112 protein-coding genes, 4 pseudogenes and 1 riboswitch (1 of these 117 only partly in view) are annotated in these 115,343 nt (G+C 54.4%); of the genes and pseudogenes, 21 read left to right on the forward strand and 95 right to left on the reverse strand.

Annotation, left to right across the window (positions count from 1 at the left end; all coding sequences use genetic code 11):
• Positions 1-118: 118 nt before the first annotated feature.
• The 13 genes from ET464_RS12920 to ET464_RS12980 form a co-directional block, all read right to left on the reverse strand.
• Positions 119-1,330, reverse strand: coding sequence for a SulP family inorganic anion transporter (locus ET464_RS12920; RefSeq protein WP_129441501.1), 1,212 nt, complete (start codon positions 1,328-1,330; stop codon positions 119-121).
• Position 1,331: 1 nt separating this feature from the next.
• Entirely contained in the window at positions 1,332-2,018 is a 687-nt protein-coding gene (gene deoC / locus ET464_RS12925; RefSeq protein ID WP_129441503.1) for a deoxyribose-phosphate aldolase, read from the reverse strand.
• A 46-nt stretch (positions 2,019-2,064) separates the two neighbouring features.
• A complete protein-coding gene (locus ET464_RS12930; RefSeq protein WP_129441505.1) occupies positions 2,065-3,009 on the reverse strand; it encodes a DNA-binding transcriptional repressor DeoR in 945 nt (314 codons plus the stop codon).
• Positions 3,010-3,202: 193 nt separating this feature from the next.
• The gene (locus ET464_RS12935) at positions 3,203-3,661 is read right to left on the reverse strand and encodes a cupin domain-containing protein (protein ID WP_129441507.1); all 459 of its coding nucleotides are present in this window, start codon (positions 3,659-3,661) and stop codon (positions 3,203-3,205) included.
• Positions 3,662-3,686: 25 nt separating this feature from the next.
• Complete coding sequence (locus ET464_RS12940; RefSeq protein WP_129441509.1) at positions 3,687-5,423, reverse strand: ABC transporter ATP-binding protein; 1,737 nt, start codon at positions 5,421-5,423, stop codon at positions 3,687-3,689.
• A gap of 1,027 nt (positions 5,424-6,450) precedes the next feature.
• On the reverse strand, positions 6,451-7,830 hold the full coding sequence (locus ET464_RS12945; protein WP_129441511.1) for an MATE family efflux transporter: 1,380 nt from the start codon (positions 7,828-7,830) through the stop codon (positions 6,451-6,453).
• Positions 7,831-8,084: 254 nt separating this feature from the next.
• On the reverse strand, positions 8,085-9,533 hold the full coding sequence (locus tag ET464_RS12950; RefSeq protein WP_129441513.1) for a nicotinate phosphoribosyltransferase: 1,449 nt from the start codon (positions 9,531-9,533) through the stop codon (positions 8,085-8,087).
• Between the two features lie 91 nt (positions 9,534-9,624).
• Positions 9,625-9,945 (reverse strand): GNAT family N-acetyltransferase, encoded by a 321-nt coding sequence (locus ET464_RS12955; RefSeq protein ID WP_129441516.1) that lies wholly within the window; start codon positions 9,943-9,945, stop codon positions 9,625-9,627.
• A gap of 155 nt (positions 9,946-10,100) precedes the next feature.
• Positions 10,101-11,174 (reverse strand): ABC transporter substrate-binding protein, encoded by a 1,074-nt coding sequence (locus ET464_RS12960; RefSeq protein WP_129441518.1) that lies wholly within the window; start codon positions 11,172-11,174, stop codon positions 10,101-10,103.
• On the reverse strand, positions 11,171-11,974 hold the full coding sequence (locus ET464_RS12965) for an ABC transporter permease (RefSeq protein ID WP_129441520.1): 804 nt from the start codon (positions 11,972-11,974) through the stop codon (positions 11,171-11,173). Before ET464_RS12965 ends, ET464_RS12960 begins: the two co-directional genes overlap by 4 nt.
• Positions 11,949-12,782, reverse strand: a complete 834-nt coding sequence (locus tag ET464_RS12970; protein WP_129441522.1) for an ABC transporter permease — start codon at positions 12,780-12,782, stop codon at positions 11,949-11,951. Before ET464_RS12970 ends, ET464_RS12965 begins: the two co-directional genes overlap by 26 nt.
• Positions 12,772-13,881 (reverse strand): ABC transporter ATP-binding protein, encoded by a 1,110-nt coding sequence (locus ET464_RS12975; RefSeq protein ID WP_129441524.1) that lies wholly within the window; start codon positions 13,879-13,881, stop codon positions 12,772-12,774. The genes ET464_RS12970 and ET464_RS12975 overlap by 11 nt, the downstream gene beginning before the upstream one ends.
• A gap of 365 nt (positions 13,882-14,246) precedes the next feature.
• Positions 14,247-15,683 (reverse strand): NAD(P)/FAD-dependent oxidoreductase, encoded by a 1,437-nt coding sequence (locus tag ET464_RS12980; RefSeq protein ID WP_129441526.1) that lies wholly within the window; start codon positions 15,681-15,683, stop codon positions 14,247-14,249.
• Between the two features lie 131 nt (positions 15,684-15,814).
• A riboswitch (purine riboswitch) is annotated at positions 15,815-15,914 on the reverse strand.
• A gap of 352 nt (positions 15,915-16,266) precedes the next feature.
• Between ET464_RS12980 and ytxJ the strand changes: the two genes are divergently transcribed.
• Positions 16,267-16,608, forward strand: coding sequence for a bacillithiol system redox-active protein YtxJ (gene ytxJ / locus ET464_RS12985; protein ID WP_129441528.1), 342 nt, complete (start codon positions 16,267-16,269; stop codon positions 16,606-16,608).
• Between the two features lie 142 nt (positions 16,609-16,750).
• Here the strand turns inward: ytxJ and ET464_RS12990 are convergent, their stop codons facing one another.
• From ET464_RS12990 to ET464_RS13045, 12 genes and pseudogenes are all read right to left on the reverse strand, one after another.
• Positions 16,751-17,512 carry a class I SAM-dependent methyltransferase gene (locus ET464_RS12990; protein WP_129441530.1) on the reverse strand — a complete coding sequence of 254 codons (762 nt, stop codon included), beginning with the start codon at positions 17,510-17,512 and terminating at the stop codon, positions 16,751-16,753.
• 120 nt (positions 17,513-17,632) lie between these two features.
• Positions 17,633-18,925 carry a M20 metallopeptidase family protein gene (locus ET464_RS12995; RefSeq protein ID WP_244226530.1) on the reverse strand — a complete coding sequence of 431 codons (1,293 nt, stop codon included), beginning with the start codon at positions 18,923-18,925 and terminating at the stop codon, positions 17,633-17,635.
• Positions 18,918-20,252: an LLM class flavin-dependent oxidoreductase gene (locus ET464_RS13000; protein WP_129441533.1), complete on the reverse strand. Its 1,335-nt coding sequence runs from the start codon at positions 20,250-20,252 to the stop codon at positions 18,918-18,920. The genes ET464_RS12995 and ET464_RS13000 overlap by 8 nt, the downstream gene beginning before the upstream one ends.
• 45 nt (positions 20,253-20,297) lie before the next feature.
• Complete coding sequence (locus ET464_RS13005; protein WP_129441536.1) at positions 20,298-20,816, reverse strand: GNAT family N-acetyltransferase; 519 nt, start codon at positions 20,814-20,816, stop codon at positions 20,298-20,300.
• A 6-nt stretch (positions 20,817-20,822) separates the two neighbouring features.
• Positions 20,823-21,299, reverse strand: coding sequence for a DinB family protein (locus ET464_RS13010; protein ID WP_129441538.1), 477 nt, complete (start codon positions 21,297-21,299; stop codon positions 20,823-20,825).
• A 49-nt stretch (positions 21,300-21,348) separates the two neighbouring features.
• Entirely contained in the window at positions 21,349-22,524 is a 1,176-nt protein-coding gene (locus tag ET464_RS13015) for an amidohydrolase (protein ID WP_129441540.1), read from the reverse strand.
• 38 nt (positions 22,525-22,562) lie between these two features.
• A complete protein-coding gene (locus ET464_RS13020) occupies positions 22,563-23,570 on the reverse strand; it encodes an LLM class flavin-dependent oxidoreductase (protein ID WP_129441542.1) in 1,008 nt (335 codons plus the stop codon).
• Between the two features lie 147 nt (positions 23,571-23,717).
• The gene (locus ET464_RS13025; RefSeq protein ID WP_129441544.1) at positions 23,718-24,470 is read right to left on the reverse strand and encodes an amino acid ABC transporter ATP-binding protein; all 753 of its coding nucleotides are present in this window, start codon (positions 24,468-24,470) and stop codon (positions 23,718-23,720) included.
• The gene (locus ET464_RS13030; protein ID WP_129441546.1) at positions 24,467-25,177 is read right to left on the reverse strand and encodes an amino acid ABC transporter permease; all 711 of its coding nucleotides are present in this window, start codon (positions 25,175-25,177) and stop codon (positions 24,467-24,469) included. The genes ET464_RS13025 and ET464_RS13030 overlap by 4 nt, the downstream gene beginning before the upstream one ends.
• A pseudogene (locus ET464_RS13035) lies at positions 25,167-25,966 on the reverse strand (amino acid ABC transporter permease). The gene ET464_RS13030 and the pseudogene ET464_RS13035 overlap by 11 nt, the downstream one beginning before the upstream one ends.
• A 31-nt stretch (positions 25,967-25,997) precedes the next feature.
• On the reverse strand, positions 25,998-26,840 hold the full coding sequence (locus ET464_RS13040) for a transporter substrate-binding domain-containing protein (protein ID WP_129441547.1): 843 nt from the start codon (positions 26,838-26,840) through the stop codon (positions 25,998-26,000).
• A gap of 157 nt (positions 26,841-26,997) precedes the next feature.
• Positions 26,998-27,882: a LysR family transcriptional regulator gene (locus ET464_RS13045; RefSeq protein WP_129441548.1), complete on the reverse strand. Its 885-nt coding sequence runs from the start codon at positions 27,880-27,882 to the stop codon at positions 26,998-27,000.
• 270 nt (positions 27,883-28,152) lie between these two features.
• Here ET464_RS13045 and ET464_RS13050 point away from each other — a divergent pair, with 270 nt between their 5' ends.
• Together ET464_RS13050 and ET464_RS13055 are read left to right on the forward strand one after the other, a co-directional pair.
• The gene (locus ET464_RS13050; RefSeq protein WP_129441550.1) at positions 28,153-28,332 is read left to right on the forward strand and encodes a hypothetical protein; all 180 of its coding nucleotides are present in this window, start codon (positions 28,153-28,155) and stop codon (positions 28,330-28,332) included.
• A gap of 198 nt (positions 28,333-28,530) precedes the next feature.
• The gene (locus tag ET464_RS13055; protein ID WP_129441552.1) at positions 28,531-29,754 is read left to right on the forward strand and encodes an MFS transporter; all 1,224 of its coding nucleotides are present in this window, start codon (positions 28,531-28,533) and stop codon (positions 29,752-29,754) included.
• 149 nt (positions 29,755-29,903) lie between these two features.
• Here ET464_RS13055 and ET464_RS13060 read toward each other — a convergent pair whose 3' ends face one another.
• The 7 genes from ET464_RS13060 to ET464_RS13090 form a co-directional block, all read right to left on the reverse strand.
• Positions 29,904-30,665, reverse strand: a complete 762-nt coding sequence (locus tag ET464_RS13060; protein WP_129444372.1) for an amino acid ABC transporter ATP-binding protein — start codon at positions 30,663-30,665, stop codon at positions 29,904-29,906.
• The gene (locus tag ET464_RS13065) at positions 30,665-31,327 is read right to left on the reverse strand and encodes an amino acid ABC transporter permease (RefSeq protein ID WP_129441554.1); all 663 of its coding nucleotides are present in this window, start codon (positions 31,325-31,327) and stop codon (positions 30,665-30,667) included. Before ET464_RS13065 ends, ET464_RS13060 begins: the two co-directional genes overlap by 1 nt.
• Before the next feature lie 86 nt (positions 31,328-31,413).
• Positions 31,414-32,250 (reverse strand): basic amino acid ABC transporter substrate-binding protein, encoded by an 837-nt coding sequence (locus ET464_RS13070; protein ID WP_341869695.1) that lies wholly within the window; start codon positions 32,248-32,250, stop codon positions 31,414-31,416.
• Positions 32,251-32,426: 176 nt separating this feature from the next.
• Entirely contained in the window at positions 32,427-34,103 is a 1,677-nt protein-coding gene (locus tag ET464_RS13075) for an ABC1 kinase family protein (protein ID WP_129441558.1), read from the reverse strand.
• Between the two features lie 39 nt (positions 34,104-34,142).
• Positions 34,143-34,448, reverse strand: coding sequence for a phasin family protein (locus ET464_RS13080; protein ID WP_129441560.1), 306 nt, complete (start codon positions 34,446-34,448; stop codon positions 34,143-34,145).
• Positions 34,449-34,512: 64 nt separating this feature from the next.
• Positions 34,513-34,773, reverse strand: coding sequence for a hypothetical protein (locus ET464_RS13085; protein WP_129441562.1), 261 nt, complete (start codon positions 34,771-34,773; stop codon positions 34,513-34,515).
• A complete protein-coding gene (locus ET464_RS13090) occupies positions 34,751-36,445 on the reverse strand; it encodes a M3 family oligoendopeptidase (RefSeq protein ID WP_129441564.1) in 1,695 nt (564 codons plus the stop codon). Before ET464_RS13090 ends, ET464_RS13085 begins: the two co-directional genes overlap by 23 nt.
• Positions 36,446-36,625: 180 nt before the next feature.
• Between ET464_RS13090 and ET464_RS13095 the strand changes: the two genes are divergently transcribed.
• On the forward strand, positions 36,626-37,072 hold the full coding sequence (locus tag ET464_RS13095) for a hypothetical protein (RefSeq protein ID WP_129441566.1): 447 nt from the start codon (positions 36,626-36,628) through the stop codon (positions 37,070-37,072).
• Here the strand turns inward: ET464_RS13095 and ET464_RS13100 are convergent.
• The 5 genes from ET464_RS13100 to ET464_RS13120 form a co-directional block, all read right to left on the reverse strand.
• On the reverse strand, positions 37,053-37,844 hold the full coding sequence (locus ET464_RS13100) for a lipid II flippase Amj family protein (RefSeq protein ID WP_129444374.1): 792 nt from the start codon (positions 37,842-37,844) through the stop codon (positions 37,053-37,055). The genes ET464_RS13095 and ET464_RS13100 overlap by 20 nt on opposite strands.
• A gap of 156 nt (positions 37,845-38,000) precedes the next feature.
• On the reverse strand, positions 38,001-38,570 hold the full coding sequence (locus ET464_RS13105) for a DinB family protein (RefSeq protein WP_129441568.1): 570 nt from the start codon (positions 38,568-38,570) through the stop codon (positions 38,001-38,003).
• Between the two features lie 53 nt (positions 38,571-38,623).
• A complete protein-coding gene (locus ET464_RS13110) occupies positions 38,624-39,124 on the reverse strand; it encodes a DinB family protein (protein ID WP_129441570.1) in 501 nt (166 codons plus the stop codon).
• Between the two features lie 95 nt (positions 39,125-39,219).
• A complete protein-coding gene (fur, locus tag ET464_RS13115; protein ID WP_129444376.1) occupies positions 39,220-39,690 on the reverse strand; it encodes a ferric iron uptake transcriptional regulator in 471 nt (156 codons plus the stop codon).
• Positions 39,691-39,817: 127 nt separating this feature from the next.
• A complete protein-coding gene (locus tag ET464_RS13120; RefSeq protein WP_129441572.1) occupies positions 39,818-40,723 on the reverse strand; it encodes a LysR family transcriptional regulator in 906 nt (301 codons plus the stop codon).
• Between the two features lie 119 nt (positions 40,724-40,842).
• On the opposite strand from ET464_RS13120, the gene ET464_RS20350 reads away from it, so the two are divergent.
• A complete protein-coding gene (locus ET464_RS20350; protein ID WP_244226531.1) occupies positions 40,843-41,583 on the forward strand; it encodes a tautomerase family protein in 741 nt (246 codons plus the stop codon).
• A gap of 153 nt (positions 41,584-41,736) precedes the next feature.
• Here the strand turns inward: ET464_RS20350 and ET464_RS13130 are convergent, their stop codons facing one another.
• Positions 41,737-42,816, reverse strand: a complete 1,080-nt coding sequence (locus tag ET464_RS13130) for a lactonase family protein (protein WP_129441574.1) — start codon at positions 42,814-42,816, stop codon at positions 41,737-41,739.
• A 225-nt stretch (positions 42,817-43,041) separates the two neighbouring features.
• On the opposite strand from ET464_RS13130, the gene ET464_RS13135 reads away from it, so the two are divergent.
• Complete coding sequence (locus ET464_RS13135) at positions 43,042-43,389, forward strand: helix-turn-helix domain-containing protein (protein WP_129441576.1); 348 nt, start codon at positions 43,042-43,044, stop codon at positions 43,387-43,389.
• A gap of 22 nt (positions 43,390-43,411) precedes the next feature.
• Here ET464_RS13135 and ET464_RS13140 read toward each other — a convergent pair whose 3' ends face one another.
• From ET464_RS13140 to ET464_RS13230, 19 genes are all read right to left on the reverse strand, one after another.
• A complete protein-coding gene (locus tag ET464_RS13140) occupies positions 43,412-44,311 on the reverse strand; it encodes a hypothetical protein (RefSeq protein WP_129441578.1) in 900 nt (299 codons plus the stop codon).
• Between the two features lie 71 nt (positions 44,312-44,382).
• Positions 44,383-46,659 (reverse strand): hypothetical protein, encoded by a 2,277-nt coding sequence (locus ET464_RS13145; protein ID WP_129441580.1) that lies wholly within the window; start codon positions 46,657-46,659, stop codon positions 44,383-44,385.
• Between the two features lie 67 nt (positions 46,660-46,726).
• Positions 46,727-48,025: a UDP-glucose dehydrogenase family protein gene (locus ET464_RS13150; protein WP_129441582.1), complete on the reverse strand. Its 1,299-nt coding sequence runs from the start codon at positions 48,023-48,025 to the stop codon at positions 46,727-46,729.
• A gap of 34 nt (positions 48,026-48,059) precedes the next feature.
• On the reverse strand, positions 48,060-49,433 hold the full coding sequence (locus tag ET464_RS13155) for a sugar phosphate nucleotidyltransferase (RefSeq protein WP_129441584.1): 1,374 nt from the start codon (positions 49,431-49,433) through the stop codon (positions 48,060-48,062).
• A gap of 161 nt (positions 49,434-49,594) precedes the next feature.
• Positions 49,595-50,950 (reverse strand): oligosaccharide flippase family protein, encoded by a 1,356-nt coding sequence (locus ET464_RS13160; RefSeq protein WP_129444378.1) that lies wholly within the window; start codon positions 50,948-50,950, stop codon positions 49,595-49,597.
• Complete coding sequence (locus ET464_RS13165; RefSeq protein ID WP_129441586.1) at positions 50,950-52,200, reverse strand: polysaccharide pyruvyl transferase family protein; 1,251 nt, start codon at positions 52,198-52,200, stop codon at positions 50,950-50,952. Before ET464_RS13165 ends, ET464_RS13160 begins: the two co-directional genes overlap by 1 nt.
• Complete coding sequence (locus tag ET464_RS13170) at positions 52,181-53,449, reverse strand: glycosyltransferase (RefSeq protein WP_129441588.1); 1,269 nt, start codon at positions 53,447-53,449, stop codon at positions 52,181-52,183. Before ET464_RS13170 ends, ET464_RS13165 begins: the two co-directional genes overlap by 20 nt.
• 45 nt (positions 53,450-53,494) lie before the next feature.
• Complete coding sequence (locus ET464_RS20595) at positions 53,495-54,067, reverse strand: DapH/DapD/GlmU-related protein (protein WP_129441590.1); 573 nt, start codon at positions 54,065-54,067, stop codon at positions 53,495-53,497.
• Positions 54,033-55,196 carry a glycosyltransferase gene (locus tag ET464_RS13180; RefSeq protein ID WP_129441592.1) on the reverse strand — a complete coding sequence of 388 codons (1,164 nt, stop codon included), beginning with the start codon at positions 55,194-55,196 and terminating at the stop codon, positions 54,033-54,035. Before ET464_RS13180 ends, ET464_RS20595 begins: the two co-directional genes overlap by 35 nt.
• The gene (locus tag ET464_RS13185) at positions 55,196-56,362 is read right to left on the reverse strand and encodes a glycosyltransferase family 4 protein (protein ID WP_165279997.1); all 1,167 of its coding nucleotides are present in this window, start codon (positions 56,360-56,362) and stop codon (positions 55,196-55,198) included. The genes ET464_RS13180 and ET464_RS13185 overlap by 1 nt, the downstream gene beginning before the upstream one ends.
• The gene (locus tag ET464_RS13190; RefSeq protein ID WP_129441596.1) at positions 56,359-57,747 is read right to left on the reverse strand and encodes a hypothetical protein; all 1,389 of its coding nucleotides are present in this window, start codon (positions 57,745-57,747) and stop codon (positions 56,359-56,361) included. Before ET464_RS13190 ends, ET464_RS13185 begins: the two co-directional genes overlap by 4 nt.
• A 24-nt stretch (positions 57,748-57,771) precedes the next feature.
• Complete coding sequence (locus tag ET464_RS13195) at positions 57,772-58,893, reverse strand: glycosyltransferase (RefSeq protein WP_129441598.1); 1,122 nt, start codon at positions 58,891-58,893, stop codon at positions 57,772-57,774.
• Positions 58,894-58,917: 24 nt separating this feature from the next.
• Entirely contained in the window at positions 58,918-59,601 is a 684-nt protein-coding gene (locus ET464_RS13200; RefSeq protein WP_129441600.1) for a sugar transferase, read from the reverse strand.
• 3 nt (positions 59,602-59,604) lie between these two features.
• Positions 59,605-60,507 carry a UTP--glucose-1-phosphate uridylyltransferase GalU gene (gene galU, locus ET464_RS13205; RefSeq protein WP_129441602.1) on the reverse strand — a complete coding sequence of 301 codons (903 nt, stop codon included), beginning with the start codon at positions 60,505-60,507 and terminating at the stop codon, positions 59,605-59,607.
• A 300-nt stretch (positions 60,508-60,807) separates the two neighbouring features.
• Positions 60,808-61,500: a CpsD/CapB family tyrosine-protein kinase gene (locus tag ET464_RS13210; protein ID WP_129441604.1), complete on the reverse strand. Its 693-nt coding sequence runs from the start codon at positions 61,498-61,500 to the stop codon at positions 60,808-60,810.
• The gene (locus tag ET464_RS13215; protein ID WP_129441606.1) at positions 61,481-62,236 is read right to left on the reverse strand and encodes a YveK family protein; all 756 of its coding nucleotides are present in this window, start codon (positions 62,234-62,236) and stop codon (positions 61,481-61,483) included. The genes ET464_RS13210 and ET464_RS13215 overlap by 20 nt, the downstream gene beginning before the upstream one ends.
• 138 nt (positions 62,237-62,374) lie before the next feature.
• Positions 62,375-62,683 carry a hypothetical protein gene (locus tag ET464_RS13220; RefSeq protein ID WP_129441608.1) on the reverse strand — a complete coding sequence of 103 codons (309 nt, stop codon included), beginning with the start codon at positions 62,681-62,683 and terminating at the stop codon, positions 62,375-62,377.
• Positions 62,684-63,473: 790 nt separating this feature from the next.
• Positions 63,474-64,046: a xanthine phosphoribosyltransferase gene (locus tag ET464_RS13225; RefSeq protein WP_129441610.1), complete on the reverse strand. Its 573-nt coding sequence runs from the start codon at positions 64,044-64,046 to the stop codon at positions 63,474-63,476.
• An 85-nt stretch (positions 64,047-64,131) separates the two neighbouring features.
• Positions 64,132-64,449: an ABC-2 transporter permease gene (locus ET464_RS13230; protein ID WP_129441612.1), complete on the reverse strand. Its 318-nt coding sequence runs from the start codon at positions 64,447-64,449 to the stop codon at positions 64,132-64,134.
• 123 nt (positions 64,450-64,572) lie between these two features.
• On the opposite strand from ET464_RS13230, the gene ET464_RS13235 reads away from it, so the two are divergent.
• Together ET464_RS13235 and ET464_RS13240 are read left to right on the forward strand one after the other, a co-directional pair.
• Positions 64,573-65,025: a MarR family winged helix-turn-helix transcriptional regulator gene (locus ET464_RS13235; protein ID WP_129441614.1), complete on the forward strand. Its 453-nt coding sequence runs from the start codon at positions 64,573-64,575 to the stop codon at positions 65,023-65,025.
• A 155-nt stretch (positions 65,026-65,180) separates the two neighbouring features.
• Entirely contained in the window at positions 65,181-65,480 is a 300-nt protein-coding gene (locus ET464_RS13240) for a MarR family winged helix-turn-helix transcriptional regulator (RefSeq protein ID WP_425271771.1), read from the forward strand.
• A 58-nt stretch (positions 65,481-65,538) separates the two neighbouring features.
• Here the strand turns inward: ET464_RS13240 and ET464_RS13245 are convergent.
• A pseudogene (locus ET464_RS13245) lies at positions 65,539-66,320 on the reverse strand (alpha/beta hydrolase).
• A gap of 175 nt (positions 66,321-66,495) precedes the next feature.
• Between ET464_RS13245 and ET464_RS13250 the strand changes: the two are divergent.
• Entirely contained in the window at positions 66,496-67,011 is a 516-nt protein-coding gene (locus ET464_RS13250; RefSeq protein WP_129441618.1) for an SRPBCC domain-containing protein, read from the forward strand.
• A 113-nt stretch (positions 67,012-67,124) separates the two neighbouring features.
• On the opposite strand, the gene ET464_RS13255 is transcribed toward ET464_RS13250, so the two are convergent.
• The 11 genes from ET464_RS13255 to ET464_RS13305 form a co-directional block, all read right to left on the reverse strand.
• Positions 67,125-68,045, reverse strand: coding sequence for an aldo/keto reductase (locus ET464_RS13255; protein ID WP_129441620.1), 921 nt, complete (start codon positions 68,043-68,045; stop codon positions 67,125-67,127).
• A 136-nt stretch (positions 68,046-68,181) separates the two neighbouring features.
• Entirely contained in the window at positions 68,182-68,832 is a 651-nt protein-coding gene (gene bshB2, locus ET464_RS13260; protein ID WP_129441622.1) for a bacillithiol biosynthesis deacetylase BshB2, read from the reverse strand.
• Between the two features lie 55 nt (positions 68,833-68,887).
• Positions 68,888-69,235 carry a DUF1806 family protein gene (locus ET464_RS13265; RefSeq protein WP_129441624.1) on the reverse strand — a complete coding sequence of 116 codons (348 nt, stop codon included), beginning with the start codon at positions 69,233-69,235 and terminating at the stop codon, positions 68,888-68,890.
• 266 nt (positions 69,236-69,501) lie between these two features.
• The gene (locus tag ET464_RS13270; protein WP_129441627.1) at positions 69,502-70,851 is read right to left on the reverse strand and encodes an ABC transporter substrate-binding protein; all 1,350 of its coding nucleotides are present in this window, start codon (positions 70,849-70,851) and stop codon (positions 69,502-69,504) included.
• A 66-nt stretch (positions 70,852-70,917) separates the two neighbouring features.
• Complete coding sequence (locus tag ET464_RS13275; protein WP_129441629.1) at positions 70,918-71,658, reverse strand: tyrosine-protein phosphatase; 741 nt, start codon at positions 71,656-71,658, stop codon at positions 70,918-70,920.
• Entirely contained in the window at positions 71,659-72,498 is an 840-nt protein-coding gene (locus tag ET464_RS13280) for a carbohydrate ABC transporter permease (protein WP_244226532.1), read from the reverse strand. It lies immediately after the preceding gene.
• 15 nt (positions 72,499-72,513) lie between these two features.
• The gene (locus tag ET464_RS13285; protein WP_129441631.1) at positions 72,514-73,473 is read right to left on the reverse strand and encodes a carbohydrate ABC transporter permease; all 960 of its coding nucleotides are present in this window, start codon (positions 73,471-73,473) and stop codon (positions 72,514-72,516) included.
• 87 nt (positions 73,474-73,560) lie between these two features.
• Positions 73,561-74,385: a metallophosphoesterase gene (locus tag ET464_RS13290; protein WP_129441633.1), complete on the reverse strand. Its 825-nt coding sequence runs from the start codon at positions 74,383-74,385 to the stop codon at positions 73,561-73,563.
• Between the two features lie 14 nt (positions 74,386-74,399).
• The gene (locus ET464_RS13295) at positions 74,400-75,386 is read right to left on the reverse strand and encodes a metallophosphoesterase family protein (protein ID WP_129441636.1); all 987 of its coding nucleotides are present in this window, start codon (positions 75,384-75,386) and stop codon (positions 74,400-74,402) included.
• Between the two features lie 291 nt (positions 75,387-75,677).
• Positions 75,678-76,091: a GntR family transcriptional regulator gene (locus ET464_RS13300; RefSeq protein ID WP_129441638.1), complete on the reverse strand. Its 414-nt coding sequence runs from the start codon at positions 76,089-76,091 to the stop codon at positions 75,678-75,680.
• On the reverse strand, positions 76,088-76,204 hold the full coding sequence (locus ET464_RS13305) for a GntR family transcriptional regulator (protein WP_129441640.1): 117 nt from the start codon (positions 76,202-76,204) through the stop codon (positions 76,088-76,090). The genes ET464_RS13300 and ET464_RS13305 overlap by 4 nt, the downstream gene beginning before the upstream one ends.
• Before the next feature lie 182 nt (positions 76,205-76,386).
• Between ET464_RS13305 and ET464_RS13310 the strand changes: the two genes are divergently transcribed.
• From ET464_RS13310 to ET464_RS13325, 4 genes are all read left to right on the forward strand, one after another.
• Positions 76,387-77,109: a peptidylprolyl isomerase gene (locus ET464_RS13310; RefSeq protein WP_425271772.1), complete on the forward strand. Its 723-nt coding sequence runs from the start codon at positions 76,387-76,389 to the stop codon at positions 77,107-77,109.
• A 201-nt stretch (positions 77,110-77,310) separates the two neighbouring features.
• Entirely contained in the window at positions 77,311-77,817 is a 507-nt protein-coding gene (locus ET464_RS13315) for a C40 family peptidase (protein WP_165279998.1), read from the forward strand.
• A gap of 188 nt (positions 77,818-78,005) precedes the next feature.
• A complete protein-coding gene (locus ET464_RS13320) occupies positions 78,006-78,587 on the forward strand; it encodes a M15 family metallopeptidase (protein WP_129441644.1) in 582 nt (193 codons plus the stop codon).
• 135 nt (positions 78,588-78,722) lie between these two features.
• Positions 78,723-79,451, forward strand: a complete 729-nt coding sequence (locus ET464_RS13325) for a MerR family transcriptional regulator (RefSeq protein ID WP_129441646.1) — start codon at positions 78,723-78,725, stop codon at positions 79,449-79,451.
• Positions 79,452-79,566: 115 nt separating this feature from the next.
• On the opposite strand, the gene ET464_RS13330 is transcribed toward ET464_RS13325, so the two are convergent.
• The 8 genes from ET464_RS13330 to ET464_RS13365 all read right to left on the reverse strand — a co-directional run bounded on the left by ET464_RS13330 (position 79,567) and on the right by ET464_RS13365 (position 88,291).
• Positions 79,567-80,520 (reverse strand): aldo/keto reductase, encoded by a 954-nt coding sequence (locus ET464_RS13330; protein ID WP_129444384.1) that lies wholly within the window; start codon positions 80,518-80,520, stop codon positions 79,567-79,569.
• 123 nt (positions 80,521-80,643) lie between these two features.
• Positions 80,644-81,477, reverse strand: coding sequence for an AraC family transcriptional regulator (locus ET464_RS13335; RefSeq protein WP_129441648.1), 834 nt, complete (start codon positions 81,475-81,477; stop codon positions 80,644-80,646).
• 90 nt (positions 81,478-81,567) lie between these two features.
• Positions 81,568-82,671 carry a WD40 repeat domain-containing protein gene (locus ET464_RS13340; RefSeq protein WP_129441650.1) on the reverse strand — a complete coding sequence of 368 codons (1,104 nt, stop codon included), beginning with the start codon at positions 82,669-82,671 and terminating at the stop codon, positions 81,568-81,570.
• A gap of 97 nt (positions 82,672-82,768) precedes the next feature.
• Positions 82,769-84,232, reverse strand: a complete 1,464-nt coding sequence (locus tag ET464_RS13345) for a sensor histidine kinase (RefSeq protein ID WP_129441652.1) — start codon at positions 84,230-84,232, stop codon at positions 82,769-82,771.
• On the reverse strand, positions 84,229-84,927 hold the full coding sequence (locus ET464_RS13350) for a response regulator transcription factor (protein WP_129441654.1): 699 nt from the start codon (positions 84,925-84,927) through the stop codon (positions 84,229-84,231). The genes ET464_RS13345 and ET464_RS13350 overlap by 4 nt, the downstream gene beginning before the upstream one ends.
• A 186-nt stretch (positions 84,928-85,113) precedes the next feature.
• Positions 85,114-86,421 carry an ABC transporter substrate-binding protein gene (locus ET464_RS13355; RefSeq protein WP_129441656.1) on the reverse strand — a complete coding sequence of 436 codons (1,308 nt, stop codon included), beginning with the start codon at positions 86,419-86,421 and terminating at the stop codon, positions 85,114-85,116.
• 152 nt (positions 86,422-86,573) lie between these two features.
• Positions 86,574-87,410 (reverse strand): carbohydrate ABC transporter permease, encoded by an 837-nt coding sequence (locus tag ET464_RS13360; RefSeq protein ID WP_129441658.1) that lies wholly within the window; start codon positions 87,408-87,410, stop codon positions 86,574-86,576.
• On the reverse strand, positions 87,410-88,291 hold the full coding sequence (locus ET464_RS13365; RefSeq protein ID WP_129441660.1) for a carbohydrate ABC transporter permease: 882 nt from the start codon (positions 88,289-88,291) through the stop codon (positions 87,410-87,412). Before ET464_RS13365 ends, ET464_RS13360 begins: the two co-directional genes overlap by 1 nt.
• Before the next feature lie 154 nt (positions 88,292-88,445).
• Between ET464_RS13365 and ET464_RS13370 the strand changes: the two genes are divergently transcribed.
• From ET464_RS13370 to ET464_RS13380, 3 genes are read left to right on the forward strand one after another with little or no spacing between them, the layout of a single operon-like run.
• On the forward strand, positions 88,446-90,239 hold the full coding sequence (locus ET464_RS13370; protein WP_129444386.1) for a cache domain-containing sensor histidine kinase: 1,794 nt from the start codon (positions 88,446-88,448) through the stop codon (positions 90,237-90,239).
• Positions 90,236-91,864, forward strand: a complete 1,629-nt coding sequence (locus tag ET464_RS13375) for a response regulator transcription factor (protein WP_129441662.1) — start codon at positions 90,236-90,238, stop codon at positions 91,862-91,864. The genes ET464_RS13370 and ET464_RS13375 overlap by 4 nt, the downstream gene beginning before the upstream one ends.
• A gap of 11 nt (positions 91,865-91,875) precedes the next feature.
• A complete protein-coding gene (locus ET464_RS13380) occupies positions 91,876-92,172 on the forward strand; it encodes a hypothetical protein (RefSeq protein WP_129441664.1) in 297 nt (98 codons plus the stop codon).
• 69 nt (positions 92,173-92,241) lie between these two features.
• Here ET464_RS13380 and ET464_RS13385 read toward each other — a convergent pair whose 3' ends face one another.
• The 13 genes and pseudogenes from ET464_RS13385 to ET464_RS13445 all read right to left on the reverse strand — a co-directional run bounded on the left by ET464_RS13385 (position 92,242) and on the right by ET464_RS13445 (position 106,714).
• Positions 92,242-93,378 (reverse strand): bifunctional cystathionine gamma-lyase/homocysteine desulfhydrase, encoded by a 1,137-nt coding sequence (locus tag ET464_RS13385; RefSeq protein ID WP_129441666.1) that lies wholly within the window; start codon positions 93,376-93,378, stop codon positions 92,242-92,244.
• 16 nt (positions 93,379-93,394) lie between these two features.
• Positions 93,395-94,311 (reverse strand): annotated as a pseudogene (locus ET464_RS13390) (PLP-dependent cysteine synthase family protein).
• A 148-nt stretch (positions 94,312-94,459) separates the two neighbouring features.
• On the reverse strand, positions 94,460-95,101 hold the full coding sequence (locus ET464_RS13395) for a class I SAM-dependent DNA methyltransferase (RefSeq protein ID WP_129441668.1): 642 nt from the start codon (positions 95,099-95,101) through the stop codon (positions 94,460-94,462).
• Positions 95,102-95,345: 244 nt separating this feature from the next.
• Positions 95,346-96,176, reverse strand: a complete 831-nt coding sequence (locus tag ET464_RS13400; protein ID WP_244226534.1) for a protein-glutamine gamma-glutamyltransferase — start codon at positions 96,174-96,176, stop codon at positions 95,346-95,348.
• Between the two features lie 150 nt (positions 96,177-96,326).
• On the reverse strand, positions 96,327-97,082 hold the full coding sequence (locus ET464_RS13405) for an SDR family NAD(P)-dependent oxidoreductase (protein ID WP_129441670.1): 756 nt from the start codon (positions 97,080-97,082) through the stop codon (positions 96,327-96,329).
• Positions 97,083-97,204: 122 nt separating this feature from the next.
• Positions 97,205-97,954, reverse strand: a complete 750-nt coding sequence (locus ET464_RS13410) for a polysaccharide deacetylase family protein (protein WP_244226535.1) — start codon at positions 97,952-97,954, stop codon at positions 97,205-97,207.
• A gap of 104 nt (positions 97,955-98,058) precedes the next feature.
• A pseudogene (gene thrS / locus ET464_RS13415) lies at positions 98,059-99,985 on the reverse strand (threonine--tRNA ligase).
• Positions 99,986-100,376: 391 nt separating this feature from the next.
• Positions 100,377-101,957 carry an ATP-binding protein gene (locus ET464_RS13420; protein ID WP_129441672.1) on the reverse strand — a complete coding sequence of 527 codons (1,581 nt, stop codon included), beginning with the start codon at positions 101,955-101,957 and terminating at the stop codon, positions 100,377-100,379.
• Positions 101,958-102,179: 222 nt separating this feature from the next.
• Positions 102,180-102,923, reverse strand: a complete 744-nt coding sequence (locus tag ET464_RS13425) for an ABC transporter permease (RefSeq protein WP_129441674.1) — start codon at positions 102,921-102,923, stop codon at positions 102,180-102,182.
• Complete coding sequence (locus ET464_RS13430; protein ID WP_129441676.1) at positions 102,924-103,637, reverse strand: ABC transporter permease; 714 nt, start codon at positions 103,635-103,637, stop codon at positions 102,924-102,926.
• Positions 103,634-104,554 carry an ABC transporter ATP-binding protein gene (locus tag ET464_RS13435; RefSeq protein WP_129441678.1) on the reverse strand — a complete coding sequence of 307 codons (921 nt, stop codon included), beginning with the start codon at positions 104,552-104,554 and terminating at the stop codon, positions 103,634-103,636. The genes ET464_RS13430 and ET464_RS13435 overlap by 4 nt, the downstream gene beginning before the upstream one ends.
• Before the next feature lie 70 nt (positions 104,555-104,624).
• Positions 104,625-106,043, reverse strand: coding sequence for a sensor histidine kinase (locus ET464_RS13440; RefSeq protein ID WP_129441680.1), 1,419 nt, complete (start codon positions 106,041-106,043; stop codon positions 104,625-104,627).
• Entirely contained in the window at positions 106,040-106,714 is a 675-nt protein-coding gene (locus tag ET464_RS13445) for a response regulator transcription factor (protein WP_129444392.1), read from the reverse strand. The genes ET464_RS13440 and ET464_RS13445 overlap by 4 nt, the downstream gene beginning before the upstream one ends.
• A gap of 561 nt (positions 106,715-107,275) precedes the next feature.
• On the opposite strand from ET464_RS13445, the gene hflX reads away from it, so the two are divergent.
• Entirely contained in the window at positions 107,276-108,541 is a 1,266-nt protein-coding gene (hflX, locus tag ET464_RS13450) for a GTPase HflX (protein WP_129441682.1), read from the forward strand.
• Between the two features lie 126 nt (positions 108,542-108,667).
• Here hflX and ET464_RS13455 read toward each other — a convergent pair whose 3' ends face one another.
• Both ET464_RS13455 and ET464_RS13460 read right to left on the reverse strand, forming a co-directional pair.
• Positions 108,668-109,420: a GTP pyrophosphokinase gene (locus ET464_RS13455; protein WP_129444394.1), complete on the reverse strand. Its 753-nt coding sequence runs from the start codon at positions 109,418-109,420 to the stop codon at positions 108,668-108,670.
• Positions 109,421-109,565: 145 nt separating this feature from the next.
• The gene (locus tag ET464_RS13460; protein WP_129441684.1) at positions 109,566-110,669 is read right to left on the reverse strand and encodes a helix-turn-helix transcriptional regulator; all 1,104 of its coding nucleotides are present in this window, start codon (positions 110,667-110,669) and stop codon (positions 109,566-109,568) included.
• A 161-nt stretch (positions 110,670-110,830) separates the two neighbouring features.
• On the opposite strand from ET464_RS13460, the gene modA reads away from it, so the two are divergent.
• Together modA and modB are read left to right on the forward strand one after the other, a co-directional pair.
• Positions 110,831-111,697: a molybdate ABC transporter substrate-binding protein gene (gene modA, locus ET464_RS13465; RefSeq protein ID WP_129441686.1), complete on the forward strand. Its 867-nt coding sequence runs from the start codon at positions 110,831-110,833 to the stop codon at positions 111,695-111,697.
• Complete coding sequence (gene modB, locus ET464_RS13470; RefSeq protein ID WP_129441688.1) at positions 111,694-112,383, forward strand: molybdate ABC transporter permease subunit; 690 nt, start codon at positions 111,694-111,696, stop codon at positions 112,381-112,383. Before modA ends, modB begins: the two co-directional genes overlap by 4 nt.
• Before the next feature lie 251 nt (positions 112,384-112,634).
• On the opposite strand, the gene ET464_RS13475 is transcribed toward modB, so the two are convergent.
• From ET464_RS13475 to ET464_RS13485, 3 genes are read right to left on the reverse strand one after another with little or no spacing between them, the layout of a single operon-like run.
• On the reverse strand, positions 112,635-112,949 hold the full coding sequence (locus ET464_RS13475; RefSeq protein ID WP_129441690.1) for a thioredoxin family protein: 315 nt from the start codon (positions 112,947-112,949) through the stop codon (positions 112,635-112,637).
• A 25-nt stretch (positions 112,950-112,974) separates the two neighbouring features.
• Positions 112,975-113,697 carry an HAD family hydrolase gene (locus tag ET464_RS13480; RefSeq protein ID WP_129441692.1) on the reverse strand — a complete coding sequence of 241 codons (723 nt, stop codon included), beginning with the start codon at positions 113,695-113,697 and terminating at the stop codon, positions 112,975-112,977.
• Between the two features lie 32 nt (positions 113,698-113,729).
• Complete coding sequence (locus tag ET464_RS13485; RefSeq protein ID WP_129441694.1) at positions 113,730-114,392, reverse strand: peptide-methionine (S)-S-oxide reductase MsrA; 663 nt, start codon at positions 114,390-114,392, stop codon at positions 113,730-113,732.
• A gap of 179 nt (positions 114,393-114,571) precedes the next feature.
• Between ET464_RS13485 and ET464_RS13490 the strand changes: the two genes are divergently transcribed.
• Both ET464_RS13490 and ET464_RS13495 read left to right on the forward strand, forming a co-directional pair.
• Positions 114,572-115,000, forward strand: coding sequence for an SET domain-containing protein (locus ET464_RS13490; RefSeq protein WP_129441696.1), 429 nt, complete (start codon positions 114,572-114,574; stop codon positions 114,998-115,000).
• Between the two features lie 153 nt (positions 115,001-115,153).
• Positions 115,154-115,343, forward strand: the start of a protein-coding gene (locus tag ET464_RS13495) for a cupin domain-containing protein (RefSeq protein ID WP_129441698.1). Its footprint extends 473 nt past the window's final position; only the first 190 of its 663 coding nucleotides appear in the window; the start codon lies at positions 115,154-115,156; its stop codon lies off the right edge, out of view.

Here is a 115,343-nt window from a genome sequence, read left to right on the forward strand (position 1 = left end):
CAACCGCCTGCCACGCCACCTAACAACTAAAGCACTCCTACCGCGCCTGCTCCACACTTCCAGCGAAGCCAATGCGACACTCCAAATATCGCCTGCCACGCTTCCCGCAGCCGAACCGTTAGCGTTCCGCATCCAGCGGAACCGCTGCGCCTTTAGCGCCGGCTGACGGCCGTGCTGCCAGCCGCCAGCCGTAGTGGACGATGACGCCGGCAACAACGCCAATCGCCAGATCATGTGTCCATACAACGGAAGCGACTGTTACAAGCATTACAGCCGTTTCATGAAACGGCACCCGGTGCAGCCGGTACACCGATTTCCAGTCGAAGATCGATACGCATACCATGAGCATAATGCCGACAAGCACCGCCATCGGCACAATCGCCAGCACATCGCCGAGCAGAACGGTAAGCAGCAGCAGGAACAACGCCGCAACCAACGTGGACAGCCGGCTTGTCCCGCCCATTTTCACATTGAGCACTGATTCGGCCACAAGCGCACAGCCCGCCATGCCGCCAAAAAAGCCGGCAACGACGTTCGCCGCCCCTTGCCCGCGCATCTCCCGATGTTTGCTCGTCTGCCGTCCGGTTTCCTCGTCGATCAAGTTTTGCGTCAGCATCGTTTCCGTAAAGCCCACCACGGCAAGCGACAGCGAATAAGGCAATATGACAACCAGCGTATGCCAGCTGAACGGTACGTCCGGAATGAGGAAGGACGGCAGCGACGCGTCGATGTCCGCAATATCGCGGATCAGTTGAACGCCGCTTATATGCAGCGCCCATACGCCAAAGGTCAGCACCGCAACCGCCACGAGCGGCGAAGGAACCGCTTTGAAATAACGCGGCAAAAAATAAATGATCAGCAGCGTAATCGCAATAAGCGCGTACATGCGCCATGATGCGCCTTTAAAATATTGCAGCTGCGACATCAAAATCAATATGGCAAGCGCGTTAACAAAACCTTTGAGCACGCCCGGCGCCACAAACCGCATCAGGCTGCCTAATCTAAACAGCCCCATTAAATATTGCAGGATGCCCGTCAGGATGGTCGCAGCGAACAAGTACTGGATGCCGTGGCCTTTTACAAGCGACAGCATCAGTACAGCCATCGAGCCGGCCGCCGCGGAAATCATCCCCGGCCGCCCGCCCAAAAACGTAATCACAAGCAAAATGCATACGGAAGCGTAAATGCCGACAACCGGCGGAACACCCGCCATAAACGAAAAAGCTAACGAATCCGGCACAAGCGCAAGCGTGGCCGTCATGCCGGCCAGCACGTTCAGCCGCACATCCGTGGTCCACTGCTCCCGCAAAGCGGTTAAACGAACCTTCATTTTAATAGCCTTCGCCTTGTCCGCCCGTTACGATCGCCACGCTGGAGCTTGCGCCAATCCGCGTCGCGCCCGCAGCCAGCATGCGGACAGCCGTATCGAAATCGCGCACTCCGCCCGACGCCTTCACGCCAATATCCGGGCCAACCGTACGGCGCATAAGCGCAATGTCGGCTTCGGTCGCTCCGCCTTTGCCAAAGCCGGTCGATGTTTTCACAAAATCAGCACCGGCTTCCACACTAATACGGCTTGCCGTTTCCTTCTCTTCATCCGTCAGCAGGCCGGTTTCCAAAATCACTTTCAGCACCGCTTGGTTGCCGCATGCTTCGACAACGCCGGCAATATCGCTGCGCACAAATTCCCATTCGCCCGATTTGATAAGACCAACGTTAATGACCATATCGATTTCGGTTGCGCCGTTCGCAATGGCGTCACGCGCTTCCGCCGCCTTGGCGAATGTCGTTGTCGCCCCAAGCGGGAACCCGATCACCGTCGTAATGCCTACCCCGGATCCGTCCAGCAGGCTTGCCGCATAACGGACCCAGCTTGGATTAACGCATACCGTTGCAAAACGGTATTGCTTCGCCTCCTCGCAAAGCTTGCCGACTTCCTCTCTTGTTGCTTCCGCTTTCAGCAGGGTGTGGTCAATGGCAGACGCCACTTGCTCCGGCGTAAATGAATGGTTACTCATACGGGTTCTCTCCTTTAATGGGGTTCATATTCTCTCTATTGCATGATTAAGCTTCCAGCAAATGCTGGGCTGTGATGTAATCGGTAATTAACGTGTTCACATATTTACCGCGCAAAGCACCCAGAACGGCGTCGATTTTGCTTGGCCCGCCCGCTACGAGAATGGACGTCTCCTTATGGCGCAGCTCGTCCAGTTCAATGCCGATTGTCCGCTCGTTCAGCTCGCTGCTGCACAGATTGCCGTTAATGTCGATCACCCGGGAGCATATGTCGCCAACCCCCCGGCTGCGGATCATCTCCACATCTTCCGGCGTAAAATAATTAGCTGCCATCAGCACCGAATCCGGCGTTGGCGACCCGACCGTTACAAGTGCAATGTTGGCGTCCTTGCCCCGGTTTAAAATATTGCGCACATGCCGGTCCGCCTCAATCGTTCTCCGGACAATGGCATGGTCAACGATCGCCGGCAGATGGAGATGGTACGGATTCGTATGAAAAGCGTTGCCGAACAGCTGGGCGATTTCATACGCATACGTATTAATTTCGCTGTGGCTGACGCCGCCGTTCAGCTGTACGACACTGACGCCCTTCACATGCTTGCTGCGCAGCTTCAGCGCCACTTCATACAGCGTTGTGCCCCATGTGACGGCAATGCTGTCACCATCCTTCACCAGCTCCAGCAAGTAATCGGCTGCCGCCTCGCCCAGAAAGCTTTTGACGATGCGGTCTTCGTATTTCGGAATCGGGGCGACAATTGCCTTCTTCAAGCCGTACTTGCGTTCAAGCAGCTCGACCCGCTCCTGCTGGTCGGCTACCGGATCAACAATCCGGATTTGCACAATGCCGGACAGCTTCGCCTGCTGCAAAAAACGGGAAACCGTCGGGCGCGATACGCCAAGCTGCTTGGCGATTTCCTCCTGGTTATAATCCAGCTGGTAATACATCCGGGCCGCTTCTATCATTTTTTGCCGTTTATCGTTTAATTCATCCATAACCTGCGTTCACTCCAGACACATGATGTGCGGATTACTTGAAAAAATGTGATGGATAATCATTTACATTATTTCATTTTATTATAAACGTTTTGCTTTTGAAATACTTATTCCGGTGGCAAGCAAAAAAAGCGGCGGTTTGCTCCATAAGAACAACCCGCCGCTTGTATGATTTGAAGCATTCGGAAACCGGTTAACCCCGGTTGATCAGGTGAAAATCGTCATAATGGAAGCCTGGCGATACGATGCAGGACACCAGCACCGGCTCGTTTCCCAGCGGACGCGCCATCTGCCATTCGCCGCGCGGCACAAGCGCCTGCGGCTGCTGGCCGTTCAGTACGTCCCCGCCAAGCACGATTTCCTGCCGCGTTTCCGGCTGATCGCCCGTTCCGCCCAGCGTCAGCATAATCGGGCTGCCCGAATGCCACAGCCACACCTCATCGGAAAGGACCGTATGCCAGTCCGAAAACTCATCGGGGTGCAGCAGAAAATAAATGGAAGAGGCCGCAGGGCGAGAGCCGGAATACGGCGCACCCAATACTTCATGAGGAATCGTAAACGATGCTTTCCAAATTTCTTTATACCAGCCGCCTTCGACATGGGGCTGCAGGCCAAGCGCTTCAACAAGCGGTGATACTTTTTTATCCGTCATAGGTATTTGCTCCTTTATATTGGTTTTAAGTAACTGCCGCATAAGCGCCAAACTGGGCTGCGTGCAGGCGGCTGTATATGCCGCCGGCCGCGATCAGCTCTTCGTGCCGGCCTTGCTCGGCGATGCCGCTTTCGTCTACGACGATGATGCGGTCTGCATTTTTGATGGTGGCGAGCCGATGCGCAATAACCAGTGTTGTCCGCCCTACGGACAGCTCGGCCAGCGACTGCTGAATCGCCGCCTCCGTCTCTGTATCCAGCGCCGATGTCGCTTCATCCAAAATCAGGATCGGCGGATTTTTGAGGAACATGCGCGCAATCGCAAGACGCTGCTTTTGTCCGCCGGAAAGCTTCACGCCGCGCTCCCCGATAACTGTGTCAAGCCCGTCCGGCTGCTGCAAAATAAACGGCTCCAGCTTTGCACGCCTTGCCGCTTCCCAAATGCTCGCTTCATCCGCATCCAGCTTGCCGTACGTAATGTTGTCGCGGATCGTGCCCGCAAACAGGAACACATCCTGCTGCACGATGCCGATCTGGCGGCGCAGCGATTCCAGCGTCAGCTCCCGGATATTGTAGCCGTCAATCGAAATCGTGCCGGAGGTTGCTTCGTAAAACCGCGGCAGCAAGCTGCACAGCGTCGTTTTGCCTGCGCCGGAAGGTCCGACAAATGCAATCGTCTCTCCCGCGCGAATCGTTAAATTAATGCCGTTAAGCACATTCGAATCGCCGCCGTAGCCAAACGTTACCTGCTCATAACGAATATCGCCCCGAAGCGTGCCAATAGCTATCGCGCCCTCTATATCCGTAATATCGGGTTCGGTATCCATCAGCTCGATGTAACGCTTAAAGCCCGCGATCCCTCTCGGGTAGCTTTCAATAACGGCATTAATTTTTTCAATGGGTTTAAAGAAGATGTTCGTCAGCAGCACAAATCCAACAAACTCCCCATAGCTGAGCTGCCCGTCAATGACGAACCAGGAGCCGCAAATGAGAACAAAAAGCGTCACCAGCCGCATCAGCATGTATGTCAGTGAGCCGTTGAACCCCATAATTTTATAAGCGATCAGCTTCGCTTCGCGAAAACGCATATTGTTCACGCGGAACAGCTTGCGTTCATGCTCTTCGTTGGCGAATGCCTGCACGACGCGAATGCCGCCTACCGTATCTTCCACGCGTGCATTAAAGTCGGCCATGTCCGAGAACAGCCGGGAAGACGCTTTGGTCATCTTTTTGTTGAAATAAACAACAAGCCACATAATAATCGGCACTACTATAAATGTCAGCACCGCCAGCTTCATATTAATAGTGGCCATAATAATAAACGCTCCGATCAGCGTCATTACCGCAATAAACATATCCTCCGGCCCATGATGGGCAACCTCGCCGATTTCGAACAAATCGTTGGTCATGCGCGAGATGAGATGGCCGGTTTTGGTATTGTCAAAATATCGGAACGACAGCTTCTGCACATGGTCAAACAGCTTGCGGCGCATATCGGTTTCGATATTAATGCCCAATTTATGGCCCCAATACGTAACTACAAAGTTGAGCACCGTATTAACGGCGTATAACGCCAGCAAAGCCAAGCAGGCAATCACAATCCAGCGCCAGTTCTGGTCCGGCAGCAAGTCGTCAATGACATGGTTGACGGCCAGCGGAAAAGCAAGCTCCAGCAGCGCCAGCAAAACCGCGCAGCCAAAGTCGAGATAAAACAGCCTTTTATAGGGCTTATAATAGGAAAAAAATCTGCGAAGCGTTGGCATAAGCTACTCCTTTCCATAACAGCTAATCTCCTGATGATAATGGATATCAATTCCTAAAGTCAATGATCGGACCGGATGTGATATCCGTTATAAACAGCGCCGCTCAAACAAACAGCCAACCGCCGGCCGGCGAATTGGCTGTTTGTTTGAGTAATTGTTCTGGCTTGGTTGGCGTGGCTGCACCTGTCATGCTCGGCTTACGGCCGCATGAGGGACTGCTTGCTGCATGCCAATCTCGGCTTGCCGCAGATTGGCATGCTATTCCTTGCACGCCGCTCAGCCAGCTGCAACCGCTTGGCGTGCTGCTTGCTGCATGCCAATCTCGGCTTGCCGCAGATTGGTATGCTATTCCTTGTACGCCGCTCAGCCAGCTGCAACCGCTTGGCGTGCTGCTTGCTGCATGCCAATCTCGGCTTGCCGCAGATTGGTATGCTATTCCTTGCACGCCGCTCAGCCAGCTGCAACCGCTTGGCGTGCTGCTTGCTGCATGCCAATCTCGGCTTGCCGCAGATTGGTATGCTATTCCTTGCACGCCGCTCAGCCAGCTGCAACCGCTTGCCGCAGATTGGTATGCTATTCCTTGTACGCCGCTCAGCCAGCTGCAACCGCTTGGCGTGCTGCTTGCTGCATGCCAATCTCGGCTTGCCGCAGATTGGTATGCTATTCCTTGTACGCCGCTCAGCCAGCTGCAACCGCTTGGCGTGCTGCTTGCTGCATACCAATCTCGGCTTGCCGCAGATTGGTATGCTATTCCTTGTACGCCGCTCAGCCAGCTGCAACCGCTTGGCGTGCTGCTTGCTGCATACCAATCTCGGCTTGCCGCAGATTGGTATGCTATTCCTTGTACGCCGCTCAGCCAGCTGCAACCGCTTGGCGTGCTGCTTGCTGCATGCCAATCTCGGCTTGCCGCAGATTGGTATGCTATTCCTTGCACGCCGCTCAGCCAGCTGCAACCGCTTGGCGTGCTATTCCTTGCACGCCGCTCAGCCAGCTGCAACCGCTTGGCATGCTATTCCTTGCACGCCGCTCAGCCAGCTGCAACCGCTTGGCGTGCTGCTTGCTGCATGCCAATCTCGGCTTGCCTCAGTTTTTTGCGTCCGCGCCAGCGGAAGAGGGCGATGATGCCGCGGAAATATTCGTCCGCGATCATACAGCTATAAATGCAGGAGAGGCCCCATCCCAGCTTGACGCCAAGCACGTAAGACAGCAGCGTGGCGATCAGCGACATCGAGATAAGCGAGTTGGTCATCATAAACCGCGTATCGCCGATGGCGCTCAAGGAGTTGCCCAGCGCCATATTGAGCATTTTGCCCGGCTGAAGAAGCAGATTGAGCGAAAGCAAAGAAACGCCAAGCGCGATGATATGCGGGTCGGACGTAAAGAAGCCCAGCATTTTATCCCCGACGAAATAGACGATAACCGCGTTGACCGATACGATTACCAGTCCGATATATAAACCGCGGTAGGCGCTGCGGTAAGCTTCTTTCGTCCGCTTGGCGCCAAACAGATGCGCCACCTGGATTTGCACGCCCATCGCGATGGACTGCCCGAGCAGGAAGCAAAACGATTCCAGCGTATTCATGTAAGTGCGGGCGGTCAGTTCCGCGGAGCCAAGCATCGCCAGGAACGAAAAGATCGCAAGCTGCGAGAACACCCAGCACGACATGTTCACGCCCAGCGGCCAGCCGATCTTCAGCACTTCGTGAAACAGCTTGCGGTCGAACAGCTTGAAGTCCGGCAGCCGGATTGGCCGGTGAAATGCGCTTAAAAAAATGTAAAACAACACGATCGTCGCAAGCAGCCTGCTTGTTACCGTCGATATCGCAACCCCGGTCAGCCCCAGCTGCGGAAAACCAAAATGGCCAAAAATAAAAGACGAGTTTAAAAACAGATGGACAATATTCATGCCGACCGCAATGTACATCGGCGCTTTCGTGTTGCCGGTGTTGCGGATGGACGTGCTCAGCGTCGTCATCACGGCCGTCAGCACCATACCTCCGCCAACGATGGATATATAAATTTCCGCAAGCGGCAGCAGCCGGTCCGGCAGCTGCAGCAGCATGGCGATTTGCCGCGGCGCCGCAATCAGCGCCACACTGATGACAACGCCGATCAGCGCGGTCACTTTAAGGGCGATAACGCCTAACGTCCGGGCAGATTCCCGGTCCCGCGCTCCCAAGCGCTGCGCAATCAAAATACCGGCGCCGCTCGATACAGTCGTAAACAGCGCCATCAGCGCATTAAACAGCTGATTGGAGAAACCGACGACCGCTACGGCGTCGTCGGAAATTTTGCTGACCATTAACGTATCGGCCGCGCCTAACAAAAATTGCAAAAACAATTCAATAAAAATTGGCCAGGATAACATCCATAGCGAATAATTTCCCAGCTGTTGCCGTGAACCCATTATGCCTTACCCTCCCGGGAACTTTAAGGCTTTGGCAGCCTTTATGCCTGTTCCCATCCATGATTATTCTTTCTCGTATTATAGTTGCTGCGGGGCAGTTTGTGTATCACGATATCAACCGAAACTTTCACTTTTGAAACTTCGATAAAGCGGAGCGGAAGCATAGCAAACAAGCTCTGCGCCATAGGGGCAGAGCTTGTTTGCTTGAAGCGCAGCCGGTCGAATGCCGGGCCGGCAAGCCTTCCAGCGCCTCCTTATTCCTCTTCCGAAAAAGCTTTCAGCAGCTCCATCTTCAGCTCGTAAGCCGCTGTGCTCAAATGGACCGGATAGACATCCGGGTTCAGCTTGCGCAGCAGCTCCGGCCAAAAGAGGGCAAGCCGCTCCTGATGGAATGCGCGCACCTGTTCAAGAGATGGAACATCGTAAACCAGTTCTCCCTGCTCGAAAATCGGATGAAGCAGCGCATCGGCTTCGTATTGGGAAATATGTTTGTAAATATACGGATGCAGCGGGTCAAACAGCTTGATCCGCTTGCCGCCGACTACCTCGTCCTCTCCGTATAAAGTGATATAGTCGGCGATTGCCCGGCCCGACTTCCGGTCGATCAGGCGGTAAACATCCTTTTTGCCCGGCGTCGTAACTTTCTCGGGATTGCCGGAAATTTTGATGACCGGCACGAGGTCGCCGTTTTTTTCGCGCGCAACCAGTTTGTACACCCCGCCAAGCGCCGGCTGATCCTCCGCCGTAATGAGATGGGTGCCAACGCCCCATGTGTCGACTTTAGCGCCTTGAGCCTTCAGGTTAAAAATGATGTGCTCGTCCAAATCATTGGACGCAACGATCCGTACATAGTCCATCCCGGCTTGATCCAGCTGCTTACGGGCTTCCTTGGATAAATAAGCCAGGTCGCCGCTGTCGATGCGGATCGCCTGCATCCGTTTGCCCTTCGCCTCCAGCATGCGGCCGGTCTTGATCGCGTTCGGCACGCCGCTTTTGAGCGTATCGTATGTGTCGACTAGCAGCGTCACGCCGTCAGGCAGCGCTTCCGCATATTTTTGAAAAGCTTCCTCCTCCGAATCATGGCCCTGTACCCAGGAATGAGCGTGCGTTCCTTTGGCCGGGATGCCGAACTTGCGGCCGGCCAGCATATTGCTGGTCGCATCAAAGCCGGCGATGTAGGAAGCGCGCGCCCCCCATATCGCAGCATCGGCTTCCTGCGCCCGGCGAGAGCCAAACTCCAGCAGCACGTCGCCTTGCGCAACCTGGACAATACGCGACGCCTTGGTCGCAATCAGCGTCTGATAATTCATAAAGTTCAGCAGCGCTGTCTCGACCAATTGCGTCTCCAGGTTAGTCCCCTCGACCCGGAGCAGCGGCTCATTCGGAAAAGCAATTTCCCCTTCCCGCATCGCATAGACGGTTCCACGGAACCGGAAGTGGCGCAGCAGGTCCAGAAATGCCGGATCGTACCGCTCCTCCTGCTCGGCCAAATAAGCCAAATCCTCCTCGGAAAAAGACAAATGGCGCAAATAATAAATGATCCGTTCTAGACCGGCGAATACGGCATAACCGTTGCCAAACGGCAGCCTGCGGAAATACGCTTCGAATACTGCCCGATCGTGGGCCGTTCCGTTCACCCAATGCGCGTACATCATATTGATTTCATATTTATCGGTATGTAGTGCAAAATCCGTTCCGTTCATCGTTGTCCCCTCTTTGCTGCCTTTATCGTCATCTCATGCAAGCGAATGCCATAATGTTACCTTCCCATTATAAGTGAAAACCTTCTCCTGCCTACACACCGCTCTTGTCCCACAGATCCTCGTACTCCTTGGCATGCCGTTTAAATTCCGCCAGCGCATAAGAGCAAAGGGGGATGATCTTTTTCCCCTGCGCCCGCGCTTCGTCCGTCACCAGGTTCAGAAGCTGTTTGGCTAGCTGCTTCCCGCGGTATTTCGGGTCGACATACGTATGGTCGATCACCCAAGTGTCCCCGTCAGCCGGACGGAACGTCATTTCGCCGATCACGCCGCCTGCTCCTACCAGTTCAACCCTGCCGTCCTGCTTCCGGGTGCTGATCTCCGTTTGTTCCTCTTGCCGTTTCTCTTCGTTCATCCCGACAATCCCTCCTTTTTCTTTAGTATAAGTACCTGCGGACAGAATTAGCCATGCGGCTTGGACAGATCCGTCAAAAAAAAGCGGCTTGCCGGATGCCGCGCCTGATGGCGCCGCTTCAAGCAAGCCGCTGGCTGCATCGCAGCCGATGCCGTTTATTTGCTGTGCATTTTAAATTCAAGGAACAGCTCGTTGTAATGGGCGAGCATCTTTTTGCCCAAATTATCGTACACTTCAAGCTTGCTGGTCAGTTCCGGACTTGGATAAAACCGCTCATCGCCGGAAATATCTTCCGGCAGCAGCTTCAGCGCGCCTGCGTTTGGCGTCGAATAGCCGACGTATTCCGTATTTTGCGCGGCATGCTCCGGGTCCAGCATAAAGTTGATGAATTTGTGGGCGCCTTCGATATTTTTGGCTGTTTTCGGGATGACCATGTTATCGAACCACAGGTTCGAGCCTTCGTCCGGCACCACATATTCCAGCTTATCGTTGGCGTCCATCATTTCCGAAGCGTCGCCCGACCATACGAGGCCTACGGCCGCTTCTTCGTTGGCCATCAGCATTTTGATCTCGTCGCCGACGATCGCCTTCACGTTAGGCGTCAGCGTGCTGAGCTTTTTGAGCGCTTGCTGCAGATGATCTTCGTTCGTATCGTTCAAGGAGTAGTGCAGGCTGTTGAGGCCCATGCCGATCACTTCACGCGCCCCGTCCAGCAGCAAAATTTTGTTGCGCAAGCTCGGGTCCCACAGGTCGTCCCAGCTGTGGAACGTCAAACCGCCAACCATGTCGGGATTGTACACGATACCGACCGTCCCCCAAAAATAAGGGACCGAATATTCGTTGCCCGGGTCAAACGATAAATCCATAAACCGCGGATCAATATATTTCAGATTCGGCAGCTTGGAATGGTCGATCGGCAGCAGCAGATGTTCTTCTTTCATTTTGCTGATCGCATATTCCGAAGGAACTGCAACGTCAAACGTCGTGCCGCCTTGCTCGATTTTGGTCATCATCGCTTCGTTGGAGTCAAACGTCTGATAGATGACTTTAATGCCGGTTTCCTTCTGGAACTCGTCCAGCAGTTCCTCGTCGATATAATCGCCCCAGTTGTAAATGGTCAGCGTATTGTCTCCGCTGTAGCCTTCGCTCGAGTTAAGGTAAGTCGTCAAATACATAAGCGCAAGGGCTGCAACCAATACGACCGCAAACGTCCGAACGATCTGCTTCATGGGCGAAGCCCCCTTCCGTTCGACCGGCTGTTCCGCTGGTTAATGAAGTAATACCCGATGACGAGTATGATGGTCAGCAGGAAAAGCAGCGTAGACAACGCATTGATGGACAACGACACGCCTTGACGGGCCCGCGAGTAAATTTCGACCGATAACGTCGAAAAGCCGTTGCCTGTCACAAAAAACGTGACCGAGAAGTCATCCAGCGAATACGTTAATGCCATAAAAAATCCGGCGAACACACCCGGTTTAATAAACGGCATAATGACCCGCGTGAGCACATGCCAGCTGTTCGCGCCAAGGTCCCGCGCGGCGTCAATAAGCGTGGAGCTCATTTCCTGCAGCTTGGGCAAAACCATGATGACCACGATCGGCACGCTGAACGCGATATGCGACAGCAGGACGGACATGAAGCCCAGCTTAATGCCGATAATGGTAAACAGGATTAAGAACGACGCGCCGATAATAACGTCCGGGCTGACAATAAGCACGTTGTTCAGCGACAGGAGCGTATTTTTCGGCTGCCATTTGCGCACTTGATGAATGGCGATCGCGCCGGCAACGCCCAGTATCGTGGATATAAGCGCCGACAGCAAGGCGATCACAAACGTATTCAGCACAATAATGAGCAGCCGCGTATCCGCGAATACTTCTTTGTACCATTCGAACGTAAAGCCTTCAAAGCTGCGCATATGGCCGCCGCTGTTGAAGGAGTAATAAATCAAATATAAAATCGGCGCGTACAGCACCGCAAACACAACAAACAAATACAGATTAGGCAGCTTTCCGTTTGTTTGCATCTTGCGCACCCCGCTTTCTCGTGCCCGTCACCAGCATGATGACCGCCATCACAATAATGAGGAACACCGCAATGGTAGCCCCCATCCCCCAGTCCTGGGTGACAAGAAAATGCTGCTCAATCGCCGTGCCGAGCGTAATGACGCGGTTGCCCGCAATAAGGCGAGTCAGCATAAAGAGCGACAGCGCCGGAATAAATACCGCCTGGCAGCCGGATTTGACGCCGCTGATCGTCAGCGGGAATATAACCCGGCGGAACGTCGTCCAGCCCGAAGCGCCCAAATCGCGCGAAGCGTAGATCAGCGAAGGGTTGATTTCCTCCAGCGCGTTAAAAATCGGGAGCACCATAAACGGGATGAAAATATAGACCGATACGAAAATAAAGCTGAAATCGGTAAACAAAATTTGCTGCCGTCCGATGCCGATCGCATCCAGCACCGCATTGGCGAAACCGTAAGTGCCGAATAAGCCGATGAACGCGTAAGCTTTCAGCAGCAGGTTCACCCAGCTCGGCAATATAATAAGCAGCAGCCACAGCTGCTTATGCTTCGTGCGGGTCAGCCAATACGCCGTCGGATAAGCGATCAGCAGTGAAAAGACGGTGATGAGCAAAGCGTACCAGAACGAGCTCAGCGTCATTTTCATATAAACGGCTGTAAAAAACTTCGAGTAGTTCCCAAACGTGAAATGGCCTTCTACATCAAAAAAAGAGTAGTACACGATAAGCACGATGGGAGCAATGACAAACAAGGCGATCCATAACAAATAAGGGATAAGATACACATTGCGTCTGCTGATTCTATTCTGCATCGTCGGCCTCTACATACTCTTCGAGGCGTTTGTCGAACTCTTCCTCCGTCTCGCCGAAACGCATAACATGAATCGCTTCGGGATCGAAATAAAGTCCGATCCGCTCGCCTACAACCGCTTTGCGCGTCGAATGGACAAGCCATTCATTGCCAGCGTCGTCGTAGCTCGAAATTTCGTAATGCACGCCGCGGAACAGCTGGGAATCCACCCGTACCTGCAGCTTGCCCTGCTCGACCGTCGTAATCTCCAAATCTTCCGGGCGAATGACAATCTCAACCGGCTCATTAGGATTCAGGCCGCCGTCCACGCAATCATACGTATGCCCGGCAAACTCGACGACATAATCTTCTTTCATCCGCCCCGGCACAATGTTCGACTCCCCGATAAAATCGGCTACAAACCGGTTGATCGGCTCGTCGTAAATGTCGGTTGGCGTTCCGCTCTGCTGAATGTTGCCTTCGTTCAGCACAAAGATTTCATCCGACATCGCCAGCGCTTCCTCCTGGTCATGCGTAACGAAAATAAACGTAATGCCCAGGCGGCGCTGCAGTTCCCGAAGCTCGTATTGCATTTCCGTGCGGAGCTTCAGGTCAAGCGCAGAAAGCGGCTCGTCCAGCAAAATAATTTCCGGTTCATTCACAATAGCCCGCGCAATGGCGACACGCTGCCGCTGGCCGCCGGACATTTCGTGAATTTCGCGGTTTTCGTAGCCTTCCAGGTTGACGAAACGGAGCGCTTCCTTCACTTTTTCCTTAATAGCGGCATTTTTCATTTTTTTGATGCGCAGGCCAAAAGCCACGTTCTCAAACACATTCAAATGCGGGAATAACGCATAGTCCTGAAATACGGTGTTCACTTGGCGTTCGTTCGCCGGCACCCGGTTAATTACTTTGCCGTTAAAATAAATGTTGCCTTGCGTAGGCTCGATAAATCCTGCGATAAGACGCAAAATGGTCGTTTTACCGCAGCCCGAAGGGCCAAGCAGCGTATAGAACTTGCCTCGTTCAATTTCGAAACTCACATCGTTCAGAACGGTTGTGTCGTCAAAACGCTTCGTAACTCCCTCAAACCGGATAATCGTCTCGCTTGTCGCTGCCACTTACCACTCCTCCTTTAATATATGTAATAGCCTCTTTCCCTTGTTCGCTAAATTCCGGCAAATGTCCGGAGGCCATTCGTACTATGCAAGTATTCAGCAATTGATTATACAACAAATAGGTAGGGGTGCAACGGTTTTTTTAAGAAAGAAAAACAAGGATGGATTGCGCCGCTTCCATTCCATAGCTATTCCCTGCTTCTCCGCAAGAAACACACGATTCCCGCGAAAAAAGCGCCGCACACGCTGCGCCAAAAGAACCACCCCCGGAAGCCGCCTGCTTGGCCGTAAATATGAACAAAACCGGGCACTCCCGTGGAAGGGAGTGCCCGGTTTTGCCGCTGCAAAGAATGCGCCCTGAACGCGGGTCAGCCGTTCAGCGCGCTGATCATATTGCGGGCGATCCATACGCCTGCCGCCCCTGCTTGCGCAAGGCCGCGGGTGACGCCCGCGCCGTCGCCGCCGCAATAAAGGCCGTCGATTTCCGTCTCGAACGTTTCCTTCAGCTTTGGACGGGCGGAATAAAATTTGGCTTCGACACCGTAAAACAGCGTATGCTCGGAGGCGATGCCCGGCGTGACTTTCTCCAGCGCCTGCACCATCTCGATTAAGCTGAGCATCGTATTATAAGGAAGCACAAGGCCAAGGTCGCCCGGCACCGCCTCTTTCAGCGTCGGCTCCAGAAACCCTTCGCGGATGCGGGCTTCCGTCGACCGGCGGCTGCGCATAATATCGCCGTACTTTTGCACGATGACCCCGCCGTTCGACAGATCGTTGGCGCGCTGGCATATTTCGCGGGCATATTCGTTTGGCTTATCGAACGGTTCGGTAAATTTATGCGAAACGAGCAGCGCAAAGTTCGTATTTGAAGAGCCAAGCGCCGGATCTTTGTAGGAGTGGCCGTTCGCCGCCATTACGCCGCTATGGTTCTCCACGACAACATGGCCGGACGGATTGCTGCAAAACGTGCGCACCCGCGTCCCGACCGACGTATTGTAAATAAACTTCCCTTCATATAAATGCTCGTTAATTTCGCGCATGACGACATCGCTTGTCTCCACACGGACGCCCACATCGACCTGGTTGTTGTACATAGGCAGGCGGCGGCGCTTCAGTACTTCCGTCAGCCAGCCGGAACCGTCGCGTCCCGGCGCAATCATGACCTTATCCGCTTCATACTCGTCGCCGTTTTTCAGCACGATTCCTTTGATCTGATCGCGGCCGTCCTGCTTCACCGTCATAATGTCTTCCACTTCCGCCCGGAACATCATGTCGATCCGAGGTTTTAAATATTCATAAATGGATTTAAGAATTTCCAGGTTTTGCTCCGTCCCGAGATGGCGCACCTGCGCGCGAAGCAGCTTTAAACCGGCGGCATAACCCCGCTGTTCAATATTACGGATCGTATCCGTTGTCGGGTCGGTAATCGTCCGCGTAGCGCCGTGCTGCAGATTAAGCTCATCGACGTAACGGATCAGCTCCAGCACTTTCGAGCCTGGCAAATAATCGGTCATCCAGCCGCCGAATTCGGTCGTAATATTAAACTTGCCGTCGCTGTATGCCCCGGCCCCGCCAAAACCCGCAGTAATCGAACAGGCCGGCAGGCAGCCCGCAAAGTCCTTTTTGCCGGCAGGCGGCGGGCATAATTTAATTTTATCCTCTAAAATCGGGCATCTGCGCTTATAAATGTCCAGCCCTTTATCAACCAGAAGCACCTTCAAATGCGGCGCTTTCAGCGTCAGCTCGTAGCTGGCGAATATTCCGGCAGGCCCCGCACCAATAATAATGACATCGTATTTGCTCATGTTCGTTAACTGCCCCTTCCACAAATTTGCGGCATGCCGGCCATCTGACCGCAGCCGTCCGCCTTCATCGGCTAAACTGCCGCCCGGACACCTGTTTAAGGGCATAAAAAAATCCCGGCTTGTGAACAGGTATGCGGCAGCATCCCGTTCGTAGCCAGGAATTCATGGTTCCTTGTAGAGACCCTCAATCCGTATTATCGAGGTTATACGAACAGTAACGATAATACCGCATACAAACGAATGGGTCAATGGGATATTGAAATATTATTCGTAATTGACTCATTTTAATTTAGAATTACGTTACACACAAACAAATAATCGGATAAAACACGAACATTAGACATTTAAAATCAGCCATTGTATAATATATACGAACTAACTTTTCTGAAGCAGCTGGTGCACAATTGGCCGGCAGCGGCCGCAATTATTTTTATTTCTGAGCTTTGCTGCTGCCAGTCCGATTTGGACAAACCGAGCTCCCAGCGCTTTCGCCACGCGACAATAGGGCCGTATCCGACCGGTCATGCCGATGGGAAGCCCGTTTTATTCGTTTTATATTTTAAAACCAAAAGGAGCGTTCACTATGGCACAACTTCGTGAGATTCAAACGATTGAAGAATGGAATTCAGCATTGGAAGGTTCTAACGGACATCCGCTTGTCGTCTTTAAACACAGCACGACTTGCCCGGTTAGCGCCAACGCATATCGCGAATTTAACGACTATCTGTCCGACAAACCGCGTTCCGATGCGGATTATGTGCTGGTCAAAGTAATTGAATCGCGCCCGGTTTCTAACCAGATTGCCGAAGATACGGCGGTTAAGCATGAATCCCCGCAAATTATGCTGATTGAAAACAAACAAAAAGTATGGACGACCAGCCACTGGTCGGTGACCAAAGCACACATTACAGCCGTTCTTGACTAATCGGCCGATCCATCAGCGGCTTAACAAGCCGCTTCGAACAAAAAGCGCTTTTGCAGCTAGTCTCCAGGGCAGCCGCTGTTGTACAAACAGCGGCCAGCCACTGGAACACGGGCTGCAGAAGCGCTTTTTTAATTTATGGCGTTTATACTTCGCCCCAATAAATTTCCGTTTCGTAATCGAAGCTGACGGTTCCATCGGTGCCCGTTTCGTCAAACAGCGTCTTCAGCGCCGCCAGCATCGGCTCATGGTTAGGATGGCCCGGCATCGGCGCATAAGAAGATGACAACAGGCGGCCTTCCAGCCCGGGCAAATCAAACTTCTGGCTGTTTGTAAACCGGGCTTTCGTAAATGTTCCTGGTTTAAAAAACGGCTCCAGCGCGGCTTCGTCAATGTTTTTGTGGCTGAGCTTCTCATAATCGGTTCCGTACTGCCGAAGCAGCTGCTCGTACCCTTCCAGGAACGGCGTGCCGCCGGTCAGTCGAGAGTTCCATATTAACACCGCTTTGCCGCCCGGTTTTAGGATTCGGCCAAATTCCTGCTGTGCTGCCGGCCGGTCAAACCAATGAAACGATTGCGCGCAAGTAATAAAATCAACGGCATTGTCCGCAAGGCCGGTCGCCTCTGCTGCGCCGGACCAAGGCTCATACCCGGAATAGCCGCCTAAAGCCGCCACAGCCGCCGATCTCATCGCATCATTGGGCTCTACGCCGATGACGCGGCTGCCCCGCTCCAGCAAAATGCGCGAAAAGATGCCGGTTCCCGCTCCGATATCGGCAATGACGGCTGCAGGCGACAATCCAACCGTATCATACAAGTAGCTGATTGCTTCCTCCGGATAACCCGGACGATATTTGACATAAGCCTCTACTCTGTCTGTAAATCGTTCCTTGCTGTCGATATTCATTTCGCGAACACGCTCCTTTGCCGGTCTCGCCGCAGCTTCGCCAAGCAAGCGGCTAATTATGGTGTTGATCTTCGTCCATCATACCATACTTATCCAGCAGGAGCAGGCATACAAACGCGCTTATGCCTCTCCTTGCGGATGCCCCTTGCAGCCAAGCGCCTCCAGCGCAAACTGTACATGCAGCTTGGCTCCCGGCACCAATACCCGTTCATCCAGATCGAACTGCGGATGATGCAGCGGGTACACAATGCCTTCCGCTTCGTTCCGCACGCCCAGAAATAGAAACGCGCTTGGCACCTGCTGGGCATATAAGGCAAAATCTTCGCCGGCGAGGCTTGGCGTCTCCAGACGTAACGCCCGGCTTTCGCCCAGCACGCTTTCCGCCGCCCGCAGCGCCAGCTCCGCCGCAGCGGCATCGTTGCGCAGCGCAGTGCCAACGCGCAGCTGAATATCACGCGTGCCGGCATGCGCTTCGGCCGTGGACTGCGACAGCCGCTCCAGCTCGCGGGTGACGCGCTCCACGGTAGCCGGATCAAAGGCGCGGAACGTGCCTTTGATCTCGCTTTCGCCGGCGATTGCATTAATGGCGGCGCCGGCATGCAGCGATCCAAACGCCAGCACCGCCGGCTCAAGCGGATCAACCGCCGTCGCCATAAACGATTTCATGCCGGCTGCGAATTGGACGGCCATCATCAGCGCATCCGCCGCCAAATGCGGCGAGCTGTGATGCCCGGGCATCCCGTGAAACCGGATCGTAAAATGGGTAGACGCCGCCATCGCATACGCCCGGTGAACACCCGCCGTGCCAGCCGGCAAGTCCGGCCAGACGTGCATGGCAAAACAAATGTCGGCGCCTTCCAGCACGCCGGCGTCAATCATATCCCGGCCGCCGCTCGTCATGCGGCCGTCCAGCGGGCTGGGCAGCGCCCCTTCCTCCGCCGGCTGAAACACAAACTTGACCGTTCCGGGCAAGTTGTCCTTATGCCGGCTGAGCGCACGGGCTGCGCCCAGCAGCATAGCCGTGTGCGCGTCATGGCCGCACGCGTGCATAACCCCTGCGCGGCGCGAGCTGTAAACCGCGCCGGTCTGCTCCTCCAGCGGCAGCGCGTCCATGTCCGCGCGCAGCACGACCGTGCGGCCGCCCTCGCTGGCCGCGCCGCGCAGCACGCCGACGACCCCCATGCCAAAATGAGGGCCGACGCCGCGCGTCACCTCGAGGCCCCATCCTTCGAGGTAATCGGCTACCAAAGCCGATGTGCGTTTCGTCTCATACATCACTTCCGGATGCCGGTGCAAATCACGGCGAATGGCCGCGATGTCTTCTTGAATGCCGTCGAGGCAGGCCATTATGGCCTGCCTCGTCTCTTCCGCAGCCGGGAATAATCCGTCCCCGATTACTTGGTTTTTACCCATGGACTTGCACTTTCCTTGCTGCCGTATACCGGTTTTCCGGAATTGCCAGCCCCAAATTGCCGCGCAGCGTGTCGCTTTCATATTCCGTACGGAATATGCCCCGCTCCTGCAAAATCGGAATAACCTGATCGACAAACTCATCCAGCCCGGTCGGCGTCGTGGCATGAATAATGAACCCGTCGCCCGCTCCCGCTTCAAAGTCCGCTTGAATCAAATCCGCTACCGTCTCCGGCGTGCCGATATAACGCGGTTTTGGCGTTGCGGAGCGAAGCGCTACCTGACGAAGCGTCAGCCCGAGCTCCTTCGCTTCCCGTTTAATTTTATCCGTGCCGCTCTGGAAGCTGTTGCTGCCCAAATCGCCGAGTTCCGGGAACGGCTCGTCAAGCGGGAATTGCGAGAAGTCAAAGTGTTCAAAGAAACGGCCCAAATAATCAAGCGCCTTGTCGATCGTAACCAGCTCGGTAAGCTGCTCATATTTCTGCTCAGCTTCCTCCTGCGTACGGCCGATAATGGTGCCGATGCCCGGCAAAATGAGAATTTCATCCGGCGAACGGCCGTAAGCTGCTGCCCGCTGTTTCACATCCTGCACGAAGGCGGCGCCTTCCTCTACCGTGTCATAGTGCGTAAATACAGCATCCGCGCTTTTGGCGGCCAAATTTCTTCCGGCTTCCGAGGAGCCGGCCTGGAACACCACCGGATGGCCTTGTTTGGAACGGGCGATATTCAGCGGTCCCTGAACGGAGAAATGCTCCCCTTCATGGTTCAGGCGATGCATTTTGGAAGGATCAAAAAACACGCCGGACGCTTTGTCGCGGACAAATGCGTCGTCTTCCCAGGAGTCCCACAGGCCGCGGGCAACCTCGAGATACTCTTCGGCAATGCGGTACCGCTCCGCATGGGTCGGGTGCGACGTGCGGCTGTAGTTTTTGGCGGAGCCTTCAAGCGGCGAAGTGACCACATTCCAGCCGGCGCGTCCGCCGCTGATATGATCAAGCGAAGCAAATTGGCGGGATACGGTAAACGGCTCGCTGTACGACGTGGAGAGCGTGCCGACGAGACCGATGTTGGACGTCACGGCGCCAAGCGCAGACAAAATCGTGACCGGCTCAAACCGGTTCAAAAAATGCGGAATCGATTTTTCCGTAATATAAAGACCGTCAGCGATAAAAACAAAATCAAATTTGCCTTGCTCTGCTTTTTGCGCCTGCTGCTTGTAAAACCCGAAATTGACGCTTGCATCGGTAATCGCATCCGGATGCCTCCAGCCGCCGACATTGCCGCCTACACCATGAATAATAGCTCCCAGCCTTAATTGTTTTTTTGCCATCTCGTTTCTCCTCCTTTTTGATCCTTCCAGATTGTTCTCTAACGGCTATACAAACGCCGCTTCCTTCAGCAGCAGCTTGTAGCTTTTGACCAGATGGTCGCCGTCGCGGATTTCTTTGTCGAAATCACGGACGAAACCTAGCCGTTCATACAGACGTACCGCGGACGCCATCATATCCGATGTGTGCAAATGGAGCGTTTCCTCGCCAAGCGCCCGCGCCCGGCGCACGCTTTCCTTAATAAGCTCGGTAGCGACGCCCAGCCCCCGGTATTTCGGCGAAACGGCAAGCAGCCGGATAATCGGCGCTTTGATTTGGAGATGAGGATTGCCGTAGGCTGTATCGGAATCAAGGAAAAACAGCACGCTCCCGATAATTTCCTCGCCGCGCACCGCTACGATGCGGGCCGCCGGCCCTTCTCCTTCAACCGACGCCGCGATGGAGTCCCGGTAAGGGACCCATCTGGACGCGGGAAGATGATCGGCGTATTGCCCATACGCCTCAAGCAGCAGCGAACGGATCTGCTCGCGCTCTTCTGCCAAAGCGTCACGGATAATAAGCGCCATAGCAGGTCACGCTCCTTGGGAAGCGGCCAGCGCTTCTTTGACGCGTTCGATCTGGCCGACATGATGATGCGCATGCTTGATGAACCCTTGCGCCGCAGCAAGAAGCGTAACCGTCTCGCCCTTAAAATTAACGCCGGTTTTGTTCCACGCCTCTTCATCCAGACGGCTGAACAGCTTTGCATTGTAAGCGAGCAGCGACTGGAACAACGCCAGAATGTCTGCAGCTTCGCCTTCGTTAGCCCTTGATCCGCTTACCCACGCGTCCTGTTCGAAAGCCGGAAGCCGGTCCTGCGCCCCTGCCAAAATAGCGCGAATACGGAACGAAACGACGATGTTATGGTCAGCGACATGCGACAGCACCTCCGTTACACTCCATTTGTCCGGGGCTGGCTTCCAGACAAGCTGCTCCTTCGTTAAACCTTGAACGGCGCTTGCAAGCGCGTCATAAGTGCCCAAATAGGCTGCGATATCGAATTGACTCATCGGATTTGTTCCTCCTTTAATTTCACCCTATTCATGAACTTCAGTTAGATCACGATTGATTGGAGCGAAGCTTGTGAAGCGCATGCTCCGCAAGCGTTGCAAACAGATTTGCCGTGCCCGGCAGCGCTTTTTCATCCAGATCGAATGCCGGATGATGCCACTCCTGCGGGCCGTCCGTCCCGATAAACAGGAACACGCCCGGCACCTCTTTCTGATAAAACGAAAAATCTTCTCCGGCAGAAGACGGCGTTGGCGTCACTACTTGGAGACCGGCCGCCTCCGCCGCTTCTGCCGCCCACTCCGCGAGCTGCGCATCATTGTTGACGGGAGGCGGGCCTTCAATCCAGCGAAGCGACGCTGTTGTGCCGGCTGCGGCCGCAACGCCGTCCACCACCTGCTTGAACCGCTCCTGCACGCGGCTGCGCACCGATTCCTCGAAGGTGCGGACCGTGCCGTCCATGACGGCTTTGTCGGAAATAACGTTCCAGGACGTGCCGCTGTTAATGCGCGTTACGCTGACAACAGCGCTTTCCAGCGGGCTCACATTGCGGCTGACGATCGACTGCAGCTGCGTCACGATGTGGGCTGCCGCTACAATCGGGTCAACGCCGGCATCCGGCACCGCTGCGTGCGTGCCGACGCCTTTTACTTCCACCAGAAAGCCGTCGGCCGCCGCCATAAGCGGACCCGCTTTAATGCCTACGGTGCCAACCGGCAAATCCGGCTTGTTGTGAAGCCCGTAGATCGCCTGCACGCCTTCCAGCGCGCCGGCGGCAATTACTTTTTTAGCGCCTTGCGCTTTTTCTTCAGCAGGCTGGAAAATAAGCCTTACCGTGCCGGCAAGCTCCTCTTCCCGCTGCTTCAGCAAATACGCGGCACCTAATAGGGATGCTGTATGGAAATCATGGCCGCAAGCATGCATTTTGCCCGGAACCGTCGATGCAAAAGGCAGTCCGGTCTGCTCTTCGACCGGCAGCGCGTCGATATCGCCCCGCAGAGCGACAATCGGCGTTCCGCTGCCGATTTCGGCAACTACGCCAGTTTGCAGAGGCAGCTCTAAGATGCGGATGCCGGCTTCGCTCAGCCAGCCGCGAATCGCTTTTGTCGTTTCGAATTCCTCGTTGGACAATTCGGGATGGGCATGCAGCTGGCGGCGTACCGCAACAAGCTTCGCATGCAGCGTCTCGTCCGTCCAGTTGTGCTGCAACGTTTCATGGTTTGCCATAACTATAATCTCCTTAGTTCCTGTTGATGGTCAGACGCTTACCCCTCGACCGCCAGCTCGGCAAAAGCTTCGCTAAGCAGTTCATAAGAACGAACCCGTTTATCGAAATCTTTCACAGCGTTCGTTACGATAAACTCGTCAACGCCGTAAGCGGCCTGGAGCTCCAGAAGCCTGCGGCGAACGGTTTCCTTCGAGCCTTTCGTAATGTCGGCGTCCCGTACTTCAACAGTATAAGACAAGCCTGCTTGTTTCGCGAACGCTTCCGCCTGCTCGACCGAGCCGACATTGATTTTGCGGCCGTCCTCCAGCAGCAGCTTCACGTTCTTGAATTCGCCGGCCAGCTCCGCCGCTTCTTCGTCCGTATCCGCGACGATTGCCGAAATGGCCAGGATCGCAAGCGGCTTCTCGCCTTTAAATTTGGAGCGGTACAGGTCAAAAGCGGTGCGAGCCGCTTCGGGATCGCTGTTGATGAACTGCGCAAACACATAAGCGCGTCCGCCTTCAGCCGCCAGCTCCGCGCTGCCCGGACTTGTGCCAAGCAAATAAATGGATGCCGGCTCTCCGGTAATCGGCGCTGCCTTCAAGCCTTCCAGCTCATGGCCTTCCCCAAGCGGGCCTTGCAAATATTGCTCCAGCTGCGCAAGCTTGCTTTCGAGCGGCTGCTTCTCGGTCACGCCCTGCTGCAGCGCCTGTGTCGAGCGCGGAAAACCGCCCGGCGCCCGGCCGATGCCCAAATCCACCCGTCCCGGCGCCAAGGAGGCCAGCACATTAAAGTTTTCCGCTACTTTGTACGGGCTGTAATGCTGCAGCATAATGCCGCCGGAACCTACCCGGATCCGTTCCGTCCGGGCGAGCAAATAGGAGATCAGCACCTCCGGCGAAGAACCGGCCAGCAAGTCGGTATCGTGATGCTCGGATACCCAGAAGCGCTTATAGCCAAGCTCTTCCGCCTTTTGCGCCAGCTTGACGGTACGCTGCAGCGAATCATGCGGCGTATCCCCCGGATAAACCGGACTTTGATCCAAAATGCTTAAACGAATGGACATGCTCCATCACTCTCCCATGAATAAGTTCAGCCGCCGGTCATGCGGCGTACGCAGCATTCAGCCGCCGTCCTGCGCAGCAGCGTGCGGCATAACGGCCAAGTTCAGCCATGCCTCCAGCCTCCGCCATACGGCATCAGCCGGAGGCGGTTATATCGAATAAGTCAGTTCCGGCGTTATCCGCTTCAGAAACTGCTTCGTGCGCTCTTCTTTTGGCGTATTAAAAATATCCTGCGGCGCGCCTTCCTCGACAATGACGCCCCCGTCCATAAACACAACATGGTTCGCAACCTCTCTCGCGAAGCCCATCTCATGCGTCACGACAATCATCGTAATGCCTTCACGGGCGATTTGCCGGATCACATCGAGCACTTCGCCGACCAGCTCAGGGTCGAGCGCAGAAGTCGGCTCGTCGAACAAAATCACTTCCGGGTTCAGCGCCAGTGCGCGGGCGATGCCAACGCGCTGCTGCTGGCCGCCGGACAGCTGGCTCGGGTAAGCGTCCAGCTTGGCGCCAAGCCCCACCTTCTCCAGCATTTGCACGCTAAGCTGCCGCGCTTCCTCCTTCGGAAGCTTCCGGACAACAACCAGCCCTTCCATCACATTTTCCAGCGCCGTTTTGTGGCGGAATAGATTGTAGTTCTGGAATACCATAGCCGTCTTGAGACGCAGCTCATGAATATCTTTTTTACCGATATGCGCGCAGTCCACCTGGCTGCTGCCGATAGCAATCGTGCCGGCGCCCGGACGCTCCAGGAAGTTGATGCAGCGCAGCAGCGTCGTTTTGCCCGAACCGCTTGGCCCGAGTATCGCGACGACTTCGCCTTTCTTCACTTCCAGATCAATGCCGGACAGCACCTCGTGCCTGCCGAAAGACTTGCGAATCCCTTGCAGCTTAATCATGCTACGCCACCTCGATTGTAGGAATTGGCCCGCTTCTCCAGCAAAGCCGAACTTCGTTCGATCAGGAAGGTCAGCCCCCAGAACAGAAGCGCCGCAGCGATATACGCTTCGAAGAACTTCCAGCTGGTCGCCGCCACAATGTCGGCTTTGGCCTGAATCTCCACCACCGATACGGTAAAAGCAAGCGTCGAGCCGTGCAGCATGCCGATTACGGAGTTCGTAAAATGCGGAATGCTTGCGGCAAAAGCCTGCGGAAGCACGATGCGCCGCAGCGCCTGCCAAGTGGTCATGCCGATCGAATAAGCGGCTTCGATCTGGCCTTTATTCACCGCCAGTATGCCTGCGCGGACCACTTCGGACATATAAGCTCCTGCCGTTAAGGAGAAAGAAATAAACACAAAATCAATAAGCGGAATCGAAGCCGAGCGGAACGACAAGCCTAACGCGCCGGAAATCGTGTCGATAAGCGCCGGCAGGCCGAAATAAACAAGGAATAAGTGCATCAGCATCGGCGTCCCGCGAATAAACGTGACATACGCAGCGCCAAGCTGGCTTAGGACGGGGATCCGGTAAATACGGGCCAGCGCAACGGCGGAGCCGATCACAAAGCCGCAAATTACGGAAACGGCCGTTACAAGGAGCGTCATCGGCAAAGCCGACAGAAGCTTGACAAACGCCGTCACAATAAACCATGGATCAAGCTTCATAAGTGGCCTCCTCCCCTTTCCGCTGCTTGCCTGCCGATGCAACCACTACGCGCTGCAGCAGCTTTCCTCTCCGCTTCAAACGCCGGATCTGCTCTTCGCCGATTTTGGACTCATGCCGCACGAGGCGCGATTCCAGCAGCTTGAACAGCTTCTCCAGCACGATGCTGACAACAAAATAGATAAGCGATAGCGCGATATACGCTTCGATAAAATGCTGTGTTGCCGTGACCAGCGTCTGCGATTTGCCGGTCATCTCCATCGCCCCAAGCGTAAACGCGAGCGATGTATCCTTCAGGTTGGCAATAACGAGATTGGCCAGAATCGGCACCGATATCGCCAGCGCCTGCGGCAATACAATTCGGCTGAATGCCTGGAACCCGTTCATGCCGATCGAATAAGCGGCTTCGACCTGCCCCGGTCGACGGCGGCAACCGCCGCCCGGATCGCCTCGGATATAAACGCGCCGCTGTTCAAGGCATATGTCGCAATGACAAACACAAGCACATCAACGCGGGATACATCCAGGCCAACCGTCTTCAACACTTCGGGCAGGCCATAATAAATAAGGAACAGCTGAATCAGAATCGGTGTGCCGCGGAAAAAGGACACATACACCGCGGATACCTGCTTCAGTACCGGAATGTTATACATCCGGGGCAGTGCTACGATAAAACCGATTACGATGCCGAGCAGGATGGAGCCTGCCACGATGTATAACGTAATCGGCAGGTAAGACAACAGCTTCGGCAAAAACTCGAACAGATAATGAATATCAAACGGCCGCCCCATTGCTGCTCCCCTCCATCCGTTTATATTTCATTTATTTCGCTTCATCCAGCGTTTTCGTAAAGTCTTCGCCAAGCCATTGCACGCTCAGCTTCGCAAGCGTACCGTCGTCGCGCAATTCCTTGACCGCTTCATCCAGACGGTCAGCGAGCTGCTGGCTGTCCTTGCGGAGGACAAAATAGACATCCGACTGAATCAGCGGGTCGCCTACCGTCTTCAGCGCCGGCTGGCCGTCCGCCCCCGGGTAAAACCGGAGCGAGAAGTCCGTCGCAAGCGTAGCGTCTACCCGTTTGTTTTGGATTTGCGACACCAGGTCATTTGCCGCTCCGCTTGAATACACGATATTAAGTGCATTATCATGGTCTTTGTTGTATTGCTCCAGGAAATAGGCCTGGTTGCTTGTTGGCGACGTTAATACTTTTTTGCCCTTCAGATCGTCGATGGAATGAATCGTATCGTTATTTTTGTCCACGGCCACCTTCGAGAGGAAGATGCTGTACGGCTCTTTCGTAAACAAATATTTCGCTTCGCGGTCAGGGTTTTTCTCCATCTGATGCGCTACAAAATCAACTTTATTCGTTTCCAGACTGAGGAGCAGGCTGGAGAAGTCCATTGTTTTAAATTCAAATTCATAATCCGGCAGACGCTTGTCGATTTCCCGGACAAGCTCGACGTCAAAGCCGGTCAGCTTGCCGTTCTCATCAATAAAGCACACGTTCGGAAATTGCGTCCCCGTGCCTACGATCAGCTTCGTTACTTTGCCGGAGCCGCCGCTAGAGCCGGACGACGCCTGCGTATTGTTTTTATTGCTTCCGCAGCCCGAAACCACCAGTGTCACGGTTAATAGCGCTGCAGCAAAAGGTATCCATTTCTTCATCGTTTACTCCCCCTCATATCTGTTATCAACTTTATCCCCATAATTCCTACCGTTATTGTAAGGATTATATGATCAATAATGTATCACCCGCCGTGAGCAGCGTCAATCAGCGGGCTAATAGAGTTTTTCTATCTCTCCATTTAAACATTCAATCTCTTTATTTCAGCAGCGGCGATACGATCGATGAAAGCTCGGCAAATGCTTGATGGAAGTGGCTGTCGCCGTTCAGCGAAATGAGATTGGTCTGCAGCGATATGCCCGTTACTTCAGGAAAATCTATCGGGATAAGCTTGCCGTCCCGCACCTCCTGGCGCACGCATAAGCTCGGCAAAAAACATATGCCCGCTTCGGTGAGCACCAGTTTTTTCGCCATTTCCAAATTGTCGGTATGAAAATCAATAGCCGGCGGATGGTCCAGCTGCTCGAACAGCCGGTGGATCCGCAGCCAGTCGAGTGCGCCGCATTCGAAAAATACAAGCGGGTACTGGCCGATATCTTCCAGTACCGGGGCAGGCGCTTCCGCAAGCGGGTGCCCTTTGTGCACATAAAGCCGGATCGGGTCATCGTAATATTTGACCGACTTCAAATTCGGATGCTGCACGTTGCGGACGAGTCCCACATCGAGCTCTTCGCTCAGCACCTTATCAATAATTTCGTCGGTAACCGCCGTTTTGAATTTGAAATGAACATCCGGGTAACGTTTTCGCAGCGCCGGCAAAATATCGGGAATAATATATTGCGACACCGAGACGGTGCATCCGATGCGCAGCTCGTTTGGCTGCGCCTTTTTGCTTTGCAGCTGCAGCTTGCCCTTTTGCAGCGTCTGCAGCAATTGCTGCGCATAAGGCAGGAAACGTTTCCCTTCCTCTGTCAGCGAGGTCTGCTTCCCCCACCGGTCAAACAGCTTGCAGTCCAGCTCGCGCTCCAGCGATTGAATCCGCGCTGTTACCGACGGCTGGGATAAATAAAGCACCTCGGCTGCTTTATTAAAACTTCCGTAATGGATGACATAGACAAAGGCTTCAATATTTTCAATATTCATGCGGTACGGCTCCTTTCCAGTCTTGCGGTGCAAGGCTGCCCTTCATGCTTGATGCGGCATGCAGCCTGATGCTTGGCGATTCGAACATTTTCTTCCAACGAGGAGAATTGAACAAATTATATTCCGACAATTCCAATTGGTCAACTTAAATATTTGATCCCAGATGATGAAGGGCGGTACCCGATTTGCCAAAAAGGTTGCCTTGTGCAAGCGGACATGGTAAACCATTGATAGCCGGTTTTACGATATTTGAGAGGAGGCGATCGGGCGATGCGGTCGGAAGATCAGGTGAAACGGAAGCTGTTCGAACTGAACGGGCAGCTGGAGGCGTTAAAAGCAAGGCTGCCGGAGCCGGAGCGCTCCAGCCATATACAGGTTGTCCGCTTGGAGGACATGATCCTGATGCTCGAATGGGTGCTGAACGCGCCTGCGGGCAGCTATCATCAATAAACTGCCCGGAGCAGGCCCCGCTAACTAAAAAAGGGGTCTGCTCCGCTTTGTTTTCAAGGTTATCTGCAAGGAGAGTAAATGCCCGGGCCGTTTAACTGTGAGCGCCTTTTTTTCCGCGCTGCGCTCTGCGCTCTGGAAAGTATGCTACAATAAACGAACAAGAAAGTTGCATCGTGCATCTAAAAGGAAGTGTCAGCGTTGGCTTACTCGTGGAAACGTAATTTGGTTGTGTTATGGATCGGGGTCTTCTTTTGCAGCGCCGCCTATTCGACCTCCATTCCGTTTATCCCGCTGTTTCTGAGTTCGGATTTGGGCGTTGAGAGCCATTTGTCGCTTTGGTCCGGCATCGCCTTCGGCATTACGTTTCTGTCCAGCGCCTTGATTTCGCCGTATTGGGGATCTTTGGCCGACAAATACGGCCGCAAACCGATGCTGATCCGGTCCGGCTTCAGCCTTGCGGCGCTTTATCTCATCACATATTTCATCCATGACCCGTATTTATTTCTTGTGCTTCGTATATTCCAAGGCCTGCTGGCCGGTTATGTGCCCGCCGCGATCGCGATGGTCGCCACTAATACGCCGGAGGACAAATCAGGCTATGCGCTTGGCATTATGTCGACCTCCAGCGCAACCGGCGGCATTGTCGGACCGCTTGTGGGCGGCTTTGTCAGCCATCTGGTCGGCAACCGCGACTCTTTTCTCGTCTCGGCCGTTATTGTGTTATGCGCGGCGGTTATTGCAACCGTGTTCGCCAAAGAGGAGAAGTTTAACCGCTCCGGCAAACGGTCATCTGTCAAAGAAGATTTGAAGATTGCTTTATCCAATAAAACATTCGCTACCTTAATGATGCTGACCGGCATGACGACCTTTTCCGTCATGATTCTGGAGCCGCTCCTGACCGTATATGTCATGGATCTGGGCGTGCCGACCAAAGACGCCACGCTGCTGTCCGGCATTGTATTCTCCTCCGTTGGCATTGCGACGCTGATCGCAGCGCCGCGCTGGGGAAAATACGGACAGCGGATCGGATTTTCAACCGTGCTGCTGATCGGGCTGATCGGCGGGGCTATCGGCAATGCACTGCAATATTTTGTCGGCAACTGGATCGAATTCGGTTCGCTCCGCTTTGTGTACGGCCTGTTCTTTGCCGGTGTATATCCGGCGATCAACGCCACGATCGTTAAGGTGACGGACAGCTCGTTCCGCGGCAGGGCGTTCAGCTTGAACCAGTCCGCCAACCAGTTCGCTACGATGCTTGGCCCGATTATCGGCGGCGCATTAGGCAGCTGGATGCCAATCCGCTGGGTATTTGTCATCAACGGCGTACTGCTCGGATGTTCCGCTTTTGTGCTGTACCGGATTAACCGGAACAACAACCAGAGCGAAACAACCGGCGGGCAAAACGCAAGCAGCGGCGCCTGATGCCTGCGCCTGCCGATCCGCCCGCTCCGCTCCTGCAGCAGCGGGCACGCAGCAACGCATCTCTTAACCAAACAAGCCTCCTGCCGTCTACACGGCAGGAGGCTTGTTTGGTTAAGAAAAACTTTCAAAGCAGCCCTTTTATCATCAGGTCACGAAAGCACTTTGGACAAAAACGACCGCGTCCTTTCTTTCGCCGGGCTGGTGAACAGCCGGCTGGGCGGGCCTTCTTCAACAATGGCGCCCTGCTCCATAAAAATTACGCGATGGCCCGCTTCCTTGGCGAATCCCATTTCATGCGTAACCACCACCATCGTCATGCCGCCTTCGGCAAGCCGTTTCATGACGGCAAGCACCTCGCCTACCATTTCCGGATCAAGCGCCGAAGTCGGCTCATCAAACAGCATAAGACGCGGCTCCATCGCAAGCGCTCTTGCAATAGCTACCCTTTGCGCCTGGCCGCCGGAGAGCGAACCCGGGTACACATCCGCTTTATCCGGCAAGCCTACCATCTCCAGCAGTTCGATCGCCCTCGCGCGCGCTTCCGCTTTTGGCCGTTTGCGGACGCGTACAGGCGCGAGCGCAATATTATCCGCTGCGGTCAAATGCGGGAACAAGTTAAATTGCTGGAACACCATGCCGATTTCGGTACGTATCGCGTTCAAATCGGCAGCCGGGTGAAGCAGCGGCTTCCCTTCAATTACAATGTCCCCGCTTTGCGGCCGTTCCAGCAAATTGAGGCATCGAAGCAGCGTAGATTTGCCGGAGCCGGACGGGCCGATAATGACGGCCACTTCACCTGCGCCAACTTCCAGATCAACCCCGTTCAGCACCCGCTGCTTGCCGTAATCTTTCACAAGCCCGCTAACCTTGACGGCAAGCGGCCGGGCTTGAAGCTCCGGTTCATGTGGCATCACGACGCCGCCCCCTGTCTTTTTTCCAAATAGATCAGCAGCTTGTTCATGGAATAGGTCAAAATCAAATAAATCAAAGCGGCCGTTAAGTACGGTTCCCATACACGCATATACTGGTTTTTCATCGCATTCGTCCAGTACATCAGCTCGGGAGCAGCTATGACGGTAGCCAGCGAAGAATCTTTGATCAATACGATAAACTCGTTGCCAAAAGCCGGAATCATCCGCCGGAGCGCTTGAGGCAAAATAACAAACCGCATCGTCTGGCTGCGCGATAAACCTAAGGAGCTGGCCGCTTCCGACTGCCCCTTGTCGATGGACTGGATACCCGCCCGGTATATTTCCGCCATATAAGCCGCCGAATTCATCGACAAAGCCGTGATCGCAGCGGCAATCGGATTCGTCGTGCCGAGAATAAGCGGAATAAGGCCAAAATGAACGATTAATATTTGCACAAGCAGCGGCGTTCCGCGGAAAAAATGAATATACGCTTTAGCCGGCGCACGCCAGAGAAGCTGTCCCGACATGCGGCCAAAGCCAACCGCCAGCCCGAGCAATGCCCCAAGCATAATGGATAACGCCGAAATCATAACGGTATACCCGAGGCCCCGCAGCAGCAGCGGCAAATAATCTGCAACAATCTCGAATCGAAAATGGCTCACCCAGCCGCCCCCTCCGCGTGCGTGTTAGATTCGCAAGCATGCATGCGCCCCCGCCGTCAGCAAACCGGGCAGCATGATGACGGTTTCTACGGGTTCAGCAATGCGGCGGTGTCGGGTTCTTCACCAAACCATTTTTGATAGATTTCAGCGTATTTGCCGTTCGTAATGACCGCTTGAATGGCCGGGTCCAGCTTCGCTTTCAGCTCTCCGCCTTTCGGAAACATTATTCCGTAAAATTCGGTGCTGAAGTTTTGCTTGTCGACAACGCCTTCCAGCTTGGCGTCGGGGTTATTTTTAATATATTCCTTCACAACGGCGATGTCGGCCACAACTGCGTCCGCACCGCCGCTCGCCAGCTCAAGCAGGGCCAGCGTATTGCTGTCGAACCGTTTCAAATCGGTGCTGCCTTCTCCCATAATGCCGGTCATAATTTCATCCGCCGTTGTGCCGCCTTGCACTGCTACCTTCTTCCCTTTTAAGTCCAGCGCGCTTTGAATGCCGCTTCCGGCTTTGCTGACAATCATATTCGTCGATTCAAAATAAGGCGCTGAGAAGTCATACGTTTGCTCCCGCTCGCTCGTAATCGAAATCGCAGAAATTGCCGCCGAAAAAGCTGACTTATTGGAGCTTAAGCTCGTCATCAGCGAGTCCCAGCCGGTATTCTCCACTTCATAGGACAATCCGGCCTGCTTCATAACCTCGGCCAAAAAATCAATATCAAAGCCGGTAATTTTGTCTTTATCCATCATTTCCATCGGCGCATAGGAAGCATCGGTTGCAATTTTGTACAGGCTGACAGGCTCGGACGTTTCTCCGGGCGATGCCGATGAAAGTGATTCCGAGTTGCCTTTACCGGTATTTCCGCAGCTTGCCATAACCATCGCAAATAGTGTTAATAATACTAACCATAAACCTCGCTTCATCCCCATTCCCCCTGCCCGATATTCGTATTTCTACTGAAATATTAGCAGGATTATAGAAAGGTTACAATCATTTCCTTCATTTTGTGTAAGATAATATAACATGGTATAGGCAAACCAGAGGAATTGCCTGCCATGCTCCTCGTGCCCGTAATTGGCAAACCAAAAAAGGCCGGCAGTCAAAACCGGCCTGAGCGAAAGATGGAATAGATGAGAAACACGAACATCGCGAGCGCAATCGCCAGTCCAATCTCAATCGCCGGAATTTGCCACAAAACGGTGTTTTGCTGGCCCATGGAGGAACCGATAATTAAACCGACCATAATGAGGCTGAACGACAGCAGGACGATGCTGAACGACAGCCGGTTGCCGATCCGGTCGAGTTTTTTGGCGAACCGCTCCTCGTCCTGCAGCGAAACTTCCAGCCCCAGCTTCCCTTTCTTAATAAGGCCCAGCACATCCTTGAACCGGAGCGGAATTTCTTCCAGCAGGTCGGCGTATTCCGGCAGCTTGCCTGCCCATTTTCGCGCGGCGCGCAGCGGGTCCAGCCTCTCCAGCAGCAGCCGCTTGCCAAACGGTTCCGCCGCATCAAATACACTAAATTCCGGATCGAGCGCTTCGACCACGCCTTCCATCGTGAGCAGCGATTTGCCAAGCAGGGTCAGGTCGGACGGAATCCGAATGTCGTGTTTGATCGAAACGCGAAATAAGTCGCCTACCGCTTCGCCAATGCTGATTTCCTGCAGCGGAAGATCGTAATACTTTTCACGGAGCTCGTCCACATCCAGGCGAAGCGCCGAACGATCCGTCTCCTCCGGAATAATGCCCAGCTTGCTGATGGCGCGGATAACGCCGTCCGTGCTTTGCCCCCGCAGCGCAATGACAAAAGAAGCAAACTGCATCTTCATCTCCTCGGACAAACGGCCGGCCATTCCGAAATCAAGCAGCGCCAGCTCGCCGCAGGGCAGCACGAGCACGTTGCCGGGATGCGGATCGCCGTGGAAAAAGCCGTCAAACAATACCTGCTCCAGTATCGTCATTGCAAAAATTTCCGACAGCTTCTTGTAATCATAACCCGCTTCCGACAGCTGTTCCCGCTCAGACAGCTTAATTCCTTCTATGTAATCCATCGTCAGCACTTTACGGGACGAATACTCCCCGTATACAGAGGGAATGTGCACCGGATGGGTCCAGCGTTTGGCGTTAGCTGCAAAACGTTCCGTATTCCGCGCCTCCACGCGGTAATCCAGCTCCATCTGCAAGGCACGCGACAGTTCGCCGATCATATCGGCCAGCCGGTATTTGCGCGCCCATTCCAGCCGCGCTTCGGCTTGCCGGGACAGCTCGCTCAGTATATCCAGATCAACGGCAATCCGGCGCTCAATGCCGGGACGCTGTACTTTAACCGCAACCGCCGTGCCGTCCGGCAGCACCGCGCGGTACACTTGTCCAATGGATGCAGATGCGATCGGTTCGCGGCCAAATTCGCGGAACAACTCGCCGATCGGCGCGCCTAGTTCATTTTCCACAATCACCTCCGCCGTTTCGTACGGAAAAGGGGCAACATGGTCCTGCAGGTGCTCCAGTTCTTTAATAAGCGGCGCCGGAATAAAGTCCGGCCTGGTGCTGGCGATCTGGCCCAGCTTGACGAAGGTCGGGCCGAGCTCCTCCAAAATCATCCGCAGCCTCGGGCCAATCGAGCGTTGGCTGGCGTTATGGTCTTCATCCCTTCGCTGGAAAGGCAGCAGCTCGATTAACCCGATATCCTTGGCGACGAACCCGAAGCCGTTTTTAATAAACGCCTTCGTTATTTCCTGATACCGCTGCAGGCGCCGTATTTTTTTGCCAAGGCTCACGTTTACTCACTCCTTATGCACCGCCGCAGCTTAGGCCGTTCAGCCTTCCGTTTCATTCAGATTGCCTGACAATGCGTCAATTTTCCGTTCAAGCCGTTCCACATCCTCTTTGGTTGCGAGCTGCAGCTCCGCCGCTACGGAAGCAACCGCGTCGCGGATCGAATCCATGGCTTTGCGCTGCGCTTCTCCCGCCTTGACCATAATATCGTTCACAAGCCCCATCGACTCGGCCCGGCTGATTTCCCCTTTTTTCACCAGCTCATCCACCAGTTTCTCGATTTGCTCCTTGCTTGTTTCCGCCACGCCATAGCCTAACGATATCATTTTGTTGATCAAATCTTTCATTTCCCATCCACCGCCTTATTTACATGTTTTCTCTAAAGTATATGTAGCGGAACGCCGTTCTAACCTAACGGATTTCAGACAAGCCCGCCGAATCCGCCAAACCCCAAAAAACCCCGGCGGAGCCGATGCTCCGCCGGGGTTCGGCGAGATGCTTTTCTTGTTTGCTTTGCGCCTTAAGCCGCAGCGAAGCTTGCCTGGCATTAGAAAACGCTTCTTGCTTGCGCACCATCATGGTCCGCTTGCCGCCGGGAAGCCGGACTTCCAGCGTCATCGGCATGTGCCGGAGCCGAATGTGGTCCTGCTTACAAGCTTTTGTCGTCCACACTGTCCAGCCACTGCTCGATGCTCCCGATAACGGAGCTTACGCAGCCGTCTTCAAACGGCGAGATCAGGCCGGCGATCTGCACCAGCTCGGTGAAGGATCGGCTGCCGCCTTGGCGGGAAAGATGGACGTAATCGGCCCACGCTGCGCTGCGCTCCTCGTACATCTTTTTCCAGAATTGAAAGGCGCAAATTTGAGCGAGCGTGTAGTCGATATAATAAAACGGCGTCGTAAAAATATGCCCTTGCTTATGCCAAAAGTTGCCGCGCTCCAGATAATCATTATCCGCATAATTGCGGTGCGGCAAATAGTTGCGTTCAATGTCGCGCCATGCCCGCTTCCGGTCCTCCGGCGTCGCTTCCGGATTGGCATATACATAATGCTGAAATTCGTCTACCGCTACCCCGTACGGAATAAACGTAAGCGCTCCTGCCAAATGGCTGAAACGGTACTTATCCGCATCCTCTTCAAAAAACAGATTCATCCACGGCCATGCAAAAAACTCCATGCTCATCGAATGGATTTCGCAAGCTTCATAGGTCGGGAACGAATATTCCGGCACCTCGTACCCTCTGCTTTCGTACACTTGGAACGCATGGCCGGCTTCATGCGTCAATACGTCTATATCGCCCGAAGTGCCATTGAAATTGGAGAAAATAAAAGGCGCTTTATACCCGCTTATGTACGTGCAATAACCGCCGCTTTGCTTCCCTTTCTTGGCAACAAGATCCATCAGCCCGTTGTTTTTCATAAATTGGAAAAATACATCCGTTTCCGGAGACAGCTCGGCGTACATCTTCTCCCCGTTTGCTACGATCCAGTCCGGATCACCTTTAGGCTTGGCGTTGCCTGATTTGAAGCTGAAGCTCTCATCGTAATGCAGCAGCTGATCGACTTCAATCCGCTCCTGCTGGCGCCGCTTCAGCTTAGTCGCAACAGGGACAATGTCCTCCAGCACCTGCTTGCGGAAATTAGCGACCATCTCGGAATTGTAGTCGGTCCGGCTCATCCGGTCGTAACCAAGCTCCACAAAGCTCGGGTAACCAAGCTTCTTCGCAATGGTGGTGCGGACTTTGACGAGGTCGTCGTAGATCCGGTCCAGCTGAGCCTCATGCTCCGCCATAAAGCTCGTGCGCGCTTCCTCCGCCCGGCGGCGCATATCGCGGTCCGTGGACTGTGCGAAAGGCCCGAGCTGGGACAAGGTGCGTTCCTCGCCCTCGAACATAATTTTGGCCGATGCGATCAGCTGGCTGTATTCGGTCTGCAGCTTATTCTCCTGCTGAAGGTCGGCGATAATTTCGGGGCTGAACGTCTTCAGCGAAAGTTCCGCAAGCCGGAACAGCTGCTTGCCCCATTTGTCCTCGAGCTGCGCACGGAACGGCGACCCGATCAGCTCGCGGTAATAATTCGAAATATGCTCTTGAAACACCGGTATCATTTCATCAAAAAAGTCCTGCTCGGCTTTATAAAAAGCATCGTTGGTATCAATGGAATGGCGGATGTAAACGAGTTGTCCTGCGGTATCCAGCTCGTTCCGCAGCTTGATAATATGAGCCATGACCTCATTTTGCGATTCGAAGGTTTCTGCCGAGCGAAAAGCCTCAAGCAACTGATTGAACTGCTGTTCGACCGCCTGCACGTCCGGACGTTCATAAACGAATTCATTAAATTTCATCTTTTACACCTGCCCTTTCTGACCAGAAATAATTGAATATCCCCATTATATCCTGCAAAAATCAGGAAATCTATTCTACGGGAGGCAAAGCGAGCAATAGCTTAGTCATGGAGGAAGGGAATAGCCCGAATGCGCATAATGCGCGGGGCGCCGGGAACGTTAATCGCGAGGTGAATAATTATGCGTGTAACAAAGTTATCCGCAAGGGGAGCGGCTTTGCTCGCTATTGTGATGATGTTATGGCTGGTTCCTCTTACAGCGGCAGCGAATAGCGCGGAGGCGGAGCACCCCGCCCGCCCGAGCGAAGACAGCAGAGACGCTCTGCTGGCGGCACTGCTGGCGCCCGACATCCAGCGCGCGTTGTCCATCATCTTTACGGATGCGTACATTCAATACGACCAAACTGCAGTCATCCGGGTCCGCCGCTTATACGCGCCGGATATTGATGATTGGCCGTCATCGGCGGAAGGCGGCGGCCTTTATTTCGAATTGATTATCGCCGTAACCAAATATAACGGCGATGCGCCGCCCGAACGGCTGACGCTCAAGCTGAACAATGCGCGGGACGGCCGCACGTACGGGCTGATCAGCTACAAGTCGGAGCCGCTTAAATCAGCTTCACAATAAAGCTGATAAAATAAGCGGCCGGCACAATAAGCGCCTGCCCAAGCAAAGTGCCAAAAAACCGCGATACCATCAGCAGCGTGTACACTTTGCCGAGCTGATCTTTCGCTTTTTCGTCGCGCAGCGCTTTGTCCATAATTAAGCCCAGCTGGGGATCGACAAAAATCGTGAGCAGCACCGTAGCGATGCCGTTAATAATGCCGGAAGCCTGCGAAGCGGTCGTACTGAAATGCGGCACCAAATGCGCGGCATACAAGGAAGACATGACGCCAACCGTATAGAAGGCGGTTACAACAATATTTAATAATATAAATCGTTTGGGCACATCCAAATAACGGAACGACCGGAGCGAAACAAACGGCTTGCGTATGTAATGCTTTGTGTTTTTCAACTGCCCGATGGTAACGCTTGTAATCAGCCTTGGCAGCGAGCCGGCCACTTCCAGCTTCGCAATAATACGCCCGAACAGCAGCACGAAGGTCGGGAACAAGGCAATGGCTGCGATCGTGCCAACCGAAGAAGCAAGCAATATCGCCCGTAAATAAAGCAGCAGATCAAACGATGTATCGACTCTGGCATGATCCACGAATTTGGCGGTCAGCGGCGCCTGGATCAAGTTCGCTGTCCGCGACACAAGCACAATAATGCCGGTCAGCGACAACGCGACCGCTACCTTGTTCAGCTTGACGCCGGCATACCGGACGGAATAGGACAACGTCTCCGCCGTATGGATAATCATCGTCAGCACACATACTACCAATAGACTCTGAAGCAACTGATTCACGAATCCTTCCGTTTGCATAATAAAATGCCGGTGACCACTAATTTAATGGTATTCCATACGCTCCCTGATTTTCCCTCTACCCCTAACAAAAAGCCGGTGGGCATCCACCGGCTTTGCATGTTGCAGCATTGTATTTGCAGCGTCCTATTAAGAATAGGACCGTGTTGCCGGCCACGAGCCCTGCAGCTTGCGCAGCTGAATAATTTGGCCGGTATGGTAAGCGTCATGCATAATGAGGCTGAACGCCCATGTGCCAAGCTTCTGCTGCGAAATGAGCCGTTCAAAATCTTTTTTGTCCAGCTCGGCAAGCAGAGCCCTGACCGCATGATGCACCCGGTCCAGCCGCTCGACGGCGGCCAGCCATGCTTCCTCATCGCTGCCGCCCGCAGGCCCGCCGCCGTCTTCCGGCGCTTCCGCCGCCGCTTCACTGCCGCCCGCAGACCCGCCGCGTTGCGAAACTTCAAACGTCGCTTCGTTAGATGCGGCAGGCTCGCCGTAATCCGGCTTATCGTCGCCGGACAGCCGGCTGCGGAACTGCTCCTTGTAATACGTCAGATGCCGGACGATTTCCGCTATCGTATGAGCTGCTGCTCCTTCCGGGCGCCAGTTGGCCTGCTCGGCCGTCAACCCCTCCAGCGCTTCGCCTAACGGCGGATACCAGTCCACTTGATCATAAGCGTTATCCCAGCCAAGCCTTACAAGCTCCATTTTGTTCATCCTGAAAATTCCTCCTATCGTTATTATTCGGGCGTAATGATGATGGCAAAGCTTTATGTAAACAACCCTCCCAGACGGTCATCTGCAGGAGGCGGGAATCCCAGCTGCCGGGCCAGCATGACAATCTGTCCTTTATGATGAAATTCATGCGTCTGCACATGGTTTAACAGCAGCAGCGGAGTAGGCGCTTGCGGGTAACCCTGCCACTTCCCGCTTTGTATGATAGGCTCGAACAAGCGGTCGCTATAGGCGGTCAGAAAACGCTCCACGATATCATCCGCCTCTGCAAACCGGCTGCGCACATGCCGTACATCTGCGCGTTCAATTTCATCCGTTGCGGTATCCTTATGCTCGCTTAATTTTCGAAATGCAAAAGAATCCAGCCAGAACCGGTAACTACCTACTACATGAAGATGAGCCTGTATCATCGTCCTGTGCCCAAAACCGGGAACCGGTTGATGAAGCAGCCGTATCGGCATTTCTTCCATAAAAGCAAACAGACTGTTCCGAGCGGCCTTTATCCAATCGTATTGCTGCTGCACCACGGCCAGCATACATAATCCCTCCAATCATCATTGGACGAAAATAAAAAAAAGCAAACGTCTTGACAATGATGCCTTCGACATTTGCTTCTCTAAGCTGCTTATATTTATGAGATCGCCTGGCGGGAAGCTTCGGTTTTTTTGCTGCTGCAATCTTTGCAGGTGCCAAGAAACTCCAGCCTATGATCCATGACCGTGAAGCCGTATTCCCGCTCCACACGCTGCTCAAGCTCGAGCAGCCAGTCGTCTTTGATTTCCACTACTGAGCCGCAATCCGTACAAATGATATGGTGATGCATATGCGCCTGTTCAGTTCCACGAAGGTCGTACCGGGCAACGCCGTCACCAAAATTCATTTTTTCTACAATATGAAGCTCGTGCAGCAAATCCAGTGTCCGGTATACCGTTGCAAGGCCGATATCCGGAAACTTGTCACGCACAAGCATAAATACTTCTTCCGCGCTCAGATGGTCCTTTTCGTTCTCAAGCAGCACCAGTACCGTCGCTTCGCGCTGTCTAGTCAGCTTATACCCTTTCACGGCGAGCTGCTGGTTAATTTTATCGATTTCCGCTTGAATGTTCACGATGTTTGCCACCCCCTGGGATAATTCCAGTAAAACTCCGCACTCCAATTTAGAATGATTCTAAATTGATAATAACGCAAATCCTTTAAAAGATCAAAGCGTATATTTTAACCATATGAAATCATACGGGTTTCTTCATTTCCAAATGGCTTACTCGAGCATAACATGCCTCTCGCAAAATGTCTAAGAAACAGTGCTTGAAGGCGGCAAAATAATCGCCTTCCCGCCTCCGTACAATCCCTACCGGGATAAAAGGATCTGCCATTGTTACGGGAAGTACGGCTAACGCTTCGCTGACCGGCGTCGAACGCAGCACAACGCCGACGGCGCCCAGCTTGCTTGCATAGGCCGGTATTGCCGATATTTGGCTAATGGAATGGCTGAACGGCACCGTATCCATAACAGCCAGCTCCTTCTCCAGCTTTAAGCTGTACAAACAAGTTTTCCCGCCGACCACAAGCGGATATGCAGCAATCTCCTTGAGGGCGAGTTCTTTTTTGTCTGCCAATGGATGTTGTTTCGCCGCGATAAAAGCGATTTCCTCCTTATACAGCGGCTCGAATATAAAATCAGACGGACGGCCTACTTCCGCGCATACGGCTGCATCAAGCCCGCCCCGCTGCAGCGCCGCAGCCAACACATCCGTATTGCCGACCACCACTTCTACATTGACGTTAGGTTTCACTTCCCGGAACCGGCTTAACACATCCGGCAGCAGGTCCGCTGCTGCCGGTTCGATCGCTCCGATCTTCACCGTGCCAAGCTCTTCCTGCTGCAGCTGCTTCGCTTGATCCGCTGCGTATTGCCAGTGGCTGATAAGGCTGTCCACCTCTTTGGCGAAACGCTGCCCCGCCTCGGTCAGTTCCGCCTCCCAGCCGCGCTTGAACAGCGGGAAACCAAGCTCCTTCTCCAGCCTCTGCACTTGATGGGTAACCGTGGATTGGGCATAATGGAGCGCCTCAGCCGCTTTGGAGAACGTCCCTTCCTTTATTATGGTCCGGAACGTTGTCAGCTCCTTCAAATCCATCCTTGCCTCCCGCCCTTCTCCATTCGAAATATGAAATATTGTATTCAATATATTCAATTTTATAAATGAAGTAAAGGGGCATACAATACTAGCATAATGATAAGAAGGAGCTGATCGCAATGCCTTTTGTCCGCATTGATTACCGGAAAGACCAATACCGGCCGGAGCAGCTGGATGGAATCAGCACTACTATATTAACGGCATTAATCGAGCAATTTTCTATCCCTGAAGAAGACTATTTTCAAGTGTTTACCAGCCACAGCGCCGAAGAGTTCCGGTACAGCCCCAGTTATTTGGAAATCCGCAGAAGCGACAAGCTGCTCTATATCCAAGTAACGATGCGATCGGGCCGCACGCAGGAGCAAAAGCTGGCCTTTTACGATACGCTTGCCCGGCTGCTGCAGGAGCGCTGTCAAATCCGCAAGGAAGACATCTTCGTGCAGCTGATGGAGTCGGAGCTGGCGGACTGGTCATTTGGCATGGGAGAAGCCCAAATGATTGCTGCGGCTGCTGGAAAAAGCGACTCCGGCCCTGCCGCCTCCGAAACCCGGAAGCTGCTCCGCGAGGCTGTCCCCCAGCTGGCCGATTATACTGACCAGGTTTTATTCGGCGACTTATGGCTCCGCCAAGCGCTTGCGCCGCGCGACCGGAGCTTGATCACCGTCGCAGCGCTGATCGCCTCCGGCGAAACGGCACAGCTGCGGTTCCATATGAAGCTGGCGATGGACAATGGCGTTACCGAAGCGGAGCTTACGGAAACCATTACCCATCTGGCGTTTTACGCCGGCTGGCCGCGCGCTTCCAGCGCTGCCGCGCCGGCCGCGGAGCTGTTCGCCGCTGCCAAGCGAGCCAAAGCCTGAACCATGCGGCTTCCCGCATATACACAGTGCGGCAAATAGCCGAACCGAAAAAAAAGCCCGCCTCTTACATGATGTAAGAGGCGGGCTTCTTCGTGCAGGGAGCGGTTGGAACGGCTGCCGCTCCGCAGCTTGGCAGTCAGCTTTATAGGAGAGCTAGAAGCGGCTTGCCCATACGCAAACCGGTTTGGAAAGCTGCTCTTTGCAAACAGCCTGCAGCTTGCCGCTTGCCTGGTCCACGCGGAACATAACCAGATTGTTGTCCGAATCGCGGTTTGCAACGAGCAGGAATTCCCCGCCCGGCAAAATCGAGAAGTGGCGCGGGTGGCCGCCTTCCGTCGATACATGCTCCACCACGGCAAGCTTGCCGCTTGCCGCATCTACCGCGTACACAACAATGCTGTCGTGGCCGCGGTTCGAGCCGTACAAATAACGGCCGTCCGCCGAAATGGCGATTTCGGCGCAGCCGTTGTCGCCGCTGTAGCCTTCCGGAAGCGTCGATAAATTTTGCACTTCCGTCAGCTTGCCGCTAACCGCCTCGTATGCAAAAGCGGTAACCGACGAATCCAGCTCGTTAATGACATAAACAAATTGTCCGTTTGGATGGAAAACGAGATGGCGCGGGCCCGCTCCGGCATGGAGCAGCGTTTCCCCGTGCAGCTCCAGCTTGCCTGCCTCGCGGTTCAGCACATAAGTCATAATCCGGTCGATGCCCAAATCCGGCACATGCAAATACCGGCCGTCCGGGCTGTAAAACGAAGAGTGAGGATGCGGAATGTCGCGCCGGGAAGGATCGGTTTCCTTGCCGATATGCTGCTGCTCGTCCAGCAGGCGGCCGATTTCTCCGCTTTCCGTCAGTTCTACAAGGCTTACTGTGCCTTTATGATAGCTGGTCAGCGTCAAATAACGGCTGTCCGGGCTTTTTTGAATGTGGCAGGTCGGACCGTTCGAAGCCAGGCCGCGTGTAAATTCCGTCAGCGTGCCCGCTTTCGGATCGATGCGGTAACCAATCGCCTCGCTTTGCTTGGAGCCGTCGGCGCCGGCGATTTCAGCGAGCGCATACAGCTTGTTTGCCGCTGCGTCCAGGTTAAGGAAGGTCGGGTTTTTCAAGCCGCCTACTTCGCTCAGCTTCGTCAGCGTGCCTGCCGCTTCATTCCATTCATAGGTATAGACGCCGCTGGCAGAAGGCTCCGCATATGACCCCGCAAAAATGAGCATTCGTTGTTGTTCTGTCATGTCCAATTCCCTCGCTTTTGTATAATACCGACATTGTACCACTCATCCCGGCATGCGGCAAAAGCGTCTCCGCTCCTTATTTTTAATAGAATAGCGCTCCATTCAGCTTCGGTACATGTTGCAAGGAAAACAATCATGTTATAATAACCTTTACATTCGAATGGATAACGACGATCCGGCCAACAGCCCGGCAGCTATTATTCTAAGTTTGGGAGAGATTCGAACATGTTCGCACAGCGGCTTAAGCAATTGCGGAAATCGCGTAAATTGACCATGCAGGAAGTTGCCGATTATGTAGGGGTTGCCAAAAGCACCTATGCCGGCTACGAGTCCGGATACCGCCAGCCTACTATTGAATCGATTCAGACGATCGCCATCAAGCTGCGCACATCGGCCGATTATCTTCTAGGTTTAAGCGACCATCCGGACCCTCCGGAAGTGAATCATAACGCCAAGCAATATTTAAACTATGAGCAGCTGCACTGGGACGGCGTCCCGCTGGAGAAAGAAGACATCGCGCTCATCTTCAGCCTGCTTGACCGCGTGCTCCGGGACCGCCCTAAAACGAGCTGACACAGGCTTTCAAATGCGGCCTTTACATATTACCCAGCTCTTCCGCCCTGCTTCTGAACTGCTCCTCCAATATATCGTACGTTTGCTCCCATGCCGCGATGGACTCGTCGGCAACCGAATCCGATTTAGCCTGATCCACAACCGCTTGAAACCGGTCTTTGCAAGTCTGTCCGGCTTCCTCCATTTCCTGCACCAGCTGCTGCTGCTTTACCTTTGCCGCGTCCAGGTCGCCGCTGTTTTGCAGCTCGCTGATCGCTTGCTCTCCTTTGCTCAGAATCGTCTCCGCGCTGCTGCTGCACATAGCCTGCACTTCAATAAGCTGCTGCTCGTATTGGCCTTCCGCATCATCGCTTCCCGCTTCATTGCTGCCTGAATTCCCGCCGCTATTGCTCACGCTGCCGGAACCGTTATCCGTAGCCGCAGGCGGCTGCGACGGGCCGGCCGAAGGCGGTGCCGAAGCCGGCGGAACAGCCGAAGGCGAAGGCTGCGGCGCTGCCGGAGAAGCCGTTTGATGCCCCGGCTTGGATTGTGTTTTTCCGGGCAGCTGCGCAGGCGGTTTCACGGACTGCAGCTGAGGTTTGCCCGGCGGCTCCTGCGGCGCTGCGGTACTGCCGGATACCGGCGGAGCGGATGGCTCCGGCGTCACTTCCGGCGCTGACGCAGGCGTGGCTTCCGCGCCGCCTTGCGCGGCGGCACTGTCCTGTCCGCCCGGCAGGCTGTCCGGATCGGCAGGCGTCTCCTGCGTTCCGGCTGCCGCTGTTCCGCTGCCGCCGCTCCCTGTGCCTCCAGCTATTTTGTCATTGGCGTAAAATCCGCCCCAAACAAACAGCAGCATAACCGCAATGACCGATAAAACAGTCACAATCGGGTCTCTTTTCCGTTTGCTCCGGCGGTGCCTTTTCCGTTTCCATGCGTTCATCATGTTTCATAATCCCCCTGCTCCATACACATCAAAAGCAGCCTTCCCCTGCAAAGAGGAAGGCTGCTTGATCATTAAAATTTGCCTAATATCGCCGAACCGATGACGCTTGCCAGACGCGCAACAATTTCACTGGACGCCTTCACCTTAGCCGATGCGGAAATCGTCAGCCCGTTCACCTGTTCAACGGCATCTTTGGATGCCTGCACCGCTTTCAGAACTACGCCTAACTGCTCCTGAATCGTTTTGGCTTTGGCCAATTCGGCTTTAATGCCGTTCATAACCGTATTGTACCCGTCTAATACGGCATCCAGCCCCGGCTGCTCGCCGCCGTTTCCGTAATCATCGCCAATCGTAATTTCCTGGCGGAAAATCGTTTTGCCCGGTGTCCAAGCCGATCCTCTTAATGCAGCTTGAATAACCGCTTTGCCGCCGGAAACGCCTTTAGCCAGCGTCACTTTGCCCGAGCTGCTTACTTTAACGCCGGCGTCGCCGGACACTTTGGACCACTCCACCAGCCCGGACGGCAGCGGCTTATCAAATAAAATAAGGCTGTAATCCTGCTGTTTGCCTTTCTGGGACACTTTCACATTCGCTTGGATCTGCGTGCGAATATAGGCGGCCGCCAATGCCTGCGCCGCCGGCTTGTCGTATTTCAGCGACTGTTGAACCGCGTCCGCTGACGCTCTCAAATCGCTTGCTTTAACGCCAAGGTTCGCCAAAGCTTCGCTCACCTTGTAATGATGGTCGCCCAAAACATCGGCAGCCGCCTCCTGCACGAGACCGGTTGCATCAGCGCCGCCCAAAATAAGCTGCGCAAGCTCCTGCTGGCTGGAAGACGCCACTTCATCGCGGACTTTGCCCGCTACGCCGCCCAGCTGATCGCCATCGCCAAAGCAGAACACAAGCAGGTCATCGACGGTAAGCCGCTTCACGCCGCCTGCCGCGCCAATCGTCTGCACGGCTGTGCGGAACGCTTCATTGCCCAGCAGCGCTTTGACCGAATCCTCCGTCGGATTAATGGCGACTGCTCCGGCTGCAGCTACCATACCGGACAAAGCAAGCTTCAGCTGCTCCTTGTCCACCGAAGCCGGAAGCTTGGACGAGATCGGCGTCCAAACCGGGCTCAGCAGCTTGGATACTTGTGCCGGGCTTAGCTTCGCCAGTTCATCCCGCAAGTTTTTGACCGCTTGAATATCAGCTGCATCCCCTTGCATCAGCGAGGCCTGAAGCTTGGCCATCCGCGTCAAAAATGACTGGACCGGGAACGACGCGGAAGCAGCCGCCTGCAGCGTAACCTCCTGCTGGAAAATAACCTTCGGCGATCCGCCGTACGGGTTCAGCACCTTCGCCTGAATAACAGCGGATGCACGCTCGACATCCGGCGGAATGGATACGGTGCCGTCAGGCTTGACCGTCACATCATCACTGCCGGATACTTTGGACCATTGCAGCGCGACGGAAGGAATAGAGATGCCCAGCACCTTCAGGCTGAACTTTTGCTGCAGGCCGTCTTCGCTGACCGCTGCCGCCGCTTCCGCTTCAGACCGGACATAAGCGACCGCCAAAGCGTTAATGGCCGGCACATCATATTGAAGTTTGTTCTGGAAGTTCCGGATCGCCGAAGCCGCATCTTGCGCCGTTACGCCCAGATGGCCCAAAATCGCGCTGAACTTATATTGATCCGTTTGCGCCAGCTGCTTCGCCAGCGCCTGCGTCAGCAGCGCTGTTATTTTGTCATTGCTGCTAAGCAGGCTAAGCAACTCATAAGAAGACAGCTTGGAGACGGCTGCACGGATATTGCCCTCGATTCCGTCCCGCGAGCCTCCATCCCCGAATAAAAAGACGATAAAATCGTCCATCGTAATGCCGCTGTCGCCGCCGGCTGCGGCAATCGCCTTCAGCGTTGCCCGGAATTGCGGATTCGTCCGGATAGCCTCCAGGTCGGATGCGCCGGAATCGTAACGGATCGAACCCGCCGCTTGTATCATGCTGAACAAGTTTGTTTTTAACGCCGCTGCGTCGGCCGATTCAGGCAGCTTTGCGGCGATTTTGTCCCATACCGGGTCCAGCAGCGACGCATCCGCAGCCGGATTCAGCTTGGCAATCTCGTCGCGCAAATTGCGCACATCCTGCACATCGGCAGGGTCTCCTGCCTGCAATGCCGCATAAATGCCGTTCATCCGCTCCACAAATTCAGCGGAAGAAAACGGCGCAGAAGCCGCGCTTGCGGCTTGAATAACCCCCAGCTTGCCTGCGGCGCCTTGCGGGCTGAGCGGCAATGCGCCCAGCGCTGCAATCGCCATAGAAACGGCAAGCGACGATACGGTTGCTTTTTTCATTAGCGACATGAATCATTCACCTCATTTGCTTATAATTAAAGCTGCAATACCGGCATTTGCTCCTTCACGCCCTGGTTCAGGCGGGACGCCCCACGGAATAATAAATAAAGGCAGTGCCCAGCAGATCCTCTTCCTTAAACACATTCCGGCCGTCGATCAGAATTGCCCGCCACATCGTGTTTTGCAGCTCTTGAAGATCAACTTGGGCAAACTCATCCCATTCGGTCAGCAGGCATAACGCATCCGCGCCTTTTGCCGCTTCCATAGCACCGCCGCACCATACAACGCCTTCTTTGCCGTATACGGCTTGAAAATTGCTTGTGGCGATCGGGTCGTACGCCCTAACCTTCACGCCCGCTTCGACCAGATACTGAATAATTTCAAGCGCCGGCGAATCGCGTACGTCGTCGGTGTCGGGCTTAAAGGCAAGGCCCCATACCGCAATCGTCTTGCCGCGCAGCTGGCCGCTGAAGATTGCCTCCAGCTTCCGGATTACATTAAACCGCTGGTCCTGGTTAACTTCGACAACCGAACGGAGCAGCTTAAACTCGTAATCTACATTGCCCGCGATTTGAATAAGCGCCCGGGTATCCTTCGGAAAGCAGGAGCCGCCGTAGCCGATGCCCGCCTTCAGGAACGACTTGCCGATCCGCTTGTCGTAGCCCATGCCTTCCGCGACTCTGGTTACGTCTGCGCCAACCTTCTCGCAAATGTTGGCAATTTCGTTAATAAACGAAATTTTGGTAGCGAGAAACGCATTGGACGCGTATTTGATCATCTCCGCGCTGCGGATATCGGTCACAATAATGTTGTCCGTCAGCGGCTTGTGCAGCTCGGTCATCGTTGCCGCAGCCTCCCTGTTGTCCGCACCGATGACGATACGGTCCGGATACATCGTATCCTGGACCGCCGAACCTTCGCGCAAAAACTCCGGCAGCGAAATGCTGTCGAACCGCTCGTCCGTGCGGCTGCCGATCAGCTCGCGCAGCCGCTCATTGGTGCCGACCGGCACGGTGCTTTTGACCGCGATGATTTTGTAGCCGTTCATCGCTTCCGCCACTTCAAGCGCCGCTTGGTCGATGTAGGCCATATTCGCTTCCCCGCTTGGCATCGGCGGCGTCCCAACGGCAATAATGACGATGTCCGACTCCCGGACCGCTTCCGCCAAACCGGTCGTAAAGCTAAGCCGCCCGGCCGCCGCGTTAGCCGCCGCCACCTCCTGCAGCCCCGGCTCATAAATCGGGATGCTCCCGGCTTGCAGCGCCGCGATTTTGCCCGCATCCTTATCCACGCAGATGACCCGGTTGCCCAGCTCCGCATAGCAGACGCCCGATACGAGTCCGACGTAACCTGTGCCAATCACGGTAATGTTCATTTGTGCACTCTCCCATTCATTCCTATTCCGCCGGCTATACGGCGCAAATGTCCATAATTTCGCTCCAGTCGAAAGCAAGACGGACGATATCCTCTTCAATCAGCTCCGTCCCGGTCTGCACCTCGATCATTTCCAGCTCCGTATGCGCCAGCAGGCTGTGCTTGCTCGCTTTGGAGATCATGAGCACATCTCCGGCGCGCACCGGAAAATGCTTGCCGTTCAGCACCATCTCGCCGCTTCCTGCCACAACGGTCCATACCTCGTCGCGCAGCAGATGGTATTGGTAACTTAAATTTTTGCCTGCTGCGATGCAAATCCGCTTCGTTAGCACTTCATTGCCGTCCGGATATTTGACGTAATCCAGCACCCGGTAACGCCCCCAGCGGCGTTCCTCGTACATCGGGCGGCGGTCGGCATGCTTCATCACGTCTTTGATCATCGGACTCGACGCCTTGTCCGAGACGAGAATGCCGTCGGGGCTTGCCGCAACAACAATATTCGAAACGTTCAGCAGCGTAATCGGAATATCCAGCTCGTTGACGACATGCGTATTGGTCGAGTCGCCCGCCATGATGCCTTTGCCGATCAGCGGCGTGCGGATTTCCTCCGTCAGCGTGTTCCAGGTGCCAAGATCTTTCCATTCGCCGTCGTAAGGCAGCGCTACGATATGGTTGGCGCGCTCCACAACCTCGTAATCAAAGCTTGTCTTGGGCAGCTTGCCGTATTGCCGCGCCATTTCGTCATATTGAATCGGAAAGCCGTAAGACAGCAAAATGTTAATGAGCAGGTCCAGCTTAAATGCAAAAACCCCGCAATTCCAAAGCGCCGCCTGTTCGATCATGGCGACAGCTTCTTCTTCGCGGGGCTTCTCGCGGAAGCTTTCCACTCTTACATATGCCGCTGCGCCGTCTGCGCGGCCGGCCTGCGGCACGATGTAGCCGTATTTTTCGGAAGGATAGGTTGGCTTGACGCCCATCAGCGCAATAGCTGCGCCGGACTGCTCCAGCACCTGCTCCAGTTCCTTTGCTTTTTCAAAAAATGCGCTGTCTACGTATGGATCGACCGGCATGACCACTACCGTCTCGTTCAGGCTGACGCCCGCAACGGAATACAAATAAGCGGCGGCCAGCGCAATCGCCGGGTACGTATCCCTTCGTTCCGGCTCAACGATAATTTCAAGCTCGCTGCCAAGCTGGCTGTACAGCATATCGACCTGCGGCTTGCTGGTGGCGATGTAGGCATGCTCGCGCAGGCCTGCCTGCCCGATCTGGTTCCAAACCCGCTGGACCATAGATTCCAGCTCGCCGTCAGCCGTTTGAAGCACTTTCAAAAACTGCTTGGAACGCGATTCATTCGAAAGCGGCCACAGGCGTTTGCCCGAACCTCCCGACAGAAGTACCAATTTCATGCCGATTTTCCTCCTCCAAGTTTTACGGGGCTAACCGTTTTACGAAGCGCTGCTCCTTGACATTACATCGCAGTAAAATCCGGCTTCGAAAGCATAAACCCGTCTCGCTGTGCAGCGTTCTGCTGCGCGGGGCGCAGCCTCCGGCGGCACTTTCCCTCAAGCTACTCCACCGCCACTTTGCTTTTGCTTCTGCGGCGCTGAAGCTTTTGCCATACAAAATCCATATCTTCCTTGCGGATGAGCATATGGGACAAAGGCGTCTTGAACGTCATCTTCACCGCTCCAACGCTCAGCACCATCCGCACGACCGAACCGGCCAGCATCGACAACGCGACGCCGTTAATGCCCATCGCCGGAGCCAGCATAAACATGAGGCCGACAGTGACCGCCAGCGCCACGATTTGGCGGAACAGGACAAATCCCGGACGGCCGATCGCATTAAAGGCGGTAGCCAGCAGCCACGAGTTCCCGCCGATCACGCATTCGATGCACAGCAGGTAGAACGCCGTTCCGCCTTCCATAAAACGGCTGCCAAACACGATGCCGAGAAACAGATGCCCGAGAACCATGCAAGGAACCAGCGCGGCCAGCATAATTAGCAGCGTAATGCGGAACGCCCTGACGACCGTCCGGATCACTTTATCCTTATCCATCTCGGCCACCGTCGGGAACAAGACGCTCGTAATTGCGCTTTGCGCCACATTAAAGAGACGCGACAGCGAATAAACGACCGTATACAGCCCCAGCTCCTTCGCGGTCAGCATCGACAAAATGATCAGCTTGTCGAACTGGTTGTACAGCGTCCCGAGCAAATCCACGCCGTATACTTTGCCGCCGTAGCGGAACAGTGCCGCCGCCACGGTTTTATCAAACAGCTTCCTGAGCCAGTCAAACTTCAGGTCATGGCGCAAACGGTAAAAAGCCCACAGAATGACAAGCAGGCTGGTCCCCAAATAAACGGCCGACGCCGCTGTGATGCTCAGCACATGCAGCAGCCCTAAGGCGACCAAGCCCAAAAAGTTGGCCACAGGCATAAACAGCCTTAGGTTGTTGTACACTTCAAACCTGTGCAAGCTTTGCGCCATGGCGGAGATGACGTTCATCGCCAGAAATAGCGGAAACGCAAACAAGGTGTACCATCTTGCCGTCTGGATAATGCCGCTGCCATAGCCGCCCATCCAATGCGGAATAAAAATCCAGATCACGATTGCCATGACAGCGCTGAGCGGGATCTGGAACATAAAGCAGGTACGGATAAAGTCCGTTGCCGAACCTTTGCTGTTTTTTACGTTGTAAATAAGCGACATCGGCAGCCCGAAGCTGAGAATGCTGGACAGAAACGTCGGCCAGAACAAAATAGCCGTCAGCTCGCCGCGGCCCTCGACGCCAAAAATGCGGGCGGTAATAACGGAAATGAGCATGTTCAAAAAGACCATCAGCATATTGGTGAAGCTGGTCTTCAAAATGGTGTTCAGCAGGCCTTTGGCCTGAAAAAAAGATTTGAACCGCTTCGCCATCACATCTCACTGGCGTACGAAAGCACCGCCATCCCCGTTTTACCTTTGTTCAAGCCGCTGATGTAACGGGCCGGGTGTGATGCCGCCGCTGTGATGGCCGGTATCGTGCCTGCCAAATGCGCCCGCAGCTCCGTCCGTCTGCTCCAGCAATCTTCCACGGCCGCGATCAGCGCTGCCGGCTCAATGTCGTTGATCTCCAGCACGTAATCGTTCAGCTTCAGCATCTCCATAATGCCGCGCGTTTTGTGTTCGTAATTGATCGCCACAGTAGGCACATGGTTAGCGAGTGCAAATATATTGGAATGCATCCGCGTTCCGACGAACATATCCATTTTGGAATACAAATATTTCAAATGGCGCGGCGCAAAGTCGTAATCAAGCAGTTCCGCCTCCTTGATTGCTCCCGCTTTCAGCACTTCCCGGCTAATGATCCGGTCATCGTTGAACGGGTTCGGGCCAAGCACCTGCGGCATCAGCAATACTTTGGCGCGGTAGGTCCGCTCCAAGTACTCGATCGCGCGGGCCAAGCTTTGAATGTAACGGGTGCGCCGCTCCTGCGGGCCGCTTAACCCCGGGAACACCCAGTCCCTCGCCGTTAAGCCGATCAGCGGACGGTCCCCGATTTCCGCTCTGATTTTGCCGACCAGCTCGTCGATTTCTCCGGATGGCGCCATCTCCATGCAAAAGGCGGAGTCGGGAACGACTTCCGTCGGAGCCGTTACGCCAATCGTCTGCAGAAGCTTCTCCGATATCGTTTCCCTGACGAATATATTCGACGTCTTGTTCAGCAGCTTCGCCGCCAGCTTCCGGTTAAAGCCGCCGACCAGCGGACCGATCGACTGCGAATAAATGACGACCGGCTTCTTGTAGTCGTATGCGGCTTTAATTTGGATAAAATGCTGCAGCGTCATCAGGCTGAGCCCGTGCGCCAGCAAAAAACCGCCGCCGCAGCTGACAACCACATCCGCCCACTCGTAATCCGGATCTTTAATCTTGAATGCGTACGATTTCATTAACCGCAGCAAATAGCCGATCTTTTGCGGTTTCGTCGTGCCTTCCGAAACGAGAATATTTTGAACCGTTTCGTTAACCGGCACGTCGTATGCCGGCTGATCCACGTGAGGGAACCGGCTTTTAATGCGGATGCGGCAGCCCGGCACCTGTTCGCGCATGGAGTCGATCATCGACAGCACAATGCCCGCGTCGCCTTTGTTTCTCGCAGAATGCACATTAATGATGAGAATATTCAACGTCGTACGCCTCCTTTCCCCAAAACGCTTCTTGGCTGGAAGCTGCCTGGAACAGCTGCACCAATCGGTCATTAAGGCCGTCGATGCTGTAGTGGTTTTCGACAAACTGCCTGCCGAACCGGCCCATATCCGCCCATTCCTCCGCATGGCCGGCCATGTACAGAATCGTCCTGGCAATTTCCATGCTGTCCTTCTCCGGCACCAGATACCCCGACTGGCCGTCCGAGACTACCTCCGGAATGCCGCTGTGCAGCGTCGATATGACCGGCAGCCCCATCGATAACGCCTCCATCAGCACAACCGGAATTCCTTCCTGGTCGCCGTCCGATGCGGTAACGCTTGGCGCCAGCATAATATGGGATTGGTTCAGCACTTGAATGACTTCATGCTGCTCCTTGGACCCAAGCAGGAAAACATGGTCCTGCACCCCCAGATCGCTGACAACGCCTTGCAGGTAAGCTTTCAGCGGCCCGTCGCCGATAATGGCGTATTCGATGTGCGGATAATGCTTCAGCGCCTCCGCCACGCCGCGGATGCCGTATTCAACGCCTTTTTTCTCGACAAGGCGCGCCACGGTTACGAGACGGACTTTCTCTCCGGCCTCCAGCATTCTCGGAATATACGAAAATTTGCCGGTATCAATGCCCATCCGGTGGACAATCGTTTTGTCCGGATCGCATCCAAGGCGGATAAGCTTCGATTTCCAGTTTTCGCTGATCGGCATAAACAAGTCGCCTTTTTGAAAAAGCAGCTTGTACGCATCCGCTCCCTTCTGGTCCAAATAAGCCGACACGTCCCGCCCGTGAAATGTGGTGGCGATTTGCGCATTCGTGACCCCGGTTTCTTTCAATAACGCGCCGATTTTGCCGAGATCGCCGAAGTGGCAGTAGATGACATCGTACGTTTTGCCGCCCATTTTATCGGCAATAAAAAGAGCCCTGAGCGACAGGGCTTCTTTCCCGTACTTTACGGCGTTAAACAGTTTCGCAAGCCGGGGCTTGCGCATGACGATTGTGGCCGCCGCTGCCATGCACTGCGCCCTGGAGCCCGGCATATCGTCATAAATGCAGCGGTCCAGCAAATGATATTGCACCACTTCCTGATGCATCTTGCCGGTTTTGGCCGGCCGGCTGGCATAAATATCAACGCGATGGCCGCGGTCGAGCAGCCCTGTAATCTGATTCAAAATAAAAGTCTCCGACAGAGACGGAAATTGGCCGATAATAAACGCTATGTTTAGCTTCTTCAATGTAATTGCCTCCACTCTATCGTCCCGCTTAGCCCGGGCTGCCGCTTAGTTATACCGGCGGATCCAGTCATCCGGCACGTCGATCTCGCGAATGACCTTTGCCGGCGTCCCGCCGGCCAGCACACCGGGCGGAATGTCGCGCGTTACCGTGCTTCCGGCCGCCACCACCGAACCTTTGCCAATTGTGACGCCGGGCAAAATAACCGCCCCCCGCCCGATCCAGACATTGTCCGCAATGACAATCGCTTTGCCGCGCGACTCGTCATGCACGTCTACCGGATGGAAATTGGTATCAATCATGTTAACCATCGGGCCGATAATCGTGTTGCTGCCGATCGTAATCGACTTCGTACATCCGATATCGAGGCCGTAATTAAAAAAGACGTTGTCGCCAATCGTAAGCTTCGCTTGCTTCCCGACGGTAACGGAGGACGGAAACGGCTTCGCATGGAAGGCGACATTCCGGCCGATGACCAGCTTTCCTTTATTGCGCAAAGACAGCTTCCCCTGTATGCGGCATAATCGCCCTGCGGAGCTTGCCTTCACCGGAAAAACGACCGCCCCCTTCAGCACGGCGAACAGCTTACCGATAGGGATTTGACGGTACGGAATACTCATGTGCTTCACCTGCCGCTTCCTTCTTTGGCCCTTTCGGCAGCAGACGGCGGTAAGCCGCTTCAACCTGCCGGGCAATGGCCGCCATATCAAATTTTTTCATAACGTTCTGGTACCCCAGCTTGGATAAAACCTCAAGGTCTGCCGGGTTGTCATATATGCGGGCCAAAGCCTGCGACAGCTCGCCCACATCCCCGTCTTGCACAATAAGACCGCCGTCCGTGTGGCGGATAATTTCCGGCGCGCCGCCCGAATCCGATACGATAACCGGCGTCTGGACAAGCATCGACTCGATAATGACCCGCCCGAACGGCTCGTTCAGCGAGAAGTTGACCGTCACATCGCATTCTTTCATAACATCCAGCGGCTTGCTGCTGTAACCATGGAATAGAATGTGGTTCTCCAGCCCGTATTCCGCCGATTTCCAGATCAAGTCCTCGTAATAATGGTCCGAACCATCTACAGAGGCGTCTCCGACGATCCACAGCTTCCAGTCTTTCCGGCCTGAATCGGCCAATCGCTTGACCGCTTCAATGACGAGATCATATCTTTTCCATTCGACGATCCGGCCGAACATCCCGATAATGAGCTGCCCGTCCTCCATAAACCGCCTGCTTTTAGGCGCCAGCGCAAGCGAAGGGTCTACCCCGTTATAAATAACCGTTTTGTTGCGGCCTTGAATGGAGCTTGCCACGAACTCGGATATGCAAATCACCCGGTCGAAAAACCGCGGCAGCACTTCATTAAACATCCGTAGATGCGTATGATCGCGGTGATGCCACACGAGCTTCTTGCGGGTCAGCAGCTTTAACGGCGCGATGTACCAAGGCGCCCGCCAGCCATTGGCATGCACGATGGAAATATGGTTTTTCCGGACGAACGACCGGATCTTCATGACCGTCTCGAGATAACCGAAACCGTAACGCTGCTTGATGCTGTTCAGTTCTAACGGAAAATGCGTATATTCCGCACGGATTTCATGCAAATAATTGGCGTTTTTCGGGCTGAGCAGAAACACCCGAAACTGGGTTCTGTCGATGAAATTAATGAGGTGAATCAAACTTTGCTCGGCTCCGCCTTTTTTGTCCGCGTGCGTGACGAACATGACGTTTGTTCTTGTATCGCTTCTCATTAAAGCACCTGCTTTATCGGATAGGTTGGCTGCAGCGAGCCGATATAGCTGCTAAGCACATCTTTATGGTTATAATGCTTGCGGATAAACTGCTGCGACGCGTCCAGAAGCGACTTTGCCCGCTCCGGATTATCGAGAAGCGTTCGGATTCGGACATAAAACTCCTCCGGGCTGTCCCCGACCATAATATGCTCGTTATCCTTCAGGCCCGTTCCTTCGCAGCCGACCGAAGTGGATACGACCGGCAAGCCGTTCTGAATCGCTTCGATCGTCTTCAGCTTGACGCCGGCGCCGTGCTGCATCGGATTGACGAACAAATAACCGCTCTGATAAATATCATCCAGGTTTTGCGGCGTATCATGCACAACAACGTTCATCAGGTTGTACGGCTCCAGCCAGCTTAAGCTCATCTTGCGGGTGTTGCCCGCAATGATGAATTTATAATCCTGCTCCTTCAGCAGAAGCGGATGAATATACTTCAAGTACCATTCGATGCCTTCCCGGTTGTTCGGCATAAAAAGCGAGCCGATAAACACGACATGTTTGCCGGTAAAAGAACCTTTCCGAAAGTGTTTGGATACGGGCGGCGGCAAAAACTGGCTTGTGGCTGCCGGATGCTCCCGTCGGAATTTCTCGAATTCCTTGCTGGAAATAAACAAATACTTGTCCACTTTCTCCAGCATTTTTTTGCTCAGCTGCTCGAATTTGCGGCTTTCCATACGGTAGTACAGCTTATGGGCCGCTTTGCGGGTGCTTTGCGCCAGCGACTTAAAGTACACCGCTTCATCGTTATGTACACGCAGAATTGGAGTAGCGGAGCCGACGTTGGGATTGTCCAGAAGCGGATATACATAATCCCCTTCGAGGAGCACGTAATCGTAGTCCTTATCGACCTGTACGTTTCGAAGCTCCGTTCTGGACTGCACCTGCATCGGATCGGCATGCAGCAGATCGGTAATTTTGCTTTTTCTGCCGCACAGAAATACTTTTTCGGCATAACCTTTCACGACTTTCATGTCGGTCTCCGAAGGCATCTGCTTGCCGCATACGACCAAATGTATCGTATAGCCGAGTTCGGCAAGCACCTGAATCCGCCCCCATGTGTCCACTCTGCCGCCGTGGTCGGCCGGATAAGGGAAATCGCTGCAGGCTACAAGAATTTTCATTGGGCCACCTCCGGTTTTTGGGATGCCGGCTGCTCGCTGTCGGCTGGCCCGAGAAAAAAGCTGATAAACGCAAATAACAGCCATATTTCATATTTAATTTCAAGGGCGACAAACAGCAGCGTCAGCAAAATATTAATTAACGCCATAAATAAGATCGAATTGGACTTCACTTTCGCAATCAGGTTGCGGGCGATTAAATAGAAATAGGCGACGGAGAACAAGCCGCCGAACATAATCCACTGGAACAGCCCTGACTTCACGCCCAAATTTTTGTCCGAGTCGGAATAGGTCATCAGCTCGGACGTATTGATTTGGCTCATCCCGAACAGCTTGTAATACAGCTTGCCAAGCAAGTTGACCGCTATGTCCACGTTTTGCTGAAAAAATGTCAAATAAGCGCCCGTGCCGACGCCAAACGGCTGCTGAATGACCGTCGCAACGGCGATAATAATCGTGCCAAGGCGCGTCGACGACGAGGTGTAGTTCTCGATATCGTTGTTAAAAGAGCTGATCAGCCCGGCCGAAAAGTTGGCAATAAACAAATACATGGCTGCAATAACAGCCAGCAGCAGGAAAAAATTTTTTTTCTTCCGGAAATCCAGAAATTTAACCATCGTCACGACCATCGTCAGCATGCTGACGATCATAAAGCCCTTCGAGCCCGTATTCATCAAATAAAACAGGAAAAAAAACGCCCCGTACGCATACGAAAGCAGCTTTGCGGCACCTTTCAGCTGGCTGCTCAAAAAAATGAGGATGGCCGTATAAACGACCACAATCGAGCCGGTGGTGCTGCTTTCCGAAGTAAGCAGCCGGACCCGCCAGTACGGATTGCTGCCGGAATGCAAAAAAGGGAATGCGTTAGGCATCGTAGCCAGCTCAACGCTCATAATGAGGAGGAGCACCGTCACGACCAATAGAAAGCAGCCATACAGCGCCTTGTAGCTTCTGAATTTGGAAAACAGGAGCGACATATGGCGGATGTACAGCAAGATGACGACAAAATAGATCAGCACTTTGACCGCTTTTCCAAGCAGATTTTCGGAACCGAAGCTGTAGGTCCCCTTTAAAAATTCAGCAAAAATATAAATCAGGCTTATGACCCACAAGTAACAGATAAAAGCCGCCAAATACTTTTGAAACGGTGTTCCAAGCACCACTCGTTTATGTTTAGCCAGCATCGCAGCTTCGCAAAACAAAAAAACCGGTAGCATCAGAATGATCGGGGATCTGCCGATTTCACCAATGGCGTTAGCCAGGGGAAAGTCCTGATAAACGGTGAGCAGCAGCATGAAGCACAAATAGGCGGAAAGCAGCAGCTTGCTCAGCCCTCCGCGCCCCGTCCCCTCCTCCGCCGGCCGGCTTGTCAACATTCGTAAATTCATTCGTTAGCTCCAATCGGTTAAGCGTTAACCATATGTTTTTACAGCAGCGGCAAAGCTTTCTTTCTCGCCGCGGAGCGCTCTGTCGTAGATCCGCTCGATCTGCTGATTCATTTTGACGGAGTGGAATTTGCGGTAAAAGATTTGTTCCCCCGCTTCTCCCATCCGGGCCAGCTCCTTCTTATCCAGCGAACGGATCAAACGGGCAAGCTGCTCCGGCTGATCAAAGTCAAATAAATAACCGTTAACGCCATGCTGGATAATTTCCGGCAGCGCACCCCGCCGGCTGGCAATAACCGGCTTCCCTCCGCGCAGCGCTTCGATCGCCACAATGCCGAAGCCTTCCCAGCGCGACGGAACGACTACAGCGTCGCAAGCTTGGACATAACGGCCGATTTCCGCATTGTTCACCCAGCCGATCTTCGTTACCTGATCCGGAAGCTGGACCGGCTCCGCTGATTCCTTCAGCACCGTGTCCCCGACCAAATACAGATGAACATTCGGGAACCGGTTCGTGCGGAACACATCAAGCAGCAGCTCAAATCCTTTTTGCCGGTCGAAACGGCCGATAAACAGCAGGTTAATCCGGCCTTCCGGCACTTCAAACGGCTCCGCCCCGGCGGCCGGGCTGTCCGATACGCCGTTGTACACGACAACCGATTTGCCGGATGGCAATCCGTACCGGGTCGCCATCTGAAATTCATAATCCGAAATATGGATGATGTAGTCGGTACGGCGCGCCAGCAGTTTCTCGGCCGCAGCGTAAATCCGTTTCTTCCACGGCTTCGTGTCCATCAGAAACGCCCAGCCGTGGGAGCAATAAATAACCGGCGGGCGCTGCCGCCGCATAAAAAACAACGTTCGCAGGAAAAACCCTGCGAACGTCCCGTGAACATGAATAATATCCGGCTGCAGCTCCTTCACTTTCCGGCCGATGGCGCGCATGGCGCGGAGCATGCCAAGCGGCTTCCGCTCGTACGGATACAGAACAAGCCGCTCCGGGCTGATCTTCAGCGCATCCCGGCTGGAGTTCAGCTCGGAAGCCATCAAATAGACGTCATGCTTGTCCGCCTGGAACTGCAGCACTTCATTCAGGTGGGTTTCCACCCCGCCTTTCGTAAACTCCGTAATATGAAGGACTTTGGCCATTTCCGTTCGCTCCTATCGATCCGGTTAATACGCGTCTTTGGAGCCAACCATCGCTTTAACCGTTTTTAGCAAAATTTTCATATCCTTCATGAGGCACCGCTCCCGGATATATTGCAGATCCAGCTCCACCATTTGGCTGAACGACAGGCTGTTGCGCCCGCTGACCTGCCACAGGCCGGTACAGCCCGGCGTAACGGCAAGGCGCTGCATATCATATTCGGTATATTCCGCCACTTCCCGCTCCACAGGCGGCCTTGGGCCAACGAGCGACATGTCGCCGCGCAGCACGTTAAACAGCTGCGGCAGCTCGTCGATGCTCGTTTTGCGGATGATTTTGCCGATTCTCGTAATGCGCGGGTCGTTTTTCATTTTAAACATCGCACCGCTGATTTCGTTCTGAGCGAGCAGCTCTTTCAGCTTCTCCTCCGCGTTAGCCACCATCGAACGGAATTTATACATCCGGAACCGGACGCCGTCTTTGCCTACGCGGGTTTGGTAAAAAAACACCGACCCTTTTGGATCCTCCAGCTTGATGAGCAGCGCCACGATAATAAACAGCGGACTAAGCAAAATAATGCCGGCTGCCGCTCCTGCTATATCAACCGCACGTTTAAGCACCGGATACAGGCTGCCTGCATTATCCTGCCGGGCATGCGCGTAATAATCACCGACATGAATGGCCGTATCTTCGCGCAAAGGTGTTTGCATCGGTTATTCACTCCTTATCCCAATTAATTGTTGTCCCAGCTCTCTTTCCAGCAGTTCGCTCAGCTCGCTGATCAGCTGATGGCGAAGCTCGTTGTTGCGCAAAGCAAAATCAATGGTTGTCATAATAAAGCCGAGGCGCTCACCGACGTCGAAACGTTTGCCCTGGAAGTCGTAAGCAAATACGCCTTGCTTCATGTTCAGCTTCTGAATCGCATCCGTCAGCTGAATTTCGCCCCCCGCCCCGATTTCGTGCTGGCCCAAATATTCGAATATTTCCGGCGTCAGCACGTAACGGCCCATAATGGCCAGATTCGAAGGCGCTTTTCCTTTGGCCGGTTTCTCTACGAACGAATTCACATGGTACAGGCGGCCGATCGTTCTGCCCGGATCCACAATCCCGTACCGGTCCGTCTGATCGACATGCACCGGCTGGACGCCGATAACCGAACGGCCCGTCTCTTCGTATTGCTCGATCAGCTGTCTCGTGCAGGGCACTTCCGCTTCTACGATGTCATCGCCCAGCAGCACCGCAAACGGCTCGTCCCCGATAAAATTGCGGGCGCACCAGACGGCGTGGCCAAGCCCTTTTGCTTCTTTTTGGCGTATGTAATGAAGGTTGACGTTCGAAGATTTTCTGACCTTCTCCAAAATATCCAGCTTGCCTTTGCTCTCCAGCGTATACTCCAGCTCGAAGTTGCTGTCGAAATGATCCTCGATGGCACGTTTGCCTTTGCCTGTAACCACAATAATGTCTTCGATGCCCGACTCAATCGCTTCTTCAACGATGTATTGGATCGTAGGCTTGTCTACGATTGGGAGCATTTCTTTCGGCATTGCTTTTGTTACCGGCAAAAAACGGGTTCCCAGTCCGGCTGCGGGAATAATGGCTTTTCTCACTTTTTTCATTCGAAATCACCCTATCCTCTATATGTTGTTGGTTGTTCTTCATCAGGCCAAAATGCTAGAAATGCCAGCTATGCTCTCCTGTTGCGGAGCGGAAAACATAGCTCGGACTTCTAGAACGGCAAGAGCCCGATCATGGCAGTATTCATTTGAAATGAATCTGAATCGTTAAAGGGCATTTAACCCCGCCTCACATCACACTCTTGACGATGAACGTCTAAGGCCGCCAGGCCCACAGCATGACCGAGTGCCTCCAGTGATAAAGGTGCGGGAGACATTACCTTTACGGCATTAGTTAAAAGGTTAGCCTTCCTTCGATTCACCGTAATAGTAGTAATAGGAATCGTTGTCCTTGACCGGAATGTTGTTCAGCACAACACCGATAATTTTTGCTTTTACAACTTCCAGATACGATTTGGCCTTCAGCGCCGCATCGCGCTTCACCCGGCCGGAATCGATCACGAGCACGGCGCCGTCGCTTTGGCTGGCCACCAGCTGAGCGTCGGTAACGAGCATAATCGGCGGCGTGTCGATAATGATGACATCGTACAAATCGCGCAGCGCCGCAAGCAGCGATTCCATCCGCTTGGACTGCAGCAGCTCGGAAGGGTTAGGCGGCGTAGGGCCGGCCGCCACAACGGTCAGATTGTCGATGTCGGTATGCTGAATCGCATCCTGCAGCTCCTGCTGGTGAAACAGAATGGTCGTCAGCCCTTTCCGGTTCGACACGGAAAAAATATGGTGCTGCGTCGGTTTGCGCATATCGGCGTCGATCAGCAGCACGCGTTTGCCGGCCTGCGCGAAGGCAATCGCCAAATTGGCGCAAGTTGTACTTTTGCCTTCGCCCGCTGTCGAGGAGGTGACCATAATGACCTGCAGCTTGTCATCAATCAGCGAAAACTCCAGATTGGTGCGCAATATCCGGTACCCTTCCGAAATAGGGGATTTCGGATTTTTGTCCATAATGATGTTCCACTTAGACGTCAAACGAGACATTATTTTCCCTCCCCGCTATCGGTTTTGCCGGCATAAGCCGGCTGGCATCCTTCAGATCCTGTTCCCGGATCCGCGGAATGGAAGTTAACACCGGCAAGCCGAGTATCCGCTCTACATCCTCTTCGGTGTTAATGCTGTCATCCAGGTAATCGAGCAGGAATGCAATGCCGATGCCAAGCATCAGGCCCAGCATAAAAGCAACGGCAATGTTCATTTTTGGGTTTGGAGCAACCGGTCCATGCGATTCCGACGGATCGGCCTGATCCAAAACCGAAATATTGTCCACCTTCATCAAGGAAGGCACCGATTTCTGAAAAACAAGGGCGACCGCGTTGGCGATCTGAGCGGCGTGCCCGTACGACTCGTCCTTGACGGAAATCGACATGACCTGCGTTTCGTTCACGGAGCTGACGTTCACTTTGCCGATCAAATCCCCGTAGGACTCGTTAAGCTGCGGATAATCCGATGCCACCTGCTTCATAATGCGAGGCGTTTTAATAATCTCTTTGTAGGTTTTGATCAGCTTCACCGTTGAATCAATAGCGCCAAGATCCATAGTGGTCAGCAGCGAGCTGCTTCCTTTGTAATCATTGACAATCAGCTTTGCGGTCGCTTCATATTGCGGCTTCACCAGGTAATAAGAGTAGATGCCTGTCGAAAGACAAAAGATGATGACGATAAGCGCAATCATCCACAATCTTTTTCGAACGATTGTCCAGTATTGTTTTAATTCCAAAATAGTTCCTCCATTGCTTGTAAAGTCAGTTGGACTTGTTGGCGAGAGGCTCCGAAACGAATAGAAATTCGTATATACATTATTCATTACGCGACCATCGAGGCGTGGCATGACAGCCCAAGCTCTGCCAACAAGGCGTTACATTACGCGCTTGCTGTCTACAGCTGCCCAGCCTTCTGCATCAATAAACGCCCCGACCGTGCCGCCTTGAATAATAAATTCCATCATATCCTCAAAGCAGGCGTCGATTCCCCGTTTGTGCAATAAAGCCGTTGTAACTGCCGCCAAATCAACCCGCTGTTTCACTCGGCCGGAATCCGGCAGCCCGGCTAAATCCGCTTCGTTTAAGCTTGCCGCTTCCCGCCGGGAGAGCGTCGGGTCTTCCGACAGCCGCTTCAAAAACTGCGCCAATCTGACTTTTTTCTGCTCCTGATTCCAAACGTTCATCTCTTCGATTTCCCTCCATCCAAGTGACACGGTGCAACCTTTATCTCTTCTGTACCATGGAAAATGAAAGACAGCTACGTTTCGAACAGCTCCGGGTTCATCTGCACCCTGCGTTATTCCGGTGTTGCTCTGCATCAAGTATGACACAGAACGCCGCAGCTGGTTGAGGGAATAAAGGCTTGGTTTCAATTAGTCAATCCTATTCATTTTGAAAATGCTTCTCATAAGCAAGGCTACCTAATTATTCAATATGAGAACTTTTTTCCTTTTCTCATTTTAGAGCCTTCCATTTTCGTTTTTACATTTTTCTGAATATCGAAAGCGCTTTACTGTTTTGCAGCCCGGTGCACCTTTGGACTCACCCCATTTTCACCTGCATTTACGTATTTTTCCTGTAACATCAAGGATCTTCCGTAAATGGCGCAATAATCGCCCCTGAATGTAATCGCTGCCAAAATGAAGCGCGGCGGCAAGGAAGGGACTAACGGCCAGCAGTCCTAATTTTGTCCTATACGAGGTCATGCCTCTTGCACAAATTCCATCGCGACGGACTAAAAAACCAAAAACCGGATTACCGTGCGTTTGGGCCTAATTGGTAGGTCCAGCTGGGATTCTGCATGCCGGATATCCCGCTTCGCAAGCCCGGTTTTCCGCTGCGCGGCTATTCGGCCAGCCCCCTATTGGGCAGCGGCGCTGCCTGCGCCACACCGTCAATCCGGCATACCAAAAAGCCGGCATGCTGCCGTCCGCTCTAAAGCGGCGCAGCCATGCCGGCCCGTCAAACCTGATCTCATTCTGCAAATGCAATGCCTTCCGGCGATAACGCCGTAATACGCGCCAGCGAATCGACCCGGTACCCCGCCTCTCTCAGCTTTGACGCGCCTTCCTGGAACGATTTCTCGATCACAATCCCGATTCCGGCGACGCTTGCCCCCGCTGCTTCGACGATACGCGCCATGCCAAAAGCCGCTTCTCCATACGCAAGAAAATCGTCAATGATCAGTACTTTTTCGCCGGGCGACAAAAACTTGCGGGAAATCGCCACTTCGCTTGCCACCTGTTTCGTGAACGAATAGACCTGCTCGATGTACAAGTCGTCGCGCAGCGTCAGCGACTTCTGTTTGCGGGCGAACACAAGCGGCACCTTCAGCGCCAAAGCCGTCATGACGGCCGGCGCAATGCCGGACGACTCGAGCGTCAGCACTTTCGTTACCCCGGCGTCTGCATAAGCAGCCGCAAACGTAAGACCGATCTCGTACATCAGCTGCGGATCCACCTGATGATTCAGGAACGAATCTACCTTCAGCACCGTATCGCTCAACACGATGCCTTCCTGCCTGATTTTATCCTGTAAAGCTTTCATGGCATTAACGACCTCCTGCGCTCTTCATACACCATTCCTATAATATAGTGAGACTACTAGCAAACAGGCCAGAATGCAATAGGCTTTAATGCGCTGCAGCTGCGGAAAGCGGCGCTTCCTTGGACGAGCGGAACAGGTATGCGATTAGCATAACCGCTGCGAAACCAATCAAATACACGGATACAACACCCAGATTGCTCCAGTAAATATCCCCGTTGCCGGTTGAAATAACAGCCTTCAGGCTTCGCAGCACGTATGTCATCGGCAGGCAGCCGCCCACTGCTTGAATCCATTGCGGCGCAAGCTCCATCGGGAACGTGCCGCCGCTGCTCGCCAGCTGCGTAACGACCAGCGCGATGCCGACAAGCTTGCCCAGCGTGCCAAAGACCGCAACCAGCATCAAAATAAGAGTCGTTTGCAAATGTCTGTTTAAAACGAAACATTATTTACCAGCATTTCTTGCATTGTGCAAGCAGTCAAGGTAAGCTAACAATAATACAGACATACAGGATAGGAATGTAGAACGATGACTAACCATGACAAATCACCCTACAGCTTGCTTGAAAGCCAAATTTCGATTTTTATGCGCCGCGCCGAAGCGGCTCGCCTGTCCAACATTATGGGCAAAGAGATGGACCGCTCCTCGTATTTGATTCTCCGGCTGCTTGAAAGCCGCGGAGCGCTTGGCATCAAATCCATTTCGGATATTTTCCAGCTGGATATTTCAACGGTAAGCCGGCAAATTAATGCTCTGGAAGCAAAAGGGCTTGTAGAACGGTTAACCGACCCTAATGATGCGCGGATCAGCCTGCTGCAGCTTAGCCCGGATGCACCGGCGCTGCTGGCGGAAGTCCGGCAGTCCAGAGAACAGTTCTATGAGCATCTGCTCTCCGACTGGTCGCAGGACGAAATCGTCACATTCGGCAAACTGCTTCACAAATTTAATGAAACCGCAGAAAGCCGAAAGCGTACGCGATGATAGAACTAAACTCATCATTAGAGGAAAGAAGGTGAACTATGGACGAAGCCTTATTGCAGCTGCTCGACTATGAAATCAGCATTCTTCACCGGCGCGCCTCGCTAAACCGCAAAATCGGAGAGCTTGACCGTGCTGCATATTTGCTTTTATACCAAATGTCCGTCCTGGGCAAAATCGGGGTTAAAGCGCTTGCAGAAGAATTTCATCTCGATGTCTCGACCATCAGCCGTCAAACGTCCGCCCTGGAGGAAAAAGGTTATGTCATGCGGACGCCTGATCCGGACGACGGACGGGCCAGCTACTTCGAGCTGACTGATCTGGGCAGGGAGAAGCTGCGCGATGCGCAGGCTTACCGGATGTCCCGCTTCAAGCGTATATTTGAAGAATGGAACGATGAGGATCTTCAGAAGTTTGGCCATTATATGGTGCGCGTCAACCGCACATTTATTGATTAGATGCAAAAAGGAAGCATACGGGACCGGCCCGCTGCTTCCTTTTTTGTATGCGTGCAAGCTACCGGTTAAGCGGCAGCCACTCCAGCACCCGCTGGATTTTTTTGTCCCAATACCCCATTCATGGGTGCCGGGCTCTTCTTCATATGTAATATCGAGGCCAAGCCCGCGCGCATGGGCCAGAAACTTCTGGTTGTCCCCGTACAGAAAATCTTCCGTACCGCAGCATTGGAACAGCTTCGTCCGGGGCCCGTCATATGCAGCCAGCTGAGCGGCGGCATGAAACAGGTCGCCTGCGCCGCCCGCTACGTCTTCTACCGAGCCAAAAATATTTTCCGCCTCCAGCGGGAAAAACAGCCCGCCCTGGTCTTCCGCTCTGGACAGGACATCCAGCGCGCCCGACAAGCTGGCCGCCGCCGCATACCGGCCGGGAAAGTTCAGCCCGATTTTGAATGCGCCGTAGCCGCCCATGGACAAGCCGGCCACAAAGTTGTCTTCCCTTTTGTCCGAAATCGGGAAAAAAGAACGCGCCAGAGCCGGCAGCTCCTCGGTTACAAATGTCCAATAATCATAGCCGCGCTTCATGTCCGCATAGAAGCTCCGGCCTACATCCGGCATCACAACGGCAATCCCTTTCTCCGTGGCATAACGTTCAATGGATGTTTTGCGCATCCATGCCGTGTGGTCGTCCGACAGCCCGTGAAGCAAATACAATACCGGATACTTGCCTTCGAACGAAGCGCCCGACGTTCCGATTGCTTCCTTTTGCTGAGGCAAAATGACATTCATCGAGGTGGATACCCGAAGCGTATCCGAATAGAAATCGCATTGAAAAAAAGCCACTGGCGTGTTCCCCTTCCCGCTCCTTCACGGAGTTCATATGCGTTAAGCTTATCAATAAATGAGTCTGCATTTCAAATATTTTATGGTACAATCTGACTCGTACGCCATCAATACAAGCCAAACGCCCGGTGCTGCGGAGACACAGCGCACCTTATCCATAAAAGGAGGAACATTCATGTTCAAAAAGAAAGGCATCAGCCAAATAACCGCCAAAGCGAAAGGCCAGGATCTCATTCTTGAGCGGGTATTCGACGCGCCCAAGGAGGCCGTATTCCGCGCTTACAAGGAAGCGGACCAGCTTGTGCGCTGGTGGGGGCCAAACGGCTGGACGCTTACCCATTGCTCCGTCGACTTCCGTCCCGGCGGCAGCTGGCATTACTGCATGTCGCAAGACGGCGGCGAAATGGCTTCGTGGGGCAAAGCCGTATACAACGAAATTGAAGAACCCGATAAAATCGTATACAACGATTATTTCTCCGATGAAGAAGGCGGCATCAACCCGGACATGCAGCAGCTGCTGATCACATTGACGTTCGAGACGAAAGGCAAAATGACGAAACTCATTAACCGTGCGCATTTCGCTTCCCCTGAAGCGCTGAAATCGACGCTGGAGATGGGCCTCGTGCAAGGCATGTCCCAAACCTGGGACCGTCTGGCCGCCCACTTGAAGGAGACAGCCGCCGGCAAATAAGCCGCTGGCCCGCTTGGAAAAGCAAAAAGTGCAGTTTATTTCGGCTCCAATGACTCCAGAGGGGGATTGGAAGCTGATTAAACTGCACTTTTTTTACCTGAATACTGCCTTAATTAAAGCTCCGCATCCTGCGGATGAGGTTTCGTAACCAGCTCAGCGGCTGCAGCATTGGATGCGACCTGCTCCGGATTTTTGCAGCCCGGGATCACTGTCGTCACCGCCGCATGGTCAAGGCACCATGCGAGCGCCCAGCTGGCCATGTCGACGCCCTCCGGCACTTCTTCCTTCGCGATGCGCTCCACTTCCTGCAGCGTACGGAACGTAGCATCCGAGTCATGGCGATGGCGCACATCGGTAGCGCCAAATACGGCGCCCGGCTTATATTTGCCGCTCAAATAGCCGCTGGCGAGCGGAACGCGCGCAAGCACGCCCAAATCTTGGCGCTGGGCGGACGGGAATACCCGCTCCTCCGGCTTGCGGTCCAGCCGGTTGTACACGACCTGGATCGTCTTCGAGCCTACCTTGTCGGATGCATCGGTCTGATGCAGGTTGTCGTTGCTGCCGATGGACGTGCCGATATGGCGGATTTTGCCCGCTTGCACCTGCTTGTCCAGCGCCGTCCACAGCTCGTCGTTATCAAACGCAGCATCCGGTCCGGAATGGAACTGGTACAAGTCGATATAGTCGGTCTGCAGCGCTTTCAAGGATGCGTCCAGCTGCTTGATGACGTCTTCTCCCGTAAACGCGTCGGTTCTTGTAAACCGCTCGTGAAAATGATGGCCAAACTTGGTCGCAATAACCCAGTCCTCCCGGTTGCGCCGCTGTATGTAATTGCCGATGAAAGACTCCGACAAGTGATCGCCGTAACATTCGGCGGTGTCGATCAGATTGATGCCCAGCTCGCGTCCTTTATCCAAAATCGCGTCGGCTTCCGCTTGTGTGAACTGATAACCCCACTCGCCGCCAAACTGCCACGTGCCGATTCCGATTACGGATACGGTTAATTCGGTTTTGCCTAATCTGCGGTATTTCATCAACAATTCTCCTCCAATCAAATGTAAGCTTAAAAAAAATAGAGCCGGGTGAAAGGCTTGCTTATTCCGCTCTGCTCTCACCCGGCTTCCAGCCTCGCCGAATCGCTCAGCTTTAGCGCCTGTTGTTTACCGCCGCTTAAGCGAAGCGGTATGTCCAGAATCTTTCAGTGCCAAGCCGAGATACAATTTCCTCGGCATCCGATTGGCTGTTGAACGCAGCATGCATATGAAACTGCGAGCTGTGGGATCGGACCGAAGCCAGCTTATGCTCAATATAACGCTTGACGTCCACCTGAACGTCCGGCGCTCCAATCGCCTGCTCATGCCCGGCTGCAAACGCCATCGCTCTGACAAGCGGGCGTTCGCCGGGCGCCATGCCGCCAACGACACGCACAACGGCCGCTCCGGTCGCGTCATGGTCCGGATGGACGGCAAAGCCAGGGAAAAACGTATAAATGATCTGCGGCTGCACCTCGTCGATCACTTCGCGGATGCGGCCGTCAAGCAGCGCCTGATCTTCGAATTCGATCATTTTATCGTGGAAGCCCAGCAGCTTCAAATGCTGTATGCCGATGGCATGGCATGACTGCTCCAGCTCGCGGGTCCGGATTTCGGGCAAAGTAATCCGGTTGGCGAACGGCGGGCTGCCCATATTACGCGCCATCTGCCCTAAGGTCAGACAGGCGTAAGTCACTTCCGCTCCATCATGGATATGGGAAGCAAGCGTGCCGGAAAGCCCAAAGCATTCGTCGTCCGGATGCGGCAGCACTACTAAAATACGTTCCATGTTAACCCTTCCTTTCTATATCAATACATCATAAGTGCGGCAATACAGATATGCCTTAGAACGGCTCCGGCCCAAGCAGCAGCGCAACGACAAGCTTGCCGTCCTGCTCATGGCCTTCCAGCACAATGCGGTCCGTCTCATGCTCATCGTAGTGGGTCAGCCCTTCGGCGAACACCCAGCCGCCCCGCTCCAGTTTCAGCCCGACCCGGTAAGGGCCGCTGCCGGAAATCGAGCCATGCGTATAGCGAATAGGGACATTTTTAATAAAATTGGCAGCTACAAGCCGCGATTTATCGTGATGCGAGGTATATGCGCCGTTTGTAATTTCAAGGTGAACGTAAAGCTCACGCTCTTTCAGCGAATCGAGCAGCAGCTGTACGCGTACCGGTTCAATCATCCGCATGGGGGATTCCTCCTCTTCTGTTCCTGTGAATGTACAAGACCAATATAATAGCCGTACTTCTATAATAGCTCATAATAGCTTTTGGCTCAAACGATATATCCGCCTAATCCGATTGGATTTTAACAACTTACAACCTGCCGCTTGTCCGACAAACCAGCGCTTCTCGTCTGGCGCCTTAATATCCAAGTGCCTTTCGCAATAAAAAGCGAAACCTCCCGGCAATAATTACCGGGAGGTTTCTTTGGCGTACAGCTGTACATTGGACTTTACGGCATTAAGCTTTGCGCCCGTTTTTGCGCATCCTGCATAATGGAAGTAACGTCGCCATTGCTCATAATCGCTTTCGAAACGGCATCGTTCAGAATGGTTTCGATTTGCTTCCAGTTGGAGCCCGGATACGATACCCACGGCTTCAGGCTGTCCAGCTGCTCCAGGTTCGGCTTCACCAGCGGATTGGCCGTAACCCAGTCTTTCAAATATTGCGGATCGTCCACAATAGCCGGACGAAGCGGCAGATAACCGATTTCAGAAGTAATGATCGTATAACCGCGTTCGCTTGTCGCAAACTTCAAAAACTCCCATGCCGCCTGCTGCTTCGCTTTATCATCGGACAAAATAAAGAGCGCGCTGCCGGAGTTGACCGGCGTCGTCGGCTTGCCGTCAAAGGACGGCATTTTGGCCGCTTTCAGCTCCCAGTTGCCGGCTTTCGCCGCAGCGAGCAGCGAGCTTTGCAGGGCGCTTGTATAAAGCAGCATGCCCACTTTGCCTTGGCTGAACGCTTCGATGACCTCGCTGTCGTTCATTTTATCGTTCGCGCCGCTTGCAATCATGTCCTGCCACATTTGAACCGCGCCAATCGCTTCGGGCTCACCGAATTTAATCGTTTTACGGTCGTCGGACAATGCTTGTCCGCCGTTGCTGCCGATCAGCGCCTGAATAATCCAGTCGCCGCCCACGGCGCCGCCGATATGAACGCCGGATGCGCCTGTTTTTTGGGCGATGGCCAGCGCATCCTTCTTCACATCCGCCCATGTTGCCGGCGGCTGGTTCGGATCAAGCCCCGCATCCTCAAACAGCTTGGCATTATAGAACAGGACCGGCGTGCTGAACGTAAACGGGAGGCCGTATGTTTTGCCGTCCAGCTGGCCCAGCTTCAGGCCGTTTGGCGAAAAGCCTTCGAAGTTGCTTTTGAACTCATCCGCCGGCACAATATCCTCCAGCGGTTTGGCATTGAAGTTGTGAACGGCAAAGTCCAGGCCGTCGAACGTCAGCTGCGCGATATCCGGCGCCGAGCCGGCTACAATATCTGCCTGCACTTTAGCGTTAATATCGGTCGAAGCGACGGGAACCGCGTCGATCTTAATGTTTGGATGCGCCGCCTCGAACTCGTCGATCAGCTTTTGCGTGCCCGGCACTTGGCTGGCAATCGCCAAGTTATAGCTGTAAAACTTCAGCGTAACCGGTTTGTCTGCGGAAGCTGTGCTTTCCGCTGCCGGCTTAGCAGTCGCCGCTTCGGCCGCTCCGCTCGGGCTGCCGGAACCGCTGTTATTGCCGCAAGCCGCAGTCGCAACCGTTAAAGCCAGCAATGCGGATGTACCCCAATATTTGCGTTTCATCGTTCTCGTCCATCTCCCTTTATAGGCATAGAAATGTTAGATGACTTGTTTAAAATGATCCGGCAGCTACGCCTCAAGCAGCTTCCGTTTAATCGCGTCCAGCTGCGCGCGGGATAAGCCTGCCTGCGAAAGATACGCTTCCGCCCCGTTATACCGGTCGTACAGATGATCCAGCATTTGCTCCATGTTGGCAGGAGCGCTGCCTAAGAACGCTTGATATTGCTCCGCAGAAATGCCGGCCGGCCGTTCGGCCTGGAACTCTTGCATCAGCGGCGCAAGATTATGCTCGGTCTCCGCATAATCGGCGACAATTGCGGCCCGGTCTACGCCGGCCAGATCCAACAGCAGCGCGGCAACTACACCGGTACGGTCTTTGCCGCCGGCACAGTGGAAGAGCACATTCTGCTCCTCCTCCGCTGCAATGCTTTCAAACACTTGGAGCAGCAGATGGCCGCATTCATCCAGCATGTTGACATACATATCGCCCAAAGTGCGAATTTGGGCCATCGAAGCCGTTGCCGGATTAATCAGGCTGATGTTGATGTAATTCACGCCTTCGGTCCCGGCGAATACATTCGGCTTTTGCGCCAGCTCGGCAGCATGGCGGAGGTCAATAATCGTGCGCACCCCTTTGCCCAAAATAAGCTGCTGATCCTGCGCTGTCAGCCGGTGCAGGCCGTCGGCGCGGAACAGCCGTCCCGTCTGCACTGTCTTTCCGCCCGCCGCTGCATAACCGCCGATATCGCGTGCATTGCAGGCTCCTTCCAAACGGAGCAGCCGCGGATATTCATTTGTTGTAGCTGTCATTTATTTCAGTCCGCCTTTCACAAAGGAGTCGATAATTTGCCGCTGAAGCAGCAAGTAGATGATCAATACAGGCAAGCTTGTAATCGTCGTGGCCGCCATTAACGCTCCCCACATATTGCCGTCGGAGGAGATAAACATTTGCAGCCCTTTCTGTACCGTGGAATGCTCCAGCTTGGTTGTCACCAGCAGCGGCCAGAAGTAATCGTTCCATGCTGTTATAAACAGCAGAATGCCGATCGAAGCAATGGAAGCTTTCAAATTCGGAACAATGGTGCGCCACAGCAAGCCCCAATCCGATGCGCCGTCGAGCCTGGCCGCCTCGATCAGCGTTTTCGGATACGATTTAAACGCGTTATACAGCTGCAACACCGCAAACGCCGATACCAGGTTTGGCACAATAAGGCCCAGCAGATTGTCGCGCCAGCCAAAGCCGCTGACCGCTACATAGTTCGGGATCATAATGACCTGGAACGGTACGAGCCAAGTTAAGGCAATCAGGCCGTAAATAAGGCTGCTGCCCCTAAATTCCCATCTCGTGAACGCATACCCCGCCAGCACGCTGGTCAATAGCTGGACAAGCGTCTGCACGATCGCAACAACCATCGAGTTGGACAACATGCGGAACATCGGTACGGCGCGCCAGGCTTGCGTATAGTTTTGGAGAGTCGCATGCAACGGTATGATGCTGGATGAGAACACGTCGCCTTCCGTCTTTAAGGAAGTAGCGATCATCCAATATAAAGGAAACACGGCGACAAAGCTAAGGCATACCAGCAGCGCATGTTTGACGAAGGAGGACCATGACAGTTTGACCCCCGCCGAACGTTGAACTCTTTCCACAAGGCTTCCCCTCCGCTAGTTATCGAAGAAGGACAGCTTCTTCGTCAATTTCATAAATCCAAATGCCAGTACCCCGAATCCGAGGAAAAAGACCACTGCGGCAGCCGAACTCGCCCCGATATTGAACGTCTGGAAGCCGTACGTCCACAGCAGATAATAGATATTGGTTGTAGCATTAGACGGGCCGCCTTGCGTCAGCACATTAATGTAAGAGAAACTCCATTCCGACGCAAACAGCGTGCTCATCATCGTCATAAACAGGATCGTTGGGGACAGCAGCGGCAATATAATATGCCAAATGATCTGGAACCGGCTCGCCCGGTCGATTCGCGCCGCCTCCACATATTCCCTGTTAATCCCGGTCATGGCCGCAGAGAAAATAAGCGTGCTGAAGCCGATCAGCTTCCAGCCGGTAATAAACGTAATGGACCAGATCGCCCACTTCTCGTCGGTAAAAAAACGGATCGGCTCGGAAGGATGAAATATCGTTGCGAGCAGCTTGTTCAATATGCCGTTGGTCGGGTGCATAATCCACCGCCAGACGGAGCTTACCGCAACCGGGGCCATAATCATCGGCAGGAAGATCAGCGCCCGGTAGACGTTGCGGGCGCGCTTGCTGATGTTGTCGGTTGCAATTGCAATAATTAAAGGAATAAGAAGCGAGAACGGTATGACGCCTACCGTATAGATAACCGTATTCCAAAGCGCCGTGCCCATATCGGGCAGGTCGAACAAGTGCTGAAAGTTATCGAATCCGACAAACTTTTTGGGAGACGTCGGAAGCAGATTCCATTGGTAAAAGCTAAGCTCAAATGTCTGCACAAGCGGCTTGTAAATCCAGAAGCCGATGGATACTAGCGCCGGCAGCAAATAGAGGTAAGGCTTGAAATAACCAAGCCGCAGCAGGATACGTCTCCTGCTTTGCAACTTGGAGCCCGAAGCAGTGCGGGCCGTTCCTGCTGCTTGATAGCTCATTGTGGTTAGATCCTTCCTTCGCCTGATGATGGCAAGCGTTAAGCCCGCCTCACACCCGATTGGGATGCAGATTGCTGTAACAGCTTCCTATGCGTGTGCGTGCGCCTTCATCGCTTCATAGGACATTTCGAATACAACAGGCTGCTCGCCCGGGATATAAGCCGGGGTTGCGATCATTTTCCCTTGTTTGACAAGAACCAGATTGTAGCCGCTGTTATCAATGAACCGCATGCCGTTATGGTCCGTCGGATCAAGACCAAACGCTACGCCGGTAATCGCCGCGCTTGGCACGCCGTGAAACAGACCGATACTGTTGAAGTGGATATGGCCGGACAAGAGGCCAATCACATCCGTTCCTTCAATCACTTCGCCCAGCGCTTCCGGATTAGCGAGCAGATGCGTGTCCATCGCATCCGTCATCGTTGGCAATACCGGATGATGCAGCACGATAATGGAACCAAGCGGAGCAGGCGTGCTTAACTCGCCGCGCAGCCATTCCAGCTGCTCCTCATCCAAACGCCCGTCATGCGTGCCCGGCACTTGCGTGTTGAGCACAATAAGACGCAAGCCTTGCTCGTTCACACTGTAATAGTAGGACGCTTCCGACGGTGCTTCGCCCAAATAACCTTCGCGGAACGCCGGACGGGAGTCATGATTGCCTAATCCGACGTGGACGGGTACGCCCAGCTTCTCGGATTCTTCATCCAATACAGCGCGCAGATGGCGGTAGTCGTCGGTGTCCCCATCCTGCGTAAGATCGCCGCTGATAACAACAAAGGCCGGTTTCTCCGCCAGCTTGCCCAGCTGCTCAAACGCTTGGCGGAGCTTGTCTGTCATATTCAGGTTAAACATCGGGTTATGGCCCGGTTTGTTGATATGCGTATCCGTCAGATGGGCAAAATATAAAGTCATCTCTTTGTCGCCTCCTAGTGATGGGCTGCCGGCACGTAGCCTTCAATTTCGCGAACGCCGCCCAGTTCGATAACCCGGTAAGACGGTTTGCCGTCGCGGACGTTCACCCACAGCAGCAGATTCTCGCTCTCCGGCCCTTCGCCGTGGGCATGTCCGCCGGTGCGCCCCAGCTGGATCAGCTCCTGGTCGCCTTCGCGCAAATATTCCATCGCATGCAGATGGCCGGCAAAAATCGTATGCGGGCGTCCAGCCAGCATCGCCTGCAGCTTGCGGTATTCTTCCCCTTCCGATTTCCAGCCCGGCTTATGCATGCTGACAAATGTCCATTTCACATCCTCGTTATCGGCCAGTGCCCGTTCAACGAATGCCATTTGCTCATCGCTGATCGCCAGGTCGATTTTGGACATGCCAGCAAGCTGCTCAGGCGGCAGGCTGCCCGTAATATCTTGAATGAAAGCTTGCATATGCTCGCTCGAATGCTCCGGATCGTTTTGCATATTTGCTGTCGCTTTTTTAATAATTGCGATAAGCTCGTCCGAAAATTCAGCAGGAGGGTCCTCCGTGTTCAACACGATAAACAGAGCATCCGCAAGGCGGAAAGCGTAATATTCGAAGCCTTTTCTTTCGCGCCATACGTCCAGCATCGTGCTGGTGCCGTAGTCATGATTGCCTACCGTATGGAAGAAAGGCAATCCAACCGCTTCGATCTTGGCATCTATGTCTTCCCATTCCTCGCGCGCCGGCGCAGCTTCTTTCCAGTAACCTTCGATCATGTCGCCAACCGACAGAACGAAATCCGGCTTCAAATCTTTGACGATCGCAAGCGCTTGTTCAAAGACGCCGGCTGTCGCCATGCCGCAGCGGTCTCCCAGCACCGCAAACGAGAAATCTCCGGCTGCCGGCTCAGGCAGCGTGCCAAACCACGGGCGTTTGTCGGTATTAAATTTCTGCTCGTCATACCATGCTTTACTTGCGCGTTTCTCTGCTTGAACGGTTGTCATTCGGATAAGCTCCCTTCATTTGCTTCCATAGTGGTGAACCTCATCTCGAACAAAGTATGCAGGTTGTATGTAAGTGGAATGTTTTCGCAGTCTAAATAAAATGTAAATAACAGCCAGAAGCTCTGGCATGCCAAAAAAACAGCAAAAAAGCCAGTCCGTTAAGGACTGGCTCTAGTTAAATGACACCGCTCAGCATCAGCTGCTGTGTCGAATAGGTGCAGTTTTCCTGAATCGCCGCCTTCGCGGCATCATAATCTTTCCGCAGCAGCGCATCATAGACGAGACTGTTCATTACATTAGCCCATTGCGGCTTCGTATGGGGAACTGCTTGCGGAACGTGACCATCCGGCATAAAAATTTGCCCCGGTACAACTCAAGCACCTGCAGCATATGCTCGTTGCCCGATGCCTTCAAGATCGTTTCCATACACATCAGCGTATTTTCGTAATAGCTTAAAAAATCGCCGGTATCGCGCGCTTCGTTTTGCTTTTCCAGATAGGCGCCGAGCGCTTCCAGATCGAATGCGAGCTCCTTCGTTTTGGCCATATCCAGCACAAACAGCTGCATGGACGCAAACAGCTCGAGGATTTGGCAAAAATGGCGGAAGGACACTTCCTTAACAATGACGCCTCTGCCTTTAAAGCTTTCGACCAGCCCCTCCTTCTCCAGCAGGGAGATGGCGGCCCTGACCGGCGTGCGGCTCATCCCAAGCCCGCAGCGAGCTCGTTTTCCGAGAGCAGAATGCCCGGCATATAATCGGCTTTAATAATCCGGTCACGGATTTCTTTATAGGCAATCGCTTCCAACGAAATAGACAATAGGCTTGCTCCTTATATTGTAATTATCACAATCGAACGGTTTATGGAACTGATACTAGCAAATGGATATTCGTTTGAAAAGTAAAGATATTGTAAAGAAATAAACCAAACCGGTGCCCGACTGGATAGCGGAGCCGCACGTGTGCTACCATAAAAAGGACAGATATTGAAAGGGGAACTACATAATGAAAACAGCAATGAGAACCGGCAGCCTGCTGCTTATTTTTGCCCTTGTACTGGCCGTGCTTAGCGCTTGCGGCGCCAAAAACGGCAAAGACGGAACAAGCGGAAGCGCGGTATCCCCGCCGGCCGCATCGGCCAAGCCTCAGACGCCGCTGGCGGCCAGCGAGACGCGCAAGGACGGGAGCAAAAATCCGGTTGTTACGATAGAGATGGACAATGGCGGCAAAATCGTAATCCGCCTGCTGCCGGATATCGCTCCGAATACCGTAAACAATTTTATCAGTCTCGTGAAAAAAGGGTTTTATGACGGGCTGATATTCCACCGGGTTATTCCGGGCTTTATGATTCAAGGCGGCGACCCTGACGGCACCGGTATGGGCGGCCCGGGCTACAGCATTAAAGGCGAATTTTCCGACAACGGTTTCCAGAACGACCTGCTTCACCAGCGCGGCGTTATTTCCATGGCGCGGACGGAAGCTCCGGACTCCGCCGGCTCCCAGTTTTTCATTATGACAGCCGATTCCCCTTTCCTGGACGGCCAATATGCGGCATTCGGTATCGTGTTGTCCGGCATGGACACGGTTGACCAGATTGTGAATCAGAAACGGGACAGCAAAGATAAGCCGCTTAAGCCGATGCTGATGAAAAAAGTAACGGTCGATACGTTTGGCGTAGATTACCCGGAACCGGTAAAAGCCGATAACGGCGGCGCATCCAAGTAAGCGGCACAGCGCCAAAAACAAATGAAAAGGTTAACGGCATCTATTATTCAGGAGGCTAATCCTTGTCTACCCGGGCAAGGATCTCCCTATGCCGTTAACCTTTTTTTGGATTGATTAGAAATGCTTAAGCTTTCACGAATTAAAAATCCAGCATGTTATACTGGGGCCACAGCACGAGACAAACACCCAGGAGGTAACACAATGACAAACAACTGGATGAAAAAGACGCTGATCGCTACAGCATGCTGCTTTACTTTAGTATCCGCAGGAGCATTAACCGGCACTTCACATGTCGGACAAGCCTATGCGGCAACTTCAGCAACAACGGCAAAAGCGGACAGCATCATTACGGCTGCGAAATCGCTGCAAGGCAAAGTAACCTACAAATTTGGCGTCAACAACCCGAGCAAGCTTGTATTCGACTGCTCGTCCTTTACGAAATATGTATTTGGCAAATACGGCGTTAACCTGAAATGGGGCACCGCTTCGCAAAGCAAGCAAGGCGTTTACGTGTCCAAGAGCAGCCTGAAAAAAGGCGATCTTATTTTCTTTAACAACGGCAAGTCTTCCGCCATCAGCCATGTAGGCATTTATATGGGCAACGGCAAGTTCATTCACAATACGATCGGCACACATATTAACGGTATTATGATCAATAACTTGAGCGATTACACCAAACGTTACGTTACAGCAAGAAGAGTGCTGTAGCGGCACATGACGGCAGATAAGCCGGAGTTTATAACGATTAAAATAACAGACAAGCTGGTCCGGTTCTTTGCCGGGGCCGGCTTGTTTTCCGTTATGTGGCCCAAATTGCGCGATAGCTGGCTTAGCGGTACAGTAGTATGATGAGAAAGTCTTTACATTCGGATACAGGAAACGGAATACAGAAAGGAATGCTGCAGTTGCGCTCTCATGCTTCTCATAAAGTTCCGATGAAAAATAAATGGATCGGCTTGCTGCTGCTGGCGGCCGGCCTTCTTGTTATGGCAAGGCTTATACCGGACGAATGGCAGCCGGGCAATGACCCAAAAGTATTGGAAACCTCTGATTTGTCGCTTAACCCGATTGTCGAACACAAAAAAGACCAGCTTGTCGCCCAAGCGGCCCAAGCAGGGATCAAACTGATCATTTCCGACGGCTTCCGCAGCGCTGCCGACCAGAATAAGCTGTATGCGCAAGGGCGTACGGCGCCGGGCAAAGTCGTAACGAACGCCCGGGGCGGCCAGTCGTACCACAATTACGGGCTGGCCGTCGATTTTGCGCTGCTGGACCATAAAGGCAAAGCATTATGGGATTTGAACTATGACGGGAACCGCAACGGAAAGGCGGATTGGATGGAAGTAGTCGCCCTCGCGAAAAAGCTTGGCTTTGATTGGGGCGGCGACTGGGATTCGCCCGATTATCCGCATCTGGAGATGAACTTTGGCCTGTCGATCCGCGATTTGCAGCGAGGAAAGTTGCCTCCCGTAGAATAGTGGCGATTCCGGCAAGGCGTATTCAGTCGCTTAAGCACTTCTTTTAGCGATTGGGCACTACCTTTGTCTTGCCGGAAGGTACGCGGCTTGCGGCCGCGAATAATTCAGCAATAACCATTAATGAGGTGATCCGAGATGGCATTGTTGAAAACAAAAGAAGTCGCACAGCAGCTTGGCGTCAGCCAAACAACAATACTCCGCTGGGTAGCCCGCCACCCTTCTTCCGCACAAAAAGATGAGCTTGGCCACTTCCGGTTTGGCGAGTCTGAAGTGGCTTCCCTGCGCCGCATTCAGGAAAGCGTGCAGGCTACCGGAAGGCTTGACTCGCTGGACGAGCCGTCCGATGAAGGCGCTGACCGCCAGCAGCCTGCGCAAGCTGACGCCGGTGCGTCGCCGGCAGATGCGCCGGAAGCCGGATTTGCCCGGCCGGATGCTGGCGACGGTAAAGCCGATGCGGCCGTAACCGCTGCGGCGCATACAAGCGAAACAATCAGAACCGCGCATGAACAGCTTAGCTTGGCCGGACAAGAAGCCGCTGCTGCCGTTGCAGACAGCACAGCCGCTCCCGCCGCCGCGCCCTTCAACGCTTTTGGCGCCGTCCAGCATGAGCTGCAGGAACGGTTGAACCGCCTCGAAGCGGCGATGTCCCGCAAAGCCGATGAAGTCGTTTCGGTCCAGCTGCTCGAGCACCGCCGCGAGCTGGACGAGCTGCGCCAGTCGCTGAAGCAGCTTGCCGCAAGCCTGGAAGCTATTCAGGCTCCTGCAAAAGAGCAGGCCGCCGCCCTTATGCCTATGCCTCTGCCATCCGCCAGCGAACGCCCCAAAAAACGAAGCCTATTCCGCTCAATCTTCCCATTCGGATAATCCGTTTCGCCCAAATCAAAAAAATCCATGCAGGATGCCGAACGAAGACGGCATGCCAGGCATGGATTTTTTTCATAGCTTACAATGAGAACAGAGTCGACCAGCGCCGGTATAATTATCCGAGAATACGGTCGATCAGCGCCAGCTCTTCATCGGTAAATTCGGTTGCGTTCAACGCGCCCACCGCATCTTCGATTTGGCTCGTTTTGCTTGCGCCGATAAGAGCCGATGTTACACGGCCGCGGCGAAGCACCCATGCAAGCGCCATTTGCGACAGCTTCTGGCCGCGTTCGGAAGCAAGATCCGTCAGCTGCTTCACTTTGCCGATCACTTCATCCGTAATTTGCTCCGGACGGAGGAATACGCTTGGGCCTCCGGCACGGGAATCCGGCGTAATGCCGTTCAAATAACGGTCGGTCAAAATGCCGCCGGCCAGCGGCGAAAACACGATGGAGCCGATGCCTTCTTCGTCCAGCACATCCTGCAGCCCGCCTTCAATCCAGCGGTTCAGCATCGAATAGCTTGGCTGATGGATGAGCGCCGGCGTGCCCAGCTGCTTCAGAATACGCGAAGCTTCACGCGTCTGTTCGGCGCTGTAGTTGGACAAGCCGACATAAAGCGCTTTCCCTTGGCGCACGATAAGGTCCAGCGCAGCCATCGTTTCCTCCAGCGGCGTATTCGGATCGGGACGGTGATGGTAAAAAATATCGACGTAATCGAGCCCGAGCCGCTTCAAGCTTTGATCGAGGCTCGACACGAGGTACTTCTTGGAGCCCCAGTCGCCGTATGGCCCCGGCCACATGTAGTAGCCTGCTTTTGTCGAAATAATCATTTCGTCGCGGTACGGCAAGAAATCTTTGCGCAAAATGCCCGCAAACATTTCTTCGGCGGACCCTGCAGGCGGACCGTAGTTGTTCGCCAGGTCAAAATGGGTAATGCCCAAATCAAAAGCGGTGCGCACCATCGCGCGGCCGTTCTCGAGCGTATTGATGCCGCCGAAATTATGCCACAGGCCCAGTGAAATCGCCGGCAGCTTCAGGCCGCTGCGTCCGCTGCGGTTATATGTCATCTTGTCGTATCTTGCTTCATTTGCCGAATATACCAAAACTGTCTCCTCCTTCAAATGTGGACTAGTCTTATTGTATAAGCTGGCTATCCGGCCGCCTATATCAGCAAGGATGCTTTTTATGGATTAATGTCTTTCTCTCTCGCGGTAACGGGTTGGCGGCACACCCCTCATTTTTTTGAACATCCGCGAAAAAAGCAGCGCATCCCGGTATCCGACCGAACGGGCCACCTCCGCCACCGTATAACGTCCCCCGGCCAGCAGCTCGCACGCCCGGTCCATCCGGTACTGCAGCAAATATTGCTGGGGCGGCATGCCTACCGCTTCCTTAAATACGGAAGATAAATATTTGCGGTCCAGGCCAAGCGACGCGGCCAGCTGAAATACCGAAATGTCTTCCCCGTAATGGGTATGGATAAATTCCATGCTTTGATGGACGTAAGCGTCCTGTTTTTTTGGAGATACAGCGGCGCTTGGATGAAGCGGCGCATTCTCCACGAGCGCAGCCATATATTCATACAGCAGCGCCTGCAAATACAGCCCCGAGCTGCCGCCCCGCGAAGCCGCTTCCGTCAGTCGGTCGTACAGCTCCGGCATCAGCTTCAGATCCATCGCGAATACCGGCTCTTCGGGAGCAAGCGAGGTCTGCTCCAGAATCGGCTGTACCTTCTCGCCTTGAAAGCCGATCCATGAATAGGTCCACGGCTGCTGCCGGTCGGCTTCGTAATACGTGACCACATGCGGGAAAATAATAAAGCCTTGTCCGGCGGTTAAGGCCACTTTGCGTTCGCCGATCCGCACGAAACCTGTCCCTTTATGGATCAAATGGATTTTGTAATGGTCGCGGATAAGCGGGCCAACGGCGTGGCCGGGCACACAATCCTCCTTGCCCCAATAAAGCAGATGAAGATCCGGGTTGTCCCTTTGCGGGCTGTCGGCATTGTATTTAAATACCGCCATGCTCTCGCCCCCCTTTCGCCTTGATCGCTTATATTATAACAAAGCAAAGCGCCGTTTCGATACGAAACGGCGCTTGGGCTAAGCCTTCTGTTATTGGAATGTAATAACCGAAGTGACAAAATGATCGTTTTGATAAGTCGAGGTGAGCAGTTTTTTGCCGGATGGGCTCCATGCCAGCGTGTCGGCCGCCTGCTCCACCAGCACTTGCGTATTTTCGCCGGTCAAGGCGTCCGCGACGATAATCCCGTTGTCGCCGCTGCCTTCCGAAGTGAGATTAAACGCCAGCTTCGTACCGTCCGGCGACCAGCTGGTGCCGAAAATTTGCGCGCCCTGCGCAATTTGCAGCAGGCTGCGCCCTTGCGGGTCCACCACTGTCAATGTGCGTACGCCGCTGTCGCCGGACTCTTTCACAATCGCGAGCTGCTTCCGGTCCGGTGATGGAATGACCCATTCGACGCCTTCGGCAATTTTAACCGGCTGCGCGCCGGCAGTGTCAGCAAGGAAATACAGCTCCCGTTTAGTGCCGCCTTTAATATAATAGATGCCGCCGTCGCCGGCTGCCGTGCCCAGCAGAATGCCGCCCGGCTCCACAATCGTCGTTGTTTTGCCGGTCAGATCGGCGACGAGTATTTTGCCGAACAGCGTGCTGACCAGCACATGCGAGTTATCCAGCCATTGCCCGTCGTTCAAGTCGATCGGATCTTCCGTATCAAGCTTGACGGACTGCTTCGTTTCCATATCGTACAGCCGGCCGAAACCGGTCGCTTCCTCCGTCATTTTGTAGAATAGATGCTTGCCGTCCGGCGACAGGGCGGTGAAGCCCAGGTTCTGTCCGTCTTCCACCAGCAGCTGGCCGTTTTTGTCCGTTAAATTGTACAGGTACAGGTTATTCGGATAAACCTGCTCCCCTTCAACCGTCTGCGGCGAAATTTCGGTGTTCGGCTTCGAATAGATGATCTGGTTATCATCCAAAAAGTTCATGCCTCTCGCATTGTCGACTGTTGCAATATTGCCGACCGCTACCTTGGACGGTTCTGCGACGGGATTATTAATGACGGTAATCGTTTTATCCGGTTTTTTGATCGTTTCGCGATCCGTATGGCTTGTGTCCGGCGATCCGGCCGTACACCCCGTTAATAGAACTGCCAGCGCTGCTGCAGCTGCTCCTGTTTTCCATGCGGCTTTTTGTTTCATAATTGTATTTCCCCTCTCTTTGGTATACCAGTATCATAGCCAAGAGATGTATCGCGGATATTTCCGGTTGTTTCAAAGTTGTATCGGCGTTGTAAACTTATTGCATCCGAAGCGGCAGCGTTACATGGAATACGGTGCCCGCCGGCGAGGAAGCCGCCAGCCGGATGGCGCCTTCCTGCGCTTCCGTCAGCCGCTTGACCAGCGCAAGCCCAAGCCCTGTGCCGCCGGAGCTGCGGGAGCGATCTTTGTTCACCGTGAAGAACGGCTCGAATATTTTGTCCTGCAGCTCGGCGGGGATCGCAACGCCTGTATTCGCCACCGAAACTTCCGCTTCGCAGTCCCGGATAGCGGCGGATACGAGAATCCGGCCGCCCGGCTCGTTATATTTAATGGCGTTATCAATCAAGTTGACAAAAATCGTCGTTAAACTTTCTTTATCCGCCCATACGACGGCCGGCACCGTCTCCGTCTGAAGCGTTAAACCAAACCGCGCCGCCTTGCCGCGCATGCGGCTGCTAATATCATGAAGCAGCACATCCAGCTTCACCGGTTCCGCCTGCTGCTCGAAATCGTATTTTTCCAGCGCCGACAGCCGCAGCACTTTGTCCACCATTTCATACAGCCTCTCCGTTTCTTTGCCCATGCTGTCAATCGCTTCTTCCGTCAGCTTCGGATCATCGCGGTACATCGCAAGCAAATCCACATAGGCTTTAATGGCGGTTAGCGGCGTTTTGAATTCATGGCTGATGTTGCCGATGAACTGCTTCTGCTGCTTCTCCAGCTCCTGCAGCTTGCGGACGGCAAGCTCCAGCTTCCGCTGCTCTTCGCTCATGGCGCTTATATTCGCTTCTATTGCGCCGCTCATATGGTAAATAGCTTGACTGAGATCGCCCAGCTCATCTTTGCGCCGGACTGGCGGCTCCTTTAAAAAGTACCCTTCCCGGATGTCCCGGGATGCAGCACGCAGCTTCGAAATAACTGCCGCCAGCCGGTAAAAGTAACCGTAGCCGAATATAAATCCCCCTGCGCATGCGACAGCCCCGGCCAACAGGAACAAGTCCCGGATCTGCTGGACGAATTGATGCTCCTGCAGCAAAGAATACCGGAAGCGCACGACGCCCAGCATGCCGCTGTCCGTAACAATCGGCGCGAAGTAGTTGACGGAGTCGCCCATCGTCTGGTAAGCGGTCTTGCCGCTTAACGCATATGCCAGCGTATCCGAATAGGCGGACGGGTTGGACGCCGACAGCGAGCTGCCCGTTTCCTGGCCGTTCGCGTCATATAGCGAGACGGGAAGCCCCGTCAGCATCGACAAATAAAGCGCCATCCGCTTGCTGCTCTGCGACATAAACAGATCGGCGGGAAGCCGCTGGTCCCCGGTCACGTAGTTTTGCTTGACGTATTGGACCGCTACCTGGCTGTGCTTCGCCAGCAGATCCTCGATCTGCTGGCGCTGGTTCAGCGTAATGCCGCGCAGCACCAGGAAGCTTAACGCCGCAATGCTTAATATAAGCAATACAGCCAGCACCAGCCCTGTCTTCAGCTTAATACTGACTCTCATGGCCGTTCTCCATGCGCTTTGTAGCCGATGCCGTATACCGTCTGAATCAGCTGCTGGCCGGCATCGCCCAGTTTTTTGCGCAGACGCTGCACATGAATGTCCACTGTCCGTGTGCCGCCCGCGTATTCCATTCCCCATACCAGCTCCAGCAGCTCTTCGCGCGAGTAGACCCGCTCGGGATGGCCAAGCAGCAGGGCCGCAAGGTCAAATTCCTTCGGTGTCAGCTCCACCGGTTTGCCGTCCTGCTCCAGCAGCCGCTGCCGGACCGCAATACGCACATCGCCCAGCTCAATGATGCCCTCCGGCTCTTCGGCCGCACCGGCCTTCTCGACTCTGCGCAGCAGCGCCTTTACTCTGGCCGTCAGCTCCCGCAGGTCAAACGGCTTGGTCATATAATCATCGGCGCCAAGCTCCAGCCCGAGCACCTTGTCGACGATATCGTTTTTCACCGTTAACAAAATAATGCCAATGCCTTTCCGGTTTTCCAAACGGCGACATACCTCGTAGCCGTTCAGCTTCGGCATCATCACATCCAGCACAATGACATGGGGGTGGAAGGCGGCTGCTTTCTCCAGCGCTTCTTCCCCGTTGCTTGCCGTCTCTACCGTGTAGCCTTCCCGGCGAAACGCATACGCGACGGCATTCACGATGCTTGCTTCATCGTCTACCACTAATATTTTTTGCTCCCGTTCCATTCAGGATCGTTCCCCCTTTCGCCTGTTAACCATTCGGCTCATGAAGATACCTCCTCTAGTTTATCCATTAAATGTACATAAGAAGTATCAAACTTGTTTCAAACTTGTAAATGACGTTACGCCCCGGTCAAACCAAAGAGCCGTTTGGCCCGCCTTGATCGGCGCCAAACGGCTCTTGCATTCCGGTTATTTCGCTTTCAGATTATCCCACGTTTGCTGTAAATTTTTAAGCAGTCCTGCGGCATCCGTATTGCCTGCGATGTAAGCCTGCATTTGGCTGCCGAATTCATTAAAGGCACCGTCCGGATAATTGTTGAAGTACCAGCCCAGCGTTTTGCCCTGCTGGCTGTATTCCAGAACGGAAGAGCCGAGATCGCCGAGCACATCGGAAGTTGTCGTGATGTTTTTGAACGCCGGGATGAATTTGAAGTCCTCGGTAATATATTTTTGCCCTTCCGGCGTTGTAGCAAGCCAGTTCAGGAACTCTTTCGCTTCCGCTTTGACCGGGGAATTTTTGTTTACCACCCAATAGTTCGGCACGCCAACGTAAATCGTATCGTTTTCTTTCGAATCATCGCTGATCGGCATCGGCATAATGCCCAGGTTCAAGTTCGGGTTCACGCCGTCAATCATCGTTTGCGTCCAGTTGCCCTGCTGCGTAATCGCCGCCTCGCCGCCGGCAAACATCGCCATTTCGGTGTTGTAATCCGTTGTAAGCGGGTTTTTGTTGCTGTATTTGAGCGTCAGGTCAAACAGCTTCACCCAGTTGCTGAACACTTCGTTGTCTGCAATGGAAGCCGTTCCGTCGTTCAAGCCTTTTACGAAGCCGGCCGGGTCCTGCTGATGGGCAAATGCCACGTTCAGCAAATGGTTGCCGAGCACCCACAGCTCCTGATAGCCGTTTACGAACGGCGTGATGCCTGCAGCCTGCAGTTTTTTCGCAGCGTCTTCCAGGCCGGAAAGCGTCGTTGGCACTTCCGTAATGCCCGCTTTGGCGAACAGGTCCTTGTTGTAAATAAAGCCGTAGCCTTCAATGTTCATCGGCTGCCCGTACAGCTTGCCGTCACGGGTCAGAGGTTCTTTCGCCACGTCGATGACGTCGGACGCCCACTTCTCGTTCGACAAATCTTCAACGTTGTCGATCCACGTGTCGAGGTCGGATTGGCCGCCTACGTTAAAGATGTCCGGCTCTTCGCCGGAAGCAAACTTCGCTTTCAGCGCAGCGCCGTAATCGGAGCCGCCGCCTACCGTCTGGATATCCAGCTTAATGCCGGGATGGGATGCTTCGTAATCCGTCTTCAGCCGGTTCAGCGCCTCGGCGATTTCGACTTTAAATTGAAAGATTTTAATCGTTTTCGTTTCGCCTTTGGCCGCGCTGCCGGACGACTCCTTGCTGTTTCCGCTGCCGCTTTCGTTATTGTTGCCGCCGCATCCCGAAAGGACAAGCACGAATGCGAGAAGCAGAGTAAAAGAAAGCAATACGTTTCTTTTCATTGATGAAGCATCCCCTTTTTCGTTATTTGTTATATAATTACAATAATATCGCTTACAATTGTAGTATAAAGTGATTATTTTGGGATTTGCAGGTTGTATATTGAACAATAATAGGGATGAAATTGACCTTATCCTGCTTATCCGCACATCATTTACCCTTTAACCGCTCCTTGCGTAATGCCTTCGACAATATACCGCTGCGAAGCAAGGAAAAAAACAACGATCGGCAGGATGCCAAGCGTAAGCGCCGGAAGCGCCAAATCCCATTGCTTCGTGAATGTTCCGAAGAAAGCGAACGTCGCAATCGGGATCGTGCGGAGCGACACGGACTGCAGCATGAGCGAAGGCAGCAAGTAATCGTTCCATACCCACAGCGTGTTCAAAATCATAACCGTTACAAACATCGGCTTCAAGAGCGGAAGCGCGATCCGGAAGAAAACGCCGTACGCATTCGAGCCGTCGACCCGGGCCGCTTCTTCAATTTCAAGCGGAATCGACTTCACGAAGCCGTGGAACAGGAATACCGACAGCGGCAGGCCAAAGCCCATATACGCCACAATGAGGCCGGGAATCGAGTTCATCAAGTGAAGCGTGCTGCCAACCTTCATAAGCGGAATCATGATGGATTGGAACGGGACGACCATCGCCGCGACGAACACCGTGAACAGCAGCCGGTTGAACCGTGTATTGCGGCGTACCATCCGGTAAGCGGTCATCGCGCTGGCAAACGCCAGCAGCACGTTCGTCACAACCGTAATAACCAGAGAGTTGCGGAGCGCCACCGGAAATTTCGTAATATCCCAAGCGCGGGAATAATTGTTCCAGGCCAAATGCGACGGCAGGCTGGCCGAGCTCGTCAAAATTTCGCTAAACGATTTGACGGAATTGACGATCAGGAAATAAAACGGGATCAGGAACAGCAAGCCGATCAGCGCCATTACCAGCTCGATCGCAAGCGTGCCCCATCCGTATTTTTTCAATCCGGCCATTACGCTTCGACCTCCTTGCTTTTTGTCAGCTTCACCTGCAAGCTTGTAATGACAGCCACGACAATAAAGAAAATGACGGCTTTGGCGGTGCCAAGCCCGTACCGGTTATTCGAGAACGCTTCGTTGTAAATATTCATCGCCACCGATTCAGTGGAGCCGAACGGCCCGCCTTTCGTCAGCGACAGGTTGAGGTCGAACATTTTGAACGACCAGGAGATGGCGAGGAACAGGCATACCGTAACCGCCGGCATCACAAGCGGGACAATAATGTGGCGCAGCACCTGCCAGCGCGTGGCGCCGTCGATCTCGGCCGATTCCAGCACATCCGCCGGCACGTTGTTGATCGAAGAGATATAGATAACCATCAGGTAGCCGGCCGTTTGCCAAATAAAGACGATGACGATGCCCCAGAAAGCCGTCGCTTCCGTGCCGAGCCAAGCCCAGTTGAACAACGGGATGCCCGTCGCTTCCCCTACTGCGGCAAACCCTTTGACGAAAATAAACTGCCAGATGAAGCCGAGCAGCAGGCCGCCGATGACGTTCGGCATAAAAAACACCGTGCGCAAAGCGTTGCGCGTTTTGAGCGGTTTGGTCAGCAAATAAGCGAGCAGAAATCCGGCTGCGTTCGTCAGCACGACGCCGGCGGCCGTAAATTTGACTGTAAACCAGAAGGCATGCGCGAACTTGGTATCGTCCGTAAAAATTTGCTTATAGTTGGCCAGGCCCGCCCATTCCGCATGACCGGACACGCCGTTCCAGCTCGTGAACGAATAATATAAGCCGAGCAGAAAAGGAATGACCAGAATGAGCGCGAAAAATACGACGGCAGGGCCGACAAATACAACTTGTTGTACCGCTTGGGCGGTTTTGTTGCGGAGCATTCCGTTTCCCCCTTACAGGTGATAATGTCTGACCTTTTCCTCAAGTATGCCGCCGTCATTCGACATTTCCTATAGACGATGTTGAACCGATATGAGTAAAATATTGTTCTTAAGGCCGGGTTCCGGCCCATTCCGCGTGAAAGAGGTTTCGGCGATGAAGATGGACAGCATCCGGACAAAAATGATCGTATTTATGATAGCGGTTACGATGGTTCCCATGGTCGTATCGCTATTCGTCACCTTCGGCTACACGCGCGAGTCCGGCAAGGAGCAGGCCATCGCGGAAAATACCCGCCTGATTTTTCAAGGCAAAACGAATCTGGACAATTATTTGAGCGGGCTGAGCCGCGCGTCGCTTGCCGTCTATACCGATCCGCATTTCGTGCGCAATCTGTCGCTCAGCGTCAACGATTATCATGCGATCGCCGAAATTTACACGACGCTGCAGAACATTCAAAACGCAAGCAGCGACTTCGTGCAGGTCTATTTGCACTCTCGTCTGACGAACCAATCGACGCTGGTCACGAACAGCTCGCCGACCCGCGAAATCCGCGACGAGCCTTATCCCGGCACGGTTGATCCCCAGAACCGGATTACGTATACATCCGCGCCGCATCAAATTCACAGTTACGGCTTTCCCATTTCGCCCAACGTCAACCGCAATCTGGAGGTGTTCACCTTCTACCGGTCGGTGACCCGCGTTCCGAAACCCGAGCAGCTTGCCGTGCTCGCCATCGACGTCCGGCTGGACGGCATCGCCGCCATTACAAGCCGCCTGTTCGAGCCGGGCGAAGAAGAACTGTATCTGATCGACGGCGAAGGCGGCATCATATACAGCAGCAATGAGGCGCTAATCGGCTCGAAGCTGGACAACCCCTCCTTGCTGGAACGTATCCGGCAAGGCAGCAGCGGGCATTTTGACAGCGGGAACGCCGTTCACATCTACGAGAAGCTGAATTCATCGTTTGCCGGCTGGACGCTTGTGAAAACCATCCCGCATCATACGCTGTACAAAAACTCGACCCGGCTCACAAGCATCAACGTCATCATTGCGGTCGCTACGATGCTGATCGTCATCTTCGGCACATTGTTTATTTCGATCCGCATTACCAGCCCGATCCAAAAACTTGCCGGCTACATGAAGCAAATCCAGACCGGGCGCCTGGACGTGGAAATTGACTTGCAGTCACGCGACGAGATCGGGCTGCTTGCCCGCAGCTTCCGGCAAATGATGGACCGGATCAACAATCTGATCCTGAAGGAATACCGGCTGGAACTCGCCAACAAAAACAGCCAGCTCAAAATGCTGCAGGCGCAAATCAACCCGCATTTTCTGTACAATTCGCTGCAGTCGATCGGTACGCTGGCGCTGCGCCATAACGTGCCGAAAATTTATACTTTGCTGTCGTCCTTGTCGAACCTGATGCGGTATTCGATGCGCAGCAGCCAGCCGCTTGTCCCGCTCCGGGACGAACTTGACCACTTGCGGCGTTTCCTGGAGCTCCAGAAGGAGCGGTTCGGAGAGCAGTTCGGGTTCACCGAGCATGTAGAAGCGGCAAGCTTAAACGCCTTTGTCCCGAAAATGATTCTGCAGCCGCTCGCGGAAAATTATTTCAAGCACGGCATGCATCCGGATTACGGCAGCGGTGAACTCGCTTTATCCAGCTCCTTGGCGGAGGACGGAATGCTGACGATCGTCATGCGCAACAACGGCGCGCCGATTGCTCCGGACAAGCTGAAGGAGCTAAGCGACATGACGGACCGGTGGAACGAGCCTTCCTCCGTGCAGGATGACGGCAGCATCGGCCTGATGAACGTCATGCTGCGGCTGAAGCTCTACACCGACGAGAGCGCACGGTTATGGATTGAAAATATACAGCCCCACGGGGTAATGGTTACACTGCAATTCCGGGCGGAAGCTGCGGCTGTAAAGGAGATGGAAATATGAAGGCCTTACTGGTGGACGACGAACCACATGTACGGGAAGCGATTCGGCTGCTGGCGGACTGGCAGCGCTTTGGCATCGACGAGGTGCTGGAAGCTTCCGACGGCGAAGCGGCAACGGAGCTGATCCGGGAGCAGTCACCCGCAATCGTCATTACCGATATGCGCATGCCTCGCAAAGACGGCAAGGAGCTGCTCACCTGGATCAGCGACAACGCTCCTTCCAGCAAAGTGCTTGTCGTCAGCGGGTATGACGAATTTGAGCTGGTCCGCCATGCGATTCGCAGCGGCGGCACCGACTACATCCTGAAGCCGGTGGAGCCGGACGCGCTGAACGAAGCAATCAGCCGGGCGGCCGCCGCCTGGTGCAAAGAAGAAGCGGCGCGAAGCAGACAGATCAGCCAGTCAATCGAGCTGAACCGGATGAAGCCGCATTATACGGACAAGCTGCTGAGCGACATGCTTGCGGGACAAGCAGATGCGGAGGAGCTGGCCGGGAAGCTTCGGCAGCTGGCTGCATCAGCCGATCCGCCCGCCGCTTGCCGCGTAGCCGTGCTCAGCCTCGAGCACTGCGACCGCGAGCTGCTGGACAAGTTCCAAAGCTACCGCCAGCTGCTCGTCTTTACGCTGCTGAACATCAGCAACGAGGTGCTGGGGCATAAAGGCGCCGCTTTCCGCCATTTGGGCCAATACGGCGAAGTCGTGCTTCTTTATTGGGACGGCGCGGCTCCTTTCCGTACTGCGCTGGATCAAATCAATGACGGAATGAAAATGACGATCGGACGGAAGCTGCATTTTGGAGTAAGCGAACCCGGATCGGTTCCGGAACAAGCAGGCAAACGGTATGCCGAAGCTTCCGCCTTGCTGTGGCGGCGCAATTTGCTTCCTGCTGCGGGTAAAACGGACTGCTTCATCCATGACGGCGCTTCCGATTACGGCCAGCTCCGCTTTCCCCGGCTCGCTGCAAGAGCGGACAAGCTGCGGCTTGCCGCATTAAGCGGCAGCCGGGAGCAGATGGCCGCCGAAACGGAAGATTGGCTTGGCGAGATGCGGGAACTGCCGTGGATAACGCCGGAATATGTTTCCGAATGGAACGAGGAATGGGATTGGCTGCAAAAGCAGTGGGAGCTTGATGCGGCCGGCAAGCCGGCAGAAGCTAAAGAAGAGGAATCGCTGGAAGAAGTATCGCATCCGCTGCCCCTGGACAGCCGCGGGATGCTCGACTGGGAGCAGTGGCGCGCCATGATGGTTGGCCGGCTGGAGGCGGCATCCCGCTTGCTGGCGTCTCAGCCTAATAAGGACAACCACATCATTTACGATATTGCAGATTACATTACGGCCCGGTATAAGGAAGAGCTGTCACTGCAAGATATCGCGTCGCATTTTTTCCTCAGCCGCGAATATATATCCCGGAAGTTCAAACAGGAATTTGGCGTTACGATGTCCGATTACATTAGCCGCATCCGCATGGAACGAGCCAAGGTGCTGCTGATGAACGGGCAGCTCCGCATTGCCCAAGTGGCCGAGATGGTTGGCTACCAGGACGAAAACTACTTTAGCAAAGTGTTCAAAAAGCAGGAAGGTATCCGCCCTGGCGAATACCGCAAACAGTTCAAGCCGGAGGAATAAGGAGAACCGCCGTGGAAAGAAAAGCAGTATTATGCGCTTATTTCGCAGTCATAGCGATTGTATGCATAACGATGGTGCCGATCCGCATCCATTGGGAAGACGGCATCGACAGAGCCACATTTATGCCGGTTTGGAGGCTGGACTTCCATCGCTCGGTCATTGTGGGCGACGGCCATCGTTATGGGCTGGACCTTCCGCGCCTGGCACTGATGCTGGCAGGCATTACGATCGTATTCGCCTTGTTGTACCTGTTCTTCAAGGAACCGGGCGACAGCAAGGACAATCCGGCTTCGGGCGGCATATCCTGAGCGCGGCATGTTCTGAGGGCCGCATAAAGAGACCGCTTTAAAAAGAAAAAGGAGCGCGAGGCGCGCTCCTTATCCTTCCAGGCTTTGCTCCAGATCGGCGATCAAATCCTCCTGGTCTTCAATCCCCACCGACAGCCGCAGCAGCCCGTCGGTTATGCCAAGCTGCTCCCGCCGCTCCTTCGGAATGGACGCATGCGTCATTCTGGCCGGAACGGAAATCAGGCTTTCCACCGCCCCCAAGCTTTCCGCGAGCGTAAAATAACGCACTTTGCCAAGCACCTTTGACGCTTGCTCCGCACTGCCGGCATCAAACGAAATCATGCCGCCGAAGCCAAGCGCCTGCCGCCGCGCCAGCTCATGCTGCGGATGCCACGGCAAGCCGGGGTAATAGACCCGGCGGACAGCCGGATGCGACGCCAAAAAGCCGGCGATGGCGCGGGCGTTTGCTTCATGGGCTTCCATGCGCAGCCCTAATGTTTTCATGCCACGGATGAGCAGCCATGCGTCATGAGGACCAAGCACGCCGCCGACGGCATTTTGAATATAATGCAGCTCCTCGCCCAGCTTCTCGCTTGCCGTGACGGCAAGACCTGCGACCACATCGCTGTGCCCGCCCAAATATTTGGTAGCGGAATGGACCACAATGTCGGCGCCAAGCGCCAGCGGCGTCTGCCAATAGGGCGTGCTGAACGTATTGTCGACGATAAACAGCAGCCCGTTTGCCTTCGTCCAGCGCGATACGGCGGCAATATCGGTCAGCTTGAGCAGCGGGTTAGTCGGCGTCTCCACAAACAGCGCTTTCGTGCGGGGCTGAATTGCCTGCTCCAAAGCGTGCAGATCGGAGGTGTCCACAAATGTCGCTTCAATGCCCATCCGGCTCAGCACACGCGTAATGATCCGATACGTTCCGCCGTATACATCGTCCGTAACCAGCACATGGTCGCCGCTGTCCAGCAGTGACAGCACCGCATGAATTGCCGCCAGCCCGGAGCTGAAGGCCAGCCCGCGCGCACCGCCCTCGAGCTCCTTGATCAGCTCCTCCAGCGCGTGACGGGTCGGGTTGCCGGTACGGGAATATTCATAACCGCGATGGACGCCGATATCGTCCTGCTTGTAGGTGCTGGTCTGGTAGATCGGCACATTCACCGCTCCCGTATGCGGATCGACCGGCGTGCCGCCATGAATCAGCTTGGTTAACCGCTTCATCCTGTATTCGCTCCTTCTAGTTGCCGTAAATGCCGGTGCTCATATACCGCTCGCTGCCATCCGGAAATATCGTCACAATCGTGCTCCCCGGAGCAGCAGCGGCAGCTTCACGCAGCGCAGCTTCAAGCGCCGCGCCGGAAGAGCTTCCAACGAGCAGCCCCTCCAGCCGGGCCAGCTGCTTTACGCGCTCGAACGCGGCCTGATCCGGAATCGTATGCACCGCGTCAAAATAAGCCGGGTCCATAAACGGCGCCAGCCGCTCGACGCCAATGCCTTCCGTCCGGTGCGGGCCGGCGGGACCCCCGCCGATAATGGAGCCTTCCGGCTCTACGATGACGGTTCTGACAAGCGGATTCCGCTCCTTCAAATAACGCGCAGTTCCCATAAAGGTACCGCCGGAGCCTGCACCTGCTACAAAAATGTTGATTTTGCCTTCCATCTCATGCCACAGCTCCGGCCCAAGCGTTGCATAATAAGCGCCCGGATTGGCCGGATTGGAAAACTGCGCGGGCATAAACGCCCCGGGATCGCCTTCACAAGCTCCTCCGCCTTGCGGATAGCGCCGGTTATGCCATCTTCGGAAGGCGTATGGACAATTTCAGCCCCAAGCGCCCGCATAAGCGTTTGCTTTTCGACGCTGAATTTTTCCGGAACGACAAATACGACCCGGTAGCCTGAGCCTACAGCGGCAAGCGCGAGTCCGATTCCCGTATTGCCGGCCGTTGGCTCCACAATGGTGCAGCCCGGCCGCAGCAGGCCGCGCGCCGCCGCATCGCTGAGCAGCGCTATGCCAAGCCGGTCTTTTACGCTGCCGCCTGGATTCATCATCTCCAGCTTGGCGAACAGCCGCACGCCCGCCGGAAGCGGAAAACGGGTCAGCTCCACCACCGGCGTATTTCCGATCAGATCACGGACATTCCGATAGACAGCCATAGTTGCTCTCTCCTTTGCTGCTTTGCACGTTTGATTCGAGCGGGCGGATCAGAGCGGGCGAACAAGGGCCGGTGCATACGGCTAACTGCAATACAACCGCCGCACGGACCTATCCGGGCATGTTCGAACATGCCCGGCCGCGCGCCCGCTAGCCTTGTTTAACCGCTTCCATCAGCCATACATACCGGTTCAGGCGGGTGAAGGAAACGGCAAAACGATGCTCCGTAAACAGCTTATTCAGAACCGTTAAGGAGGTATAATATTCCGTACGCAAATCTTGCAGCAGGTTTACAAAACCGGCCCGCTCCGCCGACTGTTCTATTTCCAGCCGGTCTTCGGCGCTCGCAAACGCCGTATCTGCAAATACGATGCGCCCGCCGGGCTGCAGCAAGCGGCTGTAAAGCGCAATTGCCCGCTCCTTTTCTTCATCCGTCAAATGGTGGAATGCGTAGGTGCTGACAATGGCGTCTATCGGCTCCGGAACGGCGGGGAATTCCAGGAAATCCCCGTCCAGCAGCACAATCGGCAGCCCGCGTTTCAACACTTGGGTGCGCATCCCTTCCGAAGGCTCGATCCCGTATATGTTATCGCTGCGCCGAAGCAGCTTTTCGGTCAAATTGCCCGTGCCGACGCCAAATTCCACGATAACGCCGCTTACCCGCTCCGCAACCGCCTCAAGAATGCGGTCATAACCGTCGAATACTTCCCGGTATTCCTCGTCTTCTCCCGCTACCGTCCGGTCATAATGCTCCGACCATTCATCAAACAGTTCCGTAAACTCTCTGCCCATCGCGCTCCCGGCTCCTCTCCTGCTGCCTTCATGATGACTTTGCTGAGTTGCTAACAGGATATGTAACCGGGCTCTGTTTGTTGTTTATTTTCCAATGCGTTTAGTTGGGTTTGTTGTCGCAGCCGCCGAAGCCGGCCGTTACGAAAGCAGCAAAAAATCCCCTTCGAACAGCTGCGCGCCATAAGCCGCTCCGCTCGAAGGGGACCCGCCCCTTCCGCTAACCGAATGCTTTTGCAATAAAGCGTCAAGCCGTCGGCAGGAAATAGTGGCTGTAACCGTGGCTGCCGACCCGCGCAATAACGTCGCCCTGCAAATAAGCCAGCATCGGCTCGGTGCCCCTTGCGGCGATATTGCGCAAATGCTCAAAGCTCGGATGGTTCACCTGATCGGTCAAATAAGCGGACTGCATACTGAAAGGAACCCGCTTCCGGTTAAGCGATGCAATCATCTCTTCTCCGGTACGAATGCCGATGCCGTGTCCAAAATACAGGTCATTCCCGATCATGATCGCATTCTCCCCTTGCCACTCCGGCGTTTCCGGATTATGGTCGGGATTTTTGAAATAAAGCACGTCGCCGTAGGTCGCCTCGTTATTGTCATAGGCGGTGACAAGCTGCAAGTCGCTGTCATAATGCCAGTCGCGCACGTACAAATCCGGAAAATACGTATCGAACTTCTCTTTGCCGATTGTCTCTAGGACCGCCTTATACAAAATAAGCACCATCGCGGTCGCACATTCAAAGGCGTACATCCGGCCGTTCTCAAAAATATCGTTAATGCCGTCCGATGGCCTTACGCCCGGCCGCAGCTGAAAGCCCCCGTTAGGCGTCCGTTCCCACAGCCTTTCATTGCACCGCGAACGGTCAAACACGGCAAAACCGGCGTCGCCGTTATACAGCGCTTTAGCCGCCTGCACAATATTTTCCCGCATCGCCAGCTCAAACAGCAGCGCGTCAAGCGAAGAAAACCGGTATATCCGCGGACTGTTTTGCCGCTGTCTAACAATCGCCCGCTGCATATCGGTCAAAGGCAGCTTATTTATTTGCTCGGCGTCAACTCCAATTATTTGAATCACCGTCGTCCCTCCAGGCATGCGCATAAATGTCGATAGACCATTGTACGTATACAATGGCCTATCGGTGCACGCCAATCGGAAGGATTGGCCGTTAGGGAGGAGCCGCGCCTGTACCGTTCCGCCAGCTTGGCATCCTCTCCAAATATGCGGTTACATTGCTGTTGCGCCGCCGTCAATAACAAATTCCGAGCCGGTCGAATAAGACGATGCGTCGGAAGCGAGGAACAGCACAAGCTCCGCCACTTCCTCCACCTTGCCGAAGCGGCCCATCGGCGCAACCCGCGAAGCTAGCTCCGCTTCGGAGATTTGCGCGGTATTGACCGCATAATCACCCATCGCCGTATTGATGTAAGCCGGGTGAATGGAGTTCACCCGGACGCCCGCTTTGGCATATTCAACCGCTGCGTCCTTGGTCATAATCCGCACGGCGCCTTTGCTTGCGCCATAGGCTGCGTGGCCCGAAGCGCCGCCGAGGCCGGCAATCGAAGAAGCGTTAATGACCGAACCTTTGCCCTGCTTCGCCATCACCGGCATCACATGCTTCATGCCCAGAAAAACGCCGGTCACGTTAATCGAGAGCATCCGGTTAAACTCATCCACCGTCGTGTCCGCCAGCGGTTTGATGAAGTAGATCCCTGCATTGTTAAACAATACGTCGATCGTTCCGAACCGACTGATGGCGCCGTCCACCACCTGCTTCCAGTTGTCTTCATTCGACACATCGTGGCGGAACGCAATCGCTTGGCCTCCGGCTGAGGTAATTTCCTGAACGGTTTCCTTCACTTTATCTTCTTGTATATCCGTCAGCACTAATTTTGCGCCTTCTTGCGCAAACCGGAGCGCCGTCGTTTTGCCGATGCCTGCGCCCGCTCCTGTAATAATCGCAACTTTCCCTTGAAGTGTCATGATGATATCGCTTCCTTTCAACATTGCTGTCTTGTCCTGCACCTCAAGTATACTGCCAGCCGCCGCGCGGGACGTATTTCGAACCTGTTAACCCGGATTAACGAACCGTTAATCCGGCGCCGTCATTTCATGAGCTCCAGCAGCTCATCCGGCCGATCCCCATGGAGCAGCTCCGATACGGTCACCATCTGAAATCCTCTGCGGGACAGCTCCGGCAAAATAATTTTCATCGCTTCCAGCGTCTGCAAAGAGCTGGGCACATAATCGTGCATCAGGATAATGTCGCCGTTCCGGGCGTTTTTCAGCACTTTATTGACGATATAGCGCACGCCCGGCTTGCGCCAGTCGTTCGTGTCCTGATGCCAGGACCATAACACGACCGTATAGCCGTTGCGCTTCGCCATCTGCACCATCTGCTCGTTGTATACGCCGCCGGGCGGACGGAACAGCAGCGTTTTTTTGCCGGTCAAATGCTCGATGGAATGCTCCGTCCGCAATATTTCGTCCTGCACACTGCCCGAATTGTTTGCTTTCAAGTACAGATGGGTGAACGTATGGTTGGCGATCTCATGCCCTTCTTCGACTTCCCGTTTGACCGTGTCCGGGAATTTCTCCGCCCGGTTGCCCACTACAAAAAAAGTAGCCTTGGCATGGTATTGCTTCAGCAGATCCAGAATCGGCTCCGTGGATTCCGGAAACGGCCCGTCATCAAACGTTAACGCGATTTTTTTGGACTGCATCGGCACCTCCCAGACGATTTCGCCCCTTTTCTCATAGTAAGTCCGGTTTTTCATTTCAGCCGGCATATCAAATCCGCATAACAGCGCTGCCAGGGCTGTCGCCAGCCCGATTGTCATCCAGCGGGACACCATTCATCCTCCTAACGGCGATCATGTGTTAACAGATATGGCTTATTGTCCCTCAATCTGCAAACGTTATCCCGCCGCACCGGCAGCTTTGCCAATTGCTGTGCCCATTACACCTTCAGCTTGATTTCCTCCGCCAGCCGCGCCATAAACGCGCCAAGCGGAAGCTGGCCCAGCTCGCCTTCGCCCCGCTTGCGGACAGCAGCCGAACCGCTGCTTTGCTCCTGTTCGCCGAGTACAAGCGTATAAGGCACTTTGTCGAGGCCCGCCTGCCGGATTTTGTAGCCCAGCTTCTCATTGCGCAGATCAGCTTCGGCCCGGATGCCTGCCCGCTTCAGCTGCTCCCTCACTTCCTCGGCATACGCATCGAATTTGCTTGAAACCGGCAGCAGCTTCACCTGTACCGGAGCCAGCCACAGCGGGAACGCACCCGCATAATGCTCCGTCAATATGCCGATAAACCGGTCGATCGAGCCGTAGACTGCCCGGTGAATGACAACCGGACGCACCTTCCGGCCGCTATCGTCCGTATACAGCAGGTCGAATTTTTCCGGCATTTGAAAATCCAGCTGCACCGTCCCGCACTGCCAGCTGCGCTTCAGCACGTCGCGGATATGAAAGTCGATTTTCGGCCCGTAGAACGCACCGTCTCCCTCGTTGACCCGGTACGGCAGCTGCAGCTTCTCCAGCACGCTCCTGAGCGAATTTTCCGCCTGCTCCCATAAGGCGTCGTCGCCCATCGAGTCATCCGGCCGCGTCGACAGCTCGATGCGGTACTCAAAGCCAAACACGCGGTACAACCCGCCGATTACTTGAATAATGCCGGCGATTTCATCCTCGATCTGGTCCGGCCGGACAAACAGATGCGCGTCATCCTGGCAGAACGTCCGCACCCGCATCATGCCGTTCAGCGCGCCTGAAAATTCATGCCGGTGCACCTGGCCGAACTCGGCAAGCCGAATCGGCAAATCGCGGTAAGAGCGGAGGCTGTTTTTATAAATCAGCATGTGGCCCGGACAATTCATCGGCTTTAACGCAAACGATTGGTCGTCCACCTGCGTAAAATACATGTTTTCCTTGTAATGGTCCCAGTGCCCCGACTGCTCCCATAAACGGCTGTTCATCATAAACGGCGTTCTCACTTCCTCGAAGCCGCCCTGCAGCATCAGCTCGCGCGCATACGCTTCAAGCTCGGTACGGATCGTCATGCCCTTCGGCAAATAAAACGGCATGCCCGGCGCTTCCTCCGAGAACATAAACAGCGCAAGCTCCCGCCCGAGTTTGCGGTGATCGCGTTGTTTCGCTTCCTCCAGCATGTACATGTTCATCCAGCTCGGCTTTGGACGGGAATGCCGTTCCGTAAACACGCTGCAGCATTTTGTTGGCAGAATCGCCGCGCCAATAAGCGCCCGCAACACTTGTGAGCTTAAAAGCTTTCAGCCGCCCTGTCGAAGGGACATGCGGCCCGCGGCATAAATCCACAAATTCGCCCTGCCGGTACAAGCTGATCACCGCTCCATCCGGCAAGCTGCCGATCAGCTCCAGCTTATACGGATCATCCAGCTCCGTGAACAGCCGCAGCGCTTCCTCGCGGCTCACTTCCTCGCGGACAATCGGCCAATTTTCGGCTGCAATTCGCTGCATCTCCTGTTCGATGGCTGCCAGATCATCCGCCGACAGCGCATGCGGCATGTCGATGTCATAATAAAACCCGTCTTCGATCACCGGCCCGATTCCCAGCTTCACAGCCTCCTGGCCGTACAGCCGCTTAATCGCCTGCGCCGTCAAATGGGCTGCGCTGTGCCGGTACACCTGCAGCCCTTCCGGGTCCTCCGCCGTTACAAATTGAACCCGGCAATCCTGCCTGGCCTGCATGCTTAAATCAACAAGCTTGCCGTCCATCGACGCGGCAACCGCCTTTTTCACAAGGCTCGGGCTGATCGCCGCCGCTGCTTGCAGCAATGTCGTGCCGCGTTCCATCTCCTTTACCGAACCGTCTTTCAGTGTCAATAATACTCCCACAGCTGACTCCTCCATTCAAAAAGGATTGAACGCAAAAAAACACACTGTCCCAAGGGACGAGTGCGTTCAGCTCGTGGTTCCACCCTCATTCGATCCGTACGGCTTTCAGGCCGGCGCAAGCTGCGCCCGTACCTGTGACGGTCCGTGCGAATCCTTATTGAGCATCCGTTAACGGGGATGATCCGGTGACATTTAATGCTGCTAATCATTCAGCTTCAGCAGGTTCAACGCCACAGCTACGAAGGGGTAATTCCATATCCGGCCGCAAAGAAGCTCTCAGCTAACGCTTCTTTCTCTGTATTGCCCTTGATAAGAAATCCTGTCTCCGATAATCGCCGATGTATGGAAGCATTGTAAGTCGCGTTCCAGAAATAGTCAATAGGCGCATAGGATGGACAAGTCCGTTTTAATCGGCTGCAGGAGCCGCCAGCGGAAAATAAACGTCGACATGCGTGCCTTCTCCCACCCGGCTTTGAATCTCGATCCGGCCCTGATGCGACGACATGATGTTGTGAACGACCATCATGCCAAGTCCGTTGCCTTTCGCTTTGGTCGTATGGAACGGTTCGCCGATGCGGGCCAGCACCTCTTCCGTCATGCCTTCGCCGCGGTCCGTAATGCCGATCCGCTGAAACCCGTCCGCTGCGTCCAGCGTCACGCGGATTTCCGAGCCGCGCGGCGAAGCGTCCAGCGCATTTTGCAAAATGTTGAGAAACACCTGCTTCACCTGATTGCGGTCGCATCTTATCCATTCTTCCCGGATAGAGCTGCATGTAATCGCAACGCCATTAGTGTCTGCTTTAATTTCAATCAGGCCAAGCACTTCCCGCATAATGTCAGAACAGCTCTCATTCTTGAACTGCAGCGCCTGCGGCTTGCCGAGCAGCAGCAGCTCGCCTACGATCAAGCTCATCCGCTCCAGCTCGGACATGATGAGGTCATAATGCATAATGCCCTGCTGCCTGCTTTCCGACAGCTGCAGCATACCGGTTACCGTCGTGAGCGGGTTTAATATTTCATGGGCGATGCTGGCGGCAATCTGACCGGCAAAACCCAGTTTCTCCGCATGGTAAAGCTTCTCCTTCGTCTGCTGCAGCTCCGTGATCTCGCGCAGGCTGCCCACAATACAAACGATCGTATGCAGCGGGTCGAAGATCGGGACGACATCCAATATAAAATGGCGCGTCCCGGCCTGAATCTCTACGCCGCCATTTTCTTTCTTGGTGAGCAGCACCTGGCGGAACCCTTCGCCAAGCATCGGCAGCTCGGCCGCCGGCATGCCCGGCCTGATCGTTTGCTCCGGACAGAACGCTTTGATCATATCTTCAATACGCCCGTTCACTTCTGTAACCGTGCCGTGCTCATCTGTCAAAATAATGCCGTAATGCCGATTGTCGAGCAGCGCCTGATTCAAAATTTGCAGCTGCGTGTAATGCTGCTTCAGCAATATTTCGCGTTCGGTATAATCCGCCACCATACGCAGCATGGCGAGCAGATGGGGATGCGCCCCCTGAATATCGGTCATTAAAGAGATCGTGCCTGCGATCCCTTCACGGGTGCGGAAGGGCGTTGTATAGCAGGCTGCCTGATGAAACGCTTTATGGTAATGGTCTTCGCCAATCAGCTGGACAGGCTGCTGAAGCGTCAGGCACGCATGCACCGAATTGATGCCGCATGACGCATCGAAACGCACGCCTTCCGTAAAGCCGATGCTCCGTATCGTAGCCGCCATTTCTTCATTCCCTTGAATATCGAGAATGTAACCGGTATCATCGGAAACCGCGATCAATAGCGGATACTCGTCCGTAAACGTAAAAAACTTATCTACAAAATAATGAACGGTCTTAATAACTTCCTGGTAAGCCTGGCATTGCTCGGCAAGCTGCTCGGGGGTGAACCGTGTATGATAAGGCGGCGGAGCGTCCGTGTCCATGCCTGCCGCCGCGCATTCAAGCTTCCATTGCGAAAGTATCGCTTTGTCGACCATAGAGTTGTATTTCCCCCTTCTCCCCAATATATGACAAAATACTACAAAACTATTTTACATGAAATTACATAGACCGACATTACTGTTTGAAAAATATATCCAGCTATTGCCGATATTTTTTTATAAACGGCAAAAAAAAGCCCTCGGTTCGAGGGCTTCCCGGCGCTGCCGAAGCAGCTGTATTCCAGCACTTGAATGTAACGCTGCAGCTTTTAATGAACTCTACAGCTCTTTGCGGTTGAAATAAATGAGGCCGGCTGCGGCAAACAGCACAAAACTGCCTAATACCGTAATAAGCAGATTGGTTAACGGAAGGCCGGTGACCGGCATGCCGTAGGTTAAAGTGCCCGCGCTCATCATCGCAAGCGCCGGCTGCGCCCATGGATAATAAGGGGCGATCGACGCCGAGTTGATCACGAGCATGTTCGGCAGCGTCAGCATCACATTGATGACAAGCGGGGCCGCAAAGCTGCTCCAGCCGGTCGATACCCACAGCTGCAGAGCCGCAAGCGGCAGGCACGCCAGCCAGCTGCCGCCAATCGAAGAGATCAGCTTCAGCGGAGTCAGTTGTCCCGTAATGCCCTGATAGGCGGCAGCCAGCAGCACCGCAGCTATAAACAGCAGCTGGACGGCGGCAAGCAGCAGCGCGACAATTGTAAACTTGGCCGTATACAGTCCCGTCCGGGACACCGGCAGCGACAGCAGCTGCTTCCAGCCGCCGCTCCCGTGTTCATAGCGGCATACGAACGCGGAGAAAATGCCGGTTAGAATCGGCAGCAGCAGCGTAGCATGGAACGAAGACATCGCCGACAGCAATACGCCAAGCTCGTCTCCAGATTTTACTTCGTCCATCCGTGTCAAAACGCCGACGATTGCCGCCACAAGCGGGCTGACGGGAACTAGAAGCCATATGAACGACCGCGACAATTTCAGCCATTCGGAGCGGAGCATGTTGCCAAACCGCATCTACTCCACATCCTTTCGGTTAAAATGGAGCAGGCCCAGCGCCAAAATGATCATGCCGAAGACGATTCCGGCTCCAACAAACAACACCGCGTGGTCTCCCCTATATGCGGCCGCCGGCCAATTCAGCGGGAGCCACTCCGACAGCGACATCGTAAACAAGGAGCCAACCGAGGCGACAACGCCGAACGTAATCGGCAAGGCCTGGTTTTTGAAGCTGAGGCACAGCCACAGCATAAGCGCGAGCATTGGCCACGACGCCAGGAACGGGCAGAAGGAAAGCCGCAGCAGGCCGCCAACCGGCATTTCTCCGCCGGAGCCGAGCGCAAAGCCAAGCACTGCCGTTCCGGCAGCCAGCAGCGCACAAGACGACGTCAGCAATAAGACGCTTACTGCAAATTTGGAGCTGAATACCGCCAGGCGCGATATCGGAAGCGCAAGCAGCTGCTTCCATGAGCTGGTGCCGTGCTCCACGTTGGCGAGCAAAGAGCTGACCAGCGTGCAGCCGAGAAACAGCGATACCGGAACAAAATACGATGTATATTCGAGCAGCACGCCCCACAGGTTATGGCCGTAATCATTAACGAAGTAGTCGTAGCGCAGCCCGAAATTTAATGCCATTAACGCAACGAGCCCCAGCGGCGCGCCGGCGGCGAGCAGCCAGAGGCCTTTGCCGCGTATTTTCAGGAGGTCGGACGAAAGCGCCTTGCCGATCATAAGCGCGCTCCCCCTTCCACAATTTGCAGAAACAGCTCCTCCAGCGATTTCCGTTTTTCCTCGATGCGGTATATATCATGGCTGCCTGCGACGAGAGTACGGACCAGCTCCGCCATTTCGGCGTCGCTCCAAGCGCCTGGCAGCGTAATGCCGGAAGCGGTCATTACCGCCTCTTCTACTCCGTGCCTAAACAGCTTCAGCATCGCCTCTTCCGGCTCCGAAACGCGCAGCTGAATAGAGCTTTGCGCCTGCTCCTGCAAGCGGGCGATCGTATCCTGGAATACCAGTTCCCCATGGCGGATAATGCCGACTGTGCCGGCCATTTGCTCCACTTCGCTGAGCAGATGGCTGGAGATCAGCACCGTTATGCCGTGCTGGGCGGGCATGCTTTTGATCAGCTCGCGGATTTCCAATATGCCCGAAGGATCAAGGCCGTTAGTCGGCTCGTCCAAAATAAGCAGCTCCGGCTGCCCAAGCAGCGCGCTGGCAATGCCAAGCCGCTGCTTCATCCCAAGCGAGTAGCCTTTGACGGAACGTCTCGCTTCCTTGGTCAGCCCTACAATCTCAAGCACCTCGGCAATTCTTGCCCTAGGCGCGTCTATAATGCGGCGGATCGCCTCCAAATTGTCCACTGCCGTCAAGTGGCCGTAATAGGACGGATATTCCACCAGCGAGCCGACTTTGCGCAGAAGGGGCAAGCGGTCCGTCTTCAGCGGGCGTCCGAACAGCTCCACCGTTCCCTTGGACGGCTTAATGAGTCCTAGCAACATCCGGATTGTCGTCGTTTTGCCGGCGCCGTTAGGTCCAAGAAAACCGTAAATATCTCCGCGCGAAATGCGTAAATTCAAATTGGAAACGGCGAATCGCCCTTTGTAGGATTTGCTGAGTCCTTTCGTTTCAATAACCCAATTACTCATCTCTATCACCTCGTAACCCACAATACAGGACCAAGGTTAAAGCCAAGGAGAGGCGAAGTTTAAAATTCGTTTAAAATTGCAAATCCCGCATGCGGCTCCCGGGCTGTTTCGGGCGGATGATGACGTTCGTGCCATCCGGCGACCGGTCCATCTCCCATTCCAGCTCCATCTCGCGGATCAAATGGTCTACAATAGCCAGCCCGATGCCGGCGCCTTTGCCGCTTCCGGACATGCCGCTGCCCCGGTCGCTGATCACCAGCGCATCCGTATCCCCTTGCCGCTGCAAGGATAACCCGATATAACGCCCGCCGGAAGCATGGCGGACTACGTTCTGAAACAAATTATCGAGCACGCGCCGGAAGCCGTTCCGGTCAATCCGCCACAGCAGGCGGCGTTCCGTCACCCCGGCGTCAATATCCGCTGCGATTCCTTCTTTCTCCCATAGCGGATACCAGGAAGCCGCCGTTTCCCGGACAAGCCGGAGCACATCAAGCTCCTCCAGCTTCAGCGGATACCGGCCGCTCGTCATAAGCGTATAGGAGAGCAGATTGTCGATCAGGCTGCTCAAATCGTCGATTTTAGCGGCCAGCTGAATCATCGCCGCATGCCCGGATTCGCTCATCCGCTCGCGCTGCAAGGCGTACAAATGGCCGTTCATCACGGTCAGCGGCGTGCGGAGATCATGCGATAAGCTGGAAATAAGCTGCTGGCGCAGCTCCTGCTCCTCGCGTTCGCGGTGCACGCTAGCTTTCAGCTGCTCCACCATTTGATTAAAGGCGTCCTCCAGCTGGCCGATTTCATCCGGCTTTTTGCGCCCGATCGGCAGCGGCAGGCCGTCTTCGCCGCGCAGCGCCATCGCCGCCTGCAGGCGGAGCAGCCGCTGGCGGATTTGGCGGAAAAACAGCAGCGAAATAAAAATAAAACCGCCGAACAGCACAAACATGACCAAAATATAAATCGGTGTGCCCGGCTGCATATTAAAGGCGTTGCGGAACAGCGATCTCGGCAGCTGGATCACCATAAATCCCGGCCCCGTGCTGCCTTCCCCCAGAAACGCCGCAACCGTAAAAGGCTGGCCGCCGACATAGTCCTTCATAAACCGCATCGCATCATCCGCTGTCCAATGCGCTGGCAGCTCCGGCGTCTGCTGCACGGGATGCAGAGTGCCGCCGCCGTCCACCCAGAAGACCGACGCTTCCGGATAGGTTCCCGCCAGCTCGCGGAGCCGCTTGTCCACTTCGTCCGGCCGCCCGGCATCAAGCCGGGCGGCTTCGTTATGCCATACCTCTTCCACATGGCTGGCCGTCCCGTATTTCAGCCCGTCCCCGCTTTGCTGAAACGAGCCTTGCGTAAACAAATAAGCAATCGCGGTCAGCGGGAAGATGATCGGCAAAAAAATGACCGCAATCAGAACAATGAGCACATAGCGCGACAGCAAGGAATGCCGGAATTTGATTCCGCTTGTATGAGCACGTTTCGCGTTCTTCATGCTCTTACCCGGTAACCGATGCCCCGGACGGTCTCAATGACTTCGGGCGCAGCAGGATTGCGCTCCAGCTTTTCCCGCAAATAACGGATATGGACCATCAATGTTTTATCGCCTTCGATATAAGGTTCGCCCCATACCGACTCATAAATTTGCTCTTTCGTCAAAATTTGCCCCAAATGGCGGAGCAAATAAGAGAATATTTGAAACTGCTTGCCCGTCAGCGTAATTTCTTCCCCTGTGTCGCGGTTTTCGATCCGGTTTTCCTGCTCGAATACTAGCAGATGTTTGATTGCAACCGGCTCTGCGCCGACCGCGCCGAACCGGCGCAGCAGCACCTCGACGCGCGCCGCCAGTTCTTCCGGATGAAACGGCTTCGTCAAATAATCGTCCGCGAACTGCAGCCCGTGCAGCTTATCGTCGATAGACGTGCGGGCCGACAGCATCAGGATCGGGACGGACGGCTCCGCTTTTTTCAGCCGCTGGCCGACCGTAAATCCGTCCAGCCCCGGCAGCATGACGTCCAGAATAACCAGCTTGCAGCCGGCCGCTTCCTCCACCGCCCGTTCGCCGCTTGTCAGCCATTTGATCTCATAACCCCGCTCCTGCAAATAAGCGCGCACGAAATTGCCGATCTCTGCATCATCTTCTATGTATAACAGCGAAATGCCCATGCCAGCTACATCCTTTCCAGCCTTATGTTCCTCTATGTTCAAGTATGCCTCCTATTCTAGATAAAGTTTTCCGTTCCGTAAACGGCAGATGGCTGCATTTGCCACCATGGGGCCGAATATGCTACACTGTAGCTAATTTTCAGGAACGGAGGATTGCGTGTGATAGACTTTATCCGAGTTAGAACTTTGCGCGGCTAATGAATGGAACCGGTCGAACGGCGCTTGATGGCGCGGTTTCATTTCCATGTTTACGGCAAAGCTCTGCCTGCGTGCAGAGGACTCAGGATCAGTCTGTCCATTTCGGGCAATCTCTACGGAAGCCTCCGAACGGATAAACTTGTCGCATCGCGCTACAGGTATACCGGCCTTTCCCTTTACCGTTTATATGCGGGAAGAAGGCCGCCTGCGGTGCCGATCGGCAGACAATCAGACTGCAGCACCGGATCAATCCGATTCCGGTTATTATTCCGGTCTTCTTGCACATGCTGACACAGGCAGACACGCCTGTGTTTTTTTACGTTTTTTATAATGAAAACGAACCTGACGGAGGATGATAAATAGATGGAACAAACACGCGAGAGAGCGATTATCGTTGGCGTACAGCTGCAACATCATGACAATTTTGCTTATTCGATGGAAGAGCTGCGCAGCCTGGCGGACGCCTGTTATATCGACGTTGCAGGGGAACTGACACAAAAAGCCGAGCGCGTTAATCCGGCGCATTATATCGGGGCAGGCAAGCTGGATGAGCTGCGGGCGATCCGCGAAGAGCTTGGCGCGGAAACCGTTATTTTTAACGATGAGCTTTCCCCTTCCCAAATCCGCAACCTGGAGGCGGGACTGGACTGCAAAGTAATCGACCGGACCATTCTTATTCTGGATATATTTGCGGAACGGGCGCAAACCCGCGAAGCGCAGCTGCAGGTTGAAGTAGCGCGGCTGCAGTATATGCTGCCGCGCCTCGTCGGGCTGCGCGAATCGCTGGGCCGCCAAGGCGGCGGCGCAGGACTTCGAAACCGCGGCGCCGGCGAGACGAAGCTGGAGCTGGACCGCCGGCGCATCGAGGAGCGGATCAGCGCGCTGCAGGGCGAGCTGGAGAAGCTTGTTGCGCGGCGTCAAATCCAGCGGAAGCAGCGCCGGAAAAACGAAGTGCCCGTCATCTGTCTCGTCGGCTACACCAATACCGGCAAATCAAGCTTGATGAACGCGATGCTGGAGACGTATCACCCGGATACGACCAAGCAGGTTTTTGCCAAGGATATGCTGTTCGCTACGCTGGAAACGTCGGTCCGAAGCATCGAGCTGCCGGACAACAAATCGTTTCTGCTGACCGATACGGTCGGTTTTGTCAGCCAGCTGCCGCATCATCTGGTGAAGGCGTTCCGCTCGACGCTGGAGGAAGTGGCCGAAGCCGATCTGCTCGTGCATGTGGTCGATTACGCTCATGAAGATTACCAGCAGCTGATCGACGTCACCAATGAAACGTTAAAGGAGCTTGGGGCAAACGATATTCCCACGATTTATGCCTTTAACAAATGCGATTTGACCGATCAGCCATATCCGGTTGTGGCCGATAATGCTATTTATATGTCGGTTAAGCAAAAAAGCGGGCTCGCTGAACTGACCGGCCTCATCCGGAAGTCGGTGTTCAGCGATTACGTGGAATGCGAGGTGCTGATCCCGTATGAGCAGGGAAGGCTCGTCTCGTATTTTAACGAGCATGCCCAGGTGCGCAGCACCAGCTACGAGGAGGAAGGAACCCGCCTCGTCATGGAATGCCGCGCGGCCGATCTCGAGAAATACCGCCAAGAGATGACGGTGCTTTAAGCGGCTGAAACGCAGCCGAGACGCCTAGTCTATAAAAACAGGACTGCCTGACCCGTTAGCAAGCGGGTTAAGCAGTCCTGTTTCACTTTATACCAGGCAGGCAGTGCATTAAGCGCTTTGGCGCAGTTAGTTCTGCGGTCCGGCGACGCCTTCCAGCATGCCGATCAAGTGGCTTGGCAGCTTTAAGCTTTTGCCTGCGCCAATAATCTGCTTCACCATTTCCTCCAGCTCGTCGGGCTGGCTGCCTTTAATTTCGGCGACTTCTTTGTGCAGCCGTTCCATCTTGCGGTCAAGCGCCGCGGCCGAATCCGCCGCCTCCTTCAGCTCCTCCACCAGACCAACAGGCACAGCCTTATCGTATTTGTAAAAAATTTTATGCTCCAGGCTCGCCCAGAAATCCATCGCGATCGTCCGGATTTGCACCTCTACGCATACCGTCTCCTGGCTGTCGGACATAAACACCGGCACCTCCACGATCAGATGCAGGCTGCGGTAGCCGTTCTCCTTCGGACGCTGGATATAATCTTTCTCTTCCAGCACCGTCAAATCGGCCTGGCTGCTCAGCATGTCGCGGAGCCGGTAAATATCCGACACAAACGAGCAGGTAATACGCATGCCCGCAATATCGCGCACGTTTTTTTGTATTGATTCAAACGACAGCTCGCAGTTTTTGCGGTACAGCTTGTTCAGAATGCTTTCCGGGGCTTTGACCCGGGCGCTGGTATGCTCGATCGGATTATATTCGTGTAAAAGCTGAAATTCCTCTTTTAATATTTCGATTTTCGTCTCCAGTTCCTTGAGCGCAAACTTATATAACATCATAAAGCGAGTCAAATCATGTTTCATTTTACGAAAATGATCCAAATAGTTGGAATCCATCATGCTGCGTTACCTCCTATATGTATCCGGCAGGCGGATAAACATACTTGATTTCCCCACCTATCCATTATAAGCAACCCGAAGCCCAAGTACAAAAAAACGGACGCTGCGCCGGCAGCATCCGCTGTATTGCAATAGATTAGCGTTACGATTCGTAAACAATGCCGCCCGTTCCCGTCAGATCGTATCCCGACATCGCCTGCAGCTCTTCCCGGAACTGCTCCGAGCGCAAAATGCCCGTGACCGTCTCAATCAGCAGCCGGTTGTCCGGCTTGCGGAGCAGCACCAAGTCGTAGCTTTCGACGGCCAGCGGAATAAAATCGACATCCCCGACCATAGCTGCAGCCTTCTCGCTGCCCGCTCCTGCATCCGCTTCGCCGGAAGCCACTTTGGCGGCGACGCCCACATGGTTCATCTGCTCATCCTCGTAGCCCCGGATCTGCTGCGGGCTGATGCCAAGCAGACGGAGCTGCTCGTCCAGCAGAACTCGGGTGCCCGAACCTCTCTCCCGATTGACGAACCGGATATCCGGACGCGCCAGATCGGACCATGCGCGGATGCCAAACGGATTGCCCCGCTTTACGTACAAGCCAGCCTTGCGGCGCAGCATATGGATAACGACATGCGGCATGCCGACAAGCAGCTTGCGGGTAAACGGAACGTTATATTCGCCGGTGTCGCCGTCCAGCAGATGGGTGCTCACAATATCCGACTGCCCTTTGTACATCGAAATAAGGCTGTCCAGGCTGCCTGTAAAAGAACGCAGCGGACGGAACGCCGCCGTCCGCGACTCGATATGGCGCGCCAGCAGATCCAGGCTGGCGTCCTGCCCGGTAATGACAATCGGGCGCGCGATGCCCGATGCCGGCTCTTCCGCAGCCGGATGCGGATACGCTTCCGCCGCTCCGCTCCATGCGGCGGACGGCGCAGCAAGGCCGCCCAGCGATCCGGACACGGGCAGCGTGCCGGAAGCCGCCGTTGTTCCGCCTTGCGGCTGCGCCTGCGTGTGCAATTGCGGATGTGCCGCCGTATGAGGATGCTGCCGCTGCGACTGCATGTGCGCGGGCACATTTGCCAGCCCTTTGGAGCGGTTTTTGTACGCTTCCAGATCGGAAGCGTCCACCCGCATCTGCTTGCCGACACGGTAAGCGAGCAGCTCGCCTTTTTTGATCAGATCGTAGACGGTCAGCTTTGATATTTTCAGCAGCTTGGCGATTTCATCCGTTGTATAGGATACATTGTCTGCCATTCGTACACCTCGTTACGTTTGCGTGCATTGCATTTCGTATTATTGTAGCACAGCGGCCGTTCCGACGTCCGAAATGGTTTACGCATCCAGTGTTTTCCCCTATAATCTATAATCATTTATATCTAGTTATATCTAAATATAACGAAAAAGGAGACCCTACTGTGAAAATAACAAAAACATGGCTTACGCTCATCGCTCTCTCCGCCCTGCTGATACTGGCAGCCTGCGGCAATGACAATTCCGGCAGCAATGCAGGCAGCTCTTCCGCCAGCGCCAGCGCCGGCGCCGAATCGCCAAAACCCGCGGACAGCAGCACCCCTTCGGCGCATGTTGATTTGACGATTTCCGCGGCAGCCAGCTTGACCGATGCGCTGAATGAAATCAAAACCGCATACGAGAAAGCTCATTCCGATACGACGCTGAACTTCAACTTCGGCGCTTCCGGCGCGCTCCAGCAGCAAATCGAGAACGGCGCTCCGGCCGACCTGTTCCTCTCCGCAGCGGAAAAAAATATGAAGGCGCTCGTAGACGGCGGCCTGATTGATACGGGCAGCGAAACGACGCTGCTGAAAAACGAACTTGTTCTGGTTGCTGCCAAAGGCGGCAAAGCGTCCGTAACGAAAGCGGAAGACTTAACCAGCCCGGATGTGAAAAAGGTAGCCATCGGCATCCCGGAAAGCGTTCCGGCCGGCAGCTATGCCAAAGAAGCGCTGACGAACGCCGGACTGTGGGACAGCCTGCAAAGCAAGCTGGTACAAGGCAAGGATGTCCGCGAGGTGCTGCAATACGTGGAAACCGGCAATGCAGACGCCGGCTTCGTCTACAAAACCGACGCGTTAACTTCCGATCAAGTGACGGTAGCGGCGGCGGTTGATCCGTCTTCCTATACGCCGATCACGTATCCGATCGGAATTGTGAAAGCAACCAAACATGCCGAACAGTCCAAAGCGTTTTTTGACTACCTGCAAACGCCGGAAGCGATGGCCGTGTTTGAAAAATACGGCTTTACGGCTGCTGCCTCCAAATGATGGCGGCAAGCGCAGCGGCGGTCGACTGGCATGCGTTCATCCAGCCGGTCAAGCTGTCCCTGCTGGTGGCGCTGATCGCCAGCATCCTTACAACCGCTTGCGGCACGCTGATCGCATGGCAGCTTTCCAAACGGCGTTTCCGCGGCAAATCGCTGCTGGAAACGGCCTTTATGCTGCCGATGGTGCTGCCGCCAACGGTTGTCGGCTTCCTGCTGCTTCTGCTGCTCGGGCGGCGCAGCTGGCTGGGACGCCTCATTGAGCAGCTGTTCTCGCAGCCGATCATCTTCACGTGGCCGGCCGCCGTTATCGCTTCCGTGATCGTGTCGTTCCCGCTTGTGTATCAGACGATGAAGGTCGGCTTCGCCTCCATCGACCGCGACCTGGAAGCGGCCGGGCGTTCGATGGGCGGCGGCGAATGGCAAATTTTCCGCTATATTACGCTGCCGCTCGTATCCGGCTCGCTCCTGGCCGCCTATGTGCTCAGCTTCGCCCGCTCGCTGGGCGAGTTTGGCGCAACGCTTATGATTGCCGGCAATATTCCCGGCAAAACGCAAACCGTCCCGACCGCCATCTATGTGGCGGTCGAAAGCGGCAATATGCCGATGGCCTGGCTGTGGACAGGAGCCGTCATCGCCATTTCGTTCGTGCTGCTGCTGGCCACCGGCCGCGGCGGCAGGAAGGAATAGCCGCCCGCGCTTCCGGGCGCGGCGCGCCAGTGTCCCCGTCGCTGCCAGGCACGTTGTTTAAACGCCAAATACAACAGCAAAAAACCTCCGTTTGCCCGACAGCCTTCAAGCAGGCCGTCCGCAAAATGGAGGTTTTTTTGTTAGACGACAGCATCAGACTTCGCCTATAGGGATTGTACAGCTGCATATCAAGCGCGTCTGCCTTATGCAGCCCGTGCCTGAATGCATGGGCCAAGCATCTGCCGATGCTTCTACAGCTCCTTCAGCAGCTTGTAAATATGATCCACCGAACGCATCGTATATTCAAAGCGGACCGGCTCGCCTCCGCGCAGCAAGACGAGGCAAGGCACGCTTGAAATTTTCCATGCGTCCCGCAGCGACGGGGAAAAGTTCATGTTCATTTGATATAGCGTTACGGGAACGCCCGCCGTATCCGCAATTTCCAGCATCCGTTCCGCTACTTTGCACGTGCCGCAAAACGGCGTAGAGAACAAGATCGCTTCCTTGGCCGTTCCCAAATGCGCAAGCTGCAGCCATTCCTTTTCTTCAATCGGCTGAATCGCCATCCGTACCTCTCCTTTCGTAACGGCATTACCCCAGCAGCAGCCGGCTCAGCTCCTCGTAAGAAGATGCGATATGATGCGGCTTATGCGCCGTCTCCGGCTGCTGATGGCGATGGTTCAGCCAGATGGCCGTCCAACCCGCGCCGAGCGCGCCAATCACGTCATTGCGCCACGAGTCGCCGATGTAGCAGCTGTCTTCGGGCGCGACGCCCGTCAGCCCGCATACATGGTCAAATATCCGCCGGTCCGGCTTGTCCCAGCCAACAACGCCGGTAATAAACTGCAGCTCGGCCGGAATAAGCTCCTCCAGCTGCATGGAGTCGATTTTTTTCTGCTGGTGCGCCCCCGCTCCGTTCGTAATCAGGCCAACGACATGGCCCGCTTCTTTTAAACGTCCGATCAGCTCCCGTGCGCCGGGGAACATATCAAACCGGTATTGGCAGCCGATGTACGCCGCTTGCACGGCAGCCGCCTCCTGCTCGCTAAGCTCCATGCCGAACTCGCCGAGCGTCCGGCGGAAGCGCTCGCTGCGCATCCACTCCAGCCGCCCTGCCGCCTCCATGGCTTCCGTTCCGCCCAGCTCGGCCGACAGCGTGTCGCTGTAATAACGGAGACGGTGGTACGCTTCCTCGTACGGAAACATGCCGTCCGCTCCCGCCGCCTGCTCCACCGCCGTCCGAAACGGAGCCAGATGGTCATATAATGTATCGTCTACGTCAAAAAAGACCGCTTGTTTCCCCTTTAATAACATGCCTGCTTCTCTCCCATTCTCTATCTTTCGTTTTACCAGCGGATTTGCTTAACCAGCCGGATCAGCCGGGATTTCTCCTCCGCATCCGCCGGCCATTGCTCCATCTCCGCTATAACCCGCTGCAAGCTGGTATAACCTTTGGCCAGCCCGTTTAATCGCGCCGCCAGCGTACCGTGTTCCCACCTCTGCCCGGGCGGATATAACCGTTCCAGCAGCTCCACTGCATGGGGATACCTTTTTACATCATACTTTTGGTGCCGGTCCTCGGCAATAAAAAAACGGTCATAAAGCCTTATTTCCGTTTCCGGCTTAAGCTTGCCACCTGCGGACAGCTGCTCCAGCACCATGAGCGCTTCCGCCAGCTGCGCTTCGTTCCGGTAAAGCAGCAGCGACTGGTATTGGCGGCCTTTATACCCGTTAATATTTACAGGATTATGGCTGTCCCAGAACAGCTTCAGCAGCTTGGCGAGCGGTATTGCCGCAGGATCATAATCCACTTCCACTACTTCCGTATGATCGCCCATCCGGCGGTAGTTCGGGTCTGCCGACGTTCCGCCCGCATAGCCGGTTCGGGTACGGATAACGCCCGGCAAATGGCCAAACAACGCGTCCGGCTTCCAAAAACAGCCCATGCCCAGCGTAATCGTCTCTGCAGGTCCCGATGTGCAGCCCGCATTAAGCAAGCGGTCGCCCATTTGTCATTAACCCCCTTAATAATTCATCCTATTTATCCTTGATGCGGCGAATCCATTATGCCGTGAATCATGCCGCGCCTAGAAGCCGGTCATTGCGGTATGTGCCAAAGTAAGGTACACTGATTACCTTACAACCGCTTCCAAAAATGCGAATAACGAAAAGCAGGTGACCATACAAAATGATCGAAATTAAAACGTCCAAGCTCAGCGATGGCGAATTTAATCGGGGAGTATTTGCGACTTGCGATATAGCCAAAGGCACATTGTTTCATGAAGCGCCTGTTATCCCTTTCCCCAATGAACAGCATGTGCATATTGAAAAAACGCTTCTGGCCGATTACGTGTTTGAATACGGCGCCAACCATACCGCGATTTTGTTAGGCTACGGCATGTTGTTCAATCACTCCTACACGCCTAACTGCACCTATGAACTGAACTTCGATAACATGACCGTTGATTTTTATGCCTATACCGATATTCCCGCCGGAGAAGAAATTCTGATCAACTATAACGGCGAAGTGGATAACGACGATCCGTTATGGTTTAATCAGGGCCCTGCCGATGAAGACGGCGGACAGCCTGAAGACTCAAGCGGCACAAACGAATAAATGCCGTCCGCCCCTGCAGTTCTCCCCGGAGATTGCAAGGGGCTTTTTTTTATAAAGAAGCCTTATATTCCCGAAGAACCCCGCAAGCAGCCGCTGCATACACTGCCCATTAGGTAAACGTCCAATTCTGGTAGAAGGGCAGGAATTTCAATCATGGCGATCAGCTATATGGATTATACATCCCCAAACACGCAATTCACATATGATTTGAACAGCAACCCGTTTTTCACCAAAAACAGCCAGAACCGCATCAACATGCTTTCCGTTAACCAGCTCAATACGCTTGGCAACGTATCCCTGCTGGATATTTATTTAAGCAAAAGCAATATCGTGGAGCCCCATA

It is taken from the genome of Paenibacillus protaetiae (assembly GCF_004135365.1).
Lineage (GTDB): Bacteria > Bacillota > Bacilli > Paenibacillales > Paenibacillaceae > Paenibacillus_AP > Paenibacillus_AP protaetiae.

Coding starts and splice junctions, on each gene's coding strand:
- ET464_RS12920 (WP_129441501.1), bottom strand. CDS start 1,330: ATGAAGGTTCGTTTAACCGCTTTGCGGGAGCAGTGGACCACGGATGTG.
- deoC (WP_129441503.1), bottom strand. CDS start 2,018: ATGAGTAACCATTCATTTACGCCGGAGCAAGTGGCGTCTGCCATTGAC.
- ET464_RS12930 (WP_129441505.1), bottom strand. CDS start 3,009: ATGGATGAATTAAACGATAAACGGCAAAAAATGATAGAAGCGGCCCGG.
- ET464_RS12935 (WP_129441507.1), bottom strand. CDS start 3,661: ATGACGGATAAAAAAGTATCACCGCTTGTTGAAGCGCTTGGCCTGCAG.
- ET464_RS12940 (WP_129441509.1), bottom strand. CDS start 5,423: ATGCCAACGCTTCGCAGATTTTTTTCCTATTATAAGCCCTATAAAAGG.
- ET464_RS12945 (WP_129441511.1), bottom strand. CDS start 7,830: ATGGGTTCACGGCAACAGCTGGGAAATTATTCGCTATGGATGTTATCC.
- ET464_RS12950 (WP_129441513.1), bottom strand. CDS start 9,533: ATGAACGGAACGGATTTTGCACTACATACCGATAAATATGAAATCAAT.
- ET464_RS12955 (WP_129441516.1), bottom strand. CDS start 9,945: ATGAACGAAGAGAAACGGCAAGAGGAACAAACGGAGATCAGCACCCGG.
- ET464_RS12960 (WP_129441518.1), bottom strand. CDS start 11,174: ATGAAGCAGATCGTTCGGACGTTTGCGGTCGTATTGGTTGCAGCCCTT.
- ET464_RS12965 (WP_129441520.1), bottom strand. CDS start 11,974: ATGCAAACAAACGGAAAGCTGCCTAATCTGTATTTGTTTGTTGTGTTT.
- ET464_RS12970 (WP_129441522.1), bottom strand. CDS start 12,782: ATGCAGAATAGAATCAGCAGACGCAATGTGTATCTTATCCCTTATTTG.
- ET464_RS12980 (WP_129441526.1), bottom strand. CDS start 15,683: ATGAGCAAATACGATGTCATTATTATTGGTGCGGGGCCTGCCGGAATA.
- ytxJ (WP_129441528.1), top strand. CDS start 16,267: ATGGCACAACTTCGTGAGATTCAAACGATTGAAGAATGGAATTCAGCA.
- ET464_RS12990 (WP_129441530.1), bottom strand. CDS start 17,512: ATGAATATCGACAGCAAGGAACGATTTACAGACAGAGTAGAGGCTTAT.
- ET464_RS12995 (WP_244226530.1), bottom strand. CDS start 18,925: ATGGGTAAAAACCAAGTAATCGGGGACGGATTATTCCCGGCTGCGGAA.
- ET464_RS13000 (WP_129441533.1), bottom strand. CDS start 20,252: ATGGCAAAAAAACAATTAAGGCTGGGAGCTATTATTCATGGTGTAGGC.
- ET464_RS13005 (WP_129441536.1), bottom strand. CDS start 20,816: ATGGCGCTTATTATCCGTGACGCTTTGGCAGAAGAGCGCGAGCAGATC.
- ET464_RS13010 (WP_129441538.1), bottom strand. CDS start 21,299: ATGAGTCAATTCGATATCGCAGCCTATTTGGGCACTTATGACGCGCTT.
- ET464_RS13015 (WP_129441540.1), bottom strand. CDS start 22,524: ATGGCAAACCATGAAACGTTGCAGCACAACTGGACGGACGAGACGCTG.
- ET464_RS13020 (WP_129441542.1), bottom strand. CDS start 23,570: ATGTCCATTCGTTTAAGCATTTTGGATCAAAGTCCGGTTTATCCGGGG.
- ET464_RS13025 (WP_129441544.1), bottom strand. CDS start 24,470: ATGATTAAGCTGCAAGGGATTCGCAAGTCTTTCGGCAGGCACGAGGTG.
- ET464_RS13030 (WP_129441546.1), bottom strand. CDS start 25,177: ATGAAGCTTGATCCATGGTTTATTGTGACGGCGTTTGTCAAGCTTCTG.
- ET464_RS13040 (WP_129441547.1), bottom strand. CDS start 26,840: ATGAAGAAATGGATACCTTTTGCTGCAGCGCTATTAACCGTGACACTG.
- ET464_RS13045 (WP_129441548.1), bottom strand. CDS start 27,882: ATGAATATTGAAAATATTGAAGCCTTTGTCTATGTCATCCATTACGGA.
- ET464_RS13050 (WP_129441550.1), top strand. CDS start 28,153: ATGCGGTCGGAAGATCAGGTGAAACGGAAGCTGTTCGAACTGAACGGG.
- ET464_RS13060 (WP_129444372.1), bottom strand. CDS start 30,665: ATGCCACATGAACCGGAGCTTCAAGCCCGGCCGCTTGCCGTCAAGGTT.
- ET464_RS13070 (WP_341869695.1), bottom strand. CDS start 32,250: ATGAAGCGAGGTTTATGGTTAGTATTATTAACACTATTTGCGATGGTT.
- ET464_RS13080 (WP_129441560.1), bottom strand. CDS start 34,448: ATGAAAGATTTGATCAACAAAATGATATCGTTAGGCTATGGCGTGGCG.
- ET464_RS13090 (WP_129441564.1), bottom strand. CDS start 36,445: ATGAAATTTAATGAATTCGTTTATGAACGTCCGGACGTGCAGGCGGTC.
- ET464_RS13095 (WP_129441566.1), top strand. CDS start 36,626: ATGCGTGTAACAAAGTTATCCGCAAGGGGAGCGGCTTTGCTCGCTATT.
- ET464_RS13105 (WP_129441568.1), bottom strand. CDS start 38,570: ATGAACAAAATGGAGCTTGTAAGGCTTGGCTGGGATAACGCTTATGAT.
- ET464_RS13110 (WP_129441570.1), bottom strand. CDS start 39,124: ATGCTGGCCGTGGTGCAGCAGCAATACGATTGGATAAAGGCCGCTCGG.
- ET464_RS13120 (WP_129441572.1), bottom strand. CDS start 40,723: ATGGATTTGAAGGAGCTGACAACGTTCCGGACCATAATAAAGGAAGGG.
- ET464_RS20350 (WP_244226531.1), top strand. CDS start 40,843: ATGCCTTTTGTCCGCATTGATTACCGGAAAGACCAATACCGGCCGGAG.
- ET464_RS13130 (WP_129441574.1), bottom strand. CDS start 42,816: ATGACAGAACAACAACGAATGCTCATTTTTGCGGGGTCATATGCGGAG.
- ET464_RS13135 (WP_129441576.1), top strand. CDS start 43,042: ATGTTCGCACAGCGGCTTAAGCAATTGCGGAAATCGCGTAAATTGACC.
- ET464_RS13140 (WP_129441578.1), bottom strand. CDS start 44,311: ATGATGAACGCATGGAAACGGAAAAGGCACCGCCGGAGCAAACGGAAA.
- ET464_RS13145 (WP_129441580.1), bottom strand. CDS start 46,659: ATGTCGCTAATGAAAAAAGCAACCGTATCGTCGCTTGCCGTTTCTATG.
- ET464_RS13150 (WP_129441582.1), bottom strand. CDS start 48,025: ATGAACATTACCGTGATTGGCACAGGTTACGTCGGACTCGTATCGGGC.
- ET464_RS13155 (WP_129441584.1), bottom strand. CDS start 49,433: ATGAAATTGGTACTTCTGTCGGGAGGTTCGGGCAAACGCCTGTGGCCG.
- ET464_RS13160 (WP_129444378.1), bottom strand. CDS start 50,950: ATGGCGAAGCGGTTCAAATCTTTTTTTCAGGCCAAAGGCCTGCTGAAC.
- ET464_RS20595 (WP_129441590.1), bottom strand. CDS start 54,067: ATGAGTATTCCGTACCGTCAAATCCCTATCGGTAAGCTGTTCGCCGTG.
- ET464_RS13180 (WP_129441592.1), bottom strand. CDS start 55,196: ATGAGAAGCGATACAAGAACAAACGTCATGTTCGTCACGCACGCGGAC.
- ET464_RS13185 (WP_165279997.1), bottom strand. CDS start 56,362: ATGAAAATTCTTGTAGCCTGCAGCGATTTCCCTTATCCGGCCGACCAC.
- ET464_RS13190 (WP_129441596.1), bottom strand. CDS start 57,747: ATGAATTTACGAATGTTGACAAGCCGGCCGGCGGAGGAGGGGACGGGG.
- ET464_RS13195 (WP_129441598.1), bottom strand. CDS start 58,893: ATGGCCAAAGTCCTTCATATTACGGAGTTTACGAAAGGCGGGGTGGAA.
- ET464_RS13200 (WP_129441600.1), bottom strand. CDS start 59,601: ATGCAAACACCTTTGCGCGAAGATACGGCCATTCATGTCGGTGATTAT.
- galU (WP_129441602.1), bottom strand. CDS start 60,507: ATGAAAAAAGTGAGAAAAGCCATTATTCCCGCAGCCGGACTGGGAACC.
- ET464_RS13210 (WP_129441604.1), bottom strand. CDS start 61,500: ATGTCTCGTTTGACGTCTAAGTGGAACATCATTATGGACAAAAATCCG.
- ET464_RS13220 (WP_129441608.1), bottom strand. CDS start 62,683: ATGAACGTTTGGAATCAGGAGCAGAAAAAAGTCAGATTGGCGCAGTTT.
- ET464_RS13225 (WP_129441610.1), bottom strand. CDS start 64,046: ATGAAAGCTTTACAGGATAAAATCAGGCAGGAAGGCATCGTGTTGAGC.
- ET464_RS13235 (WP_129441614.1), top strand. CDS start 64,573: ATGACTAACCATGACAAATCACCCTACAGCTTGCTTGAAAGCCAAATT.
- ET464_RS13240 (WP_425271771.1), top strand. CDS start 65,181: ATGTCCGTCCTGGGCAAAATCGGGGTTAAAGCGCTTGCAGAAGAATTT.
- ET464_RS13250 (WP_129441618.1), top strand. CDS start 66,496: ATGTTCAAAAAGAAAGGCATCAGCCAAATAACCGCCAAAGCGAAAGGC.
- ET464_RS13255 (WP_129441620.1), bottom strand. CDS start 68,045: ATGAAATACCGCAGATTAGGCAAAACCGAATTAACCGTATCCGTAATC.
- bshB2 (WP_129441622.1), bottom strand. CDS start 68,832: ATGGAACGTATTTTAGTAGTGCTGCCGCATCCGGACGACGAATGCTTT.
- ET464_RS13265 (WP_129441624.1), bottom strand. CDS start 69,235: ATGCGGATGATTGAACCGGTACGCGTACAGCTGCTGCTCGATTCGCTG.
- ET464_RS13270 (WP_129441627.1), bottom strand. CDS start 70,851: ATGAAACGCAAATATTGGGGTACATCCGCATTGCTGGCTTTAACGGTT.
- ET464_RS13275 (WP_129441629.1), bottom strand. CDS start 71,658: ATGACAGCTACAACAAATGAATATCCGCGGCTGCTCCGTTTGGAAGGA.
- ET464_RS13285 (WP_129441631.1), bottom strand. CDS start 73,473: ATGAGCTATCAAGCAGCAGGAACGGCCCGCACTGCTTCGGGCTCCAAG.
- ET464_RS13290 (WP_129441633.1), bottom strand. CDS start 74,385: ATGACTTTATATTTTGCCCATCTGACGGATACGCATATCAACAAACCG.
- ET464_RS13295 (WP_129441636.1), bottom strand. CDS start 75,386: ATGACAACCGTTCAAGCAGAGAAACGCGCAAGTAAAGCATGGTATGAC.
- ET464_RS13300 (WP_129441638.1), bottom strand. CDS start 76,091: ATGAGCCGCACGCCGGTCAGGGCCGCCATCTCCCTGCTGGAGAAGGAG.
- ET464_RS13315 (WP_165279998.1), top strand. CDS start 77,311: ATGACAAACAACTGGATGAAAAAGACGCTGATCGCTACAGCATGCTGC.
- ET464_RS13320 (WP_129441644.1), top strand. CDS start 78,006: ATGCTGCAGTTGCGCTCTCATGCTTCTCATAAAGTTCCGATGAAAAAT.
- ET464_RS13325 (WP_129441646.1), top strand. CDS start 78,723: ATGGCATTGTTGAAAACAAAAGAAGTCGCACAGCAGCTTGGCGTCAGC.
- ET464_RS13330 (WP_129444384.1), bottom strand. CDS start 80,520: ATGACATATAACCGCAGCGGACGCAGCGGCCTGAAGCTGCCGGCGATT.
- ET464_RS13335 (WP_129441648.1), bottom strand. CDS start 81,477: ATGGCGGTATTTAAATACAATGCCGACAGCCCGCAAAGGGACAACCCG.
- ET464_RS13340 (WP_129441650.1), bottom strand. CDS start 82,671: ATGAAACAAAAAGCCGCATGGAAAACAGGAGCAGCTGCAGCAGCGCTG.
- ET464_RS13345 (WP_129441652.1), bottom strand. CDS start 84,232: ATGAGAGTCAGTATTAAGCTGAAGACAGGGCTGGTGCTGGCTGTATTG.
- ET464_RS13350 (WP_129441654.1), bottom strand. CDS start 84,927: ATGGAACGGGAGCAAAAAATATTAGTGGTAGACGATGAAGCAAGCATC.
- ET464_RS13355 (WP_129441656.1), bottom strand. CDS start 86,421: ATGAAAAGAAACGTATTGCTTTCTTTTACTCTGCTTCTCGCATTCGTG.
- ET464_RS13360 (WP_129441658.1), bottom strand. CDS start 87,410: ATGGCCGGATTGAAAAAATACGGATGGGGCACGCTTGCGATCGAGCTG.
- ET464_RS13365 (WP_129441660.1), bottom strand. CDS start 88,291: ATGCTCCGCAACAAAACCGCCCAAGCGGTACAACAAGTTGTATTTGTC.
- ET464_RS13370 (WP_129444386.1), top strand. CDS start 88,446: ATGAAGATGGACAGCATCCGGACAAAAATGATCGTATTTATGATAGCG.
- ET464_RS13375 (WP_129441662.1), top strand. CDS start 90,236: ATGAAGGCCTTACTGGTGGACGACGAACCACATGTACGGGAAGCGATT.
- ET464_RS13385 (WP_129441666.1), bottom strand. CDS start 93,378: ATGAAGCGGTTAACCAAGCTGATTCATGGCGGCACGCCGGTCGATCCG.
- ET464_RS13395 (WP_129441668.1), bottom strand. CDS start 95,101: ATGGGCAGAGAGTTTACGGAACTGTTTGATGAATGGTCGGAGCATTAT.
- ET464_RS13405 (WP_129441670.1), bottom strand. CDS start 97,082: ATGACACTTCAAGGGAAAGTTGCGATTATTACAGGAGCGGGCGCAGGC.
- ET464_RS13410 (WP_244226535.1), bottom strand. CDS start 97,954: ATGGTGTCCCGCTGGATGACAATCGGGCTGGCGACAGCCCTGGCAGCG.
- ET464_RS13420 (WP_129441672.1), bottom strand. CDS start 101,957: ATGGTCGACAAAGCGATACTTTCGCAATGGAAGCTTGAATGCGCGGCG.
- ET464_RS13425 (WP_129441674.1), bottom strand. CDS start 102,923: ATGCGGTTTGGCAACATGCTCCGCTCCGAATGGCTGAAATTGTCGCGG.
- ET464_RS13430 (WP_129441676.1), bottom strand. CDS start 103,637: ATGATCGGCAAGGCGCTTTCGTCCGACCTCCTGAAAATACGCGGCAAA.
- ET464_RS13435 (WP_129441678.1), bottom strand. CDS start 104,554: ATGAGTAATTGGGTTATTGAAACGAAAGGACTCAGCAAATCCTACAAA.
- ET464_RS13440 (WP_129441680.1), bottom strand. CDS start 106,043: ATGAAGAACGCGAAACGTGCTCATACAAGCGGAATCAAATTCCGGCAT.
- ET464_RS13445 (WP_129444392.1), bottom strand. CDS start 106,714: ATGGGCATTTCGCTGTTATACATAGAAGATGATGCAGAGATCGGCAAT.
- hflX (WP_129441682.1), top strand. CDS start 107,276: ATGGAACAAACACGCGAGAGAGCGATTATCGTTGGCGTACAGCTGCAA.
- ET464_RS13455 (WP_129444394.1), bottom strand. CDS start 109,420: ATGGATTCCAACTATTTGGATCATTTTCGTAAAATGAAACATGATTTG.
- ET464_RS13460 (WP_129441684.1), bottom strand. CDS start 110,669: ATGGCAGACAATGTATCCTATACAACGGATGAAATCGCCAAGCTGCTG.
- modB (WP_129441688.1), top strand. CDS start 111,694: ATGATGGCGGCAAGCGCAGCGGCGGTCGACTGGCATGCGTTCATCCAG.
- ET464_RS13475 (WP_129441690.1), bottom strand. CDS start 112,949: ATGGCGATTCAGCCGATTGAAGAAAAGGAATGGCTGCAGCTTGCGCAT.
- ET464_RS13480 (WP_129441692.1), bottom strand. CDS start 113,697: ATGTTATTAAAGGGGAAACAAGCGGTCTTTTTTGACGTAGACGATACA.
- ET464_RS13485 (WP_129441694.1), bottom strand. CDS start 114,392: ATGGGCGACCGCTTGCTTAATGCGGGCTGCACATCGGGACCTGCAGAG.
- ET464_RS13490 (WP_129441696.1), top strand. CDS start 114,572: ATGATCGAAATTAAAACGTCCAAGCTCAGCGATGGCGAATTTAATCGG.